Annotated in this window: 112 protein-coding genes, 2 tRNA genes and 1 riboswitch (2 of these 115 only partly in view); of the genes, 61 read left to right on the forward strand and 53 right to left on the reverse strand. The window is 39.8% G+C overall.

The features are described from left to right. The 3 genes from pta to K6I41_RS16660 all read left to right on the forward strand — a co-directional run. Nucleotides 1–1,416, forward strand: partial view of a phosphate acetyltransferase gene (gene pta / locus K6I41_RS16650; protein ID WP_005302202.1) — the 3' portion only. 729 nt of this gene lie to the left of the window's left edge; the window shows 1,416 of its 2,145 coding nt (coding positions 730–2,145); its start codon lies off the left edge, out of view; its stop codon occupies nt 1,414–1,416. A 228-nt stretch (nt 1,417–1,644) separates the two neighbouring features. Further along, nucleotides 1,645–3,171 carry a fumarate hydratase gene (locus K6I41_RS16655; RefSeq protein WP_005302199.1) on the forward strand — a complete coding sequence of 509 codons (1,527 nt, stop codon included), beginning with the start codon at nt 1,645–1,647 and terminating at the stop codon, nt 3,169–3,171. Between the two features lie 142 nt (nt 3,172–3,313). Continuing rightward, on the forward strand, nt 3,314–3,868 hold the full coding sequence (locus K6I41_RS16660; RefSeq protein ID WP_004794750.1) for a DUF2059 domain-containing protein: 555 nt from the start codon (nt 3,314–3,316) through the stop codon (nt 3,866–3,868). A 24-nt stretch (nt 3,869–3,892) separates the two neighbouring features. Here the strand turns inward: K6I41_RS16660 and K6I41_RS16665 are convergent, their stop codons facing one another. The 4 genes from K6I41_RS16665 to tig all read right to left on the reverse strand — a co-directional run bounded on the left by K6I41_RS16665 (nt 3,893) and on the right by tig (nt 8,315). Then, the gene (locus tag K6I41_RS16665; RefSeq protein ID WP_005302195.1) at nt 3,893–4,609 is read right to left on the reverse strand and encodes a DUF2846 domain-containing protein; all 717 of its coding nucleotides are present in this window, start codon (nt 4,607–4,609) and stop codon (nt 3,893–3,895) included. A 153-nt stretch (nt 4,610–4,762) separates the two neighbouring features. Beyond that, nucleotides 4,763–6,076, reverse strand: coding sequence for an ATP-dependent Clp protease ATP-binding subunit ClpX (gene clpX, locus K6I41_RS16670; RefSeq protein ID WP_005302193.1), 1,314 nt, complete (start codon nt 6,074–6,076; stop codon nt 4,763–4,765). A gap of 105 nt (nt 6,077–6,181) precedes the next feature. Continuing rightward, complete coding sequence (gene clpP, locus K6I41_RS16675) at nt 6,182–6,787, reverse strand: ATP-dependent Clp endopeptidase proteolytic subunit ClpP (protein ID WP_003654845.1); 606 nt, start codon at nt 6,785–6,787, stop codon at nt 6,182–6,184. Nucleotides 6,788–6,980: 193 nt separating this feature from the next. After that, complete coding sequence (gene tig, locus K6I41_RS16680; protein ID WP_004794757.1) at nt 6,981–8,315, reverse strand: trigger factor; 1,335 nt, start codon at nt 8,313–8,315, stop codon at nt 6,981–6,983. A gap of 414 nt (nt 8,316–8,729) precedes the next feature. Between tig and K6I41_RS16685 the strand changes: the two genes are divergently transcribed. The 7 genes from K6I41_RS16685 to rdgB all read left to right on the forward strand — a co-directional run bounded on the left by K6I41_RS16685 (nt 8,730) and on the right by rdgB (nt 17,184). Next, nucleotides 8,730–11,021 (forward strand): TonB-dependent receptor, encoded by a 2,292-nt coding sequence (locus K6I41_RS16685; RefSeq protein ID WP_250374807.1) that lies wholly within the window; start codon nt 8,730–8,732, stop codon nt 11,019–11,021. 104 nt (nt 11,022–11,125) lie between these two features. Next, the gene (locus K6I41_RS16690; protein ID WP_250374808.1) at nt 11,126–11,809 is read left to right on the forward strand and encodes a Fe2+-dependent dioxygenase; all 684 of its coding nucleotides are present in this window, start codon (nt 11,126–11,128) and stop codon (nt 11,807–11,809) included. 458 nt (nt 11,810–12,267) lie between these two features. Continuing rightward, nucleotides 12,268–13,965: a 2-isopropylmalate synthase gene (gene leuA, locus K6I41_RS16695; RefSeq protein ID WP_107880700.1), complete on the forward strand. Its 1,698-nt coding sequence runs from the start codon at nt 12,268–12,270 to the stop codon at nt 13,963–13,965. 83 nt (nt 13,966–14,048) lie between these two features. Continuing rightward, the gene (gene metX / locus K6I41_RS16700) at nt 14,049–15,209 is read left to right on the forward strand and encodes a homoserine O-succinyltransferase MetX (RefSeq protein ID WP_049837917.1); all 1,161 of its coding nucleotides are present in this window, start codon (nt 14,049–14,051) and stop codon (nt 15,207–15,209) included. Next, nucleotides 15,209–15,802 (forward strand): methionine biosynthesis protein MetW, encoded by a 594-nt coding sequence (metW, locus tag K6I41_RS16705; RefSeq protein ID WP_001217230.1) that lies wholly within the window; start codon nt 15,209–15,211, stop codon nt 15,800–15,802. Before metX ends, metW begins: the two co-directional genes overlap by 1 nt. Continuing rightward, the gene (locus K6I41_RS16710; protein WP_013198993.1) at nt 15,799–16,386 is read left to right on the forward strand and encodes a tetratricopeptide repeat protein; all 588 of its coding nucleotides are present in this window, start codon (nt 15,799–15,801) and stop codon (nt 16,384–16,386) included. Before metW ends, K6I41_RS16710 begins: the two co-directional genes overlap by 4 nt. Before the next feature lie 174 nt (nt 16,387–16,560). Beyond that, nucleotides 16,561–17,184: an RdgB/HAM1 family non-canonical purine NTP pyrophosphatase gene (gene rdgB / locus K6I41_RS16715; RefSeq protein WP_174743414.1), complete on the forward strand. Its 624-nt coding sequence runs from the start codon at nt 16,561–16,563 to the stop codon at nt 17,182–17,184. A 189-nt stretch (nt 17,185–17,373) separates the two neighbouring features. Here the strand turns inward: rdgB and K6I41_RS16720 are convergent, their stop codons facing one another. Continuing rightward, on the reverse strand, nt 17,374–18,249 hold the full coding sequence (locus K6I41_RS16720) for an AEC family transporter (RefSeq protein WP_250374809.1): 876 nt from the start codon (nt 18,247–18,249) through the stop codon (nt 17,374–17,376). A gap of 251 nt (nt 18,250–18,500) precedes the next feature. Here K6I41_RS16720 and K6I41_RS16725 point away from each other — a divergent pair, with 251 nt between their 5' ends. The 5 genes from K6I41_RS16725 (at nt 18,501) to K6I41_RS16745 (ending at nt 24,658) form a co-directional block, all read left to right on the forward strand. Next, the gene (locus tag K6I41_RS16725; RefSeq protein ID WP_004794775.1) at nt 18,501–18,719 is read left to right on the forward strand and encodes a Sec-independent protein translocase subunit TatA; all 219 of its coding nucleotides are present in this window, start codon (nt 18,501–18,503) and stop codon (nt 18,717–18,719) included. A gap of 12 nt (nt 18,720–18,731) precedes the next feature. Then, complete coding sequence (gene tatB, locus K6I41_RS16730; protein WP_013198995.1) at nt 18,732–19,166, forward strand: Sec-independent protein translocase protein TatB; 435 nt, start codon at nt 18,732–18,734, stop codon at nt 19,164–19,166. Then, the gene (tatC, locus tag K6I41_RS16735) at nt 19,163–19,933 is read left to right on the forward strand and encodes a twin-arginine translocase subunit TatC (protein ID WP_004794778.1); all 771 of its coding nucleotides are present in this window, start codon (nt 19,163–19,165) and stop codon (nt 19,931–19,933) included. Before tatB ends, tatC begins: the two co-directional genes overlap by 4 nt. Before the next feature lie 175 nt (nt 19,934–20,108). After that, a complete protein-coding gene (locus K6I41_RS16740; protein WP_144734062.1) occupies nt 20,109–22,289 on the forward strand; it encodes a PhoX family protein in 2,181 nt (726 codons plus the stop codon). Nucleotides 22,290–22,465: 176 nt separating this feature from the next. Then, nucleotides 22,466–24,658 (forward strand): PhoX family protein, encoded by a 2,193-nt coding sequence (locus tag K6I41_RS16745; protein ID WP_250374810.1) that lies wholly within the window; start codon nt 22,466–22,468, stop codon nt 24,656–24,658. 50 nt (nt 24,659–24,708) lie between these two features. On the opposite strand, the gene K6I41_RS16750 is transcribed toward K6I41_RS16745, so the two are convergent. Then, nucleotides 24,709–25,488 carry an NRDE family protein gene (locus tag K6I41_RS16750; protein ID WP_199945031.1) on the reverse strand — a complete coding sequence of 260 codons (780 nt, stop codon included), beginning with the start codon at nt 25,486–25,488 and terminating at the stop codon, nt 24,709–24,711. Between the two features lie 93 nt (nt 25,489–25,581). Between K6I41_RS16750 and lgt the strand changes: the two genes are divergently transcribed. From lgt to msrA, 7 genes are all read left to right on the forward strand, one after another. Further along, nucleotides 25,582–26,400, forward strand: coding sequence for a prolipoprotein diacylglyceryl transferase (gene lgt / locus K6I41_RS16755; RefSeq protein WP_005302151.1), 819 nt, complete (start codon nt 25,582–25,584; stop codon nt 26,398–26,400). 78 nt (nt 26,401–26,478) lie between these two features. Next, nucleotides 26,479–26,838: a hypothetical protein gene (locus tag K6I41_RS16760; protein WP_151821253.1), complete on the forward strand. Its 360-nt coding sequence runs from the start codon at nt 26,479–26,481 to the stop codon at nt 26,836–26,838. 11 nt (nt 26,839–26,849) lie between these two features. Beyond that, entirely contained in the window at nt 26,850–27,212 is a 363-nt protein-coding gene (locus K6I41_RS16765; protein ID WP_250374811.1) for a ferredoxin reductase domain-containing protein, read from the forward strand. A 117-nt stretch (nt 27,213–27,329) separates the two neighbouring features. Continuing rightward, on the forward strand, nt 27,330–28,172 hold the full coding sequence (thyA, locus tag K6I41_RS16770) for a thymidylate synthase (protein ID WP_005302144.1): 843 nt from the start codon (nt 27,330–27,332) through the stop codon (nt 28,170–28,172). 44 nt (nt 28,173–28,216) lie between these two features. Next, nucleotides 28,217–28,726: a dihydrofolate reductase gene (locus K6I41_RS16775; RefSeq protein ID WP_013199003.1), complete on the forward strand. Its 510-nt coding sequence runs from the start codon at nt 28,217–28,219 to the stop codon at nt 28,724–28,726. A gap of 14 nt (nt 28,727–28,740) precedes the next feature. Beyond that, a complete protein-coding gene (locus K6I41_RS16780; RefSeq protein WP_049837924.1) occupies nt 28,741–29,796 on the forward strand; it encodes an Lnb N-terminal periplasmic domain-containing protein in 1,056 nt (351 codons plus the stop codon). Nucleotides 29,797–29,896: 100 nt separating this feature from the next. After that, nucleotides 29,897–30,421: a peptide-methionine (S)-S-oxide reductase MsrA gene (msrA, locus tag K6I41_RS16785; RefSeq protein WP_013199005.1), complete on the forward strand. Its 525-nt coding sequence runs from the start codon at nt 29,897–29,899 to the stop codon at nt 30,419–30,421. Between the two features lie 57 nt (nt 30,422–30,478). Here msrA and K6I41_RS16790 read toward each other — a convergent pair whose 3' ends face one another. The 5 genes from K6I41_RS16790 to K6I41_RS16810 form a co-directional block, all read right to left on the reverse strand. Continuing rightward, nucleotides 30,479–30,883 (reverse strand): ExbD/TolR family protein, encoded by a 405-nt coding sequence (locus K6I41_RS16790; RefSeq protein ID WP_003654800.1) that lies wholly within the window; start codon nt 30,881–30,883, stop codon nt 30,479–30,481. Then, nucleotides 30,883–31,503 (reverse strand): MotA/TolQ/ExbB proton channel family protein, encoded by a 621-nt coding sequence (locus K6I41_RS16795; RefSeq protein ID WP_004641039.1) that lies wholly within the window; start codon nt 31,501–31,503, stop codon nt 30,883–30,885. Before K6I41_RS16795 ends, K6I41_RS16790 begins: the two co-directional genes overlap by 1 nt. A 42-nt stretch (nt 31,504–31,545) precedes the next feature. Then, nucleotides 31,546–32,295, reverse strand: coding sequence for an energy transducer TonB (locus K6I41_RS16800; RefSeq protein WP_013199006.1), 750 nt, complete (start codon nt 32,293–32,295; stop codon nt 31,546–31,548). Between the two features lie 378 nt (nt 32,296–32,673). Then, nucleotides 32,674–33,537 carry a formyltetrahydrofolate deformylase gene (purU, locus tag K6I41_RS16805; RefSeq protein WP_005302135.1) on the reverse strand — a complete coding sequence of 288 codons (864 nt, stop codon included), beginning with the start codon at nt 33,535–33,537 and terminating at the stop codon, nt 32,674–32,676. Nucleotides 33,538–33,612: 75 nt separating this feature from the next. Beyond that, nucleotides 33,613–34,305 (reverse strand): TetR/AcrR family transcriptional regulator, encoded by a 693-nt coding sequence (locus K6I41_RS16810; RefSeq protein WP_005302132.1) that lies wholly within the window; start codon nt 34,303–34,305, stop codon nt 33,613–33,615. A 112-nt stretch (nt 34,306–34,417) separates the two neighbouring features. Between K6I41_RS16810 and K6I41_RS16815 the strand changes: the two genes are divergently transcribed. From K6I41_RS16815 to K6I41_RS16830, 4 genes are all read left to right on the forward strand, one after another. Continuing rightward, nucleotides 34,418–35,866 carry a coniferyl aldehyde dehydrogenase gene (locus K6I41_RS16815; RefSeq protein WP_005302127.1) on the forward strand — a complete coding sequence of 483 codons (1,449 nt, stop codon included), beginning with the start codon at nt 34,418–34,420 and terminating at the stop codon, nt 35,864–35,866. A 167-nt stretch (nt 35,867–36,033) separates the two neighbouring features. Continuing rightward, nucleotides 36,034–36,270 carry a 50S ribosomal protein L28 gene (rpmB, locus tag K6I41_RS16820; RefSeq protein WP_000048256.1) on the forward strand — a complete coding sequence of 79 codons (237 nt, stop codon included), beginning with the start codon at nt 36,034–36,036 and terminating at the stop codon, nt 36,268–36,270. Between the two features lie 12 nt (nt 36,271–36,282). Next, nucleotides 36,283–36,438 (forward strand): 50S ribosomal protein L33, encoded by a 156-nt coding sequence (gene rpmG / locus K6I41_RS16825; RefSeq protein WP_003654787.1) that lies wholly within the window; start codon nt 36,283–36,285, stop codon nt 36,436–36,438. Nucleotides 36,439–36,589: 151 nt separating this feature from the next. Next, on the forward strand, nt 36,590–38,299 hold the full coding sequence (locus K6I41_RS16830) for a cation:proton antiporter (RefSeq protein WP_049837926.1): 1,710 nt from the start codon (nt 36,590–36,592) through the stop codon (nt 38,297–38,299). A gap of 35 nt (nt 38,300–38,334) precedes the next feature. Here K6I41_RS16830 and K6I41_RS16835 read toward each other — a convergent pair whose 3' ends face one another. From K6I41_RS16835 to K6I41_RS16880, 10 genes are all read right to left on the reverse strand, one after another. Next, on the reverse strand, nt 38,335–38,613 hold the full coding sequence (locus tag K6I41_RS16835) for a hypothetical protein (protein ID WP_002114792.1): 279 nt from the start codon (nt 38,611–38,613) through the stop codon (nt 38,335–38,337). A 112-nt stretch (nt 38,614–38,725) separates the two neighbouring features. Continuing rightward, a complete protein-coding gene (locus tag K6I41_RS16840; RefSeq protein ID WP_004794811.1) occupies nt 38,726–39,229 on the reverse strand; it encodes a DUF6586 family protein in 504 nt (167 codons plus the stop codon). Nucleotides 39,230–39,310: 81 nt separating this feature from the next. Beyond that, nucleotides 39,311–39,673, reverse strand: coding sequence for an ASCH domain-containing protein (locus K6I41_RS16845; RefSeq protein WP_250374812.1), 363 nt, complete (start codon nt 39,671–39,673; stop codon nt 39,311–39,313). Between the two features lie 9 nt (nt 39,674–39,682). Further along, nucleotides 39,683–39,922: an RNA recognition motif domain-containing protein gene (locus K6I41_RS16850; protein WP_003654760.1), complete on the reverse strand. Its 240-nt coding sequence runs from the start codon at nt 39,920–39,922 to the stop codon at nt 39,683–39,685. Between the two features lie 72 nt (nt 39,923–39,994). Next, nucleotides 39,995–41,974, reverse strand: a complete 1,980-nt coding sequence (locus K6I41_RS16855) for an ATP-dependent helicase (protein WP_250374813.1) — start codon at nt 41,972–41,974, stop codon at nt 39,995–39,997. 115 nt (nt 41,975–42,089) lie between these two features. Next, the gene (locus K6I41_RS16860; protein ID WP_151766734.1) at nt 42,090–42,671 is read right to left on the reverse strand and encodes an HdeD family acid-resistance protein; all 582 of its coding nucleotides are present in this window, start codon (nt 42,669–42,671) and stop codon (nt 42,090–42,092) included. Between the two features lie 132 nt (nt 42,672–42,803). After that, a complete protein-coding gene (locus K6I41_RS16865) occupies nt 42,804–43,562 on the reverse strand; it encodes a hypothetical protein (RefSeq protein WP_250374814.1) in 759 nt (252 codons plus the stop codon). Nucleotides 43,563–43,650: 88 nt separating this feature from the next. Further along, complete coding sequence (gene topA, locus K6I41_RS16870) at nt 43,651–46,287, reverse strand: type I DNA topoisomerase (RefSeq protein WP_250374815.1); 2,637 nt, start codon at nt 46,285–46,287, stop codon at nt 43,651–43,653. Nucleotides 46,288–46,322: 35 nt separating this feature from the next. Next, complete coding sequence (locus tag K6I41_RS16875) at nt 46,323–46,772, reverse strand: ammonium transporter (RefSeq protein ID WP_151988864.1); 450 nt, start codon at nt 46,770–46,772, stop codon at nt 46,323–46,325. A 148-nt stretch (nt 46,773–46,920) separates the two neighbouring features. Beyond that, the gene (locus K6I41_RS16880) at nt 46,921–47,298 is read right to left on the reverse strand and encodes a winged helix-turn-helix transcriptional regulator (protein ID WP_107880690.1); all 378 of its coding nucleotides are present in this window, start codon (nt 47,296–47,298) and stop codon (nt 46,921–46,923) included. Nucleotides 47,299–47,397: 99 nt separating this feature from the next. Here K6I41_RS16880 and K6I41_RS16885 point away from each other — a divergent pair, with 99 nt between their 5' ends. Further along, nucleotides 47,398–48,408, forward strand: coding sequence for a zinc-binding alcohol dehydrogenase family protein (locus tag K6I41_RS16885; protein WP_151988865.1), 1,011 nt, complete (start codon nt 47,398–47,400; stop codon nt 48,406–48,408). A gap of 54 nt (nt 48,409–48,462) precedes the next feature. Here K6I41_RS16885 and K6I41_RS16890 read toward each other — a convergent pair whose 3' ends face one another. Further along, entirely contained in the window at nt 48,463–48,708 is a 246-nt protein-coding gene (locus K6I41_RS16890; protein ID WP_005302092.1) for a SlyX family protein, read from the reverse strand. Between the two features lie 32 nt (nt 48,709–48,740). On the opposite strand from K6I41_RS16890, the gene K6I41_RS16895 reads away from it, so the two are divergent. The 4 genes from K6I41_RS16895 to K6I41_RS16910 all read left to right on the forward strand — a co-directional run bounded on the left by K6I41_RS16895 (nt 48,741) and on the right by K6I41_RS16910 (nt 53,937). Next, complete coding sequence (locus tag K6I41_RS16895) at nt 48,741–50,651, forward strand: ATP-binding cassette domain-containing protein (protein ID WP_111855546.1); 1,911 nt, start codon at nt 48,741–48,743, stop codon at nt 50,649–50,651. A 235-nt stretch (nt 50,652–50,886) separates the two neighbouring features. Then, the gene (locus K6I41_RS16900) at nt 50,887–51,519 is read left to right on the forward strand and encodes a LysE family translocator (RefSeq protein ID WP_004794830.1); all 633 of its coding nucleotides are present in this window, start codon (nt 50,887–50,889) and stop codon (nt 51,517–51,519) included. A 116-nt stretch (nt 51,520–51,635) separates the two neighbouring features. Next, the gene (locus K6I41_RS16905) at nt 51,636–52,571 is read left to right on the forward strand and encodes an LpxL/LpxP family acyltransferase (protein WP_250374816.1); all 936 of its coding nucleotides are present in this window, start codon (nt 51,636–51,638) and stop codon (nt 52,569–52,571) included. 265 nt (nt 52,572–52,836) lie between these two features. Beyond that, nucleotides 52,837–53,937 (forward strand): glycosyltransferase family 4 protein, encoded by a 1,101-nt coding sequence (locus K6I41_RS16910; RefSeq protein ID WP_250374817.1) that lies wholly within the window; start codon nt 52,837–52,839, stop codon nt 53,935–53,937. Nucleotides 53,938–53,995: 58 nt separating this feature from the next. Here the strand turns inward: K6I41_RS16910 and gltP are convergent, their stop codons facing one another. Together gltP and K6I41_RS16920 are read right to left on the reverse strand one after the other, a co-directional pair. Then, nucleotides 53,996–55,282: a glutamate/aspartate:proton symporter GltP gene (gene gltP, locus K6I41_RS16915; RefSeq protein ID WP_004794835.1), complete on the reverse strand. Its 1,287-nt coding sequence runs from the start codon at nt 55,280–55,282 to the stop codon at nt 53,996–53,998. A 688-nt stretch (nt 55,283–55,970) separates the two neighbouring features. After that, a complete protein-coding gene (locus K6I41_RS16920; protein WP_151827887.1) occupies nt 55,971–57,080 on the reverse strand; it encodes an endonuclease/exonuclease/phosphatase family protein in 1,110 nt (369 codons plus the stop codon). A 187-nt stretch (nt 57,081–57,267) separates the two neighbouring features. On the opposite strand from K6I41_RS16920, the gene asd reads away from it, so the two are divergent. The 5 genes from asd (at nt 57,268) to truA (ending at nt 63,075) form a co-directional block, all read left to right on the forward strand. After that, entirely contained in the window at nt 57,268–58,386 is a 1,119-nt protein-coding gene (gene asd / locus K6I41_RS16925) for an aspartate-semialdehyde dehydrogenase (RefSeq protein WP_004794839.1), read from the forward strand. Between the two features lie 148 nt (nt 58,387–58,534). Beyond that, nucleotides 58,535–59,884 carry a type IV pilus assembly protein FimV gene (locus K6I41_RS16930; protein ID WP_250374818.1) on the forward strand — a complete coding sequence of 450 codons (1,350 nt, stop codon included), beginning with the start codon at nt 58,535–58,537 and terminating at the stop codon, nt 59,882–59,884. Nucleotides 59,885–59,943: 59 nt separating this feature from the next. After that, nucleotides 59,944–61,236, forward strand: coding sequence for a T4P machinery localization factor FimV (gene fimV / locus K6I41_RS16935; protein ID WP_250374819.1), 1,293 nt, complete (start codon nt 59,944–59,946; stop codon nt 61,234–61,236). A gap of 55 nt (nt 61,237–61,291) precedes the next feature. Continuing rightward, nucleotides 61,292–62,263 carry an asparaginase gene (locus tag K6I41_RS16940; RefSeq protein ID WP_250374820.1) on the forward strand — a complete coding sequence of 324 codons (972 nt, stop codon included), beginning with the start codon at nt 61,292–61,294 and terminating at the stop codon, nt 62,261–62,263. Nucleotides 62,264–62,277: 14 nt separating this feature from the next. Continuing rightward, complete coding sequence (gene truA / locus K6I41_RS16945) at nt 62,278–63,075, forward strand: tRNA pseudouridine(38-40) synthase TruA (protein ID WP_013199023.1); 798 nt, start codon at nt 62,278–62,280, stop codon at nt 63,073–63,075. 23 nt (nt 63,076–63,098) lie between these two features. Here the strand turns inward: truA and K6I41_RS16950 are convergent, their stop codons facing one another. Continuing rightward, nucleotides 63,099–64,109 (reverse strand): AraC family transcriptional regulator, encoded by a 1,011-nt coding sequence (locus K6I41_RS16950; RefSeq protein ID WP_005302061.1) that lies wholly within the window; start codon nt 64,107–64,109, stop codon nt 63,099–63,101. 263 nt (nt 64,110–64,372) lie between these two features. Between K6I41_RS16950 and infA the strand changes: the two genes are divergently transcribed. Then, a complete protein-coding gene (infA, locus tag K6I41_RS16955; RefSeq protein WP_001284370.1) occupies nt 64,373–64,594 on the forward strand; it encodes a translation initiation factor IF-1 in 222 nt (73 codons plus the stop codon). A 51-nt stretch (nt 64,595–64,645) separates the two neighbouring features. Here the strand turns inward: infA and K6I41_RS16960 are convergent, their stop codons facing one another. Continuing rightward, entirely contained in the window at nt 64,646–65,017 is a 372-nt protein-coding gene (locus K6I41_RS16960; protein ID WP_151988871.1) for a lysozyme inhibitor LprI family protein, read from the reverse strand. A 174-nt stretch (nt 65,018–65,191) separates the two neighbouring features. Between K6I41_RS16960 and K6I41_RS16965 the strand changes: the two genes are divergently transcribed. Further along, on the forward strand, nt 65,192–65,599 hold the full coding sequence (locus K6I41_RS16965; RefSeq protein WP_250374821.1) for a hypothetical protein: 408 nt from the start codon (nt 65,192–65,194) through the stop codon (nt 65,597–65,599). A gap of 55 nt (nt 65,600–65,654) precedes the next feature. Here K6I41_RS16965 and leuB read toward each other — a convergent pair whose 3' ends face one another. The 4 genes from leuB to leuC all read right to left on the reverse strand — a co-directional run bounded on the left by leuB (nt 65,655) and on the right by leuC (nt 69,554). Continuing rightward, nucleotides 65,655–66,734, reverse strand: a complete 1,080-nt coding sequence (gene leuB / locus K6I41_RS16970) for a 3-isopropylmalate dehydrogenase (protein ID WP_004640985.1) — start codon at nt 66,732–66,734, stop codon at nt 65,655–65,657. Between the two features lie 38 nt (nt 66,735–66,772). Next, on the reverse strand, nt 66,773–67,357 hold the full coding sequence (locus K6I41_RS16975; RefSeq protein WP_005302052.1) for a hypothetical protein: 585 nt from the start codon (nt 67,355–67,357) through the stop codon (nt 66,773–66,775). A gap of 112 nt (nt 67,358–67,469) precedes the next feature. Continuing rightward, nucleotides 67,470–68,117, reverse strand: a complete 648-nt coding sequence (gene leuD, locus K6I41_RS16980) for a 3-isopropylmalate dehydratase small subunit (protein WP_003654711.1) — start codon at nt 68,115–68,117, stop codon at nt 67,470–67,472. Nucleotides 68,118–68,135: 18 nt separating this feature from the next. Beyond that, the gene (gene leuC, locus K6I41_RS16985) at nt 68,136–69,554 is read right to left on the reverse strand and encodes a 3-isopropylmalate dehydratase large subunit (protein ID WP_004794861.1); all 1,419 of its coding nucleotides are present in this window, start codon (nt 69,552–69,554) and stop codon (nt 68,136–68,138) included. Nucleotides 69,555–69,791: 237 nt separating this feature from the next. Here leuC and K6I41_RS16990 point away from each other — a divergent pair, with 237 nt between their 5' ends. After that, entirely contained in the window at nt 69,792–70,046 is a 255-nt protein-coding gene (locus tag K6I41_RS16990) for a DUF2061 domain-containing protein (protein WP_171056858.1), read from the forward strand. Between the two features lie 115 nt (nt 70,047–70,161). Beyond that, a complete protein-coding gene (locus K6I41_RS16995) occupies nt 70,162–71,022 on the forward strand; it encodes a LysR family transcriptional regulator (protein ID WP_005302044.1) in 861 nt (286 codons plus the stop codon). 5 nt (nt 71,023–71,027) lie between these two features. Here the strand turns inward: K6I41_RS16995 and K6I41_RS17000 are convergent, their stop codons facing one another. Next, a complete protein-coding gene (locus K6I41_RS17000) occupies nt 71,028–71,207 on the reverse strand; it encodes a hypothetical protein (RefSeq protein ID WP_250375805.1) in 180 nt (59 codons plus the stop codon). Between the two features lie 152 nt (nt 71,208–71,359). On the opposite strand from K6I41_RS17000, the gene K6I41_RS17005 reads away from it, so the two are divergent. After that, complete coding sequence (locus K6I41_RS17005) at nt 71,360–71,956, forward strand: hypothetical protein (protein ID WP_250374822.1); 597 nt, start codon at nt 71,360–71,362, stop codon at nt 71,954–71,956. Nucleotides 71,957–72,010: 54 nt separating this feature from the next. Here K6I41_RS17005 and K6I41_RS17010 read toward each other — a convergent pair whose 3' ends face one another. Further along, on the reverse strand, nt 72,011–72,661 hold the full coding sequence (locus K6I41_RS17010) for an HAD family hydrolase (RefSeq protein ID WP_250374823.1): 651 nt from the start codon (nt 72,659–72,661) through the stop codon (nt 72,011–72,013). A 182-nt stretch (nt 72,662–72,843) separates the two neighbouring features. Here K6I41_RS17010 and K6I41_RS17015 point away from each other — a divergent pair, with 182 nt between their 5' ends. From K6I41_RS17015 to katG, 3 genes are all read left to right on the forward strand, one after another. Then, on the forward strand, nt 72,844–73,329 hold the full coding sequence (locus K6I41_RS17015) for an RNA pyrophosphohydrolase (protein ID WP_004794866.1): 486 nt from the start codon (nt 72,844–72,846) through the stop codon (nt 73,327–73,329). Nucleotides 73,330–73,414: 85 nt separating this feature from the next. Next, the gene (gene ptsP, locus K6I41_RS17020; RefSeq protein WP_107880677.1) at nt 73,415–75,709 is read left to right on the forward strand and encodes a phosphoenolpyruvate--protein phosphotransferase; all 2,295 of its coding nucleotides are present in this window, start codon (nt 73,415–73,417) and stop codon (nt 75,707–75,709) included. Nucleotides 75,710–76,225: 516 nt separating this feature from the next. Continuing rightward, a complete protein-coding gene (gene katG, locus K6I41_RS17025; RefSeq protein WP_250374824.1) occupies nt 76,226–78,382 on the forward strand; it encodes a catalase/peroxidase HPI in 2,157 nt (718 codons plus the stop codon). Nucleotides 78,383–78,454: 72 nt separating this feature from the next. On the opposite strand, the gene K6I41_RS17030 is transcribed toward katG, so the two are convergent. Next, the gene (locus K6I41_RS17030; RefSeq protein WP_016139375.1) at nt 78,455–79,507 is read right to left on the reverse strand and encodes an MBL fold metallo-hydrolase; all 1,053 of its coding nucleotides are present in this window, start codon (nt 79,505–79,507) and stop codon (nt 78,455–78,457) included. A gap of 657 nt (nt 79,508–80,164) precedes the next feature. Here K6I41_RS17030 and hcaR point away from each other — a divergent pair. Both hcaR and K6I41_RS17040 read left to right on the forward strand, forming a co-directional pair. After that, the gene (hcaR, locus tag K6I41_RS17035) at nt 80,165–81,070 is read left to right on the forward strand and encodes a DNA-binding transcriptional regulator HcaR (RefSeq protein WP_004794873.1); all 906 of its coding nucleotides are present in this window, start codon (nt 80,165–80,167) and stop codon (nt 81,068–81,070) included. 266 nt (nt 81,071–81,336) lie between these two features. Continuing rightward, a complete protein-coding gene (locus tag K6I41_RS17040) occupies nt 81,337–82,014 on the forward strand; it encodes a DUF1345 domain-containing protein (protein WP_005302023.1) in 678 nt (225 codons plus the stop codon). Nucleotides 82,015–82,072: 58 nt separating this feature from the next. On the opposite strand, the gene K6I41_RS17045 is transcribed toward K6I41_RS17040, so the two are convergent. From K6I41_RS17045 to K6I41_RS17060, 4 genes are all read right to left on the reverse strand, one after another. Next, entirely contained in the window at nt 82,073–82,678 is a 606-nt protein-coding gene (locus tag K6I41_RS17045; RefSeq protein ID WP_250374825.1) for a glutathione S-transferase family protein, read from the reverse strand. A gap of 49 nt (nt 82,679–82,727) precedes the next feature. Continuing rightward, on the reverse strand, nt 82,728–83,420 hold the full coding sequence (locus tag K6I41_RS17050) for a helix-turn-helix transcriptional regulator (protein ID WP_151826417.1): 693 nt from the start codon (nt 83,418–83,420) through the stop codon (nt 82,728–82,730). 70 nt (nt 83,421–83,490) lie between these two features. Next, complete coding sequence (locus K6I41_RS17055) at nt 83,491–84,165, reverse strand: HAD-IA family hydrolase (RefSeq protein WP_250374826.1); 675 nt, start codon at nt 84,163–84,165, stop codon at nt 83,491–83,493. Continuing rightward, the gene (locus K6I41_RS17060) at nt 84,162–85,094 is read right to left on the reverse strand and encodes an RluA family pseudouridine synthase (protein WP_004794885.1); all 933 of its coding nucleotides are present in this window, start codon (nt 85,092–85,094) and stop codon (nt 84,162–84,164) included. The genes K6I41_RS17055 and K6I41_RS17060 overlap by 4 nt, the downstream gene beginning before the upstream one ends. 721 nt (nt 85,095–85,815) lie before the next feature. On the opposite strand from K6I41_RS17060, the gene K6I41_RS17065 reads away from it, so the two are divergent. The 4 genes from K6I41_RS17065 (at nt 85,816) to K6I41_RS17080 (ending at nt 91,496) form a co-directional block, all read left to right on the forward strand. Then, nucleotides 85,816–89,169, forward strand: a complete 3,354-nt coding sequence (locus tag K6I41_RS17065) for an Rne/Rng family ribonuclease (RefSeq protein WP_250374827.1) — start codon at nt 85,816–85,818, stop codon at nt 89,167–89,169. 191 nt (nt 89,170–89,360) lie between these two features. Beyond that, entirely contained in the window at nt 89,361–91,202 is a 1,842-nt protein-coding gene (locus K6I41_RS17070) for a long-chain-acyl-CoA synthetase (RefSeq protein ID WP_250374828.1), read from the forward strand. Nucleotides 91,203–91,322: 120 nt separating this feature from the next. Next, a tRNA-Lys gene (locus tag K6I41_RS17075) sits at nt 91,323–91,398 on the forward strand. 22 nt (nt 91,399–91,420) lie between these two features. Next, a tRNA-Lys gene (locus K6I41_RS17080) sits at nt 91,421–91,496 on the forward strand. A 63-nt stretch (nt 91,497–91,559) separates the two neighbouring features. Here the strand turns inward: K6I41_RS17080 and K6I41_RS17085 are convergent. Continuing rightward, complete coding sequence (locus K6I41_RS17085; protein ID WP_250374829.1) at nt 91,560–92,456, reverse strand: LysR family transcriptional regulator; 897 nt, start codon at nt 92,454–92,456, stop codon at nt 91,560–91,562. Nucleotides 92,457–92,568: 112 nt separating this feature from the next. Between K6I41_RS17085 and K6I41_RS17090 the strand changes: the two genes are divergently transcribed. Next, nucleotides 92,569–93,324, forward strand: a complete 756-nt coding sequence (locus K6I41_RS17090; RefSeq protein ID WP_199943517.1) for an SDR family oxidoreductase — start codon at nt 92,569–92,571, stop codon at nt 93,322–93,324. A 45-nt stretch (nt 93,325–93,369) separates the two neighbouring features. Here the strand turns inward: K6I41_RS17090 and hemW are convergent, their stop codons facing one another. After that, entirely contained in the window at nt 93,370–94,524 is a 1,155-nt protein-coding gene (gene hemW, locus K6I41_RS17095) for a radical SAM family heme chaperone HemW (protein ID WP_250374830.1), read from the reverse strand. Nucleotides 94,525–94,640: 116 nt separating this feature from the next. Between hemW and K6I41_RS17100 the strand changes: the two genes are divergently transcribed. Together K6I41_RS17100 and abeM are read left to right on the forward strand one after the other, a co-directional pair. Then, nucleotides 94,641–95,102, forward strand: a complete 462-nt coding sequence (locus K6I41_RS17100) for a DMT family transporter (protein WP_198307977.1) — start codon at nt 94,641–94,643, stop codon at nt 95,100–95,102. Nucleotides 95,103–95,135: 33 nt separating this feature from the next. Next, a complete protein-coding gene (gene abeM, locus K6I41_RS17105) occupies nt 95,136–96,482 on the forward strand; it encodes a multidrug efflux MATE transporter AbeM (RefSeq protein WP_192455173.1) in 1,347 nt (448 codons plus the stop codon). 33 nt (nt 96,483–96,515) lie between these two features. Here abeM and K6I41_RS17110 read toward each other — a convergent pair whose 3' ends face one another. Both K6I41_RS17110 and K6I41_RS17115 read right to left on the reverse strand, forming a co-directional pair. Continuing rightward, a complete protein-coding gene (locus K6I41_RS17110; protein ID WP_250374831.1) occupies nt 96,516–97,766 on the reverse strand; it encodes an acyl-CoA dehydrogenase family protein in 1,251 nt (416 codons plus the stop codon). Nucleotides 97,767–97,798: 32 nt separating this feature from the next. Continuing rightward, nucleotides 97,799–99,046 carry an SfnB family sulfur acquisition oxidoreductase gene (locus K6I41_RS17115; RefSeq protein ID WP_250374832.1) on the reverse strand — a complete coding sequence of 416 codons (1,248 nt, stop codon included), beginning with the start codon at nt 99,044–99,046 and terminating at the stop codon, nt 97,799–97,801. 256 nt (nt 99,047–99,302) lie between these two features. Here K6I41_RS17115 and K6I41_RS17120 point away from each other — a divergent pair, with 256 nt between their 5' ends. The 3 genes from K6I41_RS17120 (at nt 99,303) to K6I41_RS17130 (ending at nt 101,546) form a co-directional block, all read left to right on the forward strand. Further along, nucleotides 99,303–100,601, forward strand: coding sequence for an ABC1 kinase family protein (locus K6I41_RS17120; protein WP_250374833.1), 1,299 nt, complete (start codon nt 99,303–99,305; stop codon nt 100,599–100,601). Nucleotides 100,602–100,702: 101 nt separating this feature from the next. Further along, nucleotides 100,703–100,957, forward strand: a complete 255-nt coding sequence (locus tag K6I41_RS17125; RefSeq protein WP_005301976.1) for a type B 50S ribosomal protein L31 — start codon at nt 100,703–100,705, stop codon at nt 100,955–100,957. 253 nt (nt 100,958–101,210) lie between these two features. Next, nucleotides 101,211–101,546: a HopJ type III effector protein gene (locus tag K6I41_RS17130; protein ID WP_004794912.1), complete on the forward strand. Its 336-nt coding sequence runs from the start codon at nt 101,211–101,213 to the stop codon at nt 101,544–101,546. Between the two features lie 197 nt (nt 101,547–101,743). Here the strand turns inward: K6I41_RS17130 and crcB are convergent, their stop codons facing one another. From crcB to K6I41_RS17150, 4 genes are all read right to left on the reverse strand, one after another. Beyond that, entirely contained in the window at nt 101,744–102,124 is a 381-nt protein-coding gene (gene crcB, locus K6I41_RS17135) for a fluoride efflux transporter CrcB (RefSeq protein WP_057105397.1), read from the reverse strand. Between the two features lie 126 nt (nt 102,125–102,250). After that, nucleotides 102,251–102,317, reverse strand: a riboswitch (Fluoride riboswitch). A gap of 45 nt (nt 102,318–102,362) precedes the next feature. Beyond that, nucleotides 102,363–102,773 (reverse strand): GFA family protein, encoded by a 411-nt coding sequence (locus K6I41_RS17140; protein WP_250374834.1) that lies wholly within the window; start codon nt 102,771–102,773, stop codon nt 102,363–102,365. A gap of 77 nt (nt 102,774–102,850) precedes the next feature. Continuing rightward, nucleotides 102,851–104,056, reverse strand: coding sequence for a TIGR03862 family flavoprotein (locus K6I41_RS17145; protein ID WP_250374835.1), 1,206 nt, complete (start codon nt 104,054–104,056; stop codon nt 102,851–102,853). Beyond that, a complete protein-coding gene (locus K6I41_RS17150) occupies nt 104,046–104,684 on the reverse strand; it encodes a class I SAM-dependent methyltransferase (RefSeq protein ID WP_199987267.1) in 639 nt (212 codons plus the stop codon). The genes K6I41_RS17145 and K6I41_RS17150 overlap by 11 nt, the downstream gene beginning before the upstream one ends. Nucleotides 104,685–104,771: 87 nt before the next feature. Between K6I41_RS17150 and K6I41_RS17155 the strand changes: the two genes are divergently transcribed. Beyond that, nucleotides 104,772–104,966 (forward strand): DNA gyrase inhibitor YacG, encoded by a 195-nt coding sequence (locus K6I41_RS17155; RefSeq protein WP_004794921.1) that lies wholly within the window; start codon nt 104,772–104,774, stop codon nt 104,964–104,966. On the opposite strand, the gene K6I41_RS17160 is transcribed toward K6I41_RS17155, so the two are convergent. The 5 genes from K6I41_RS17160 to K6I41_RS17180 form a co-directional block, all read right to left on the reverse strand. After that, nucleotides 104,963–105,607 carry an MBL fold metallo-hydrolase gene (locus K6I41_RS17160; RefSeq protein ID WP_004794923.1) on the reverse strand — a complete coding sequence of 215 codons (645 nt, stop codon included), beginning with the start codon at nt 105,605–105,607 and terminating at the stop codon, nt 104,963–104,965. The two genes, K6I41_RS17155 and K6I41_RS17160, sit on opposite strands and share 4 nt — an antisense overlap. Before the next feature lie 23 nt (nt 105,608–105,630). Continuing rightward, nucleotides 105,631–106,647: a ferrochelatase gene (hemH, locus tag K6I41_RS17165; protein WP_250374836.1), complete on the reverse strand. Its 1,017-nt coding sequence runs from the start codon at nt 106,645–106,647 to the stop codon at nt 105,631–105,633. 73 nt (nt 106,648–106,720) lie between these two features. Then, nucleotides 106,721–107,725, reverse strand: a complete 1,005-nt coding sequence (locus K6I41_RS17170; protein WP_250374837.1) for a DUF4062 domain-containing protein — start codon at nt 107,723–107,725, stop codon at nt 106,721–106,723. A 117-nt stretch (nt 107,726–107,842) separates the two neighbouring features. Beyond that, nucleotides 107,843–108,709, reverse strand: coding sequence for a glutamate racemase (murI, locus tag K6I41_RS17175; RefSeq protein WP_005301952.1), 867 nt, complete (start codon nt 108,707–108,709; stop codon nt 107,843–107,845). Between the two features lie 46 nt (nt 108,710–108,755). After that, nucleotides 108,756–109,367 (reverse strand): DUF1285 domain-containing protein, encoded by a 612-nt coding sequence (locus tag K6I41_RS17180; protein WP_250374838.1) that lies wholly within the window; start codon nt 109,365–109,367, stop codon nt 108,756–108,758. Nucleotides 109,368–109,553: 186 nt separating this feature from the next. Here K6I41_RS17180 and K6I41_RS17185 point away from each other — a divergent pair, with 186 nt between their 5' ends. Further along, the gene (locus K6I41_RS17185) at nt 109,554–111,266 is read left to right on the forward strand and encodes an electron transfer flavoprotein-ubiquinone oxidoreductase (RefSeq protein ID WP_004794933.1); all 1,713 of its coding nucleotides are present in this window, start codon (nt 109,554–109,556) and stop codon (nt 111,264–111,266) included. 45 nt (nt 111,267–111,311) lie between these two features. On the opposite strand, the gene K6I41_RS17190 is transcribed toward K6I41_RS17185, so the two are convergent. Then, a complete protein-coding gene (locus K6I41_RS17190) occupies nt 111,312–111,692 on the reverse strand; it encodes a hypothetical protein (protein WP_199944947.1) in 381 nt (126 codons plus the stop codon). A gap of 132 nt (nt 111,693–111,824) precedes the next feature. Then, nucleotides 111,825–112,082 (reverse strand): sulfurtransferase TusA, encoded by a 258-nt coding sequence (tusA, locus tag K6I41_RS17195; RefSeq protein WP_002053527.1) that lies wholly within the window; start codon nt 112,080–112,082, stop codon nt 111,825–111,827. A gap of 185 nt (nt 112,083–112,267) precedes the next feature. Here tusA and K6I41_RS17200 point away from each other — a divergent pair, with 185 nt between their 5' ends. Both K6I41_RS17200 and lnt read left to right on the forward strand, forming a co-directional pair. Then, a complete protein-coding gene (locus K6I41_RS17200) occupies nt 112,268–113,107 on the forward strand; it encodes a CorC family transporter (RefSeq protein ID WP_004794939.1) in 840 nt (279 codons plus the stop codon). Continuing rightward, nucleotides 113,104–114,663: an apolipoprotein N-acyltransferase gene (lnt, locus tag K6I41_RS17205; RefSeq protein ID WP_250374839.1), complete on the forward strand. Its 1,560-nt coding sequence runs from the start codon at nt 113,104–113,106 to the stop codon at nt 114,661–114,663. The genes K6I41_RS17200 and lnt overlap by 4 nt, the downstream gene beginning before the upstream one ends. 1 nt (nt 114,664) lies before the next feature. Here lnt and K6I41_RS17210 read toward each other — a convergent pair whose 3' ends face one another. Then, entirely contained in the window at nt 114,665–115,003 is a 339-nt protein-coding gene (locus K6I41_RS17210; RefSeq protein ID WP_192835780.1) for a tRNA-binding protein, read from the reverse strand. A gap of 243 nt (nt 115,004–115,246) precedes the next feature. Between K6I41_RS17210 and K6I41_RS17215 the strand changes: the two genes are divergently transcribed. Continuing rightward, nucleotides 115,247–115,343: the beginning of a DUF2798 domain-containing protein gene (locus K6I41_RS17215; protein WP_250374840.1), read on the forward strand. Its footprint extends 164 nt past the window's final position; the window shows 97 of its 261 coding nt (coding positions 1–97); the start codon lies at nt 115,247–115,249; the stop codon falls past the right edge of the window.

The following is a 115,343-nucleotide window of genomic DNA, read 5'->3' on the forward strand; positions in this document are numbered from 1 at the left end:
CATCAAGGTGAAGCGAAAACACGTCGTATTTTGCATTCGAGTTTAATTGCTTCAAGCATTGAATATGAACTGAATAAATTTATTGCAGGCGAATTGATTATTAGTGCATCTGAGCGTACCGATGTTTTACTCGCAAGTAGTTTAGCAACTAGTAATGGTATTCCTTTGGCTGGTTTGGTACTTACAGAACGAGAAGCACCAGCACCTGAGCTTTTAGAGTTTTGTCAAAGTGCGATTAAACAAGGATTGCCGATTTTACATACCCGTTTAAACACACTTGAAACCGCTCAGCGTTTATCTAATTTTGGTAATGAAATTCCAACAGATGATACTGAACGTGCTGAGCAAGTGACCCGATTTGTTTCAAGTCATATTGATGTTGAATGGCTTAAACAGCACAGCAACAATGCTGCCACCCCTCGCCTGTCGCCATCAGCTTTCCGTCACGAACTGGTGCAAAAATCGATTGCCGCGAAAAAACGAATTGTACTACCTGAAGGTGATGAACCGCGCACCATACAAGCTGCAGCAATTTGTCAGGCACGTGGTATTGCTGACTGTATTTTGCTAGCTAAACCAGATGTCGTACAGGATGTTGCAAAAGCACGTGGTATTGAATTACCTGCTGAATTGGCAATTGTTGACCCTGATAGTATTCGTGACCAATACGTTGCACCAATGGTTGAGCTACGTAAAGGTAAACTCAACGAACTTCAAGCGAAAGAACAGCTTCAAGATACTGTTGTGCTTGGCACCATGATGTTAGCCTTAGATCAAGTCGACGGTTTAGTTTCAGGTGCGGTACACACCACAGCAAATACGGTTCGCCCAGCATTTCAGCTCATCAAAACAGCCCCTGATTATTCACTAGTTTCATCAATCTTCTTTATGCTTTTACCAGATGAAGTTTATGTGTATGGCGACTGTGCAATTAACCCAGACCCGACAGCAGAGCAACTTGCTGAAATTGCAATTCAGTCAGCTGACTCAGCGAAAGCATTTGGAATTGACCCACGTATTGCCATGATCAGCTACTCAACTGGTACTTCTGGAACAGGTGCAGATGTTGAAAAAGTGCAGCAAGCAACTCAAATTGCTCAACAACGTCGTCCTGATTTACTGATTGATGGTCCACTTCAATACGATGCAGCTTCAGTTGAAAGTGTGGGACGTCAAAAGGCACCAGACTCACGCGTTGCTGGCCGTGCAAATGTATTTATTTTCCCTGATTTAAATACGGGTAATACCACTTACAAAGCAGTACAGCGTGCTGCAAATGTTGTGAGCGTTGGACCAATGCTACAAGGCCTAAACAAGCCTGTTAATGACTTGTCTCGTGGAGCATTAGTAGATGACATCGTCTTTACCATTGCATTAACCGCAATTCAGGCAGAACAGCAAGCCGCTGCCAAATAATTAATATAACTAACCTTTACTACCTCTCGCCATTTGATGTCCGCTCAAATGGCTTTTTTTATTCTAGTCATTCAAAAATAAATAATTTTCCGATTTCTGGCATTTAAATCACTTCAATATCTTCTTATGCGACTTTCGGTCAAAAGATCAACCAATCTCCCACAACACTGTCTTTTTATCATATAATTTAGCCCGCTAGCTAACAGCCCGCTCAAGAGATTTTCTGGTATGACAACGATTATCAAACAAGATGACTTGATTACATCGATCAAGGACGCCCTACAGTTTATTTCGTACTATCACCCGCAAGACTTTATCCAAGCGATGAGCCGTGCTTATGATCGCGAAGAAAACAAAGCCGCAAAGGATGCAATTGCACAGATTCTAATTAACTCTCGCATGTGTGCGGAAGGTCATCGTCCAATTTGCCAAGATACTGGTATTGTTAACGTTTTCCTTGAAGTGGGCTTAGATGTTAAATTTGATTTAACAATGAGCTTAGACGATGCGGTAAACGAAGGTGTTCGCCAAGGTTACCTTGAAAACAGCAACGTTCTTCGTGCATCTGTACTTGCTGACCCAGCATTTGGTCGCAAAAATACAAAAGATAATACCCCTGCTGTAATTCACTACAAACTCGTTCCGGGTAACAAAGTAGATATTACTGTTGCTGCTAAAGGTGGCGGTTCAGAAAACAAATCTAAACTTGCAATGCTTAACCCATCTGACTCGATTGTTGACTGGGTACTTAAAACTGTTCCAACAATGGGTGCAGGCTGGTGTCCTCCAGGTATGCTCGGTATTGGTATTGGTGGTACTGCTGAAAAAGCCATGATGCTTGCTAAAGAAGCACTCATGGAAGAAATCAACATGGACGAATTACTTCGCCGTGGACCAGAGAACAAAATCGAAGAACTTCGTATCGAAATCTTTGAAAAAGTAAACGCACTTGGTATTGGTGCTCAAGGTCTTGGTGGTTTAACGACTGTTCTTGATATTAAAATCAAAGATTACCCATGTCATGCTGCTGGTAAACCAGTTGGTATGATTCCTAACTGTGCTGCTACTCGTCATGCTCACTTCCAGCTTGATGGTACAGGTGTAGCTCATATTCAAGCACCAAAACTTGAAGACTACCCTTCAGTAACTTGGGACTCTTCACAATCTAAGCGTGTAAACCTTGATACCATTACTCAAGCAGAAATGGATTCTTGGAAACCGGGTGATACATTACTTCTTAGCGGAACAATGTACACAGGTCGTGATGCTGCACACAAACGTATGGTTGAAATGATCGACAACGGTGAAGAATTACCAGTTGATCTTAAAGGTAAATTTATTTACTACGTTGGTCCAGTTGATCCTGTGGGTGATGAAGTCGTTGGTCCTGCTGGTCCTACAACTGCAACACGTATGGACAAATTCACACGTAAAGTACTCGAACATACTGGTCTATTCGGTATGATCGGTAAAGCTGATCGTGGCCCTACAGCAATTGAAGCAATCAAAGACAACAAAGCAACTTACTTAATGGCAGTTGGTGGTGCAGCTTACCTCGTATCTAAAGCTGTTCGCGAAGCTGAAGTTGTTGCGTTTGCAGACTTAGGTATGGAAGCAATCTACAAATTCGTAGTTGAAGATATGCCTGTTTCTGTTGCAGTTGATGTAAACGGTACTTCAATTCACGCAGTAGCTCCAAAAATCTGGCAAGCGAAAATTGGAAAAATTCCAGTAGTCGATGCAGCAGCTGGCTAATCAAGAAAAGCACCGAATTCGGTGCTTTTTTTTTGCATTCTTTTTTTATTTTAAAATCTGAAAAGAATTGTAACAATTGCTTCTTCAATCTGTGCTATTAATAAATGCACTCTCTCGCCATATATTGAATATAGGTCATTTCATGACTATTCGCCCTATTCTTAAAAATCTTTCAATCAGTCTCTGCTTAAGCTGTATTACAACAAGCTTATTTGCTTCTCCTGCCAAATTAAGTTCAGTCAAAGAACTCATGCAAATGAGCCAAATTGATTACCTGCTTAAAGAATCAATTAATGAATTAACGCCTTACTATGATCAACAGGCAGAACAGATCGTTAGTAATATCACGGGTATCAAAACTTTAGGTCCAAAAGAAAAAGAGGCCGCGAAGAAGTTAGGTTTACTTTTGAAAGATTCGAGCAATCAGCTCATTAGTAACCCCAAAACCGCTCAAGCCTTACAGGATATTTATCTTAAGACTTATACTGAAGAAGAAATTCAGGCAAATTTAAAGTTTTTGAAAACTCCAGAAGGCCAATCAATTACACGTAAGAACGTGCAGATTATGGGGCAAATTTCAGAATATATGATGGAGTTAGGACAACAGACCTTTAATGACCCTAAAGCAAGGGATCATATGCAAGAAGAGATGCTTAAAATTCTTGCCCCACTCATGAAAGATAAAGAAAAGTCTTAACTTTTCTTTATCTTTTGCGGTCCATTACCAAGTTAAAGGATTCCATAATTTAAATGGCTTAATCAAATGTACATCTGATTTTTCATCATATTTGGCTGGCTTTAATTCCTGTGGTTTATGTCGAATCTTTCCTGAAGCATCTTCAGCCACAAAGTTGTAGCTAGAAGATTTAAGCTCAGTAAATGCTATCTCTCTACGTCCAATATTGTCTTGCATTAACATAAATGGGCCAGTGTGTTCGCCACGGTCCATTTTGTTCTCTTCATCATATTTCAAATAATAAGACGTTCCCGCTTCAACAGTGATATCAATATATTTTGGCTCTTGAAAATGAATACCAAGTAGAGGGCGGCTCGCAGAAAGACGATAAGTGCCTGCTGGCAATTCAATCCAGTAATAATGATTATGTAATAGACTCGGAATGCGCTTGCCATTCACAAAGAGATTTATCGCTGCAATTTCCTGACGATTCCATTTCGTGTCTGGTCGGTAAAGATAAACAACAGCAGCTTGTTGATTTTGTGGTTTGACTGGAACAAAAGTCTGACCCAATTTTTGATTCACCCAACCACCTACAGCAAAACCACCCACATGATATTGATCAAATAAACCAGGTTCTTTTTCAACATCAACTTTAGGTAAGGTTGCAGTCAATTCACCCGTATTTTTTTCTAAATGAGATGAACTTTGACAGCCCACAAACAGTCCGGCACAGCATAAAGATACGATTAAATAACGCATGGCATCCCTCAAAGCGTTTTGTTTTTGATTTATTTTTTACAACGCAAAACTATGCGTATTTTGTATTTTTAAGATTAACACCGCGCACATAAATTGAAAACAAAAAAAAGCATGAATCACTCGCGTGATTCATGCTTTTTAGATGAATGAAATCTATGCAGACTTCGAATCAATAACCTTTAAATCTGCCTTAGCAACACTTTCATGTGTTGCAGCTTCTTTAGGTTGACGCTCTGCTTTATAAACAGGTTCTGCTTCACCATTAATGACTGCTTCATTAATAATGACTGTCCCAACGTCAGTACGACTTGGTAAATCGTACATGGTTTCAAGCAGCACGTTCTCCATAATAGAACGTAAACCACGCGCACCCGTATTGCGTTCAAGTGCTTTCTTCGCGATAGCACGCAATGCAGAATCTTCAAAGATCAGATCAACATTTTCCATAGTAAAAAGATATTGATACTGGCGAGTTAATGCATTTTTTGGCTCAGTCAAAATTTGCATTAATGCTTCTTCATCCAACTCTTCAAGTGTCGCAATCACTGGTAAACGACCAATGAATTCTGGAATTAAACCAAATTTCACTAAGTCGGTTGGCTCAACCTGACGGAACAATTCAGCAAGTTTTTTGGTTTCATCTTTGTTTTTAACATCAGCTGTAAAACCAATACCGCCTTTCTCTTGACGCTGCTGTACAATTTTTTCCAAACCAGAAAAGGCACCACCACAAATAAACAAGATATTCGAAGTGTCAATTTGGATAAACTCTTGTTGCGGATGCTTACGTCCACCTTGCGGAGGAATAGAAGCCACTGTACCTTCAATCATTTTTAACAATGCTTGCTGTACGCCTTCACCAGAAACATCACGCGTAATTGACGGGTTTTCAGATTTACGAGTAATCTTGTCAATCTCGTCAATATAGATAATGCCCTTCTGAGCTTTCTCTACATCGTAGTCTGCTTTTTGCAAAAGTTTTTGTACAATATTTTCAACATCTTCGCCGACATAACCAGCTTCGGTTAATGTCGTTGCATCTGCCATTGCAAATGGAACGTCTAAAAGGCGAGCCAATGTTTGCGCAAGTAAAGTTTTACCCGAACCTGTAGGTCCAATTAATAGAATATTACTTTTAGCAATTTCTACTTCTTTAGACACATGGCCATTATGACCAACTTTTAGGCGTTTATAATGGTTATAAACCGCAACAGATAATGTCTTTTTGGCAAGATCTTGACCAATTACATATTGATCAAGCGCAGCACGTATTTCATGTGGTTTTGGCAATGCCTTACTCGCCCAGTCCCCTGCTTCAACCTGTTGGCTGGTTTGTACAAGGTCTAAGCAGACATCCACACACTCATTACAAATATATGCGTCCTCACCTGCAATCAGTTTCCCGACTTCAGACTGCGTTTTACCGCAAAATGAACAATGTTTTTGTCCTTGAGGATGTTCGGACATATTCACTCCACAAATAGAATCTTAAATATTAGGGCAAGATGCACTGCATAAATAACTAAATGGAGATCTTTTTCAACATCTCAAGTTATTTATATAAGAAGGTCCTTATGGACGCTTACTTAACACCTGATCAACCAAACCATATTCTTTAGCAGACTGTGCTGTCATAAAGTTATCACGGTCAGTATCACGAGCAACAGTTTCGTAGTCTTGACCACTATGCTCTGCCATTAAGCGGTTTAAACGTTCTTTAATAAATAGAATTTCACGCGCATGAATTTCAATATCCGATGCTTGACCGCGGAAACCACCTAATGGTTGGTGAATCATGACACGGGCATTTTCTAGACAATAGCGTTTGCCTTTAGCACCAGCATTTAATAAGAATGCACCCATTGAAGCAGCTTGGCCCATACAATATGTTACGACATCAGGTTTAATAAACTGCATCGTGTCATAAATAGCCATGCCCGCTGTCACAGATCCACCTGGAGAGTTGATATAAAGGTGGATATCTTTATCAGGATTTTCAGCTTCTAAAAACAACATTTGGGCAACAATTAGATTTGCCATGTTATCTTCAACTTCACCTGTTAAAAAAATGACGCGCTCACGTAAAAGTCGTGAATAAATATCAAAAGAACGTTCGCCGCGAGAAGATTGTTCAACCACAACAGGAACTAAAGCATTTTCAATTGTTGGAACATACATACGTTATTTATTCCTAAATTTTTTGTGACTTAACCTATGGCAACAATATGCGGGATAATTTCTCAAATTGCAAAAGGTTCGCACTGAAATATTATATTATTTATACCTAAGTACTTAATGTCGCACTCAAATTGACCACATAAAGAAAAACAAAAAAGGCGCCTAAGGCGCCTTTTTCTGACTTCTTAAAAGATTAGCCCATACGGCGAGCTTGTTGTTCTTTCAATAAGTCATCATAAGATACAGCTTTGTCAGTCACTTTAGCACCAGCTAAGATGTGATCAACAACTTGATCTTCTAATACAACTGCTTCGATTTGAGCACGTTGTTGAGCATCATTTTTGAAGTATTCAATCACTTCAGTTGGATCTTCGTAAGAAGAAGCCATGTCATCGATGTAAGCATCAACGCGAGCTTGGTCAACTTCAAGTTTAGCGTCAGCTAAAACTTTGCTTACCAATACGCCAAGCTTAACAGAACGCTCTGCTTGTTCTTTGAACAATTCGTCAGGAAGCATGCTCTTGTCAAAAGATTGCGCGCCTGCACCACCGAACTGTTGAGTGAATTGTTGAACCATTTGTTGACGTTGGCGGTCAATTTCTTGAGCAACCATTGCAGTTGGAACTTCAACTTCGTTCGCAGCAACAAGTGCATCAAAAGCAGCTTGTTTAACTTGGTTACGTAAACCATTGCGAACCTCACGTTCCATATTCTTACGAACGTCAGCTTTTAATTTCTCAACACCTTCTTCTTCAGTTACACCGAAGATTTTCAAGAATTCAGCATCAATTTCTGGAAGTTTTGATTTTTCAACTTGCTTCACAGTGATTTTGAACTGAGCTGCTTTACCAGCCAAGTTTTCAGCTTGGTAGTCTTCTGGGAAAGTAACATCAATTACTTTCTCTTCACCAGCTTTCATGCCAACGATGCCGTCTTCAAAGCCAGGAATCATACGACCTGAACCTAATACGAGTTTAAAGTCTTCAGCAGAACCGCCTTCAAACTTTTCACCGTCGATAGTGCCTTCAAAGTCAAAAGTCACTTGCATGTCTTTTTTCGCCATGCCCTTGGTAACAGCCCAAGTTTGACGTTGTTTTTGCAAGTTTTCGATCATAGCATCAACGTCAGCATCTTTAATTTCAGCTGTTTTACGTTCAACTTCTAAACCGTCGAATGCTTGTACTGCAACTTCTGGATAAACTTCTACAGTCGCTTCAAAAACTAAAGCATCTTCTTTATGTTCAACTTTATCAATGTTCGGCATACCTACCGCATTGATTTTTTCTTGTTGAATTGCTTCAAAAACGCTATCACGAATGATGTCATTTACAACTTCTTGATAAATGCCTGCACCATATTCGCGGCGAACAACGTTTTCAGGTACTTTACCTGGACGGAAGCCGTTGATCTTCACAGTTTTGGCAGTGCGTTTCAAACGAGCTTCAAATTGCTCGTTAATACGGCTCGTCGGTACAGACACATTTAAACGACGGGCAACGCCCGAAACCGCTTCAGTCGTTACTTGCATGGCTTCCTCGATAAAAATTAGTGAGTAGGAACAGTTTTTTTAAAAGTGCTGTATTATATGACAACTTTCAAGATATACAAAATTAACCGATCACTTCATTTAAGTTAGCCTCGTTATTCTCGTAAATTTCACAGTAATTTTATGATTCTTTAAATATTTTTCATAAAGCATTAAGTAAAACTAATTTTTTAGTTATTCTTCATAAATCTAAAATTACAATCAAAATCTAAATTTAATCGCTTTTACAAACAATTACTAAGAATCAGTAGATTAGCTAAATAAAAGTACAATTCATCATTCAATCATTCACTTTTTCTTCATAATTCAATTGGCAAATCCAATTAACACAAACTGTACATATAAATAAGAATTATTATTATTCGCATAACCTTTTAGTTTTAGAGTCCTGAAGTCATGTCTTTGATTAGAACACGTAAAAAAATTGTTTCTTCTGCGATAGCTTCTTCGTTATCAATGATTGCAACAACAGCCATGGCACAAGAAGCAATTTCACAATTACCAACGATTCATACTCAGGCGACTCAAGAAGAATCTTTAAAAGTAGATCAGTCAGCCAACTCTAAATTCGTGGCTCCCCTTTTAGATACTCCAAAATCAGTTTCAGTTATTTCAAAACAACTTATTGAAGATACTAAAGTAACAACTTTAGCAGATGCATTGCGTACAGTTCCGGGCATTACTTTAGGTGCAGGTGAAGGTGGCAATCCAAATGGTGACCGTCCTTTCATTCGCGGCTACAATTCAGAAAGTTCGATGTATGTAGATGGCGTTCGTAATGCAACTTCTCAAAACCGTGAAATGTTTGCTGTCGACCAAGTTGAAGTCATTAAAGGTTCTGCATCTGCTTTGGGTGGTGCAGGTACTTCAGGCGGTAGCATTAACCTGATTACTAAAGTCGCTAAAAAAGGTGATTCACTTGAGGGTTCTGTTGCTGGAGGCACAGATAACTACGCTCGCGTCACTTTAGATGGCAATAAAGATTTTGGTAATGGAGTTGCTGCCCGTGTTGTAGTAATGGGACACCAAAATGACAAAGCTGGACAAAGTAATGGTACTGAATATAAACGTGCTGGTATCGCACCAAGTATTAGTTTCGGTTTAGATAGCGCTACCCGCGGAACACTGAGCTACTACTATTTAAAAACTGATGATACACCTGATTCAGGTGTGCCTTATCAATATGACGCAGTGAAAAAAGCGACTGCTGGCAAACCAGTTGATGTTAAACAAGGCACTTATTACGGTTGGAAAAATCGTGATTTTCAAAAACAAGAAAACCAGATTGGCACACTTAAGCTTGAGCATGATCTAAATGACGATTTAACTCTGAGCAATACGGCCGTTTATGGTAAGTCTAAAAATAACTATTTATGGACTCAACCAGATGACAGTCAAGGTAACATCGTTAATGGTAAGGTTTGGCGTCGTGTAAACACAAATATTACTGATACGAGCAGTTTTACTGACCAGTTATCATTAAAAGGCAAGTTCAATACAGGCTCGCTTAAGCATAAATTTAATATTGGTGCTGAATATAACAAGCAAGATTCAGATCGCGGCACAAACATCGTAACTGATCCAAATACTTCAAAAATTGGTGGTAGTGGTACAAACAATGCTTGTTCACTTGCTAATTCAAATGGCTGGTGTACTGACCTAAACAACCCTAATCCAAATGATCCATGGTTGGGACACGTACAAGCAAATCCAAATGTTACCAATATTACGTCTAAGACACAGTCAATTTACGCATTAAACAATATTGAAATTACGCCTCAATGGTTAATTGATCTGGGTGTACGTTGGGACAAATTTGATACCGATGTCAAATATAATAAGGACTCAGGTTCAGGTGCATCACTCATCAAAGCTGGTACAAAATATAGTTCAAGCAATGACTTCTTTAACTATCAAGCAGGTGTAACATTTAAACCAGTTGAAAATGGCTCTATCTATTTGAGCTATGCAACTTCAGCTAACCCAGTAGGCGTAGATGCTGGTGATGGTTCAGAAGGAATTAGTGTTCCAGGTCGTAACACAACCGATGAGCAAGCACGCGCAATTAACAATCTTAAGCCAGAAGAAGTTAAAACTTATGAGTTAGGCACTAAATGGGATGTATTAAATGACCGTTTAAACTTAACTGCTGCGATATTCCGTACTGAAAAAACTAATACTCGTGCTTTAGGCACAGACGGTTTCACAAGAAATATTGGTGAAACACGTGTTGACGGGATTGAGTTAGGTGCGAATGGTAATATTACTGAAAAGTGGGCAGTCTCTGCTGGTTACACGTATCTAGATAGTGAAATCGTTGACGGCGGATATGCTAAAGATAGTAACGGCAACTATGTTCCAAGCCCAACAAACGGCAATCAAGTACAAAATGTAGCTAAAAATTCAGCAACTCTTTGGACAACTTATAAAGTCTTACCACAATTTACCTTAGGTGGTGGTGCAGTTGCTATGGATAAAGTATATGGTGATGCTGCAAATACCAAATATGTTCCAGGCTATGTTCGTTACGATGCCATGGCTCGTTATGACGTAAATAAAAATGTTAATTTACAGCTTAACCTAAACAACTTATCTGACAAGCGTTACTTTCCAAAAGCTTATGCTTCACATTATGTAACCGAAGCAGAAGGTCGTAGTGCAGTGCTAGCGATTAACTTTAAATACTAAGTTAACTTAGAATCCCATAATATTTTTATGGGTTCTGATATAAAATAGCCTCTATTGTTAGAGGCTATTTTAATTTTCTACTATTATTACTCGCAGGTATCATCGTGATCCACCATATTCCTAACGTATTGAGTAAAGAACAGGTCCAATATTTCCGTGATGAAATGGAGAAGATTGAATGGGTCAATGGCAAAGTAACCGCTGGTACACTCTCTGCAACTGTAAAACGCAATCAGCAATTACCTGAAGATCATCCGCTTACTCATCATCTGAGCAATATTATTCTTGAGGCACTAGGCACTCACCCATTATTTTTATCTGCTGCAATACCACTTGATATTATCCCTCCCCTGTTTAATCGTTATGAAAATCAGGAGTCTTTTGGTTTTCATGTAGATAATTCTATCCGACGCATACGTGGTACCAATGAACGGCTTAGAACCGATTTGTCATGCACTTTATTTTTAAGCGAACCTGAAGAATATGAAGGTGGTGATCTGGTCGTAGAAGACACTTATGGCTATCACGAAGTGAAACTCCCAGCAGGAGATATGATTTTATATCCATCTACCAGTTTACATGAAGTGACTGCGATTACTGCTGGCTGTCGTATTGCTTCTTTTTTCTGGGTACAAAGCATGGTACGTGATGATGCTGAACGCCACATGCTATTTAATTTAGATCAAACTGTTCAAAATCTTAGAATGCAGTTGGGTGATAACCATAACGAAGTGATTAAACTAACTAACATTTACCATAATCTAATGCGAAAGTGGGCTGAGGTATAATTACATTTATTTTTGCTATATTGAGATCATGTAATTTCTTTTACCTCAATATAGCAAAAATATGAAAATTATTTTCTCATAAACATAAAACTGCGCAAAATTAGAAAATTATTTTCTAATTTCTGAGATTAAAATTACGATAAGAATTTTGCACAAGGTGTAATCATTGTTTAGATGTGATATATCTAAATATCAAGATTACCAGCAAACCATCAAACTTATTATTTCACGGTCTAGAGATGAAAACGAATTACTTGTTTGCCCAGCCTACTCAAGCAAGACATCATCCGCAACTCCTGATGCTGCGCCAAGCGCGCGTATAAAAATTTTGTCTGCTTTCTAAAGCAGCACTTTGAAGTTCCCTTTAATTTTTCTGAATTAGATACCATATATTAAGTAGAGACGTTGCCTTTTAAATATATCCAGAGCAACTGCGCTACGAGACAAGGAGTTTTCTCATGATGTTGGCTGACCCAAGCAAAAAATACCGCCGTATGTACCAACGAGTGGATTTACCAGATCGCCAATGGCCAAATAAAGAAATTACAAAAGCGCCAATCTGGATGAGTACTGATTTACGTGACGGTAACCAAGCAATTTTTGAACCGATGAACATGGAACAAAAATTCAAAATGTTCAAAATGCTTGTAAAAATCGGTTTTAAACATATTGAAATCGGTTTCCCTTCTGCGTCTCAGATTGACTTCGATTTTACTCGCATGTTGATTGAAGAAAATCATATTCCTGATGACGTATACATTGAGGTTTTGGTTCAAGCACGTGATCATTTAATTGAACGTACTTTTGAATCTTTGGCAGGTGCTAAACGCGCAATTGTGCATATTTATAACTCTAACTCTCCAACCTTCCGTCAAAAGGTGTTGAATGTAGATGTTGATGGCGCAAAACAATTAGCAATTAATGCTGCTCAAAAAGTTAAAGAGTATGCGGCGCAATATCCTCAAACTGACTGGATTTTCCAGTACAGCCCAGAGTGTTTCTCTGCAACTGAATTAGAAGTCGCAAAAGATGTCTGTGATGCCGTCACAGAAATTTGGGATGCACGTCCTGACCATAAAGTGATTTTAAATTTACCCGCGACTGTAGAAGTTTCTACACCAAATGTTTATGCAGACCAAATTGAATGGATGCATCGTAATTTGGCACGTCGTGATGGCGTGATCATTTCTGTTCATTGTCACAATGACCGCGGCTGTGGTATTGCTGCATCAGAACTTGCGATTATGGCGGGTGCTGACCGTGTTGAAGGTTGTGTGTTCGGTAATGGTGAACGTACAGGTAACGTTGACGTTGCAGCAATTGCATTGAACATGTACACCCAAGGCGTAGCGCCAGAGTTAGATTTCTCTAACATTAATGAAGTGATTGCAACGGTTGAAGAATGTACTGGTTTACCGGTACACCCTCGTCATCCATATGCAGGCGACTTGGTATTTACTGCATTCTCTGGTTCACATCAGGATGCAATCAAAAAAGGCTTTGAGTACCAGAAAAACGAAGAAATCTGGGATATGCCTTACTTGCCAATCGACCCGAAAGATTTGGGCCGCGACTATGACGCAGTTATTCGTGTAAATAGTCAGTCTGGTAAAGGCGGTATCGCTTACTTATTAGAAGCGAACTACAACGTTGTATTGCCTCGCCGTTTACAAATCGAATTCAGCCAAGTTGTTCAACAATATGCTGATGATAATGGTACAGAAATTAATGCAAAAGAAATCTGGACCTTGTTTAAAGACACTTATGTTGATGTGAAAAACCACCATTACACAGTCAAAAACTACAGATTATCTGATATTAATGGCACTCAAATTATCGAACTTGATGTTGATGTTGAAGGTGAAACACAACAACTTCGCGGTGAAGGTAATGGACCAATCTCTGCATTCTTAAATGCGCTTCAATTACCAATTGACGTATTGAACTATGAAGAACGTAGTATTAGTTCAGGTGCAAATGCGAAAGCATTAACCTTGATTGAACTTCAAGTCAAAGGTACAGGTAAAGGTTCATTTGGTGCGGGTGTTCATGACAATACAGTCACCTCATCGATTGAAGCAATTATTGCATGTACTAACCGTTTGATTGATCAAGGCGTTTTAAGTACAGATCAGGTTGTTGCCGCCGCTGTTTAATTTAAAAAAACTCTTTTGAAAGGATACCTAGCTTGGTATCCTTTCTTTTTATTCCTGAAAGATTTAAAAGGCGAAATGTTCCCGTGTCTTTTCCAGCTGATTCAGTGGGGTTAGTCACTCCGCAAAAGTTCCAATTTGAAGAACCATTACATCTTGAATGTGGGCGTGTTTTGCCACGTTTTGAATTAATGGTTGAAACTTACGGCACTTTAAATGCAGATAAATCAAATGCCATTTTAATCTGTCATGCTCTTTCCGGACATCATCATGCAGCGGGTTATCACCATGAAGATGATAAAAAAGCTGGATGGTGGGATAGCTGTATTGGCCCCGGTAAAGCAATCGACACGAATAAGTTTTTTGTAGTTTCGCTCAATAATATTGGTGGATGTAGCGGCTCAACTGGTCCAACGTCACCAAATCCTGAAAATGATAATCGCCCTTATGGACCGGATTTCCCGTTAGTAACGGTACGCGACTGGGTCAAAACTCAGGCCATGCTTTCTGACCTTTTAGGTGTAGATGCTTGGTATGCAGTTGTGGGTGGATCATTAGGGGGCATGCAAGCACTACAATGGTCAGTAGACTATCCTGACCGCTTACAAAAGTGTGTGATTATTGCCAGTGCACCAAAGCTTTCAGCACAAAATATTGCATTTAACGAGGTTGCACGTCAGTCGATCTTATCTGATCCAGACTTCCATCATGGTCGTTATTTAGAAAATGATAGCTACCCGAAACGTGGTCTGATTTTGGCTCGCATGGTCGGTCATATCACCTATCTTTCAGAAGAAGCCATGAAACAAAAATTTGGCCGTGATTTAAAATCTGGCAAATTTATGTATGGTTTTGATGTTGAGTTTCAAGTCGAAAGCTATCTTCGTTATCAAGGCGAACAGTTTAGCCGTAACTTTGATGCCAATACTTATCTCATCATGACCAAAGCTTTAGATTATTTTGACCCATCACGTGAATACAATCACTCGTTAACAGAAGCGATGGGTAAAACCAAATGTCAGTTCCTGATTGTCTCATTTACAACAGACTGGCGTTTTGCCCCTAGTCGCTCTCAAGAAATTGTAGATGCACTTATTACCAATCATAAGCCTGTAAGTTATCTCGATATTGATGCTGAGCAAGGCCATGACTCGTTCTTATTCCCGATTCCACTGTATGTCAAAACCATGCGCGCTTTCTTAGGCGGTGAAGAACACTTAAAATCGACATCACTGGAGGCAAGTTAATGCGTATTGATCAACAACTGGCAGAAAAGTGGATTAAACCCGGCTCAAGCGTACTCGATTTAGGGTGTGGTGATGGTGAATTACTCGCTCATATGAGCCAAAAGCATCAAATTCGTGCTTATGGTTTAGAAATTGATCAAGAAAAGATTGCAATTGCCGTCAGTCGCGGGTTAAATATTATTCAACAAGATTTGAATCTCGGTTTGAGCCGTTTTGCCGACCAGTCTTTTGACTATGTGGTTATGGCACAGGCTTTGCAAGCCGTAGATGCACCGGATGTTTTATTAAGAGACATGGTGCGTGTGGGTAAACAGGCAATTATTACTTTTCCAAACTTTGCGCATTGGAAGACTCGTTCTTTTCTTGCATTAAAAGGAATGATGCCTGTATCGGATGCTTTACCATATATGTGGTATAACACCCCCAATATTCATCTATGTACATTTAAAGATTTCGAAGCACTCTGTGCTGAAAATCAGATACAAATTATTAATCGACTCGCCGTCAATGGAAATCAGCAGGGAAGCCTGTTAAGCAAACATGTTCCTAATTTGTTTGGTGAAGTCGCTATTTATCGAGTGAGTGCACTATGAAAAAGACATTATTTAGCACACTATTTGCAGGACTGCTAAGTATGCAGGCTCATGCAGATTATATCGCCCAGCCACAATCGGTTGCGAGTCAGGCTGCACGCTTTTCAACAATGGGGGTTAATGACCTTCAGAAAGCTGCAAAAGCTGGTCAAGCAGGCGCGCAATTTTACCTTGGTACACACTACCAATATGGTAAAGATGTAGAAAAAGATGAGAAACAAGCTTTCGCATGGTTTAAAGCGGCAGCTGATCAAGGTTTATCACCAGCACAACTCAACGTAGGTCGTATGTACGCCGACGGTATTGGTGTTAGAAAAGATGAGTCTATGGCTCGTAAATACTTTGAAAAAGCAGCAAGCAATGGTGATAACCGTGCAAGCTACAACCTCGCGATGATGGAAGAGCAAAAGAAAAACTACGTAGGTGCTTACCAGTGGTATGAGCTTTCAACTCGTGATGGCATGCTCGATAATAAAGTGATTAGCCTATCTGAAGGTAAGAAAACTGCTCTAGCGGCGAACTTAACTCAAGAACAAATCCGTACAGCGCGTGACCGTGCAGACAAATGGATTCAAGCACAATAATAACGGTTCATCCGTAAAAAACCTTACTCGACTAAAGCCACCTTGTATGCTCTACAAGGTGGCTTTAGTTTAGATTGTCCCATTTCATATTCTATTTATTTCCCTCTATATCCCCTCTTAAAAAACACGTAACATAACTCACGTTCGATATTAGCTATAAAGTTTGGTTTTATTATGTCTACCCCACATTGGTTTGATCAGGGCAGTTTAGTTCTTGCCAGCAATAACAAAGGTAAAGTCGCTGAGTTTGAAAAACTTTTTGAACAGCTTAAGTTACCTGTAGAAATTATTCCCCAAGGTCGCCTTAATATTCCTGATGCCATTGAAGATGGTTTAAGCTTTATTGAAAATGCCATTATTAAAGCGCGTCATGCCTCTAAAATTTCAGGTAAACCTGCTATGGCTGATGACTCAGGCATTTGTGTTCCTGTGTTAGGCGGCGCACCTGGTATTTACTCTGCACGCTATGCTGGAGAACACGGTGACGATGCAGCGAACAATGCCAAATTATTAAATGATCTTTTGCCATTTCGTAAAAATGGTGAAGTGATTGAAGGCATGTTTGTGTGTGTACTTGCTTTAGTAACCCATGCTGAAGACCCTTTACCACAGATTTTCCAAGGCATCTGGCACGGCGAAATTTTAGAAGCTGCACGTGGTGAAAACGGCTTTGGTTATGACCCTCTGTTCTGGTTACCTGAGCTACAAGTTTCTAGCGCTGAACTTTCTAAAGAAGACAAAAATAAGATTAGTCATCGTGGACAAGCGATGCAGTTATTTAGAGAAAGTTTAGTATAAATTTTCTCTAAATAGCCTTTGAATACCACGTTAGAGAGTATTCGACTTTGTATAGGCAAACCTTACTTTTGTTTTGGCAAAAGTAACAAAACCATTTATGTCACTGACGGTACATCCTTGCTACCGCAGTGACATGGCGGCATCCATGCCGCCTTCGCACAAGCAAATGTGGTGAAAGAAGTTTAAAAATTATAGTGGGAAATGTAGAAACACTGCATAAATCGCAATACAAACACAACTCACAATCGTCCCAGAAGCGATATAAGCCGCAGATCTTCCTGTTCCTTGATAATGTGTTTCTAGGGCTACAATATTGGCTGCTGGTGGCAGACAGAACATTAAAAACATCACTCCAATTTGCTGACTTATATTTGGAATCGGTAGAAATCTATAAGTTAGTCCACAAAGAATAAACCCACACACCACCTTAAACGCCTGAGCTTTGGTACTGTAGATTAAGTCTTTTAAATGCACTCGGGTACGACGCAACCACATTCCCAATACACACATTCCAGCAAAAGTCATTGCGAACTTGGCCACCTCATACACCCAATGTATGGCAGGATGTTCAATATGTTGAGCACCTAAAAGTCTGAGCACAAGCGCGCAAAAGATTGAAATACACGGTGGAGATGACAGAACCTTTTTTAATATGCTGAGCTTACTTTGTGGTGCAGTAGTGACTGCCGTAACAGCCCATGCATTTCCAAAAAGAGACATTCCAATATATAACGCAACAATTGGGGCCGTAGCATCAGGGCCAAATAAAGCCATGGCAAAAGGAAAACCGAGCCAGCCCATGTTGGTATAACTCACGCAAAGCGCTAATAATCTGTCTTTAAATAAAGCTAAATATGCAAAGAAAATAAGAAATGCTGAACCGAAGCTAAAGAGCATCAAACTCAAACTACCCGGCTGATAAAATACCATGTTGTAAATAATCACAACTGGAATTAGTAAGCGGGCAAGCCAAGCTGAAAGAACAGGTTTTATCGTTTCTGAAAGAGAAGTCTGAGCAAGTAAAAGTCCAGTGATAAACGCCAATATTGGCAATAATAACGCCACGTTTTCTCCTCTCACCCATCAAAATCAGTTTGTTATGCTACACCTTTTCAAAGTGAAATGTACTCTCCATTTCAAGTAATTTAAGCTTCACTTTCTCAGCTCTCTCTAAAATAACAATCCAATACAGCCTTTATAAAACTACCCTTTTAGATTTTGACTAACGGCTATTGTCTTAAAAATGACATATAAATGTCACATTGTTGTCATAGCAACCTGTTGATATAAAGCAAACTGAAAAGAGGTATAAGATCATGGCCGGTTTATCTATTTGGCACGTCGTTATTTTTGCAATTGTCGTTATTTTATTATTCGGTACATCTAAATTAAAAAATATCGGTAAAGACGTAGGCGGTGCAGTAAAAGACTTTAAAAAATCAGTTCGTGAAGAAGACGAAACTGCTGCTCTTAATACTCCACGTACAATTGATGCCCAAGTCAAAACCCCTGACAGCACATCAGTGAAAAGCTAAAGGTTTTCCACCATGCTTGATGTAGGAATGACAGAGCTACTCTGTTTTGCAATTATTGCAATTTTAGTTTTAGGCCCAGATAAACTTCCAGAAGCCGCACGCTTTGCTGGTCGCTGGTATGTTCGCCTAAAACGTTATATTACCAATTTGCAAAATGAGATTGATCAAGAGTTGCGTCTTTCTGAATTTCGAAAAGAAATGCAAGAAGAACTCAACCGCATTGAAGCACTAGAACGCAAAGTACAACAACAACTTGAAGAAATACAAAAACAGACTACTTCAGACAATTCAGAAAAAACTGAGGTAGCTGAAACTATATCTCAGTCTACGATGTACTCCCCTGTATCGGGTCATTATGAAGTGCCCTTTCTTGCCAAATTTACACCTTTGGCATCTCAAAGCGACACTTTAGAAACACCTCCCGTTAAATTGAAGATTGCCGTATGAACCAACTGCCTTCAACGACTGTAAATACGCAAGAAAATTTAGACCAAATGCCAATCATGAATCATTTGGTCGTTTTAAGACGTCATTTATTTAGGATTGTCGGGGTAACATTATTTTTATTCTTTTGCTTATTACCGTTTCGAAATAATACTTACCAATTATTATCTGAACCTTTAAGGCTGCAACTTCCTGCATCATCGTCAATGATTGCAACAGATGTAACAGCTACCTTTATGGCACCTTTTAAACTCAATTTATTTGTCGCGCTTGTGCTGGCAATGCCATTTATTCTTTATGAAATCTGGACTTTTGTCCGCCCAGCATTATATCAAAAAGAACGTCATTTAGCACTGCCATTACTCATCGGTAGTATCGTTTTGTTTTATGCCGGAGTTGCCTTTGCATACTACATTACACTTCCTGCGATTTTACATTTCTTTATTAGTGTATCGCCTGAAACTGTTGCACCTATGACGGATATTAATAGCTACCTAAGCTTTTGCTTAAAGCTGTTTTTAGTTTTTGGTGTCACTTTTGAAATTCCAATCGCGACGCTTCTACTGATTTTAATTGGTGTGGTAAATACAAAAAGTCTTGCTGAAAAAAGACGTTTTATCATTGTGGGCTGTTTTTTTGTAGCGATGTTCATTACCCCACCAGATGCAATTTCTATGGTGATGTTGGCAATCCCGATGTGGTTGCTTTTCGAACTTGGATTATTGTTCGGTAAAATTCTTGAGAAAAGAAAAGCTCAATCTGCTGAATAAAATAATATTTAAGAAAAAGCCTGAACCTGTAAGTTCAGGCTTTTTTATATAGACCACTTTTTAATCTACAAAGCAATAAACTGTCTTCAAAGTGACTTAAAAATGTAAGAAAAGTGTCATTTCCAGTCCATAGAATCAACTCAACAAATATACTCACAAAAGTTACGGATTTATTATGACAACTGCTTCTAACCACCCAACACGTCGCGACATTTTAAAATGGTTTACGGGGATCCCTTTTCTTCCATTAGGTGCGATGGCTACGGCAGCAACGTTAGCAGGATGTAACGATAGTAATGATGATTCAGACGTTACCACTCCATCAAAACCAATTAACTTTAAAAATGCAACGTTCACGTCAATGCCTGCACCGTCTACTGTAGCAGAGATCGCAACAACAGCATGTGCATCAAAGCTTGCTATTTCATGGGAAGATGGCAGTAAAACCGAATATCAACTTGCTTACAAACCATTCTTCTTAACAGGTACAGAAGTTCCTGATGGTAAAGGCGGAAAGATTATCGCGGGTGGTTATGTTGACATCAATAATAAGCCAATTATCGATAAATCAGTTGCAGGTAAAGAACGTCAATTCTTCTCTGACTGTCCAGATGGTAGTTCTCTGATTAGCTTCAAACAAGCGACTGGCAAAGATTTCACAGATGCAGACAAGAAAGCATTAGGTGTAACTGGTAACCCAGTGTTCCATGTCGTTCAGTTTGAATATTTATCAAAAGACCAAAATGGTGGTGATACGTACGGTAAATTATCATCTCCGATTGCAGTACTTACTTTAGATCAAGACCCGAAAACTGGTCATTTGACTTTAATTAAATATCACAATGTAGACACTTCAAGTGCACATGGTTTATGGATTACTTGTGGTGCAAGCTTGTCACCATGGGGAACTCATTTATCGAGTGAAGAATATGAACCAGATGCTTTCAACCAAAAGTTAGGTCAATCACTTTCAACACTTAAAGCATTCAGTAAAAATGTGTATGGTGATGAAAATGCGGCTAACCCATATAACTACGGTCATTTACCAGAAATTACCGTAAATGCAGATGGAACGGGTCGTGTGACAAAGCACTACTGTTTAGGCCGTATTTCACATGAGCTTGTACAAGTTTTCCCAGATAACCGTACAGTTTTGATGGGTGACGACTATACCAATGGTGGTCTCTTCATGTTCGTTGCAGATAAAGAGAAAGACCTATCTGCCGGCACACTTTACGTTGCAAAATATACAACAGTACTTACAGATACAACGACGGGTCAGATCTCATGGATCAAGCTTGGTCATGCGACAAGTGTAGAGATTGAAAACCTAATCAAGAGCGGTATCAAAGGAACTGATATTTTCGAATCGGTTCTACAAATTGCCAAATATCCAAGCGATGCAACGACAGCAGAAGTTGAAGCTATTGATGCTGGAGATAAAGGTACACCTGAACAACAAGCTTTAGCAAAAGCTGCGAAAGATCGCTTAAAACTACAACAAGCTGCTCAAAAAGCAGAATTAGAAGCTCAAGGTTTTAAATTTACTTATTTGAGCAAAACTGGTGTTTATCTCAAGCTTAAAGATAACAGCGACAAAACTAAACTTGCAGCGGCTTTCCTTGAGACACACCGTTATGCAGCTTACGTTGGTGCTTCAATGGCATTGACCAAGAACGAAGGTACGACTGTAAATATTGCAGATAAACGCGCATATTCAGCTTTAGCTAACATTGTTGATTCAATGGTTGAAGGCGGTAGCGGTTACCTTGCTGAGCACAACGTTAAATTCCCGAAAATCACGGCTGGTGGTATTTTGGAGCATAAACTGACAGGCGGCCAAAAAGACAGCTCAAATGTAGCAATTAACAGTGAATGGGTACCTAGCCAATCTAGTCTTCTCATTAAAGGTAAAGACATTAGCTTTGACAGCTTAGGTAACACTGCTGATCCAGAACAGATTGCTAGCCCTGACAACTTGAAGTTCTCTGAAAAGCTACGTACATTATTTATCGGTGAAGACTCTGGTAACCACTTAAATAACTTCTTATGGGCTTACAATGTCGACACTAAACAGCTCATCCGTATCTTGTCTACACCAGCAGGTGCAGAATCAACTGGTCTACACGCAGTCGATGAAGTAAACGGTTGGACTTACATCATGAGTAACTTCCAACATCCAGGTGATGAATGGAATCGTTTCTATAAAGAAACTAACGGTGTTCGTACTGGTATCAGTGCAGATTTACTTTCGCAAATTGATACGGCGATTAATACAAACTACAGCAATAAATTTGCAGCAGCGGTTGGCTATATCACTGCCGACCCAATTGCTCCATCTGTTGTGAAAAAATAATCTCTTTCACCAAAATAGAAGAAACCTGCCTTGTGCAGGTTTCTTTTTTTGACTAAACGATCAATTATTTCACAAACCTATCATCAAAACGTCAAAGCCTCGTCACACTACCTAACTAAGCTAATGAAGATTTTTAGAACAATCTCTTTATTTCTTTACTTACTTAGGAATTTCCCATGACAGAGCTGACGCCATATCATGAAGATCAAGAACTGGACAATAATACTTCTGACAATATCCACTTCCGTGACATTTTAGAACAACATGTAAGTCGCCGTAGTTTAATTACTAAAGCAGCAAGCGGTGCTGTAGCTTTAACTTTAGCCTCAACTTTAACAGGCTGTAATGATAGTAATGATGATTCAGGTTCTAACAACGGTGGAATCCCACCTGTAGATCCAAATAAAAAACCAGAGAAATTAACTTTTACCGCAGTGGCGAAAAACCACAACGATATTGTGACTGTACCTGAAGGCTATGAAGCAAATGTCATTTACGCTTTAGGTGATTCAATCAACCCTGCTTTTGGTGACTGGGACGACAATAATATCCCATCTGGTCCAAGCTTCCAGTTCCGTTCTGGTGATTGCCATGACGGTATGCATTTCTTTGGCTTAAATACTTCAAAAAACAACTTTGATGAAAGTGTTTCGGCTGAAGGTTTGTTGGTCATGAATCACGAATATATCAACCAGACCTTCCTTCACCCAAAAGGCCCCACAAAAGTTAATGGACACCGCCCTGAAGATGAAGTGATTCGTGAGACCAATGCGCATGGCGTATCTATTGTTCACATCAAAAAAGATGCAGCAACTCAAAAAGTAGTCATTGATAAAAAATCAATTTTTAACCGACGCATTACGGCATCAACAGAGATGAATTTTGCAGGTGTTGCTGCTGGGTCTAGTTTGCTTGCAACTCGTTTCTCACCTGCTGGTCGTCAAACTCGTGGCACCCATAATAACTGCGGTAACGGTTATACACCTTGGGGCACATACTTAACTACCGAAGAAAACTTTATGGGTTACTTTGCTCGTAGTACGACTGATGACGCGTTACGTACTCCAGAAGAAATTATTGCATTGAAACGCTATGGCTTAAAGGCGGGATCTGGTTCACGCTACGGCTGGGAAACAGCAATTGGCCAAGTAGAGTCACAAGACTTATATGACCGCTGGAATGCCGATGTAAAAGCTGTACAGCCGACACAGGACTACCGTAATGGGCCAAATACATTCGGCTGGATGGTTGAGATTGATCCTTTTGATAACCGTCTAAACCCAGTTAAAAGAACATCGCTAGGTCGTTTTGCACATGAAGACAGTGCTTGCCGTGCCGTAGCAGGTCAGCCATTAGCGTTTTATATGGGTGATGACTCTCGCGGTGAATACATCTATAAATTCGTCTCGACTGCTGTATGGGATGTCAAAGACGTAAACGGCGGTTATACAGCTGGCGACAAATATATGAACGCGGGTAAATTGTATGTTGCCAAATTTAATAATGATGGTTCAGGCCAATGGATTGAACTTGCTTATGGCAAAAATGGCTTAAATGAAAGCAACACTACTTACCCTTTCAAATCTCAGGCAGACGTTGTTACATTTGCACGTTTGGCGGGAGATGCAGTCGGCGCTACCAAAATGGACCGTCCAGAATGGTGTACGGTTAATCCAGTAAACGGCGAAGTCTATGTCACCCTAACCAACAACTCAAATCGTGGTAAAGATTACGCGACCGATGCTGCAAACCCACGTAACTACACAGACCTCTACAACGGCACTAAAGAGCAAAAGGGTAACGTTAACGGTCATATTATCCGTTTTAAAGAAACTGATGACAAAACCATTGCTGAAACCTTCAAATGGGATATCTACCTATTTGGCGCAGAAGCATCGATGGCTTCAAATATCAACTTATCGGGTCTGACAGACAATAATGATTTGTCATCTCCTGACGGGATGTGGTTTGACCCACGTGGCGTACTTTGGATTCAAACAGATGATGGTGCTTATACCGATGTCACTAACTGTATGATGCTTGCAGCGCTACCAGGTCAAATTGGTGATGGCGCTGCTGCCACTACGTCAAATGGCCAGCAAACGCTAGTCGGTGCTAAAGTTACAGACTCAACATTGCGACGTTTCTTGGTTGGACCAAAGCAATGTGAAATTACAGGTATTGCCATGACACCTGATCACAAAGCTATTTTTATCAATGTTCAACACCCTGGTGAAGACTCGAAAAGTTACGCAACACCAGACAGTAACTGGCCAGCAACCCAGAAAGATCCAAACAATAAAACAGCACGTCCACGTTCAGCAACTGTTGTGATTACCCGTAAAGATGGCGGTGTGATCGCAGGCTAATTCGTTTATGCCAATAAAAATGCCGGTCAATTGATCGGCATTTTTAATTGCTATCGATTTAAAAGAATGTGCTGCTGAACAATTTGACCGCTGTGCTCACCTTGTTGGGTCTTTTCAAACCAAAGCCATTCATTATTAGTCATTCTTAGAAAATTCGAACAGCGTGTACCATACACAGGACTTTGAATAAAGGTAGATGACAACAACTCTTCCATCTCTGCTTGAATGCCCGTGTTGGGTAATAAAGCAGTTGTGACTTTGCGCTCATCTTCCAAAATATCCCACGCCGCATGTTGCAAAGTTAACTCTTCTGTCTGATGCTGAAGCATAGGCAAAAACTCTTGCGTAAAACGTGTTCGTAAATGTTTAGTTTTTTCCCAATGTTCAGACATCAAGCCATTTGAAACCACATACACACCGTTAGCCAATACTTGCGGTGCTTCACCACGGTTACTCATATAAACCGCTTGATCAGCATTTCCCATAAACAAGTTAAAGCCAGCAAAATTCTGTTGCTGCTGTTCTAATTGTTGGGCAAATCGAATCGGCATTAAATCAGATTCTAAAAAAGCCTGAACCAAATGCCCCCGAGAAGTCTCATAAGACTTTTGATCTCGACCATCACGGAAGTTGGTTAAAACAGCCCATCGGCCTTGAGGCGTAACGCCCATCCACGTGCCACCCGACTGCAAATCTTGTCCCGCAACAATGGGGGTATGTTCCCACTGATGCAACAAAGCCGTTGGACGATGATAAAATTCATCCCGATTTGACATAAGACACAAGGGCATATCATCCAAAACATGCCATGCTAAAGCCACAATACACATTGATTCTTGTTCCCTATCTTTACACATTGAATGTACAACATTTTTCACATCATTCCGCTACAATCTGTCAAAACGTAAGATCAAGGAGCAGCAATGCTGACCTATCCTAATATCGATCCGGTCGCAATACATCTAGGACCTCTTCAAGTCCATTGGTATGGACTCATGTATTTATTGGCATTTTTATGTGCTTGGGGGCTTGCTTCCTACCGTGCCAAACAACGTGATGGCTGGACATCAGAAATGGTTTCCGACCTAGTGTTCTATGGTGCCCTAGGTGTTGTTCTGGGCGGTCGTGTCGGCTATGTCCTTTTCTATGAGTTTGATAAATTCCTCGAAAATCCGATTTGGTTATTCCAAGTCTGGACAGGTGGCATGAGTTTCCACGGCGGCTTTCTCGGTGTTATGGTTGCTATGCTATTTTGGTGTAAAAAATACCAAAAAACATGGTTCCAAACGCTCGACTTTATTGCCCCTTGTGTACCGACTGGCTTAATGTTCGGACGCATTGGTAACTTTATTGGTGGAGAGTTATATGGTCGTGCGGTAACTGACCCAAATTATCCATTCGGTATGATCTTCCCAACAGATCCGTTACACCTAGTTCGCCATCCATCACAAATCTATCAAGCGCTTTGTGAAGGTTTGATTCTATTCATTGTTCTGTGGTGGTTTAGTTCAAAACCGCGTCCTCGTATGGCCGTTTCAGCCCTATTCTTAATGGGATATGGCGTTGCCCGCTTTGTTATGGAATTCTTCCGCCAACCAGATGCCGACCAAGGTTTCATTCTTTTTGGTTGGATGACAAAAGGACAGATTCTAACAATTCCAATGTTGCTGATTGGCCTTTGGATGATGTGGTATGCCTATCAAAAGAAAATTTATGACTGGGGTCCACAAAAGAATAGTTAATATCTAAATTAGAGGAGTTTCGGCTCCTCTTTTCTTTTTTATGCTACAGTTTTTACTCTCCCAAGATGAAGATATACCATGCTGGAATTCTGGTTTAACACGCAAGTCCCAACATTTAAAAAACTAGTGATTTTGATTATTACGCTGCTTATTTGTATTGCGTTATATCAATACCAACCACTACCTTTAGATACGATTCTGATGTTTACTGGAACTGGGGTAGTTTTTTTAATCTGTCGTTACTTTAAATTGCATTTCGCTCAAAGCAATCCGACGGGTTTGCTCTACCGTCTATTTACTTGGATCCCTATTGCCCTTTTGTTTGCCCTTATTTTTGTTAAAGCGATGCCGAACTTGCTGATTTGGGGTGTACAAGGAATTGCTTTTATGGCACTTGCTGCTTTTATTTTTTCACCTCAATCGCTTTTTAAGAAATAGGTTTGGTTTTCATGTTGGCTTATTGGTACAAGGCTCCGCGCCATATCAAACTCATCTTCATAATTGCGGTTTGTACTGCAATTTATGTAGCCAATCAAGTCCAGCCTTTATCGCCGACTTATATTGTTCTTAGCCTTGCGTTAGGTTTCGGACTTCATTTCGGGCAATATTTACAAACAAAAATTCCAGATCGTAGTTCATATAAATCTAACCTCCAGTTTCTGATTAGAATTTACCCTCTTATTATTGTTGCTATTGTGGTGTGGATGCTACCACCTCAGCACAATTGGATCGTAACGATACAAGCTTTAGGCTTTGTACTGGTTGGATTTTTTCTGGTTTCAATTTATCAAAATCGTGCCAAGCGTTTTTAAGCATAAAGTTTAGCTCGTTTTTACTATTCCCAAAGCATGCTATTATCTTCCACGGTTTATTGATCCATGAACCGTCTCCCTTTTATTTTATGGAATTAATCCGAACTCGAGAGTGTTATGCGTGCATATTTAGACCTACTACAACATATCCTTGATAATGGCGGTGACAAAGGCGACCGTACAGGCACAGGAACCCGTTCTGTATTTGGTCATCAAATGCGTTTTGATCTCTCTAAAGGTTTTCCTTTACTCACCACAAAAAAAGTTCACTTCCGTTCTATTGTGATTGAGTTACTTTGGTTTTTAAAAGGCGACACCAATGTCCAATATCTAAAAGATAATAAAGTTTCAATTTGGGACGAATGGGCAACAGCAGAACAAACTGCTCGTTTTGGCCGCCCAGAGCATGAGCTTGGTCCAGTCTATGGTCATCAATGGCGTAATTTTGGCGCAACCAAAAATGCGGATGGTACTTATAACCAAGATGGTTTTGACCAGATTAAATGGTTAATTAATGAAATTAAAACCAACCCAAACTCGCGTCGTTTAATTATCTCTGGTTGGAACCCGAACGAAGCTGGACAAGTAGCCTTACCACCTTGCCACACGCTTTTTCAATTTTTCGTACAAGATAACAAATTGTCATGCCAACTTTATCAACGTAGCGCAGACGTGTTTTTAGGTGTGCCTTTTAACATTGCGAGCTATGCTCTACTCACCCATATGATTGCTCAAGTGTGCGGTTTAGGAGTCGGTGATTTTGTATGGACTGGTGGTGATACACATCTTTATGCCAACCATTTTGAGCAAGCACAACTTCAATTGACACGTGAGCCTTTACCACTCTGCCAATTGAAACTAAATCCAGAAATAAAAGACTTATTTGATTTCAAATTTGAAGATGTTGAAATTGTAGGTTATGAGTCGCATCCTGCAATTAAAGCACCAGTTGCAGTATAACAACGACTCAAATTTCATTAGGTTACGGTTTAGAGAATAAGATTATGGCATGGCAAAATGTAGAAGTTGTTCACGTTGTGGCAATGGATAAAAACCACTGTATTGGTAAAGGCAATGCGTTGCCATGGCATATTTCTGCCGACTTAAAACACTTTAAAGAAATCACCCAAGGTGGCGTGGTCATCATGGGTCGTAAAACCCTTGAGTCTATGGGTCGTGCGCTACCAAACCGTGTGAACTGGATCATTACCCGTGACATTAACTGGCAATTTGACGGTGTTAAAATTGCCTATTCAATTGAAGATGCTTTAAATGCAGCTTTAGAAGATGTAAAAAATACTGAAAAGCAGGCATTGTTCATCATTGGTGGCGGCGAGATATTCAAGCAAACTTTGTCAATTGCAGACCGTCTTGAACTTACTCATGTTGACTTAGATGTGCAAGGTGATGCACATTATCCAACAATACCGAGTGAATTTCATAAAACTGCAAGTGAACAGCAAGTTGATGAAAAATCAGGAACTTCATTCGAGTTTGCTACTTATAAAAAATAATTCTATGGATGCCTATGCACAATATCGGAACACGTGAATTTATTATTGCTCTACTTTTTGGGCTGTTACATAGTCTATTCACGCTGTTTATTGTGTTCTCTAGTATCTGGGTATGTGTAGCGCTCTGGGTTCAACAGCCTTTTGGCTGGTTAGGCAGCCGCATACTCATTGGCATCTGGATTGCTTTTGCGCTGAGTATGGCGGGCCTATATGTCGAAGGCCATCTTGTTAGCAGACGTACAGACATCCTAATTTACCTTTTAGCATTTGCCTGCTCTCTCGTTTGGTATTTTTCGATTACTGCACGTCAAGACCGTGACTGGAACCCTGAAGTTGCCAATATGCTGAGCTATGAAAAGCACGGCGATGTTGTCACTTTGCATAATGTCCGTAACTTTAACTGGCATCCCGATGGAACCTATGATGTTCGCTGGGAAACTCGAACTTTTGACCTTAACCAGTTAAATGGAATAAACATCATTGCTTCTTACTGGATGGGGCCACAAATTGCCCATACACTGGTCAGCTTCGAATTTGCACATCAACAACCTTTGGTCTTCTCAATCGAGATTCGCAAAGAAAAAACTGAAGAGTTTTCGGCAATCGGTGGTTTTTTTAGAAAATATGAACTGAGCTTAATTGCTTCTGATGAAAAAGATATTGTCTATACGCGTAGCAACATCCGCAAAGAACAAGTTTATAATTTTCCTATCAATATGCCACGATCTGAGCAAAAAGCTTTATTTTTAGAATATCTTAAAAAATCAGATGAGTTACGTACAAAACCAGAGTGGTACAATACGCTCACCAGTAACTGTACAACTCTAATTTTTGATATGGTTCAAGCGATTAACCCATATCAACTTCCTAAAGATTATCGTCTAATTGCTTCAGGTTACTTACCTAATTATTTATATGATCTTAAAGCACTTAATCAAAACGTCAGTTTAAAACAGTGGTATCAAATTGCACATATCAATCCACGTACTGAAAATTTTGAACAGCTCTCAGATCAGAGTAGTGAACACTTCTCTCAAATCGTTCGACAAGGTTTACCTAAAGCTAAATGAAATAAGTAATGCACTTTTCTTTACTTTTTTATACATGCTTTACTTTGTATTTTAAATACATAAACCCTATTGTAATAGGCAGGAAATAGAGGGAAAAACAATGCAACAGGCATTATTTGGCGGCGGCTGTTTTTGGTGCGTCGAAGCTGTATTTTTACAAATACGCGGTGTAGAAAAAGTAACTAGTGGTTACGCAGGTGGGCACACGACTAACCCTACCTACGAGCAAGTATGTCAAGGAGATACCCAGCACGCTGAGGTGATCTTGGTTGATTTTGATGAAGAGCAAGTAACATACTCCCAGTTACTCGATGTATTCTTCGCGACTCACGATCCAACGACTTTAAATCGCCAAGGTAATGATATCGGCACGCAATACCGCTCTGTTATTTATTACTATAATGAAGAGCAAAAGCAAGCAGCGGAACATACGATTCAAACGTTAAAAGATGATGATCTTGATATTGTGACTGAATTGTCTCCTGTTCCAACGTTCTATTCAGCCGAAGAATATCATCAGAATTACTATGCAAAGAATCCTTCACAAGGTTATTGCAACTTTGCGATTCCACCTAAGTTGCTCAAGCTCTATAGTAAATTCCAGCATCTTATGAAAGATCAATAAATTAGAGCAATAAAAAAGCAACCAATTTGGTTGCTTTTTTATTAGATAAACTAAATTTTAGTTTTCACTGACAAAGGCAATATCGCTCAGTCCGGCTTCACTGGCGCGAGACATTACCTGTGCAACAGTATCGTACTTCGACTCTTTATCTGCACGAAGCTGAACTGTTGGTTTAACATCACCTTGACCTGCTTCTTGGAAACGTTTTTGAAGCTCATCAAGGCTAATTACTTGAGTATCCCAAGCCACTTCACCATTTGCATTAATACTAATCGTAATTGCTTTTGGTGGTGGATCAATAATTTCAGCAGTTGTTTTAGGAAGCGTTAATGGAATCGATGGGTTGGCAACTGTTGCTGTGACCAAAAAGATGATCATTAACACCAACATAATGTCGATTAGCGGAATGAGGTTCATCTCATTTATGCCACTATCGTGGTCTTCACCCAATTGAAAAGCCATTAAGCTTGACCTCCAACATAACTTTGCTGTGCAGTTTTAACATCAGACTTTACAGTTGAGTCTTGCTGCAACATCGTATCAATTAATAAGCTGTGCGCTTGATCTTGTAAATCATGAGCAAGGCCACGGTTAGCACGTACACAAATGTTATATGCCAATACCGCAGGAATCGCAACTGCAAGACCAAGGCCCGTCATAATAAGCGCTTCACCTACTGGTGTAGCCACTTGAGCCAAGCCTGCTTGTCCACTTTTACCGACTGCAACAAGTGCATGGAAAATACCCCATACAGTACCAAACAAACCAACGAATGGTGCAATTGAAGCAATTGTTCCTAAAACAGAAATACCTTTTTCAGCATTGACTTTTTCAGCAGAAATTTGACGAAGTAGAGCCTGCTCCGCAACCGCTTTACGCTGCTCAAAACTTAAAGGTTGTAACTTTGCTTTTAGCGAAGTGATAGCCTGAGAAAGTTGAGCATAAGCTTGTTGCTTTAATTGGCGAGTCCCCATCAAACGTAAGATGAAAACTGTCCAGGTAGCAATCGACATTGCCAATAAGATGAAATACAGGGTTTTACTCACTGCATCTGCATGTTGCCAATAGATTGAAAAGTTCATATGAACTCCTGATTAAGGTTAGCCGTTGGGACTCAAATTCATTTAAGGGGTTAAATCAAAGGGTTGCTCTGCTTTAATTGGATAAGCAACACCATTTTCCATATAAGGTTTAAATTTCGCACCGCGAACAGCACGGACAACTTTGTCATCTAGACTTGGAATACCGCTACTTCTCGTCACTCGTACATTAATAATCTTGCCTTTTTCATCGGCTTCAATCAGTACCATGACAGAGCGTGCTTCGCCTTGTAAATCTTTTGAAGAAACTGTTAAACGTGGTGAACGACTCCACTGTACACCCGAACCACCAATTGAAACTCGTTTTGGTGATGGATCTGGAGCGGGTTGAGCTTTAGGTGCCTCTTGTACTACTGGCTTTGGTTTTTCAACGACTTTTTCAGAAACAGTCGTTGTCACCACTTTGGTTTCAACTTTAGGTTCTGTCTTTACTGTTTCTTTTGGTGTTTCAGCCTTTTTCACCTGTTGAATTTTTTCCACTTTTTTCGGTGGTGTCACAGGCTTTTCAACAACTTTAACTTCTTTTACCTCTTTTTTAGGTTCCGGCTTTTTAGGCGGTTCCTTTGGTTTAGGAGGTAGTGGTTTAGGTTGTTCTTGAATTTTTACGAAACGTACCTGTAAAGGTTTCTTATCGATTGGCTTTAATTCAGCAGGCTTAATATGGCTAACTGCCCATAAGACCCCGATATGACCAATTGCAACTGCAATTAGTGCTGTGATGACTTTCTTTTTCATCGGATTGGGAGCGTTTAAGGCTGCGGAAGATTGACTCATAAGAATCTAATTACCTAATGGATGATGATTTCAGATTTCTATTTATAGAAACGATTTCAAACATCGGATAGAACAATAAAGTGCCACAATAATAAATGAGAAGTGTTTTCATTTGCAACTATTTTTTGAGAAAAACATTTACTCTGTGCCAGAGCTTTGTGCCTGCTGAGCGTCTTTGCTTTAGTTTTCTCATAGTTACATCAATAGACACCCATGTTCACAATTTGTTTAGCCAAACTTAAATAGCTGGGCTATTTACACCATGAACAGATCTATTTTTATGATAACCCCACTTATTATTGATATGTTATATTATTTCATTTTTATTTTAAATATAAAAAAACACGCAAGAAGCGTGCTTTTTAAAATAACCGTTATTTAAAAAACAACGGTCTTATTACCATCAACAATAATACGATCTTCTAAATGCCACTTCACTGCACGAGCTAATACATTACGCTCTACATCTTCACCTAGCTCACGTAATTGCTCAACATTATAGTCGTGGCTCACACGCTCAACGTCTTGCTCAATAATTGGACCTTGGTCAAGGTCAGCTGTCACATAGTGAGCTGTCGCACCAATCAACTTCACACCTTTTTCATAAGCTTGCTTATATGGATTAGCACCCACGAAAGCTGGCAAGAAAGAATGGTGAATATTGATGATTTTCATTTCCCATTTCGCAACAAAATCTTCGCTTAAAATCTGCATATAACGTGCAAGAACTAATAAATCATTGCCTTGCATCATTTCATCAATTTGCGCATAAGCTTCAGCTTTATTGTCTTTAGTGACTTTAATTACAGTAAATGGAATACCGAAGTTTTCAACAGATTCACGTAAATCTTCATGATTAGAAATGACATGAGTAATTTCGCAAGGTAACGAACCACGTGCATGACGCCATAACAACTCAAGCAATGCGTGGTCAACTTTAGAAACTAAAATACCAACTTTTTTAACATCGTTAACGAAAGCAAGACGCCATTGCATCTCATAACGCTCAGCAACATTCGCAGCAAAAGTTTGAATTAATGCATCTTTACGCGACTGTAAATGATCAAGTTCAAATTCAACACGCATGAAATAACGTCCGCCCTGAGCTTCCGTCGCATACTGATCAAGCGCAGTAATGTTTGCACCTTGGTGATACAAAAAGCTCGATACCGCTTGTACGATCCCTGGCTTGTCTTCACAAGTAATCAGTAAACGGGCTGTATTGGCAGTGGTCATATTCATTTGGTTAATATCACTTAATTGAGATAAATCTTTTAATAGGCCGAGTATTCTAGCGCCCTAAATAAACAAGCACAACTATTCGTCTTTTAAGGACGATAAGCTAGCAAATAGATCTGAAGGGCCAAGAGATTCAAGCAACTGCTCATAAGTTGCTCGGCTCTCCCCCATAAGATAAGGACCTTCAAGGAAAACCATTTGGCGTAATGCTTGCCAAACCCATTTTTCTTCTAAATGGTTATTGTCACTAATATGACCAGACATATACAAAAAGTTTGTCCAGTTTGTTAATACAATCCAGAGGTTAATAATGAGGGCTTCAATTTCCGATGCCGTCATTTTCATAAGACCTGCATCTACAAAAGCTTGATAAATCTTTTGCCCCTGCTGCATCACCTGCCCAGCAAAACGCGGATAAATCTTTTTAAAGTCTTCGTTACTTTCAACTAAATGATAAACATCACGATGAATAAAACGGTAGCTCCATAATTGGCCGCTGAGCACCTGAAAATAGTTAATTTTATCATTGGTCGTTAATGGTCTATCGTCAGGTAAAGAAAGCACTTCCAATGTCTCGGCCTGATATTGATACATTAATTCCTTAATGATTTCATGCTTATTCCGAAAATGATAATACAAGTTTCCGGGACTGATACCCAACTCCGCAGCAATATGATTGGTTGTAACTGACCGTTCACCTCGCTCGTTAAAAAGCTGCAAACTGATTTGTAAAATCCGGTCTTTTGTCTTCAGAGCTTTAGGTTGAGACATTTTAATAACCTTTAATAATTCACATGGTTAAGACTTGAACACATAAACTGACTTGACTATTTAGAGTATTTACTCTAAAAAATAAATATATCAATGTATTTGGTAAGTACCGATGAACAGTCAAACAAAAACAAATCCAGAGACTCAGCTTCCTTATGATGTTAAGCATTTACATGATTTGCTTGAACAACAAAAGCTCGCTTATTTACGTCATCCGGTACCCACTGCTAAAGAGCGTATTGATCGTTTAGCTCGTCTTAAAAGAGTCTTGGTAAAATATCAAGATCAGATTGCAGACGCAATTAACCTTGATTATGGCAATCGTGCAGTTATGGAAACAAAAATTGGTGAGCTACTCACCAGTTTGGAACAAATCAAATATTACAGTAAACATCTGACAGCGTGGATGAAACCTTCAAAACGCCATATCAGTGTATTACATCAGCCAGCAAAAGGTTGGGTACAATATCAACCTATGGGTGTAATTGGTATTATTACACCATGGAATTACCCGTTACTTCTTTCAGTTGGGCCATTAATTTGTGCGCTGGCAGCGGGCAACCATGCCATGATCAAAATTTCGAGTGCCTCTCCTAACTTTGGTCGAGTTCTTGAAAGTGCATTAGCAGAAGCGTTCCCACAAGAATTAGTTGCTGTAGTAAATGGTGGCGGCGTTATTTCAGACGCTTTTAGTCATTTGCCTTTTGACAAAATGATTTTCACAGGCTCAACTTCTGTTGGTAAAACAGTGATGGCAGCCGCAGCTCAAAATCTGGTTCCTGTTATTCTTGAGTTAGGCGGAAAATCTCCTGCCCTTGTGCATGCATCTATGGATATGAAAGATGTGGCTCAACGTATTGCTGTAGGGAAATTATGGAACGCGGGTCAAACCTGTGTTGCACCTGACCATATTTTCTTGCCACGCGGGAAAACTGCCGAGTTCATCGAAAACTTTAAATTGATTGTGGCTGGCATGTATCCGCATTTCCGCAATAATCAAGATTACACGTCTATTATTAATGACAAGCAATACAACCGCATTCAGGGCTATCTTGAAAATGCCCGCGATCAAGGTGCTCGTATTATTGAAATTAATCCTCAAAATGAAATTTTAGATGATGTCCGTAAAATTGCGCCGACTTTAGTTACAGGCGTAACGACTGCAATGGATATTATGCAAAATGAAATTTTTGGTCCGATCCTGCCAATTTTGGAATATGACCAAATAGAAGAAGTTGTTGAATTCATTAATAGTCGCCCGCGTCCTTTAGCAATGTATTATTTTGACTATGATCAGGCACGTGCTGACTATATTGCACAACATACCCATTCAGGACACTTCGGAATCAACATGGTGATTACCCATGTGGCTCAAGATGATTTACCGTTTGGGGGAATTGGTGCATCAGGTATGGGTAAATATCACGGACCAGAGGGCTTTTTTAGCCTTTCTCATGAACGTTCGGTGATGTCTAATCCAAAACTTTATAGCCTTAAATACATTCTTCCACCGTTCAATAAGCCCATTCATCGTTTCATTTCGAAAACCTTGTTGCGCTAACTGATCAAGGCATGATCTGTTATACTAAATCATGCCTCGTTTTTACCAATTCCGCTTGTCTTTTAATCGTATTTTTGGTATAAAACGCCCCTTGAATGAATTCATCCGTTTACATTTAGTATGACTGGCCACAGATTTGCTGTTGGCTGAATCAATGGAGTTACACCATGTCTAAGGTTTGCCAAGTTACCGGCAAGCGTCCAGTCGTTGGTAACAACGTCTCACACGCCAACAACAAAACCAAGCGCCGGTTCGAGCCGAACCTGCACCACCACCGTTTCTGGTTAGAAAGCGAAAAACGTTTTGTACGTCTTCGTTTAACCACTAAAGGTATGCGTATTATTGACAAATTGGGTATCGAAAAGGTTGTTGCAGACCTTCGTGCTCAAGGTCAAAAGATCTAAGGAGTCTGAACAATGCGTGATAAGATTCGTCTCGTTTCTACAGCTGGTACAGGTTATTTCTATACCACGACTAAAAACAAACGTACTATGCCGGAAAAAATGGAAATCAAAAAATTTGATCCAAAAATCCGTCAACACGTGATTTTCAAAGAAGCTAAAATCAAATAATTTTAGCCTCGAAAAAAAACGACTTCACAATGAAGTCGTTTTTTTTTGCATTTTTTTTATAGCTCACTTTTTTTTGTTAAACTTTCCACATATTTCGCCTTGGCATTTTTTATGCTTGTCTTTAGCCTAACTCACGTAAAAGGAGTTTTTAGTGCCGCATGACGTAGATTTAATTGTTTTACTTGCTGTTGGTTTCGGTGTTGCCCTCTTTTTTGGTTATCTTGCAGCCCGATTACGACTTCCTCCTCTTATCGGCTATTTAATTGCCGGAATTATTATTAGCCCAAATACACCCGGCATAGAAGCAGATATTCATCTTGCTAATCAGCTCGCAGAACTCGGGGTCATGTTCCTGATGTTTGGTGTAGGCATGCACTTTTCATTAAATGACTTACTGCTGGTTCGACGTATTGCTGTACCAGGTGCGATTTTACAAATTGCGGTCGCTACCCTATTAGGGGTCGGTGTATCCATGCTCTGGGGATGGAGCTTTGGTTCGGCACTCGTTTTTGGCTTAAGCCTGTCGTGTGCGAGTACTGTTGTATTATTAAAAGCTTTAGGAGACCGAGGTCTTTTAGACTCAGTCAACGGCAAAATTGCTGTGGGTTGGCTGTTAGTCGAAGATTTAGTGATGGTACTTGTTTTAGTACTTCTTCCAGCTACAGCAGTTTTACTCGGTGGGAAAGCGCCAGAAGGTGCAGATGGTAATATCTGGTTAACCCTTGGACTCACTTTATTAAAAGTAATTGGCTTTATTGCCTTTATGCTGATTGTAGGTAAACGTGTTGTTCCTATTATTATGCAGTTTGTTGCTCGTTTAGGTTCAAGAGAGTTATTCACCCTTACGGTTGTTGCAGCTGCTGTTTCAATTGCCTACGGGTCTTATGCCATTTTTGGGGTCTCAATGGCATTAGGAGCTTTCTTTGCAGGGATGGTTGTTAAAGAATCAGACTTTAGCCACCGCGCAGAAGAAGAAACGCTTCCACTACGTGAAATTTTCTCAATTCTGTTTTTTGTTTCTGTGGGTATGCTGTTTGACCCACATATTCTTGTTGAGCGTCCACTCCATATTTTGGCCGTTATCGCAATTATTATGGTAGGTAAAACACTTGCTGCAATGGCTTTGGTTTTATTCTTTCGCTATCCAATTAATACAGCGCTTACAGTTGGTGCGAGTTTGGCCCAAATTGGTGAATTCTCATTTATTTTAGCGACTCTCGGCGTCTCATTAGGCTTATTAAGCTTAGAAGCACAAAATCTGATTTTAGCTGGGGCTTTATTTTCGATAACGCTGAACTCTTTTATATTCTCTGCCATTGAACCTGTACAACGCTGGATTCGCGAGCGCTCTCACTTAGCCCGACTTCTTGAACGTAGTGGTGACCCATTAGCCATGTTACCCGATGAAGTTGATCAGGCTTACTTACGCGATCAGGTTGTGATTGTTGGATATGGCGGTGTGGGACGACGTATTACTGAAAATTTAATTAATGAAAATATTAAAGTCGTTATTGCTGAAGAGAATCGTGAAATCGTAGAAAAGCTACGTCAGTCGAATATTGCTGCTGTGAGTGGTGTTGCAACCGAACCAGGTGTTTTAATTCAAGCACACATCATGCATGCAAGACTCTTGGTGATCTCACCTATGGATATTTTAGATATTCACCGAATTGTAGCGATTGCTAAGCAATTAAACCCTCAAATTCAGGTGTTAATTTGCGCAGAAAGTAAAGAAGAAGCGGCAGTAATCAGAGATGAGAATATTGGTGAAGTGTTCTATGCCAAAGAGGAAATGGCAAAGAATATGAGCCATCATATATTAAATCAGATCGAGCTTGCCCATCAGTCAACTATTCATTAACCCATATAAAAAGCGTACTCAAGAGTACGCTTTTTTTAACTCAAGAATTTAGGCTGTTCGTCTAGTACTTCAGCCTGCCATTCATTTACCTGCTTTTCGAGCAGTCCAAATAGTGCAGCCTGAATCATATGCTGAGCAACAACTGGAGTTTGCTCACCCAAGATTGCTTTTACTTCATCGCTAAATTGAATTTTAACCAAGGGTTCATTCTCAGAACCTGCATTACGCAAGGCGAGTTCGCCACCTTCGAGTTGGACTAATTCCAAAACGGCTTCTTGATTTCCAAATAACTCTTTCAATTGCTGTATAGACATATATTTCCTCCATGTTTCAACATGGTGGCAAAGCACCCTTGCACTTTGCATCTCTTGTCTTATTTATATAGGCACACCCGGATTAAATTTCAAGCGTTCGGGCAGTTTAATTTTAGAACTCGACCATTTCATTACGAAAACCATCAATTAAATGGCTTAATTCACGATGCCATTCACGCAAAATCTTAACATCTGGTAACCAAGATTGAGGACCTTGAGTTACTTTGATAATGAGATTAGAAGAAGTTTCTTCTTCTGGGGTCGGCTCTTTAGGTTCTGGTGCATATTGACACATACGGTAAGCTCGTTTGAGCTCTGCAACAAAACCATCTTTCGCCAATTGTTGCAAAACGGACACTTCTGGAGAAACTTGTCCTTTTGCAGCCATATGTTCTTCAATAGATTTTAAAGTGGGTTGCAATTCATTTAAACGGTAATAACGTACAAGTTCTTGTAAGAAAGCTAACATTGCGCCATGTAAATGAAATACAGCTGCTTCACGGTAAGCTTGTATCTGCTGCACATGATCAGTCTGTTCTGCCTGTTGACACGCTAAGCGCGCAAAATAGAGCTTCTGATTGGTACGATCGGCATGATAACGAGCAACACGTGACATAACTAAACTTTCCTGTTCTAAAATCGCTATTGCAACAGCTATTCTTTAGCTTAACGACTCCATTAATAAAATCAACGTTATTTATGGTAAATCCAGCTCAACTTGATAAATTTTACGTTTCGCTAAAACTTTTAGTGGCTGCTTTATAGGACGAACATTACTTAAAACCCAAGCAAAATACCCTTCGTCCCAAGCAGTTGCACATGCTGGCTCAATTTCATCATTTCGCCAAGCATGAATAGAGTCGACATCAACCAAAGCGACAGCAACTCCCTCCTCTTCATCTGTACCTTTAACCAAAAATTTTTGGTTCTCGACAATTAGTAGATCTTTGATTGGCAGTTTTGTAGGTACCCATGAACGTACTTCAAGTGTTTTTATACCTTCAGCGATACGAGTACCATTTGGCGTTACAATCGAAAGAGCTAAAAACTGTCTTTTCACACTAAAGGCTTACTCTTCAGCTGCTTTAACGCGAATTCCATTGCCTTTAACTTTAAGCAGGTTTAAGCCTTTAATTGCCTTAATTGCTTCACGTGGGTTAGGCATTTCAACAAAACCAAAACCTTTTGATTTGCCTGTGTCTTTATCAGTAACAAGAACACACGTTTCAACTTTACCAAATGCTTTGAATAACTCTAAAATTTCAGTTTCACTCACAGCACGATCTAAATTACGAACTAATATCTTCATTTTCTAACCTTAATTGGCAATTAAAGGGAGCAGCCAATATATTTAAGTAATCACAGTGTCTTATACAGTAGTTTAATCCAGATCGATACCAAAACCTAAATTTACTGTAGATGAACGGTTCCATTGCTTTTTAGCAAATGGTTGAGGTACTTGCCTATGAATCTTTGCCTGAACCAAATGTGCGGGAAGGTCATTTAGGAAATAACTTTCGATTTTACGACCTTGTTCGTCATAATTGTCTTCTGACCATGTATTGAGATTTTGCTTAGTCAAAATTAATTCATTTTCTGCACGTGTTAATGCAACATACAATACGCGGCGCTCTTCTTCGACATCATCAAAATCGCCCTGTGCCCTTGCATAAGGATATTGATTTGGCGATACATGAGGTACATAGCAAACTTTCTGTTCAGCACCTTTAGCGGAATGAATCGTAATTAAAGTCACTAAATCCTGATCAGCAGCTTTCTCAATTTCAGAAACTGAAATAGGTTCAAGAACATATTCTTCGAGGAACTCACCTAAAGACGCATGTTTACGCGCAAGTTGCTTGACCAAATCAAAGTCTTTTAATCGGCGAGACCAATCTTTAGTTTTATAATTTTGCTCTAGCTGTTCACCCAAAGCATCGAGTGCCAAGCCAATGCTTGCTTCAACATGCTGCTGTAATACATCTAGCTGTTTTAAAATTAAAATCGCTTGTAAAGGGACTTTCCCATGACGTTCTAGACGATTGCAGCGCTCTTCAACGTCAACAATTCCCATCAACTCTTGCGCCAGCTTACTTGCACCAACATCACCAATACCATCCCACAAAGTTAAAAAACGCATCCACGCCAAATCATCGTGAGGATTGCTCACAATACGTAGCAAGCTAAGTACGTCTTTCACGTGTGCAGACTCAAGAAGTTTTACCCCACCAATAAAACGATAAGGTACTTCAGCAGCAATAAAGGCTCCTTCCAGATATCGTGCACTATAGCCAGAACGGACCAAAACCATATGGTCGTACCAGCTTGCACCTTGCTGATGTCGCGTTATTACGTCCTGTGCAATCCAGTTTGCTTCTTCATACTCATTACCAAATAGGTGCAGCTGAGGCTTTTGCCCTTGCCCACGATGAGCTTGCAGCTGTTTGTGATAATCAATTGGGCTATGCGCCAATAACCAATTTGATAAATCTAAGATTTCTTGAGTCGAACGATAATTTAAATCCAGTGTATGAATAACTGCGTCAGGTATCCGCTCTTTAAAAGAATGGATATTTTCAAAATCTGCACCACGAAAACCATAAATCGACTGGGCATCATCGCCAACACAAAACAGCTTCACTTTGCCAATCAATGGTTGCAATAAAGCCCATTGCAAAGGATTGGTATCTTGCATTTCATCAACTAGCAATGCCTGACAAAAACCTGCTACCCAATTCGTTAAGGCTTCTGAATTTTGTAAATGGACAGCCACAATTGACAAGATATCGTCGTAATCTAAAAAATTACGCTCTCGTTTACGCTGCTCATAGGTTTTCATTAAATCTGCAATTTGAGTCTTATGCTCATATGCATCTGGAAGCTGTTTGATTAATGCTTCAGAAAGCTTTGTTTGAGTATTTCTCGCATAAGAATATAAATCACACAGCTCTGCGGCTTTAGGCAAGACGTTATCTTTATCTTTACCTCTTAATAAGCGAAACATGAGCAACTGATCATCACGATCAATAATACTAAATTGATTTAACCCAAAAGCTTGTGGGTTACGGCGTAGTAAATACATACAAAAAGTATGAAAAGTTGAAGCTCGCAGACCCTTTGCCTGTGCTCCCACATGTTGTTCTACTCTCGCAACAATTTCACTCGCAGCACGGCGCGTGAACGTTAAAATCTGGATTTGGTTCGCTGGCAAGCCTTGTTCAATTAAATAAGCTGCACGAGCAACAATAGTTTTAGTCTTGCCACAACCAGCGCCCGCCAAAACTAAACAGTTTTGCGCAGACGTAGTGGCTGCTTTTTTTTGCTGAGCATTTAGTTCATTAATTAATTTTGCAAGACTCATAACACATATCGCTAAAACACCAAGACATAGTTTAACAGACCGAGGCAACAGATGGGTCTGCCTATCCTAAAAACAAAAAGAGCACTTAAAGTGCTCTTTGGTCGAATATTATTTTTTAAGATACTGTTTTTGAACTAGAAGGAAGATGTTTAATGGCTGAAGCCAAACCTAGAAAGTTAATTCCCTGAAATAAAATATCAATAGCAAGGAACATTCCTAATACCCAAAAAGGTGAATCTTTAGAAACTAAAATTAAAATACCTGTAGCGAGCGTCAATAAACCTGAAAACAGGGTCCAGCCCCATCCAGTAATTGGTTTAAGTAAAATTGCATTTATAGTACGTATAGCACCAGCAATGATCAGCGCTATAGATAATAGGCTTGTCAGCACTACTGCTGTAGTGACTGGAGTAGAAAACGCATAATAACCAGCCATTAAATAAAGTACACCAAACAGTGCCCATAACCATCGGCTTGCGCCTTTAAAAACACTCATAGCCGCGACGAGATGCAAAACACCGCCGACCATCATGAGTATTCCAAATAAAAAAACGACAGAAAAGGTCGCAAATGGTAATGAACTAAATAAAATCAGGCCAAAACCAATAAGCACAAAGCCCAATATCAAATACCATTTACGGTCAGCATGTAACTGATTACGTACTAAATCATTACCTACAGTTTTCATCATGATCATGGCTACTCTTATTATCAGGTATTAGAATTTCATCTACCTAATAATAGTGATGCACTTCACATTTTTTGTCTGTATAAAATCTGCATCGTTTCTTAACAATTGATGTGGATAAAGCAGTATTTATCCACAGTTTTATTTCACCCAGCCAATTTCTTGAGCTGTAGGTAAACCTATTATTGTTTCATGTAAGCCATTCGGCATTTTATTGCTCTGCTCAGACAAAGGCGTTCGACCACCCATGATTTCGGCATCAGTCTGTGGATATAGAGGTACTTTTTCAGGTTGGGCATAACCTAAAGGGTAAATAGGTTGTCCTGTTTTTAAATCATATTTGTCTTGTGCCCCAAAGCCATGTAATAGCTCATGAACAATCACAACCTGATTTTGTGAAGCTTGTGTCTTGGTCGCAAATAAATTCACACTACCAATACGACCTTTTTCTAAAGCAGTTGAATGGATTAAGACTTTTTGGTAGTTAGGATCATAATAATTTAAATAAAGTTTAAGTGATGCTCCACTGTCTTCAGGTTGTTTTTGTCGCCATGCATAGAAACGAAATTTTAAGCTCCACCATATAACCTGCAAAATATTGGCATTTTGAGGAACCTCGGGTGGTCGTTGCTGCAACTGTTGTCCTAAGCGAATTATAAAGTTTACTGATTGCCCGCGATAATGCTGTGACCACTCACTTAAATAGTTATTAATTGCCCAAAAATCTTCATTTTTCAACTGATGAATATAGGCCTGTGTTGTCTCTAAACCATCTGTATTAACTGGATGTAAAATGACTACAACTGGTCGATTCCAATCTTGATTTTGATCTCGCCATGCTTGAACAGCAACAATCAATAAAATAATTAATAAACATAAGACCCGAATGTTTTTCCACATTCTTATTCCCCATAAAATTAAAATTTTCTTTTATTGTTTTAGACATAAAAAATGCTAGCTGAGCTAGCATTTTTTATGGTGGACTTGATTAGCCCTCAACCCATTTACCATCTTGGTAAACTAGGCTCCATTTAGTTTGTTTACCTTCTGGGGTTTCTGAACCGACATACTGCGATTGATTCTTACGACTGAATTTCACAATTGTTGGATTACCTTCAGGGTCTACATCTGGCGCTTGTAAAATAAATTGATATTTTGGATCAAGCTGAGCTGCCACACTACGTAACTCTGCAACTTTTGGTGCACGTGTTTCACGAATTTTCGGGAATTTACTCGCTGCCAAGAATAAGCCAGCTGCACCGTCACGCAACACAAAGAAGTCATCATGTTTCGCCGAACGTAAATGTTCCATCTTGATCGGTTCTACACGTGGAGGTGCAGGTTGACCACTTTTCAAGACTTTACGGGTATTGTCACAGCTTGTACAAGCGAAATACGGGCCAAAACGACCAGTCTTAAGCTGCATTTCACCATCACATTTATCACATGGGATCGTTGGCCCATCATACCCCTTAATCTTGAACTCACCTTCTTCAAGCTCAAAACCATCGCAGTCAGGGTTATTACCACATACGTGCAGTTTACGACCACCATCAATCACATAGCTGTCCATGGCAGTGCCACATTTTGCACAGCGATGCTTTGACATCAAGTCAGCAGTTTCAGCACCATCATCATCAGATAACGCAGCTAAGGACTCAACAGGTGTTAAGTTCAATGTACCCTTACAACGCTCTTTAGGCGGCAAATTATAGCCGGAACATCCTAAGAATACACCAGTTGTACCCGTACGAATTTGCATTGGACGTGAACATTCAGGGCAATGTACAGCTGGTACTTCAACTGGTTGGTTACGGCGCATGCCATGCTCGCCTTGAGCATTGGTCAGACGTTTCTTAAAGTCGCCATAGAAAGTATCGAGTAACTCTTTCCAATTACGCTCGCCTGTTGCAACTTTATCGAGCTGTCCTTCAAGGTCTGCCGTAAACGCATAGTTCATCAAGTTATTAAAACTTTCATCAAGACGATCCGTCACAATCTCACCCATTTTTTCGGCGAAAAGACGACGGTTTTCTAACTTAACGTAACCACGTTCCTGAATAGTAGAAATAATAGCTGCATAAGTCGAAGGACGACCAATACTACGTTTTTCAAGCTCTTTAACTAAAGATGCTTCAGTAAAACGTGCAGGCGGTTTAGTAAAGTGCTGACTTGGATCTAATTTTTCTAACTTTAAAATTTCGCCTACTTTAATAGCAGGTAAAATAATATCGTCATCTGACTTATTCGCGCCACGTACTTTAGTGAAGCCTTCAAATACAAGCGTACGGCCTTTCGCCTTTAGCTCAACATTAGCCGCTTCAACAATCAAAGTAGAAGACAAATATTCTGCTGGTGTCATTTGACACGCAACAAACTGACGCCAGATCAAATCATATAGTCGTTGAGCATCACGCTCTACACCCGAAAGCTGATCACCTGTAAGTGCAACATTTGACGGACGAATCGCCTCATGGGCTTCTTGAGCACCCGCTTTGTTCCCATAGCGGTTTGGCTTTGCTGGTAAATATTTTTCACCATATTGGCTTTCAATATGCGCACGTACCATACTTACTGCATCATCACTCAAGAAAGTTGAGTCAGTACGCATATAGGTAATAAAACCAGCTTCATATAAACGCTGAGCCAACATCATGGTTTTCTTCACAGAAAAGCCTAAACGTGTACTCGCAGCTTGTTGCAGAGTTGAAGTAATGTAAGGTGCACTTGGATTGACCTTAGTTGGTTTATCTTCACGCTGTGCAACTTTATATTCAGCACCTTTTAAAACATCTAATAAAGCATCAGTTTCAGCTTTATTTTTCAGTTTAAGGGTCTTACCAGCCTGTCTAAATGCTTCAAGACGAATATCGTCTTTTTTCGCTTGGGTATCTGCAAAAACTTGCCAATATTCTTCTGGAATAAAAGCACGAATTTCTCGCTCACGTTCTACAACCAGTTTCACTGCTACTGACTGCACACGTCCAGCTGATAAACCACGGGCAATTTTTTCCCAAAGTAATGGCGAAACCATAAAGCCCACAACACGGTCTAAGAAACGGCGTGCTTGCTGAGCATTTACACGATTTAAATCTAGACGTGTTGGCTGTTTAAATGCTTCTTGAATGGCATTTTTAGTAATTTCGTTAAATACCACGCGGTGATAACGGCTGTCATCACCACCAATCACTTCTCTTAGGTGCCAAGCAATGGCTTCCCCTTCTCTATCCAAGTCCGTTGCGAGATAGATTGCATCGGCATCTTTGGCGAGTTTTTTGAGTTCAGCTACAACATTTTCTTTACCAGGCAGAACTTCGTAATGAGCTTGCCAACCATGCTCAGGATCAACGCCCATACGATTAACTAAAGCCTGACTAGCTTTTTGTTCTTTTTCAGCTTCGGTGAGTTTAGTCCGGGCAGCCGGCTTTTTCTCTGTTGATTTACTGCCACCTGTTGGCAAGTCACGTACGTGACCTACAGAAGACTTTACAATGAATTGCGAACCCAAATATTTATTGATGGTTTTCGCTTTGGCAGGCGACTCCACAATCACTAAGGCACGTTTATGTGCAGCAGGTGCAGTAGATGCTGTGCTTTGAGATGCAGAGCGCGAGGTATTCGCCATATAAAATGTTATTCCTATACCAATAAATTTAAAAATCAGGCTTTAGCCAAGGTCAACAGATAAGCCTTCATCTCATCTAATTGTGTTGCTCTCAGGTCTGATTCCTCATCCCAATAAAGCCCTACACAGTTTGCCTGCATATCAATAGCATAAATCCCTTTTAATGCAATGGGAGAATCATTAAATTTCTCATCACCCTGAACCACTTTTAATTTGCCGTCTACAACACGAGCACGCATTAAAGATAAACGGGCATCGGGAATCAGTACACTATAATAAGCAACCATGCTGGCACGTTTTTCAGTAGCCATTGGAACATGTGTCCATTCAGGTGCAACAATTACACGTGGATGTAACCCTATTTTTCGGGCTTTATCACGCATAATACCAAGTGCCTTTTCACGTGGGCTCACTCTTAAACCAAAAATGGAGCCTAGTACGAAAAGAACAATGATAACGGTAACCCAAATTCCCATATTGTCCATAGCAAAACCTATTAATCTCTTTTATTAGAGTTGCATAAGCTGACCAGAAAACGCAAGTTACATCAGAAAAATAATGCCCGATAAGATCGCAAGACCCCAAATATCGGTATTTCACTGTGCAAATTGCAATATTGTCACTCAAATATAGTTAAGAGTTCTGACCATCATTAACAAGTGTCAACTTTCCAAATCGGTCGATATGGGCATCACCCCACAGTTTTAAAGCAAATAAAATTTGCTCAAGACTTTGCCCTAATTCGGTCAGGCAATATTCCACTTTAGGTGGGACCTGAGGGTAAACTTCCCGATGAATAATTCCGTCTTGCTCTAACTCACGTAACTGATTTGTCAGCATTCTTTGGGTAATGCTCGGAACACGCTTTCGAATTTCATTAAACCGTAAGGTGCCTTCATTAAATAAATGCCAAAGAATGACGCATTTCCACTTTCCGTCAATCAAACTAATGGCCGCCTCCACTGAACAACCTGGAGAGCAATCAAAACTTGAATGTCGTAGTTTTGCCATTTTACAGTATCCTTTTTGACACTATGAGCGTTATTTGTCTGTAGTCACTATTTTTAAGCTTACGTTATGATCAAACTCTCAACAAGAGGAATTATTATTATGAAAGCTGTGGCATATCAAAAAGCAGGTCCCATTACGTCACCAGAAGCACTCGTTAATATTGAACTCGACACTCCCGTTGCAGAAGGTCGTGATTTACTTGTTCGCGTTCAGGCGATTTCAGTTAATCCGGTTGATACAAAAATTCGCAACAATGTAAATCCAGAAAATAATCAGTGGAAAACTCTTGGTTGGGATGCGGTAGGCATCGTTGAAGCGATTGGAGAACAAGTCTCGCAATTTAAAGTCGGAGATGCAGTCTGGTATGCAGGTGCACTCAATCGCCAAGGCAGTAATAGTGAATTGCAATTGGTTGATGAACGTATTGTGGGGCATAAACCAAAAACTTTAGAAGCAACTGAAGCAGCTGCTCTTCCTTTAACTGCTATCACGGCATGGGAAATGCTATTTGATCGGTTACAAGTACCCAAAGCTGCTCCAGAAAATACATCTATATTAGTGATTGGCGGAGCTGGTGGAGTAGGTTCAATCACCATTCAACTTCTTAAGCAGCTGACTAACCTAACAATTATTGCAACAGCTTCACGAGCCGAAACTAAAGAATGGGTTAAGCAACTCGGTGCTGACCATGTGTTAGATCATCGAGAGCCTTTAGCAGCCCAAATCAAGCAATTAGGCTTAACTGCACCTTTATATGTATTCTCAACGACTCAAACAGATCAGCATTTATCAAATATCGTAGAGTTGATTGCGCCACAAGGTCATTTTGGCTTAATTGATGATCCAGCTCAGTTAGATATTAAGCCTTTCAAATCGAAGTCAGTATCGGTGCATTGGGAGTTTATGTTTACACGTTCAATGTTCCAGACTGAAGATATGCAAAAACAAAGTGAACTATTAAATGAGGTCAGCAAGCTGGTTGACGAAGGAAAAATCAAAACGACCGTAACCGAGGTTATAAGTCCAATTAATGCTGAAAATTTAAAACGAGTTCATCAGCAAATTGAAAGCGGCACAACAAAAGGGAAAATCGTATTACATGGTTTTTAAGTAAAATTGAAAATATTCCCTAATAAAATGGCAAGTGTTGAACTTGCCATTTTATTAGTAGTGAGGAGGTTTATTGGTTAATGGGTCAAAAGGTGCAATACCTTCTGATAAATCCGATGATTCCACACGTTGATAAAGAAATTGCATTTGTTTTTTTAAATCAGCTATTTCTTGGGTCTGAATAGCGAGTTGTTGATTTAATTCTTCAACTAAATCATCCAAAAATGTAATTCGCACTTGCAAATCTTCAATGGGTGCGGACAATGACGCTTGATCATCATGATATGGTGGTTTAGTCATTTAAATCCTCATTTGAGATTCTGGAAAACATTATGGCCTATATTACCCTAAGGGATGTCCAACTTGCTTTTGGCGGACCTGCCCTACTCGATGGCGCGAACTTTAATCTAGAACGTGGCGAACGAGTCTGTTTAATTGGGCGTAATGGTGAAGGTAAGTCTACTTTACTTAAACTGATCGAGGGAAGCCTATTACCAGATTCTGGTGAAGTTTCCATTCAAAATGGTCTAACTGTTTCAATGTTAGCCCAAGACGTTCCAATGGATTCTGGCAAAGTAGCTGACATTGTGGCAGATGGTGCAGGAGAAGCTTCTGAAGTACTCAGAGCTTATCATGAAGCGACCGACGCTTGTATGTTAGGAGATATGGAAGCCTGTGATCGCATGGGTAACCTTCAGCATAAGCTAGACCAACTAGATGGTTGGGCATTAGAAAATAAGGTAAATGCTCTTTTAAGTAAAATGGGGCTTGATCCAAATGCAGACTTAGCGGACCTGTCAGGTGGACGTAAACGCCGTGTATTACTTGCACGTGCTCTTTTAACACAACCAGACGTATTACTGCTAGACGAACCAACGAACCATTTAGATGTTGAAAGTATTGAATGGTTAGAAAAATTCTTACTCGATCAAAATAATTTAACGCTTCTATTTATTTCGCATGACCGTTCTTTTGTAGATAGTATTGCAACTCGAATTGTGGAACTCGACCGCGGTATTTTACGAGGTTATGAAGGTAACTATTCTCGCTATTTAGAGCTCAAAGCTCAGCAAATGGAAGCAGAAGAAAAACAGAATGCTTTATTTGATAAAAAGTTAGCTGAAGAAGAGGCTTGGATTCGCCAAGGGATTAAAGCACGTCGTACCCGTAATGAAGGCCGTGTTCGTGCTTTAAAAGCTTTACGTGAAGAATCAAAAGCACGCCGCTCACAACAAGGCAAAGTGAGTATGGCAACTCAAGACGCAAATCGTTCAGGTAAATTAGTATTTGATATCGAACATTTAAGTGTCGCTTACGACGATAATTTACTGATCAAAGATTTCTCTACCCTTGTCATGCGTGGTGATCGTATTGGCTTGGTAGGTGATAATGGCGTTGGTAAAACCACGTTAATTAAAGCCATTTTAGGTGAAATCGAACATGGCGGTTCAGTTAAAACAGGTACACAGTTAGAAGTTGCCTATTTTGACCAATTACGTAATGCCTTAGACCTTGAAAAAACGGTAATGGCAAACGTTTCAGAAGGCTCTGACTTCGTTGATGTAAATGGCAACCGTCGTCATATCTACAGCTACCTTCAAGACTTCCTATTTTCACCTGAACGTGCTCGTACTCCAGTAAAAGCACTTTCTGGTGGTGAACGAAATCGAATCTTACTGGCTAAACTGCTACTCAAACCATCAAATCTAATTGTAATGGATGAGCCAACCAATGACTTGGATATGGTGACTCTAGAGCTTCTAGAAGAAATGTTGTCTGATTACAAAGGCACATTGCTACTCATTAGCCATGACCGTGCATTTATGGATAACGTAGTAACATCTACGTGGGTATTTGATGGTAAAGGCAATATTGCAGAATACATCGGTGGCTACCAAGACTATTTGCAGCAACGTCCAGATGACAAAGTAGTCGATCAAAAATCTGATGTTAAAAAAGCTCAGGCGAAAGCTGAAGCGGAAAAAGCTGCTGCTCAAAGTACCGTTAAAAAGGTCAAACTGAGTTATAAAGATCAGCGTGAACTTGAACAATTACCCGCTGAAATTGAAAACTTAGAAAAGGAACAAGCAGAACTTTCTGAGAAACTTGCAGATGGTTCATGGTTTGTTAAAGATGCAGATGCTGCGACCCAAGCAAGCCAACGCCTAGCAGAAATTGAAGAATTACTGCTTGAAAAATTGGAACGTTGGGACGTGCTTGAACAAATGAGTAAAGGAAACTAATTCGTTTTACTTTCCTAAAAAGCCTCTAAAAAAAGAGCCTTCTTAAATTAAGCAGGCTCTTTTTTTATATTGTAAATATAATGGTTTAAAAACTTAAAGCTTATAAATCACATTCCTATCATGGATTATATCTTGGCTATTTTTAGTATTTTAAAATAGCCTTGTGCTTGAATATAGGACTTATAAAAATAATTATGCTATATCTAACAACATAATAATATTGGAGTGTTTTGGCATGCTGGAGCTTTCTCAAATTTTGGCATTTGGACTAATTTGTTTGGCGATGGTACTCACTCCTGGTCCCAATATGATTTACCTTATTTCCCGTTCAATTTGCCAAGGGAAAACTGCTGGATTTATCTCTTTAGGTGGAGTAGCTGTAGGCTTTATCTTTTATATGCTTTGCGCATCTTTTGGTATTACGGCGTTAATTGTTGCTGTTCCTTATGCTTACGACACGATTCGTATTGCTGGTGCAATTTATTTACTCTGGCTTGCATGGAAAGCACTACGTCCAAATGCCGCTCCGATTTTCAATGTAAAAGATTTATCAGTAGATTCCCCAGCTAAACTCTTTTTAATGGGTTTTGCGACCAACCTGCTTAATCCGAAAATTGCCATTATGTATTTATCTTTACTGCCACAGTTTATTCATCCACAACAAGGCAGTATTTTGTGGCAATCAATTCAACTCGGTACGATTCAAATTTTTGTCAGCGTTTCAGTAAATGCGCTTATTGTACTTTCTGCGGGTAGCATTGCCCTTTTTCTACAACAAAAACCTCTTTGGGCAAATATACAACGTTGGCTCATGGGAACAGTATTAGCAGGACTCGCTGTTAAAATTCTTTTAGAAAATCGCCGATAACACAACCGTCTTATTTCATCCTCTCTTAACACTCAATTGAACAGTGTATTACGACGATAAATTCAGTTCGTGATACACTTTTGCCTGTTTTAACTTTTTGAACTCTTTATATCGTTATGAGCCAAAAGCAGCCCTATACGCCCGGTGAATTTCAATGGTCCTTTTTATTGCCTAAATATTGGGGTGTTTGGATTGCTATTGTCTTTTTAATGCTTTTGGCTATTTTACCTTGGGCCATACAATGGCGTCTGGCGCATGGCGTAGCTCATCTAGCTTGGAAATATCTAAAATCACGCCGTAAAACCACTATTCGTAATTTAGAAGTCTGCTTTCCTGAATGGTCTGCCGATAAGGTTCAACAACAAGCTCAACAAGTTTTCGTCGATATGATGCTTGGGGTGTTTGAAACCTTAAATGCATGGTACAACCCACGCTGGTTTAAAAATCGAGTCACGATTGAAGGTTTAGAGCACATTACCAATGCCCAAGCTCATGGCAAAGGTGTTTTATTACTGGGGACTCACAGCACGCTTCTTGATGCAGGCGGCTATGTTTGTGCTCAGTATTTTGAACCAGATGTTGTCTATCGACCTCAAAATAACCCATTGCTCGATATGCTCATTTATCGTTGCCGTGGCACGATTTATAAAGCACAAATAGACCATGATGATATGCGTGGTTTAATTCGTCACCTTAAAGATGGCGATGCAATTTGGTATAGCCCCGACCAAGACTTTGGACTTAAACAAGGTGTTATGGCGCCATTCTTTGGCGTACCTGCTGCCACAGTAACTGCACATCGCCGCTTATTAAAAATCTCAAAAGCAGTCGCCGTGCCTTTATATTTCTATCGCCATGGAGATATTAAGAACCCAAAATATCACGTTCTGATTGAACCTGCAGTCGACAATATGCCAAGTGAAGATGAAGTCGATGATGCAACACGCGTCAATAAAATTATTGAAAATCAACTTCGCATCGCACCGACTCAATATATGTGGTTCCACCGTCGATTTAAGACACGTCCTGAGGGATATGAAGAAATCTATTAAGATAAAGCTATGATAATTTTAAATTGATAGTAAGCACAGCCTCAATTTAAAGTGAAATTCAAATACTTTCGAATAGGCAGACCTTACTTTTTAGGGATAAAAAGTAAGCAAAAATCCTTTGTTCCGCTGATGTTACTTCCTTGTAACACAGCGAAACAGCGACATCCATGTCGCTATCACGATAGTAAATTCCGGATAATGATTTAGTTTGAAATGATGTATCTGTGGATGGTCCATCTTTTATGAATGTATAAGGCAAAAAACAATGAAAGTGATGCAACTTCTCCCAGAACTCAATAGCGGTGGCGTAGAACGCGGCACACTAGAAATTGCACGTGCGCTCGTTGCACAAGGCCACAAATCATTGGTTGTTTCAAACGGTGGCCGCTTGGTCTCACAGCTCGAAGCTGAAGGTTCTACTCATTTAACGCTACCCATTCATAAAAAGTCGCTTTCAAGCTTGTGGCAAATCCGTCCATTACATCAGCTGATTGAACAGCATCAACCAGATATTGTTCATGTACGCTCACGTGTACCTGCTTGGCTAACTCACTTTGCTTTAAGGAAAATACCTGCGAACAAACGTCCTCACCTCATTAGCACGGTGCATGGCTTTTATTCAGTCAATCGTTATAGTGCAATTATGACGCAGGCCGAAAAAGTGATTGCTGTTTCAGATAGTGTAGTTAAATACATCACTGACCATTATAAAAACTGCCCTCCCCAAGATATTGTTCGAATTTATCGAGGAATTGACCCAACCGCGTTTCCACATAGTTATCAGCCATCAGCACAATGGTTTAATCAAGTTTTTAATGACTTTCCTGAACTCGAAAATAAATTCTTACTATGCTTACCTGGCCGTATTACGCGTTTAAAAGGACATGAAAGCTTAATTGAATTGATGCAAAAACTAGGTGAACAATATCCTCAGCTACATGCGGTAGTTGTTGGTGGTGCCGATGCAAAAAAACAGGCCTATTTAAGCGAGTTGCAGAGTACCATTCAAAGTAAAGGACTCGCAGATAGAATTACCTTTGTAGGTCATCGCTCAGATATTCGCGAATGGCTCGCTTTTAGTGACATTGTGCTCTCTCTATCCAATCAAGCAGAAACATTCGGTAGAACAGCATTAGAAGCGCTCTCAGTCGGTACTCCAGTCATTGGCTGGAATCGTGGAGGCGTGGCCGAGATTTTATCGAATATCTATTCACAAGGTCTTGTTGAAGTAGGAAATGAAAAGGCTTTACTGGAAACAGTTAGACAGCATGTTGAACAGCCTCAAATCGTTGCCCCTGTTACCATGTTTAGCTTGAAAGACATGTGTGATCAGACACTGGCGTTATATGAATCTGTACTGAAATAACCTCATAAAAAAACCCGCGATCAACGCGGGTTTTTATTACAACAATAAAAAGTCAGCTTTATTTAAGCGATGCTTCATAAGCTGCTGCTTTTTCATAGTCGTATTGTTTTTCCCATTTACTAATCACAAGTACTGCAAGTGCATTACCTACAACGTTCAACGCGGTACGTGCCATATCCATGATACGGTCAACACCAGCAATAAATGCCAAGCCTTCTACAGGAATACCAACACTACCTAATGTTGCTAATAACACAACAAACGATACGCCAGGAACACCCGCAATACCTTTAGAAGTAATCATTAAAGTTACAACTAAAATGACCTGTTGGCTAATTGACATTTCAATACCGTAAAGCTGTGCAATAAAGATTGCCGCGATACTTTGGTAAAGCGTAGAACCGTCAAGGTTAAATGAATAACCTGTTGGGATTACAAAACTAGAAATTGCTTTAGGCGCGCCATAAGCTTCCATCTTTTGCATAATACGCGGTAAAACTGTTTCAGAGCTTGCAGTTGAATATGCCAAAATTAATTCATCTTTCAAAATCTTAAACAAAGTAAAGATATTGATGCTGAACATTTTTGCAGTTAAACCAAGTACCACCAAAGCAAAGAACAAGATCGCGCCATATACCAACACGACTAACTTGCCTAAAGGGATAAGCGAAGCGAAACCGAAGTTTGCAACCGTTACTGCAATCAAACCAAACACACCCACTGGCGCATATTTCATGATGATGTGCGTTACACGGAACATTGTTTCCGATACAGCATGAAATACGTTTAATAATGGATCTTTAGTTGTTGCTGGTAATGAAGACAAACCAATACCAAATAACACAGCAAAGAAAATCACAGGTAACATTTCGCCATGCGCCATTGAACTAATAATGTTCGTTGGGATAAGCGATAATATTGTCTGCATAATGCCATGAGACTGTGACTGAACTTCTTCAGTTGTATGCTTATATTGAGAAATATCAGTTTGAACCAGTTGAGACATATCAATGCCTGAACCTGGATGGAAGATATTCGCTGCAACTAAGCCCACCAAAATAGCAATAGTGGTAATAATTTCAAAATAGAGAATGGTTTTAAAACCAAGTCGCCCTAAACTTTTCGTACTGCCAACACCTGCAATACCTAAAATCAAGGTAGAGAAAACGATTGGAATAACAATCATTTTAATCAGGCTAATGAAAATCTTACCAAGTGGCGTAAGAACATTAGTTACAATACTGTCTTTGATTTCAGGCTGATTATGTAAAACAGCCCCGACAACTATCCCTAGGATTAAAGCAATTAAAATTTGCCAAGCAAGGCTAAATTTAAAATTCTTCATAAGACAATCCTTATGCACCGCAAAGTATCAAATATGAGAGGGAGAAGACCACTAACTAAGAGTGAAACCTCAATATGTACAGTAATTTCCAAACAGAAATTTAAATGCACAAACAAATCACAACTCGCCGATCTGACGAGATAAACAACAATGCCTGTTGACGATCCAACATGTCAACGATCGGCACATTCTATTGAGATTTGCTAATTAAACAACCCCAATTTATCTCTAAACAGATGAAAACCCATATTTATTCATCAATAATCTATAAAAACAGAAACTTATCTGAAAAAAAAATTGTATCTATTTTCATTGAAAATGACTTAGATATACATGAGTGCTTACCTATCATTAGATAGATTTTAAAATTAAGATTAACTTAAAAATATTTCTTTTTTTACGATAAATTAAATATGGTATATATAAAATATTAACCCGAGTTCTGCGTCCTGCAAAACTCGGGTAAATGAGGTTGTGCTTTCAGGTTAATCGTTATTTTTATCGTTTCCGTTCCAACATCTAATCCGTGATGCTATTCCATATCAGCTTTGTGTATCCTTACGTGGGATTGTCCATTCCCGTTTCCGTGTGCCGATGAATGTAGAATAAGGTTTTTATCCCCCCCTGCCTATTCGCCCTAGACTCAAATCTTTGTACGATATTGCTTACATCAATTTTTATATTCTTTTTATTTATAAGGCTGTGCAATTTTATCAGTCACAATTTTTTCTTCTTTTTCAGCCTTTGCAATCCCTTCTTGTATGGCACTTTGAGCCTCTTCTTCATCGGTTTGAGTTTGTTCTAATTCCTCTTGAATATGTTCAAATATTCGGCCAGTCTGCAAAACAACATATACAGGAAAATGATCAGATCCAATATGTGGTAAACGCTGCATTTTAACTAAACCAAAATCCGTACTATGAAAAATATGATCTAAAGACCAACGCAGCAATGGATAATCTGCATGAAAAGTATTAATAAAATGTCGCCCAACTCGTGGGTCAAGTAGCCCACTAATCCGCTGGAACAACCGCGTAGTCCGAGACCACGCTACATCGTTTAAATCTCCCATCACAATACAGCTTTCATCTAAGTCTTTAATCTGGTCGCCAACAATTAAAAGCTCTGCATCACGTAAAGTCGAATCTTTCGCCTCAGTTGGACTCGGTGGCTTCGGATGTAAACAATAGAGTTGAACTGGCATACCAGATCGTAAGGTCACAGTAGTATGAATAGAAGGAATTTCATCACTTAAAATAAATTTAACTTCAGTATTAGATAGAGGTAATCGACTATATAAATGCATGCCGTATAAATTATCTAAAGGCACGGGAACGCGATAAGGATAATCTTCTTCAATTTCTTTTAAAGCATTTTCCCAAGTCTTATCACTTTCCAATGTAAGTAGTAAATCTGGTTTTAATGTCCTGATCTGCTCAAGCAGTAAATGATATTTATCATTTGGGGTTAGAACATTCGATACAATTAAGGAAATTTGCTTTTGCTGGTCTAACTGAGATGATTTGACCTGTTTAACCTGTTTTTTCCAGAGCAAGGTATAAGGCAAAACCATTTTAAGCTGATAGGCGATGGCCGCCATGAGTACAGCAAGTACTATTTCACGCCATAGATTCCATTCGCCAGGCCAAAACAGCATACCAACAAAGGCTAATAGACCAACAAATAGAATCTGCAAACGAGGAAAATCGGCGCCACGAAACCACCACTCATCACGAGGAATAAGTGACCAGAAACTTAACCAAATCACCAGACCAGCTAGAACTTCGACATAAATCATTGAATTTTCTCTTTTAAGATGATTTGGTTTTTAAAATTTTTGTCATCTTTATCAATTTTGTATGTAACATAAACAAGATATTCTACTCAATAAACATGGTGTTTTGTTTCTGTAACGCTTGCAGTTGTGGACACTTTTGATACACTCAACTCCCCCTAACAATTTTAACGCACCGAGGCAAAATGACATGAAAGTAGGTCTGGTCGGTTGGCGCGGGATGGTCGGTTCCGTCCTTATGCAACGTATGGTTGAAGAGAATGATTTTGCTCATATTGAGCCATTTTATTTCTCTACCAGTAATGCAGGTGGTGAAGCTCCTTCATTTGGTGGTAAGACTGCCCCAGCACTTATGGAAGCTACAGACATTAATAGTCTGAAGCAAATGGATGTCATTATTACCTGTCAAGGTGGTGACTATACGTCTGAAGTTTTCCCACAGTTAAAAGCAACTGGTTGGGATGGCTACTGGATTGATGCAGCCTCTACTTTACGTATGTCAGATGATGCGATCATCGTTCTTGACCCAGTAAACCTTAACGTTATTAAAGACGGCTTGGTTAACGGCACCAAAACTTTCGTAGGCGGTAACTGTACAGTATCGCTTATGTTGATGGGTGTAGGTTCACTTTTCCAAAACAATTTGGTGGAGTGGATGACTGCTATGACTTATCAAGCAGCATCAGGCGCTGGCGCACAAAACATGCGTGAGCTAATTACTGGTATGGGCTACTTATATAACAATACCAAAACATTGTTAGATGACCCTAAATCTGCAATTTTGGATATTGATCGTCAAGTTGCTGAGTTACAACGTGGCGAAGGTTTCCCATCTGCTAACTTTGGCGTGCCATTAGCAGGATCGTTGATTCCTTATATTGATAAACAGCTCGAAAGCGGTCAGTCAAAAGAAGAGTGGAAAGGTCAGGTTGAAACCAACAAGATCTTGGGTAATTCACAAATTGTTCCGATCGATGGCCACTGTGTCCGTATTGGCGCGATGCGTTGCCACTCTCAAGCACTAACAATCAAGTTGAAAAAAGATGTTCCACTTGATGAAATCGAAGATATGATTCGCACTTCAAACCAATGGGCAAAAGTTGTACCAAACACTCGTGAAGCGTCTATGACTGACCTTACACCTGTTGCTGTAACTGGTACCTTAACTGTACCTGTTGGCCGTTTGCGCAAACTTAATATGGGTAAAGAATATTTAGGCGCATTCACAGTAGGTGATCAGTTACTTTGGGGTGCTGCTGAACCTTTACGTCGCATGTTACGTATCTTAGTAGAATACAAGAGCTCATAATTTGGTCTGAATTATTCAGTCAAAACGAAAAGCCGATCACATTAGATCGGCTTTTTCGTAACTGGTTTGTAAAAATTTTACAATTTATTTACATTTCATTATTGTATAATTTTGAACGACTTTACGACTTATTAGGTCATGGATTGAGATGACTGTTTATAACAAATTAAAAATTGCCATTTTCACCATTATGTCTTCGCCTTCTCTTTATGCGATTACATTAGACCCTATACAAATTCAGTCTGCGCCCGGGGATTTGTTATATGCAGAAATGAATTTCCAACAAGCTGACCCCAACGCTACATTACAAGTGAGTTTAGCGACTCCTGAAGATTTAAGCGCTTTGGGTGTAACTCATCAGCCTCCAGGAAATCTTAATTTTTATACACGCCAAAATGGTCAAGGTTCTGGGGTTATTGTGATTACCTCATCCCGACCTGTTAATGATCCTGAGCTCAATATTGTTGTGAAAATCAGTGAAGGTTCTGCAACGCGTTTACAGCATATTAAAACTGTAATTAAACCTTCTCCGATAAAAAAGACCGAAAATAACGAAAGTACTTTATCTCCTCAGTTTGTTGTTAACGAGAAGGATATTGCATTAAATCTGCCAGAAAGCACCCAATATGCTTCATCAACTTCGACCCCAACTACAACAAACTCTAATAGTGAACAAAATCTTAATATCAGCTCTGGCACTGCCTCTGCATTAAATACGAATTCAACTCCCTCACTTAGTGAAAACACTTCAGCTCTAGCAACTCAACAAGTTGTAGCAGGTACGGCGCCCGATCAGGCACAAACCAAACCTACTATCACTCAGTCAAATGCCCATACTTCGCCAAAGACAACAGTTAAAAATTTAGCAGGACAAAAGAAGACTGCTCCATCCAAAAATCTCAATCAAAATACTGCAAAGAAACAAACCCTAAGTCCATCTAAAGGACCAGTAACTTCAGGTAAATATGTAGTACAACATAATGAGTCTTTATGGAGTATTGCTAATCGTATTGCAGCGAAAACCAAACAGCCAGTTGCAAAGGTCATGCATGATATCCAAAAACAAAACCAGCATGCTTTTATTCAAGGTGATGTAAACCGTTTACGTCAGGGAATTTCTCTAAAACTCACACACCCTCCTGTCGCTAAAACTCAGCAAAATAAATCAAAAACTGAAATAACACATACTGCAAAATCATCTTCTGGCCAAGCTAAATACCGATTGCAACAAGCAGAAATGAGTATCGTGGCTGAAAACAGCCAAAATTCTACACATGGAAGTGCTAAAAAGAGCACACAACAAAGTCAAAACAATACTGAGTTAGCAGTAAAAGTTATGACAAAAAGAGAAAAAAACGTTACATTACAAAGGAATGTAACCAAACTAAATCAAACTTTACGTTTAAAAGACCAACGTATTCAGCTTTTGAATGCTCGTTTGGCAGAGTTACAACAGCAGTTACAAGCACAGCAACAAACTCACAAACAAAAACATTAAGTTAAAACCAGAGTTAGCTCGCTTTATATTGCAAATATTTATTTTTTAAGGGGAAAGTAATGTTATATGTGATTCCGTTCATCATATTACTCGTGGTCGCTGTTATTTTTAAAAAACGCGAGAATAGCCAGAAACAAGAGGCCACTTCTCCTAAAACGGTAAACAAAAAAAACAATAAAAAAGCGAACTCTAAATCGAGTAAAAGCTCGCGTGAAAAAAGCAAAGTAAATGTAGTAGAAGATACTCTTCCACCTGTTCCACAAAGCACTCCTGTTCCAGAGGCTGTACGTCAAAAAATTCAACAGCTCATTCAAGAAAAGCAATATTCAGCTGCTGAAGCTCAAGTCAATCAGGCGTTAAAAAAAGACAATACTCAGCATGCGCTTTATTTACTGTTACTTGAAGTTCATATTGCACAGAAAGATGAGTTTGCTATAACACAACTGATTAGCCATATTCGTAGCTTGGCACTCAATGAAATAGCGACTCAAGCAGAAACTAGACAAAAAGAATATGAGTCATCAAGACAACCTGATGCCATCGATTTTCCTCAAGCTCAAACATATGAAGAACCAAAAAATACACCAGACACTACAGCTCAGTTTGATCAGTTAACAACAAGTTCTTCTGAAGCTTCTTTTGATGACTTGCAGAAAGACTATACACCGGTAAAACAAGAACCTGCTGTTGAAGTTAAACCTTTAGAATTTAACTTTTCACTCGAAAAAACTGCTGCTACCGAAACTACCAGCCAACCTGTACATGAACCAGAAGTATCAACATCTCAGCAAGTACCAGAAGTATCGTCATCTCAGGAAACAAATGAGCTAGCTGATTTAGAGTTTTCTTTTGACTTGGCACCTCTGCATGAAACTGAGGAAAAAACTCAAGCAGTAGAGGTAAAAGCAGATCAAGAGAACAGCGTCAATGCTTTAGATTTCAACCTTGACTTAAAGCCTTCAAGTTCAGAGACGAAATCTGTTGAACAAGCTCCATCATTAGATGAACTTACACTCGTAGAACAAGCGCCATTAGAAGCAACTTCAATCGCGTCTCTTGAGTTTTCGTTAGATGAGCCAGCGTTAGTTACAACACCAGAGATTGAAACTCAAAACCATATAGAGGCAGTCAATGGAGAGGCGACTCAAACTCAAGTAGAGGATCCACTTCTAGACGCATTTCCAGAATTAAAACAGTTAGATGAAAATGAACTCGACTTACAACTTGCAGAGCAGTACATCAAGTTAGGCGCTTACCCAGCAGCACACGCCTTGTTGGCAAGTAATGAGCAAAAATTCAACACAGAGCAACAACAACGCGCGAAAAATCTACTAAATCGCATAGCTTCTTAAGGCTGATCGTTTTACCATAAGCAGTCAAAGATGACTGCTTTTGTGCCTGAAAAAGATGAAAAAAATTGCCTTATTTTATATGGGTGGTACTTTTGGCTGTGTAGGTGAACCTTTAGCGCCTATGCCATATGACCAATTCTTGCCTCAACTTGAAAAAGTTATACCACCCCACTTAACAGTTGACTGTTTTGCTGCCCCAAATATTGTAGATAGCAGCGCTTGTACAGCGCCTGATTGGCTACGTCTTATTCAACGTATACAACAGCTCCAACTCGAAGGTTATCAACACTTCGTCGTTATTCATGGTACAGATACTCTTAGTTATGCTGCTGCAACCCTAGCTCGCTTTTTAGGCCAAAGCTGTCATATTGTGATTACTGGTAGCCAATACCCGTTACTCAATGTTCAAGGTGATAATACTCGTGAATTTACTGATGCAATTGAGAACTTATATCTTGCATTAGAACAAGTGATTGCCCTACCTGTAGGTGCGTATCTTGCATTCCATCATCAAGTATTCCATGCACAAACTGCATTAAAAACGCATACGACTGAACTCGAAGCATTTTCAGGTTTAAGTAGTGAAGTTGAGTTTACGCCTCAGCAAAATGAATTGATCGTACAAGATGCTCAAATTGAAAAAGCGGCTTCATTCCAAATTTTAAACTGGATGATGCAACCGATTGCAACACAGCACTTGGTACAGCAATTACGTCACTTACTTCCTGCCCCACCACACTTCTTGGTGTTACAAGGCTTTGGTACAGGCAATATCGCAGTAAACCCTGAATTATTGGCAACCTTAGATGAACTGTATGCTCATGGTTGTGTTCCGATTCTCACGACACAGGTGACCTTTGGCGGCATTGACCAACGTTATGCAATTAGTGCTTGGGCCAAAACTGCAAAAATTGTCATTAATGATGCGCATAGTCATGCAGATCTTTATGCAAAAGCACTTCAAATCTATTTAAAATACCCAACCCCAGAACAATGGTTCAGCCATTGGAACGAAAATTTGCATTAAATAGAGGTAAAGCCATGCAACGTTATGCAGTCGGTATTGAATTTAGCGGAGTTCAATATCGAGGTTGGCAAACACAACAGCCAGGCGTTGCCAGCGTACAAGAAACGATTGAACGTGTGCTTAGCAAAGTCGCAAATGAACCTATAGCACTCCATGGTGCTGGTCGTACCGATGCAGGAGTACATGCGACAAATATGGTGGCACACTTCGATACTCATGCCATTCGTCCAGAGACAGGGTGGTTAAGAGGGGCAAATAGTCAGCTGCCTAAAGATATTTCCATTCAGTGGATTAAGCTGATGGATGAAAGTTTTCATGCCCGCTTTAAAGCAACTGCTCGACGTTACCGCTACATTATATATAACACGCCACATCGCCCTGCACTCCTGCATAAACAGGTTACTCACATTTACCAAAAGTTAGATGTGAAAAAGATGATTGAAGCGGCAAGTAAATTTGAAGGCACTCATAACTTTGAAAGCTTCCGTGCAGCAGCGTGCCAATCAAATCAACCTGTTCGACATGTAAAACATTGCCGTTTATTTGAACACGGGCGCTATTTGGTTTTAGATATTGAAGCAGATGGTTTTTTACACCATATGGTTCGCAACATTGTTGGATGCTTACTTGAAATTGGTCAAGGTATGTATGAAATTGATCATATCGATACAATGTTTGCTGCACAGGATCGTAAAGCGGCAGGAGTAACAGCCCCACCCGACGGTCTTTATTTTATTCAGTGTAATTATCCTGAGCAGTTTGATTTGCCACAGCCACCACTTGGGCCACATTGGCTAAACTTACCTGAGTAAGCTTAGCCCAATGCTGTATGTTTCTACCGGTGTTGTTTACGCTTACGGTACTCAACCGGTGTCTCATTCGTCCAACGCTTAAATGCGCGGTAAAACGTACTCGGTTCAGAGAAGCCAGTTAAATACACAATACGCTCAACACTCTCGTTGGTATTTGCCAAAAGTTTTTTAGCTAATCGACAACGATAATCTGACAGAATTTGCTGAAAACTAGTATTGGCTTCGCTTAGCTGAGTACGTAAGCGACGTGGAGTAATATTCAACTGAGCTGCAACCGTTTCTAAGGTTGTTTCTCCACTTTCCAACGTTGAACCAATTGCGCGACGAACTTCACCCACTAAATCATAACGAGCCAATTCCTGTAGTTTTTCAATCGCGAGCTGTTCATGCAACTGCAATAACTCAGGCTCTGCTTGCCAAAGCTGAAAATCTAGAATAGCTGGATCAAAATATAAACGTGTCTCTTTCTGACCTAAACTGACTGGGCAGCCATACACTCGGAAATATTCATCCTCAGAAGCACCTTCGCTAAAATTAAAATCGATGAAGATGGGATGAAATTGCCCTTCGGTAATAAATTTAAAAAATCTAAGGATGCCCGAAATTGCACATTCAGAGAAATGTCGATTAACAAGATTATCAGCACCGATCTGTTGGCCATTGGTTAAATAACAACGCCCTTCCTCAATGACTAGTTTTGCATCAAAAGCATCACTAATGAGTCGCTGATAAGCCAAGGCCCGTTTTAGACCTTCACCAAAAGTTTCACTACTAATAAATAGATGTTCAATGACCTGACCACGGTATAAAGGCAAATGCTCGCCTAAATGCAGACCGATATCTGGATCTTTACTGACTTCCTGAGCGGCAGTCCAAAAGGCGTACTGTGCACTTAACGGTGTACGTGCATTTGTATCAACCTGATTTAAAGCAACTCCCGCTTTGGTTAATATTTCTTCTGTTGGCAAACCCGCACGACGAATCGCTTGATAGCCAAAGCGTAATACAACTGATGCATCTGTTAGCTGACCCACGCAGTGCCCTTCCATGTAGATACTTCATTGATATTTAGGGCTGTTGACCTTTACGCAATTAACAGTCCCTAATAACTATGATTTTAGATTAGCGTTGATTGACCAAACTGACAACAGAATTACTCTTCTTTTATGAAAAAAATTACATCTTTTTTTATTAGTCATACTTTAACCAGATGCTTTAGCAAAAGGATGTCTATCTTGTTTTTTTTAAATAAATTGACTATAATTTGCGCCTTTCCAATTTGATCATCAGGTAGGCTATGGCCAATAAAGAGGAACTCATTGAGTTCGAAGGCGTTGTCACCGAAACGCTTCCTAATACGATGTTCCGTGTACGTCTTGAAAACGGTCACGAAGTTATTGCACACATTTCTGGTAAAATGCGTAAACACTATATTCGTATTCTTACTGGCGACAGTGTAAAAGTCGAAATGACTCCATATGACCTCACTAAAGGTCGTATTACGTACCGTGCTCGCTAATTAGTGAATGCAAAAAAGCCACTTTATGATGTGGCTTTTTTATTGCGTTGTTTATTCACTTAAGCGACTGGTTTTACATCCTACCGTTTGGCATTCACGCAGTCTTTCTTGCAGCCAATGGTTTCTTTCTTGCGTTGTCTGTAAACGACATTGCACGTCTACGCTATTCCTATTTGAATCTGTACAATCTGCATCACGTTGACGTATCCACGCGAGTTGAGATTTTTTAAGAATATTTTTTTGCGCCGTATTTAATTTTACTCTCAATGCTTGATAGTTCTTATTCAGATCTGCATCCGCACTCGCATAAATTTTATTTGTACAGTAAATATCATCGTAAGTATTTCGGGCACTATCGCAGTTATCTGCATAGACCGCAGTCATTCCAAAGCTGCATAAAAAAGCAAAAACTATTTTTTTCATACTTTTCTTCCTTAAGTTTTCTATGAAATTATTATTAAAACGATTTCTATGTAATGATAAATCGCAAGACAAATTTACCTTCTATTTATCATAATCTTCCTTTTTTACTTTACAAGCATTCAAATCCAACCTATTGTTCTTTAATAATAAATATAATTTTTTATTGAGATAAAAATGAATACAGCTACCCGATGTAAAATTGGTCTACTTTGTTTAATCGTCATGAATATGAGCGCTTGTACTAGCCATCCACGCCAATCTATAGATTTACAAGAATACTTAAAGGGCTTTCTAGGCAAATCATCGAACACCATTCGGCAAGATATCAATCTACGAAGTCTTGGTTTTCAAGTCGCAAATACTCCACAGAAAACATCCAATCAACTCATCTATACGATTTTACGGCCATTAAACATTCCAATCCCGATGGTGACTAATGTCGACATGAGAGGTAATTCTGTCGCTATACAATCAGGTAATCTGGGTGGTAATTCTTACGATTTAAATTTCAACTGCAAAGTTATTTTCCAGCTGAAGAATGATATTGCCGAGTCTATTCAATATGAAGGTAAAGCCTGCTAAAACATAGGCACAAAAAAACGCAGCGATTAGGCTGCGTTTTTTAGTAAAGTAGCGATTAAGCAAGAGCAGCGACAACTGCCTCACCCATCTCAGCTGTACCAACTTTTGTCATACCTTCAGACATAATATCTGCTGTACGCAAGCCTTGATCAAGTACTTGACCTACAGCGTCTTCAATTGCTTTTGCAGCAGCTTCTTCACGGAATGTATAGCGAAGCATCATTGCAACAGAAAGAATCGTTGCTAATGGGTTAGCCACATTTTGACCCGCGATGTCAGGTGCAGAACCATGACAAGGCTCATACATACCTTTGCCATTTTCATCTAACGATGCAGATGGCAACATACCGATTGAACCTGTAAGCATTGCTGCTTCATCAGATAAAATATCGCCAAATAAGTTACCCGTTACGATCACGTCAAACTGTTTAGGCGCACGTACAAGTTGCATTGCAGCATTGTCGACATACATATGTGAAAGCTGAATGTTTGAATAACTTGCTTGCTGTAAATCAGTAACTGTTTGCTTCCAAAGTTCTGTAACTTCCAAAACGTTGGCTTTATCAACCGAACAAACTTTACCACCACGTAAACCTGCAAGTTCAAAAGCCACTTTTGCAATGCGCTTAATTTCGCTTTCAGAATAAACGTCTGTGTTATAGCCTTGTTTTTCGCCGTTTTCGAGTTCACGAATACCACGTGGCTGACCGAAATAGATACCACCAGTCAATTCACGAACAATTAAAATATCTAAGCCAGCAACGATTTCAGGTTTTAAGCTAGAAGCATCTGCTAATTGCGGATATAAAATCGCTGGGCGCAAGTTAGCAAACAAGTTAAGTTCACTACGAATTTTTAAAAGACCACGTTCAGGACGAATAGAACGCTCAATCGCATCCCATTTTGGTCCGCCTACCGCCCCTAATAAAATTGCATCAGCTTTTTTTGCTTGTTCACTCGTTACAGCTGGATACGGTTCACCATGCGCATCAATTGCTGCGCCGCCCAATAGGCCATGTTCCCAAGTTAACGATAAATTAAATTTTTCATTTACTGTATTTAATACTTTTTCTGCTGCCCCAACAATTTCAGGACCAATACCATCACCAGCTAAAATTAAAATCTGTTTAGACATGAACTTTTTCCATTTTCCAAAAACAAGCAGCGTTATATTTACCGCGGTGTTAGTTTTTTCTGTTCAAGGAACTCGCCTAGCCCTGTTGTTACATCAAATGGTCGACAAAAACGGCGAATTACACGCCCATCCTGATCTAAATCGACACATAATGGATCTGGTACAGAAACATTGAGCAAACTACCCGAACGGTTAGATTTGTCTCGGTACATTTTAAATGTATAGCGATGGTTGGCATTAAACTGGTGAATCACATGAAATGTTTCTGCCCGATCTGGAGAAATCGGATAGAAACGGATCACCACTTCATATTGTTTAGCGGGCACAGATAAATATAAACTGTTTGTTTGACCAAGCACTGAACCATGCAATCTTACAATTCCTTGATGAATTGCCTGATTACTAATTCGTCGTGTTTGCGCATCCACTACAGTAATATCATTTAGTCGTTCAAATTCACAACTCTTCGCGCCCGAACAATATATTGCTGCATTCTGCCCCAAATTTTCTTGTTCAGCCTGCTTAATACGGACAGTATCCACTACATTGTACGTGCTCTGACAAGCACTGAGTGTTATTGCGCACAGGCTCAACAAAAAGCTATGAGTAACGTTCCTCTTCATTGTTCAAGCCCAATCCTCATCTAGTGCATAATTTTAAGGTGTTTTTATGCTTTAGCATGTTAGCAAGAGTTTGAACACTACGCCATGGCTATGTTTAAAATGTACCAAAAGGTTAATTTAACTCTTGGAATACCCAAGGACGAACTTGTTTAGTTTTTTCTTCATAAGCACGAATTGCATCGGCATTTTGAAGGGTTAAACCAATATCATCCAAACCATTTAACAAGCAATGCTTGCGAAATGGGTCAACTTCAAATTTAAAAGCTTCACCTGTTGGTGTACGTACTTCCTGAGCTGCTAAATCAATTGTTAATTGATATCCTTCATTTGCCGCACACTCTTTAAATAACTGATCAACAATTTCTTCTGACAAAATGACAGGTAACATGCCATTTTTAAAACAGTTATTAAAGAAAATATCAGCAAAGCTTGGTGCAATAACAGTACGAAAACCGTATTCATTTAATGCCCAAGGTGCATGCTCACGGCTTGAACCACAACCAAAGTTAGTACGAGCAATTAAAACATTTGCGCCTTGATAACGTGGTTGGTTCAAAACGAAATCCGGATTTTTTGGACGAACTGAATTATCTTGTCCCGGATAACCTTCATCTAAATAACGAAGTTCATCAAATAAGTTATCACCAAAACCAGTACGTTTGATTGATTTCAAAAACTGTTTTGGAATAATTAAATCTGTATCAACATTGGCACGATCTAATGGTGCAACGATACCTTGTTCAACTGTATAAGCTTTCATGGTTTGCTCCAGACCGAATTAAAATGAACGAACGTCAACAAAATGACCTGCGATTGCAGCCGCTGCCGCCATTGCCGGGCTCACCAAGTGAGTGCGACCACCATTGCCTTGACGACCTTCAAAGTTACGGTTAGACGTCGATGCACAGTGTTCACCCGGTTGTAACTTATCTGCATTCATTGCTAAACACATTGAACAACCCGGCTCACGCCATTCAAAACCAGCTTCCAAGAAGATTTTATCCAAGCCTTCTTTTTCTGCCTGTTGTTTAACTAAACCAGACCCAGGAACAATCATGGCTTGCTTAATGCTAGAGGCTACTTTACGGCCTTTAACCACTTCAGCAGCAGCACGAATATCTTCAATACGAGAATTAGTACAAGAACCAATAAACACACGATCAAGTTGAATATCCGCTAATGCTTGACCTGCATTTAAGCCCATATATTGATAAGCACGCGTCCAGTCATTACGTTGAACGTCATCTTTCGCTTGTTCTAAAGTTGGTACAGCTTCTGTCACAGGAATAACCATCTCAGGTGAAGTTCCCCAAGACACTTGTGGCTCGATCTCTGCGCCATTTAATTCAACGACTGCATCAAACACTGCATCTTCATCTGAATGCAAAGTGTCCCAGTAAGCAACTGCTTGTTCCCATTGCTCGCCTTTTGGTGCGTAGCTACGGCCTTTCACGTATTCAACAGTTTTGTCATCAACTGCAACCATACCAACACGAGCACCAGCTTCAATCGCCATGTTACATACCGTCATACGTCCTTCAATCGACATATCACGGAAAACTTGACCACCGAACTCAATTGCATAGCCTGTACCACCAGCAGTACCAATTTTAGCAATGATTGCCAACACAACATCTTTTGGTGTGACGCCTTTGCCTAATACGCCATCCACACGTACTAACATGTTTTTAGATTTTTTCTGGATCAAACATTGTGTTGCTAACACATGTTCAACTTCAGATGTTCCAATACCATGCGCCAAACAACCGAAAGCACCGTGAGTGGCTGTATGTGAATCACCACATACGACTGTCATGCCTGGCAAAGTTAAGCCCTGTTCAGGTCCAACCACATGCACAATCCCCTGACGGATATCATTAATGCTGAATTCAACAATATTAAAAGCTTTACAGTTGTCATCTAAGGTTTGAACTTGAATACGAGACGTATCGTCTTCAATACCTGCGATACCTTGGTCACGCTCTTTTTTAGAGGTTGGAACGTTATGGTCCGGTGTAGCAACGTTTGCACTTAAACGCCATGGTTGACGACCTGCAAGTTGCAAACCTTCAAATGCTTGTGGACTAGTCACTTCATGCAATAAATGACGGTCAATATAAAGTAAACATGAGCCATCATCACGCTGTGAAACAACGTGGTCATCCCACAATTTGTCATATAAAGTTTTGCCTGCCATGTCGTCTTGCTCCATTGGACTGGGTAATTCTAATCTTTCTTCGATTATAGCCAGAGTTTCACATAAATCTAATTTATCATTTTTATAAATTAGAAAACTTTTTGGAATAAATTATAATTCGTTTGAGGTATCGCAAATTTAATAAATCGTTTTTTGTTAATGATTATCATTTGCATAATCAATTTTTAATCTTATACTCTCATCTCTATACTAAAAATATCAAAGTGGCTAAAGAGAATGATCATGGCTAATATCCAAAAATTCGTTATAAATAATCAACGTACCTTAAAGAAAACCTTCAGCTATTACATTATGCATATTAGCGTAGCAATGATAGTTGCATACTTTGTAACAGGTAATATCTGGATGGCTTTAACCTTAAGTATGCTCGAACCAACCGTACAAGCCTTTGCTTTTTTCTTCCATGAAAAAGTTTGGGCAGCTAAAGATCGCCGTGTATCAGCCTTAGCCGAAAAAGAAACAACGGCTTAGGCTAAGATTAGTACGGTAATTCACAACTTTCTCACTCGTTTTGCTGCAAGCATGATACGATTTTGGCTCGGCAACTTTAGCCCCTCGATTTTTCTATTCCAAGTTGAGTTGTATTATGAATCTTGCAGCCTTTGAAGCTTTTGTAAAAGTTATGGAAACAGGGTCTATCTCTGTGGCAGCAGATCAATTATTTATTACTCAACCTGCTGTTACCAAACGAATTCACAGCTTAGAAGAATATTTTGGTGTAAAACTATTTGAGTCCGCAGGCCGAGGTGTACAGGCAACTCATGCTGCACATTCATTATTACCAAAAGTTAAAAACTGGCTAAATGAGCTGGGTGATATTCACCATACGCTTAGCCATGAACAAACTCAGGTACAAGGCCGCTTAAAAGTCGGTACGAGTCACCATATTGGCTTGCATCATTTACCGTCCCCACTTAAACACTTTGTTCAACAATTTCCGCAGGTTACTTTAGATGTGCATTTTGTTGATTCAGAACAAGCTCATGAACAAGTACTGGCTGGTGATTTGGAGTTAGCATTCTTAACACTTCCTCCTTCAGGTGATGAGCGCCTTAACTACATTACGATCTGGAATGATCCTTTAGTTTTTGTTGCTGCGCCATTTCACCCATTAGCACAAAAGAAGAATCTCACCTTACAAGATTTAATTGAATATCCAAGCCTATTGCCCGCTGCACAAACTTACACCGCCCAAATCACATTAGCCGAGTTTGAAAAACAAGGGCTTAAACCAAAAATCACTATGAGTAATAACCCTCTTGAGTCTATTCGCATGTTGGTGTCGATTGGTTTAGGTTGGTCAGTACTACCAAAAACTCTACTGAATCAAGATATGCAGCAACTTGATTTAGATGTAGAAATGAATCGCCAATTAGGCATGGTGTGGCATCCTGCACGTACTCAATCTAGAGCTATGCAAGAACTCATTAAAATGATGCAGGAATAATTGAATTAACGACTATATTTTTTAAAAAGAATATAAATTAAAACAGCAAAAGGTAGTAGTAAAAACAGAACGCCCCAACTGAAACATATAGCAGCGAAAATAATTCCGCCAAATGCACTCATAAACAGTAAAGCAATAATATAAATAAGTAATTCACCAAAAATAGCGGTAATGAGCTGATCTATAAACTATTGAAAGAAACCAGGACTACTTTCATTTTTAGTGCGCTTGTTTTTAGCCATGCTATTTTAATTAATAAAGTTGTATATTGATTAGAAATGATACTGTAAATATATATCCTTTACTCTACTATCATTATACTTTTCACTTAAGATTCATGATCGTGAAGAATCAATATTCAAAGATAATTAAAATCGTTTTATACGGCTTCATAACTTTAGCTGTCTTAGTTATAGTTACATTTATTTGGTTTAAACCAATACGTTTTGTTTTCGCCCATCACCTGTCATTGTTACAGTGTGATGGTCAGATATGTGTAGATGATCCAAAGACAGAGCCTCTTGCAAAAACACTTTATAATCGGGCATTAAAAGAAACCCAAGACAAAGTAGGTACGTTTCATCAACAGCCCACTATGGTTTTTTGCTCAACTTCACAATGTGCAAATACCTTTGGTATGGAAAAAGCAGCTGCTAAAGCAGTGGGTAATTTGGGATTATTGGTTGCACCGCGTGGCTGGAAAGATTTCTACATCACCCATGAGCTTATTCATCACCGTCAAGCCGAAGAATGGGGAAATATAGCAATGCTGACTAAACCCAAATGGCTAGTAGAAGGCATGGCTTATAGTTTAAGTGATGACCCACGCCCTACGTTAACGGCACCCTTTCAACAATGGCGGACTCAATTTAAGCTTTGGCATCAACAAAACCCTGACCCAAATATTTGGCATACTACAGAGAAAGTTAAGTAATTTATTAAAGAGCTTCTAAAAACTTATTTTTTCCAAGAAGCTCACGCCTTTCAATTAAATTGACCAGTCCTGAATATCCCAATTATTTTCTTGGGCCAATTTTTCAAGGCGATCATCAGGATTTACTGCAATTGCATGCGTTGCATATTCAAGTAAAAAACGATCATTGATTGAATCAGAATACGCCCAAGACTCAGATACGCTACGACCTTCCAACCAACCATCTAGACGGGCAAGTTTGCCTTTTTGATAACACGCTAAACCAGCAACTTTACCTGTATATTTTCCGTCAGCCACTTCAGCATTGGTTGCCAAAATTTCTGTAATTCCAAATTCACGAAAAATTGGCGCAGTAATAAAATCACTTGTTGCAGTAATACCAACAATTGTATGACCTAAATCTTGATGTTTTTTGATTGCATCAAAACCTTTAGGACGCATTTGCGGGCGAATCACTTTCTGCATGAACAACTGGTGAAGTTCAGTTAAATAATTATTGTCGTGCTTTGTTAAAAATCCAAAGACAAATTCGTTATAAGCATATGGGTCAAGTTGTCCTGCTTTGTAATCTTCATAAAATTTATCATTCATCTGACGATGATGAACCGGATCAACCAAACCTTCATTGACTAAAAATTCACCCCACGAGTGGTCTGAATCGGTATTTAACAAGGTATGGTCTAAATCAAACAACGCCAGTTTCATGAAAATTCTCGTTTAAACTGAAATTTAAGAAAAAAAATGTAAATCTATCTCCGCTAGTCGATAGAAATTCGTTAAGATCGTAGCAATTTAAACATTTTACTTTGATCTTTTCGAGCTGGACATAAAAAAGTGTTTGTCCCCGCGATTAAAGTCAACGATATAGACAATATTTAGGTAGCCAAATGATCGATTCAGAAGGTTTCCGACCGAATGTCGGGATCATTTTGGCAAACGATGATGGACAGGTTTTATGGGCAAAGCGCATTGGTCACAATGCTTGGCAATTTCCACAAGGAGGCATTCAGTTTGGAGAAACTCCTGAACAGGCACTTTTTCGAGAACTGAGAGAAGAAATCGGCTTATTGCCCGAACATGTCCAGATTATTGCGCAAACCAAAGGATGGCTGCGTTATCGTTTGCCACATCGGTACATTCGGTCAGACTCTGACCCCGTATGTATCGGACAGAAACAAAAATGGTTTTTACTGAAATTAACTGCGCATGCAAAAAATATTCAGTTAAACCTCTCCGACCCACCCGAATTCGATGAATGGCAGTGGGTTAGCTATTGGTATCCCCTTGGTCAAGTGGTGAACTTCAAGCGTGATGTTTATCGTAAAGCCATGGTGGAGTTGTGTACACAGTTGCCGATGCAACAATTACCCTAAAAATCATTTATCTAGCAAATGATTTTTATTAAAAGTGCTGTTATAAATACATTCATAGTCTAAAAAAATACTGGAGTATACATCCATGTCAAACATGCAACTCGACACTTTACGGCGCATTGTCCAAGAGGTTAATGCGTCCGTCAGTTTGCATGAATCGTTAGACATCATGGTCAATCAGGTTGCTGAAGCCATGAAAGTGGATGTTTGCTCTATTTATTTACTCGATGAACGCAACCAGCGCTATGTTTTGATGGCCTCTAAAGGCTTAAACCCAGAATCTGTGGGCCATGTTTCACTGCAGCTCGGTGAAGGCTTGGTCGGTCTGGTTGGGCAACGTGAAGAAATTGTTAACCTTGACAACGCACCAAAACATGAGCGTTTCTTGTATTTACCTGAAACGGGCGAAGAAATTTATAACTCATTCCTTGGCGTACCTGTCATGTATCGCCGTAAGGTTATGGGCGTTTTGGTTGTACAAAACAAACTTCCTCAAGATTTTAGCGAAGCAGCCGAGTCATTTTTAGTCACTCTGTGTGCTCAGCTTTCTGGGGTTATTGCACACGCTCACGCAGTTGGAAATATTGACGTATTTCGTAAACCAAGTAATGGCCCTGCCTATAAAACCTTTCAAGGTGCTTCAGGTGCAGGCGGTGTTGCTTTAGGTCGCGCTATTATTTTATATCCACCTGCCGATTTAGCCTCAGTACCTGACCGTGAAGCAGAAGATATTAGTCATGAACTTCGACTTCTAGATCAAGCCATTTCATCAGTTCGTTCAGAGATTCGTTCTTTAGATGAAAAAATGCATGATTCATTAATGGCAGAAGAACGCGCTTTATTTAGTGTTTTCTTACGAATGCTTGATGAAAATGCATTGCCAGCCGAAATTAAAGAACTTATTCGTGACGGGCATTGGGCACAAGGTGCAGTACGCCGTGTGATTGAAAAACATACTGCCCTATTTGCACAAATGGAAGACGACTATCTTCGTGAGCGAGTTTCTGATCTTAAAGATTTAGGCCGACGTATTTTAGCCTCGTTGCAAGAAGAAGATTCTAGTCACCGTGAACTCAGTCCAGACAGTATTTTAATTGGTGAAGAAATTAGTACTGCGGCACTCGTAGAGCTACCAGTAGACAATATTGCAGCAATTGTAACCTCAGAAGGTGCAGCCAACTCACACATGGTGATTGTGGCTCGTGCATTAGGTATTCCAACCGTAGTTGGCGTAACTGAACTGCCTGTTAACACACTTGATGATGCAGAAATGATTGTGGATGCCTATCAGGGCCGTGTTTTTGTTAATCCGCCACGTCGTTTACGCCAACGTTATAAAGAAATTCAAAAAGAAGATGAACAGATCGCAAAAGATCTCAAACAATACGAGACCAAAGAAGCGATTACGCCAGATGGTGTATCTGTTCAGCTTTATGTGAATACGGGTCTCATGATTGACGTAGTACGCGGAGTACAACGTGGCGCGCAAGGTGTGGGTCTATACCGAAGCGAAATTCCATTCATGTTGCGGGAACGTTTCCCAGGTGAAGAGGAACAACGTGCAATCTATCGTCAACAATTAAGCCACTTCGCCAACAAACCTGTGGTGATGCGAACTCTGGATATTGGTGCCGATAAAGACTTGCCTTACTTCAGTATCGAAGAAGAAAACTCGGCATTAGGCTGGCGCGGTATTCGTTTCACGCTTGATCATCCTGAGATTTTCTCGTCTCAAATTCGCGCCATGCTCAAAGCCAGTATTGGTCTAAATAATTTGCATATTTTATTGCCAATGGTCACTACAGTAAGTGAGGTAGAAGAAGTACTTTATTTACTTGAGCGTGACTGGATTGCGGTGCAAGAAGAAGAGCAAGTTAAAATTACCAAGCCTAAAATTGGAATTATGGTTGAGGTGCCAAGCGTATTACTACAAATTGATGAGTTTGCTGAACTCGTCGATTTCTTCTCAGTCGGTTCAAACGACTTAACACAATATTTACTTGCGGTTGACCGTAATAATCCACATGTGGCAAACGTTTACTCACATTTCCACCCATCTATTTTACGTGCTTTAACTCGCTTGGTTAAAGAATGCCATGACCACAAAAAACCAATCAGTATTTGTGGTGAAATGGCAGGTGATCCATTATCGGCAATTTTACTCATGGCGATGGGCTTTAATACCCTTTCGATGAGTTCGAGTAACATTTTGCGAGTACGAAAAGCAATTTGTCATGTACCTATGACAGACGCACAAAAATTACTTGATGATGTTATGAAAATGAATAATCCACTCATTGTGAAAAGCTGGCTTGAGTACTATTTTAAAACTCACGGCCTAGCCGACATGGTCAAATCAAATCGAATCGTAAATGTGTAATATTTAAAAAAAGGAGAGCCATGCTCTCCTTTTTTCTTTCAAATAACTTAATAAAACCAAATATAAAAATTTCTTTTCTCTCTCTTATATCCAACTTTTTAAACGAAACTTCAATCGGTTTTTTAAATTAATATTTGCAATTTAATCCATTTGAAAAATAAATCCTCTACTTCTACTATATTTAAAGAGCGTTATTCAAAGATCTTAAGTTGTTCCAGCAATTGAAGAGGTAATTCTATGCATCATTATTTTCAAACTTCATCTTATTTTTCCTCTTGTTTTTTAACCTTCATACAGTAAATTGGAGGAATAACAACTAAAGGAATCTGATGCATTATTAAATTAAAAATAATGAGCCGAAATCTTGGTGAAAAGACTTTTTAAACGATTTCTCTCATCATTTGCTCACTCATTTCTTTATTTGATAAACATGAGTTTTTAAACCAGAAGTCCAGGAAAATGAGCCCTACTACTTTATCAAGAGCTCAATAATTATTACCCAGAGAGAATATAATCATGTCAGACGAATCAAAATGCCCTTTTTCAGGACATAACTCAAAACCCCAAGTAACGATCGGTGGTGGCACGCCTAGTTTACACTGGTGGCCAAAACAACTACGCGTCGACCTACTCAATCAACATTCAGAACGTTCTAATCCACTCAGTAAAGATTTTAATTATCGTCAAGAATTTAAAAAACTCGACTATTACACCCTTAAAGCTGATATCAAAAATGTATTAACCGATTCTCAAGATTGGTGGCCAGCCGATTGGGGAAATTACACAGGTTTATTTATTCGTTTAGCATGGCATGCTGCCGGCACATATCGTATGGGCGATGGCCGTGGTGGTGCTGGTCGCGGACAGCAACGTTTTGCGCCATTAAATAGTTGGCCTGACAATGCGAGCTTAGATAAAGCACGCCGTTTGCTATGGCCAGTTAAACAAAAATACGGTCAAAAAATATCATGGGCAGATTTATTTATTCTTGCCGGTAACATTGCTCTTGAGTCTTCTGGCTTCCGTACCTTTGGTTTTGGTGCAGGTCGTGAAGACGTTTGGGAACCAGACAACGATGTAAACTGGGGCGATGAAAAAGAATGGTTAGCTCATCGAAACTCTGAAGCATTGGAAGGCAGTAATCTCGCTGCAACCGAAATGGGTCTAATTTATGTAAACCCTGAAGGTCCACAAGCCAGTGGTGATCCAAAATCGGCTGCACCATTTATTCGTGCGACTTTCGGCAACATGGCAATGGATGACGAAGAAATTGTTGCATTAATTGCAGGTGGCCATACTTTAGGTAAAACCCACGGTGCTGGCTCTGCTGACCATGTTCAGGCTGATCCTGAAGGTGCTCCAATTGAACAGATGGGCTTTGGCTGGTCAAATAGCTTTGGTACAGGCGTTGGTAAAGACGCGATCACTTCTGGCTTAGAAGTCATTTGGTCACAAACGCCAACACAATGGAGCAATTACTTCTTTGAAAACCTATTCAAATACGAGTGGGTACAAGAACGCTCACCTGCTGGCGCAATTCAATGGGTAGCAGCAGATGCTGAAGCGATCATTCCTGATCCATTCGATCCATCAATTAAACGTAAGCCAACAATGCTGACTACAGATTTGACCTTACGTTTTGATCCTGAGTTTGAAAAAATCTCTCGTCGCTTCCATAACGACCCACAAGCTTTCGCTAATGCTTTTGCACGTGCGTGGTTCAAATTAACTCACCGCGATATGGGACCAAAAGCACGTTATCTAGGTCCTGAAGTTCCAGCTGAAGATTTAATTTGGCAAGATCCATTACCTGTTGCTAGCGCTACACCATCGGCTGCCAGCATTGCTGATGCAAAAGCAAAAATTGTTGCACTAGGGCTATCTGCTGGTGAGTTGGTTTCTCTTGGTTGGGCTTCAGCGTCAACTTTCCGTGGTGGAGACAAGCGTGGTGGAGCAAACGGCGCACGTATTGCCTTATCACCGCAACGCGATTGGGAAGTAAACCAAAAAGCTGTTGAAACTTTAACTAAAATTGAAGAAATCAAAGCCTCAACTCAACTGTCATTAGCTGACCTCATTGTGTTAGCAGGTAACGTTGGTGTAGAGCAAGCTGCTCAAGCGGCAGGTTTCAATATTAGCGTTCCATTTGCCTCTGGTCGTGTTGATGCATTACAAAGTCAAACTGATGTCGAATCTTTCCAATTGCTCCGCGGCCTTGCCGATGGTTTTAGAAACTGGAAAAAAGAGGGCGTCAATGCAGCAACTGAAGCATTATTAATTGATAAAGCACAGCAACTGACTTTGACTGCACCTGAGTTAACCGCATTGATTGGTGGTTTACGTGTTCTAGGAACTAACTGGGATGGTTCGCAACACGGCGTATTCACTCAGCAAGTTGGTGTACTCAGCACAGACTTCTTCACGAACTTACTCGACATGTCTACTGTATGGGCACCTGTTGATTCAACAAGCGAAGTATTTGAAGGCAAAGACCGCAAAACAGGCACTGTAAAATTTACTGCAACACGTAATGATTTAGTGTTTGGTTCAAACTCAATCTTGCGTGCACTGGTAGAAGTTTATGCTCAGGCGGATGGTAAAGAAAAATTTGTTCAAGACTTTGTAGCAGCATGGACTAAAGTCACGAATCTTGATCGTTTTGACTTAGCTTAATTTAAGTCTAAACCAAACAAAGCCAGTTCAAATTGAACTGGCTTTTTTAATTAAATATAAAATGATGTAATTTTATACAGTCAATTTATGCCCTTCTCGAATGCAATAAAAAGGATTCGCAAGTTTCGATGAAGCTTTAATTGCTTGAGCTAGCGCATGTTCAGGATCTTCTCGGTCTTCGTCGGTCAACTGAAAAGTTCGATAATGAATCGCAACAGAACGATGAGCTTGCAAATCTAAATGTGCATGCACAGCATCTTGAGGGTTCATATGAACATAACTCATTAACTTGCGAGGTTCATAAGCTCCGATCGGAAGTAAAGCAACACGTGGTGCGCCATAACGAGCATGAATTTGCTTAAAATGCCCCGCATAACCCGTATCACCAGCAAAGAAACAATGCCCTGTTTTAGCTACAACCGAAAAGCCGCCCCAGAGTGCTTTATTCTGGTCACGTAGGCCACGACCAGAGCCATGCTGTGCAGGTGTATAGATTATTCTTAGTTCGTGATAGGGAATTTCTTGCCACCAATCCATCTCAATCACATGAAACTCTTTGGGTAGGTAAAAGCCATTCCCGAGTCCAGTATAAATCGGCATTGCAAATTTTTTATGTAGCCATTCAAGCGTAGCCAAATCCATATGATCATAATGATTATGGCTGAGTAGAACACCATGAATCGTCGGCAATTGCTCTAATGCAAAACCTGCTGGACACACACGGCGAGGTCCACGACCCTGTGAAGGGCTTGCATAATCACACCATACGGGATCGGTAATAAAGTTATAAGGCCCAATCTGAATCAATACCGTTGCATGTCCAACAAACCAAACTTGCCAATCATCTAAATCCGCCTGAGGACGATTTTGAGGCAAGGCCACAGCCGTATTTACACGAGTATCGTATTCATTTTGAATATCAACGTTCCATGTAAAAGACTCACGTGTAACTAACCAACGTAATAGCTCTTTTGAGCCTCTAGCCGGTGATTTAGGCTGTTGGTTATAAAAACGTGTATCAGATTCACGCCCTGACTCGGGATGATAAAAAGGAGGTTTTATCCATGTATGCGTCCAACAGGACTGAGTCGGCAATTGATATGTTAATGTCGGCTTGTCTTTCATGGGCTTTTCTATGTTTTAGCATCGGCAGAATGGATGTGTTCAGGTTTCTATCTTAACAATTAAAACAAATTAAGCTATGGCACTTACACTTATTTATCATATAAATATCCCTTTTATTGTGGTCACAGCCAACATAAGTTGAATTAGATTGCCATAAAAAATACATAGATGTGTTGGGTTTATGCGTCGATAATTACCATTCTTATTAAGACTGCTTGTATAACATAACAATCATTAGTCACGTGAAATTGGGGGGGAGTTACTTGGTTTTGCCTTAGTAAACTCTACTTTTCCAACTTCAAATGTTTTGCCAGATTACAGAACAAAATATTTAGTAACACTTAAAGCCAATTCATTCTTAAAGAATTTATATTTTATAATATTATTTTATATTTCTTCATTTTTGCATATTATGAGAATCACCTATACTAATATTTAAAACATTTAAATATTTCTTTGATTAAGTAAAAATAATGTATTTAAACTCCCCTAATTAATATATTTTATGAATTACTTGAACTTAGATTTATATATTAAATGTTTAATGAAAATGAAAATTCCATTTATTTTATAAATACCTAAATCACCTTCACGCTATATCCCTTTATGCTTTATACTTCACATAAATCATAGTAAGACATTTTTTGGATTAGTCTTATGGAACTACGCCATCTCCGATATTTCATTACCGTTGCTGAAGAATTAAATTTTAGTAAAGCCGCCCTTAAACTTTTTACCGCACAACCCTCCCTTAGCCAACAGATTAAAGATTTAGAAGAAGATGTTGGTGTCCGACTTTTAAATCGCACTAAACGTAAAGTTGAATTAACCGAAGAAGGTGAAGTCTTTTTAGAACATGCTCGCCTGACCCTTGCTCAAGCTGAAAAAGCAGTTGCTCTGGCACGACAGGTTTCTAAGGCTAAACAGCAACTGCTCCGTATCGGTTTTGTTCCCATTGCAGAAATGAAAATTTTTCCTTACGTTCTTCCTAATCTGCGATTACAACACCCCGATCTCATCATTGAACTATCTAATCTAAACAATACTGAACAACTTAAATCCTTAAAAAAAGGTGAGTTAGACATTACCTTTACTCGAGAAAATACAGATAGTGATGAGATCCAAAGCCAATTTGTTTTGACTGAACCCTTGATTTTTTTACTTCCTAAAAATCACCCACTTACTCAATATGAACGAATTCCCGTCCATGCTTTACAGGGCGTTGACTTTATTATTCCTGCTGCCGAGCAGTCACAAACATTACATAACACGATTTTAGACTTTGCCAAAACTCACAATATTGACCTCAATATTGTTCAAAAAGCAGACAGCATGTTGTTTAATATTAACTCTCTTGGCTCTGGATTAGGTTGTACAATTTTACCTGCTTACGTTGCACCTTTAGGCATCAAAAATACAGTAGTCCGCCCTCTTGATGTCGAGTTACCGACATTAGATTTATTCGTAAATTATCGTAGAAATTCACAGTCTTTAGGGGTTCAAAAATTTATTGATCAACTCACTAAAGTATTTCATCTGGATAAGAACTTAACTCACACCTAATCAGAAAAGCTATATTTTATTTTAAGCCTATGATTAATAAGGACACCTTTATAAAAGGTATAAGTAAATAATATTTTTTATTTATTTTATACTTTTTATAAACAGTTTAGCCCGCGCTTTTGTTCTATTTTACCTACTCGGTAAAAGTAAATATCTCTTAAATACAATTTAAAAACTTGGAATAAAATCTATATAAAACTAGATATTATTTTCACCATTTAATAAAAAATAATATATTTACCATTTGGTAAAAGGAGATTAGAAAAATGGTTGCAGTATTTCAACATCTTGGACGTAGTGTACTAAACCGCCCTCATTTCTTTATTGCTTTATTTATAGGATTTATCACAGCGAGTATTCTCACATGGTTCACCTCATGGAAATGGTCAACTATTTTATTAGTCAGCTGGAATACTTCAATTAGTATATATTTACTACATGTTTGGCAGCTCATGAAAAGTGCTGATCATTCTCAAATGCAGCAGCAAGCTAAAAAACAAGATGAAAGCAAATGGGTCATTATGCTGATTGTTCTATTGGCTTTAACCATGTGCCTAGTTGCTATTTTAATACAGCTCTCACAGCTTCCTTCTGATCATGCTGCAAAGTTAGGCCATGTGGCTTTAGCTTTACTCACCATTGTTTCTGCATGGCTTTTTATGCATACCGTTTTTGCTCTACATTATGCCCATGATTTTTATATGGCTTTATCTAGAAATGAAGAAAATGGAGGTCTAGATTTTCCGGGAACAAAACAGCCCACTTATCCTGATTTTCTATATTTTAGTTATATTATTGGGACTTCTGCCCAAACGGCCGATGTTTCGATTACCACCAAACACATGCGTCTTTTAAACTTATTTCACGCGGTGTTGTCTTTTGGGTTTAATACGACCATTTTAGCGATCTGTATTAACGTTGCTGCTGGTTTTCTTACCAACTAAAACTTGCATTTAGGAAATAAAAAAGTCACCCAAATGGGTGACTCTGAACAGCAGAGGTTTACAACAATGAGCCCATCGAGCTTTGTTTTAAGCCTTCACGTTGTTTGATAGTTTCAACATAACGCGTAATAGCAGGATGAGATTCAATCGCTCCCATTTTCAATTGCCATAACAGCATTGCTCCAACGCTTACATCTGCGGCGGTAAATTGTTCGCCACACACATACGGATTGGCTTCACTAAGCCCTTGTACTAAAGCTTGGTAGGCATCGTTGTAATCACCATAACCCACAAACATTTTTTGCTCAGGAGATACATCTATTCCTAGAGCTTTATCAACACCCGCAGCTTCCCATGGGCCTGCCATCAAAAATAACCAGCGATAGTACAAACCGCGTTTAGGATCATCTAGTGCAGGAGCTAAACCTTTATCGAAAAATTTATCAGCAAGATAAGCACAGATTGCACCTAGCTCATAAATCACGACATCACCATCTACCAATACTGGCACTTTTCCAAAAGGATTAATTTTTAGATATTCCGGTGTTTTCATTTCAGTCTTGTATTCGACTTCAATACGTTCACACTCAACACCTAATTCGACTAAAAGCCAGTCGACCACAACACCACGTGATTCTTTGTTAGTATAAAGTTTAAGGCTCATTTTTATGGCTCCTTGTTTATCGTGGAACCTAGTCTACAAAACCTCTTTGTCAGTTTTTGTCAGTAGTCTTCGACTCTTGTGCCCACCACTGCTCAAATAGTTTTTGCTTAAATGATGGATATAATTCTTGGCTTAAACTCAACTGTTGAATACGATCAAGTCTAAAATGTCTAAAATCCTGCCTGAGTTCACACCATGCAGCCAATAAAATTTTGTCATTAAAATATCCCAAGGCAAACGGCCACAAGGTTCGGACACTACTTCGTTGCTGCTCATCATGATAATGCAGCGAAATTTTAACTTGCTGCCGAATGGCTAAACGCACCTGTTCGACTCGACTTTCATCTACAGGCAGCCACGTATTAAACGCTCTTAAAGTCGTTTGCTGTAATAAATATTGCCGATGCTCAGGCAAAACAGAATTCAATTTAGCTAATACAGATGTAGATGCCGATTGTAACGATTGATCTGGCACACTCTTTAACCAATACAATGCCAGAAAAATAGCTTCGACTTCATTTTCATTGAGTGTCATTGGTGGGAGTACAATATCTTCTTTAAGTTGAAAACCTATACCTGCCGATGCCTCAATTGCTACACCCTGCTCACGTAAGCTATCGATATCGCGATAGACACTTCGGACACTAATTCCCATACGTTCAGCGAGAACTTGTGCAGTGATTGGATAACGGGCTTCTCGTAGTTGTTGTAAAAGATTTAATAGACGAATAGAACGACTCATTTTTCTCTTCTTATTGTTATTAGACATACAATAAGAGGGAATAAATTCCCCCTTCTTATATTATTCTAAATTATGCAACATCTACCGTAGATAGCTTTGCATACTCTCTTAAAAAGTTGTGCAGCTCAGGTACATCTTTAGCAATCGTTAAAGGCTGGAACTGTTGTAGAACTTCGATCGAATGCACACCATAGCCCACACCAATTCGTGGCATGTTTAACCGCTGAGCCATCTCAAGATCATAGCTACTATCACCAATCATTACTGCACGCTCAACACTCACTCCAGTGACTGTTAAGATTTCTTGCAACATGAGTGGATCTGGTTTCGATCGAGTTTCATTGGCTGCTCGAGTCACATCAAAAAGATGAGTACTCTGTGTTTTTGCAATTACACGATCTAGCCCACGACGGTTTTTACCCGTTGCGACTGCAAGTTTTAAACCTTGCGCTTTTAAATCATGTAGTAGTTCAGCAATACCATCGAACCATGCATCATTTGTAGAGTTTACAATATAGTGATCGCCATATGCTTTTAAAATTGAGTCATGTAACTCAGGTGCTTCTGGAAATAGGGTTTGCATAACTTCGGGCAAGCCTAAACCAATAATACTTTTTGCTGCTTCATCTGTTAAAGGCAATTCATGCTGCTCTGCGGCATGTTGCAAGCTAGCAACAATCTGTCCAACAGAGTTATATAAAGTCCCATCCCAGTCAAAAATAACTAATTCGGTTTTTAGACTCATTTTGCCACTCTCAAAGCCTTTAATAACTGGGTCATGTCTTCTGGTAAAGGCGCTTCAATCGGCGGATAACCTGGAATATCTAAACGCATCGCATGTAAACATAGACGACGTGCTTCAGGGCCAGTGTACTCAGTCGTGTGTCCATATTTATCGTCACCAATCAATGGGTGTCCAATGCTTAAACCGTGTACACGAATCTGATGAGTACGGCCAGATAAAGGTGATGCATGAACCAGAGTCGCATTTTTAAAACGCTCTGCTACAACCCATTCGGTTTTACTGGGTTTACCATCTTTAGTCACACGTACACGACGCTCGCCATTTGCCAACTCATATCTCAATAAAGGTGCATCAATCAGCTGTTTATCTAAGCTCACTTGCCCTTTAACAATCGCTGCATAGGTTTTACGAATTTTGTGCTCACGCAACATATCTTGTAGTTGTTTTAATGTGCTACGTTTTTTACTAATCATGACCAGACCAGAAGTATCACGGTCAATACGATGAATAAGTTCTAAATATTTTTTGCCTGTCGCTGCACGTAGTGCCTCAATCAAACCATACGCCATACCACTACCACCATGGACAGCAATACCTGAAGGTTTATTTACAACTAACAAACCTTCATCTTCATAGACCACACGGCTTAATAGACCTTGTGCCACACTGTCACTGACAGGAGCAGCTGTTTCGTCTTTTTGTTCGTAACGAATTGGAGCAACACGAATCTGATCACCAATCTCAAGTTTAGTCTCAGCTTTAACACGTTTTTTATTTACTCGAACCTGACTTTCACGAATCAAACGATAAATACGACTTTTAGGTACACCTTTTAAACGCGAGAACAGGAAATTATCAATTCGCTGTCCTGCTTGATGTTCATCCACCTCAAACCAAGTGACACTTTGCCATTGCTGTGTAGAATTCATACTAATATTTAAACCTGAAATTTTGCTAAATTTGATTAATAAATGACCGTTTAGCTTAGTTTTTTCACAAGAAATCTAAGCTTAGCCCATAGGCAGATGCTGCAAGGTTTGATATAGTCAGCGCACGGATACCGCCGTAAGTGAACATCTAATAGGGAATTTCCCTGATTGAAACCTCAATCAAAATGATGCTTTCACCATCAGCTCGGATAGGTCCTAAAGAATTATGCCGACGCCGAAGGCTTATTATATCGGCAAAATGACAAACTGTTGCGTTTAATTCAGTTTGTTCAAAAAAATATGTTACCAACTCTAGTTGGTTATGGAACGTAAACTGATACACATCAGACAAATCGCTCCTTAATGTTGCCTTCAGGCTAAAGCGTTGATGCATTGGAACTGCCGAAAGCACCGATACGATGAACATTCCGTATCAAACTTCCAAAAAGAAGTCACTTCGCGCTCAATGACAGTGAAAGTCATTAACCAATGTACCGCTCACCCGCCAGTGAAGCACTAAGGAAGTCCGATTTAAAGGTTGAAGCAGTATTGCCTACATCACAGACGAGAATCAAAGTTAAGGCTAAATGTAGCCGGTAACAGATGACTCAGACCACAAATATTTTGAGATCTGGGAAATGATCCGTCATGTTCGATGTTCGTTCAGAACCTTTAAGTTTGTGCGATATGTTTGTGTGGGTCACTATTAGGTGTCACACCCATGAAACGTATGTTGATTAATGCAACTCACGCAGAAGAAGTCCGCGTTGCACTTATCACTGGTAATCGTCTTTACGATTTTGATTTAGAAAATCGTACCCGAGAACAGAAAAAATCCAATATCTATAAAGGCCATGTAACCCGCGTAGAACCTTCTTTAGAAGCTGTGTTTGTTGAATATGGCGCAGGCCGTCAAGGCTTCTTGTCTATGCGCGAAATTGCGAATAGTTATTTCCAAGCAGACCCGCGACAAACTTCAAACATTCGTGAACTCATCACTGAAGGTACTGAATTACTTGTTCAGGTTGAAAAAGAAGAACGTGGTAACAAAGGCGCTGCCCTTTCTACATTCATCTCACTTGCAGGACGTTATTTGGTTCTTATGCCAAACAACCCGAAAGGCGGTGGTATTAGCCGTCAAATTTCAGGTTCTGTACGTGAAGAATTAAAAGAAATTTTAGCTTCTTTAAATTTACCTCGCGGCATGAGTGTTATTGTGCGTACCGCAGGTATTGGCCGTACTCAAGAAGAATTACAGTTAGATTTACAGCATTTGCTTGACCTTTGGGCACAAATCCAAGGCACTGCAAGTTCTGGTCCGTCTCCAATGCTTGTTCATCAAGAAGCTGGCGTAGTTACTCGTGCCATCCGCGACTACTTACGTGATGACGTTGCAGAAATTTTAATTGATAGCGAACAAGCTTATAACGAAGCGTATAACTTTGTTAAAGCAGTTATGCCACGTCAATTAGACAAACTTAAAACTTATACTTTAAACGAGCCATTGTTTGCTCATTTTGGTATTGAAAGCCAAATTCAAACTGCTTACGAGCGTGAAGTAAAACTTCCTTCTGGTGGTTCAATCGTAATTGACCAGACTGAAGCTTTAGTTTCAATCGACATTAACTCTGCGAAATCGACTCGTGGACATGACGTTGAAGAAACTGCGCTTAATACAAACCTAGAAGCAGCAGAAGAAATTGCTCGCCAACTTCGTCTTCGTGACATTGGCGGTTTAGTTGTTATCGACTTCATCGATATGACTAAAGAACGCAACCAACGCATGGTTGAAGCAAAACTTCGTGAAGCAACACAAAGCGACCGTGCGCGTATCCAGTTTGGCCAACTCTCTCGTTTTGGCTTAATGGAAATGAGCCGTCAACGCTTACGCCCATCACTTGAAGAAGCAACTGGATATGTTTGCCCACGCTGTCATGGCACGGGTATGGTGCGTGACTTACGTTCACTTTCGCTTTCAATTATGCGTAAAGTAGAAGAAATTGCACTTCGTGAACGTCATGGTGAAGTACAAGTAGAAGTTCCTGTTGAAATTGCAGCATTCTTACTCAACGAAAAACGCCATAGCCTTGTTTATTTAGAACAAACTTCTGGTGTTCGTGTGACTGTTTTACCTCACCCGCACTTAGAAACACCTCACTATGAAATTCAGTACAATCCAGATGGATTTGCACCATCTAGCTATGAGCGTACAGAAGCAACTCGTTCAAGTGAGAAAGAGTTAGGTTATGAATCTTCTGAATGGCATTTAGAAGAAGCTGATCATGGCCATGCTCATGCAGCTCCTGCTGCAAATAACGCAGCTGGTCAAAAGAAAGCAAATCAAGCAGCTCAACCTTCTGCTGCTCAGCCAAGCACTCAAAAAGCAGCAAGCCCTCTCGCATGGTTAGAGAACCTTTTTGTTCAAAAACAAGCTAAAACTATTGATCAATCTCGTTCAGCACAAAATGCTGCTGCGACAATTGAACAAATGGTCAATACTGGCGCTGTAAGCCGTGGCCAGTTTGGACAAGTTGCAGTACCGCCAGTTGCTGAAACTGTTGCGGCTCCATCTAATAATGCTTACATTTCACAGTCTCCTGCTAAACAGGAAGTTCGTGAAAATGTTGAAAAAGACGATAAAGTACAACAACGTCCAAACAACAAAAAACGTAAGCACAAAGAGCAACGTGAACAACATCACCATGCTCAAGAGCCACAACAACAGCAACAACCACAACAGGTTCATGAAGAAGTTGTACAGTTATCACGTCAAGAACAACGTGAGTTAAAACGTCAACAAAAACGTCAGCACCCAGATCAGTCACATCAACAACATCAAAATGATGGACAACAAACTGAAAATGCCGTGCCGCGTCGTGACCGTAATAATCAACAACGTCCGAACCGTCCAAATCGCCACCGCGATCCAAGTGTATTGAATGAAAATCAAAATGCACCGGCGGCACCAGTAGTTGTTGATGAGAAACAAATTAAGGTTGATTTGATTGATGCTCCAAAGCATGAAGTCATGAATACAGCCTTAGTAATCAATGTTGATCAAGCACAAAGCGAAATTATTGCTTTGACTCCAGAGCAACCAGTTGAACGCACTGAAACAGCACCTGTTGTTGAAGTCGCTCAAGAGCCAGCTCCAGCACCTGTTGCAGTTGTAGAACAAGCAGTCCCTGCCAAAGCAGAAGAAACGACGACTCCTCCTGCAGACAGCAAAGCTCAACCGCAAATTCAACGTGCGAGCAATGACCCTCGTATGCGTCGTCGTGAACAACGCAACGCGAAACGTGCTAAAGCTGCGGTACCATCAATTGCCCCATCGCAAATTCCAACGTTGGCGCAATATACGATTGGTAGCTTGATTCGTCATGTTTATGGTGAAGACTGCACAGTATTGATTGAACAGTTTGGTTTAGTTCCAACATTCAATCGTGCATTGCAGAAGTTTGCTGAACAGTACGCTAGTACACTAGCAACAGAAGTCGTGTCTGATGCTGAAGACAAAAAGCCTGTTACTCGTGATGCAGAGCTTCCAAGCAACAAGCCATCACAAGAAGCAGAGCCTGCGCCTGTACTTGCATTGACGCCACAAAAAGAGCAAACACCACGTGTTGCTAATGATCCACGTGAGCGTCGTCGTTTAGCAAAACTTGCTGCTGAACAAGCTTTTGAGCAAGTTAAACAACAACACGCTGCACCAGAAGAAGCTGCACCTGTAGCTCCAGCTGTTGAAGAAACGGTTGTTGCTCCTGCTGCTGAAACACAAGCACCTGTTGAGTCAAAACAACAACCTCTTGAGCTTGATCAAGTGGCTGAAGAAGTAGCTCAAAGTGAAACAAGCGTAGAAGAAACGCCAGCGACAACTGTAGTTGAAGCTCCGGTTGTTAAACAGCCTAAAACATCTGCAAGAGCAAAAGCTGCCGCAGAACAGGCTGTAGCACCAACTGAAGCTACTACAGAAGTTGAATCAGATGATTCTAAGGCAGATCAGGACAAACCAAGTCGTCCTCCTCGTCGCCCTCGTGGTCGTCCACCAAAGAAAGCAAATCCTGTAGCTGAGTAAATCATTTGCTCAATTGCAGCTAATTTAAACAAACCTAGTCATTTCGATGACTAGGTTTTTTTTGTTATTTTTAACCAATTAGGTTGATTGCACTAGAAGAAAAGTTTTAAAAGCATGGTGAACCATGAAAAACACTGTACTTTTGCCAACGCAACCTTTTTTGGATTGATCGAAAAATAAATAGGATTGATATGAGCCAGACAACACAGACCGATATCATTACGCTTGGTGATGTTGCAACAAGACTTCCTAGCTTCATCCCCAAAGTACCCCATATCCTGAATGGTCTTAAACAGGCTTACTTAAGAACAGCAAATACACCAACGGGATTAGGTGTAGCTTTTGAAAAAGCTGTTAAGCGAAATCCGCAAGGCATTGCTTTATTATTTGAAGATCAAAGTTATTCATATGAAACTTTAAACGAATGGGCTAACCAGATTTCTCACTATTATCTATCTCTTGGCGCACAAAAAGGCGACGTGATTGCCGTAATGGTTGAGAACCGTTCTGAACTTATTGCTACGATTGTAGGTTTAGCTAAAATTGGGGTAACAATTGCGCTTGTTAATACCTCTCAAGTAGGTAAGGTCCTCGCTCATAGTATCAATCTTGTAAAACCAATTGCCGTCATTGCAGGTGAAGAAGTTCGAGCTGTAATTGATGAAATCCGTCAGGACCTCAATGTTCCTAAAGACCGTTTTCATTGGTTTGCAGATCAGGCTACACGTCAAGATGCAGGAACTGCACCTCAAGGTTATGCCAATCTTGCAATAGAAATTGATCAATTTCCAAAATTTAACCCATCGACTACGCAATCTGTTCATGGAAATGATGGCCTGTTTTATATTTATACCTCAGGCACAACAGGTTTACCGAAGGCTGTTATTTTCAAACACAGTCGCTGGACACTCGCCTACGGCACCTATGGGCACATTTTAAACCTTGGCCCAGATGATGTGATGTATGTAACTTTACCGCTTTACCATGCAACAGGTGTCGTAGTTTGCTGGTGTGGTGTGATTGCGGGAAGTTCTACCCTTGCAATTCGACGTAAATATTCAACCAGTGCGTTCTGGAAAGATGTTCAGAAATTTAATGCCTCTGCAATTGGCTATGTAGGAGAGCTTTGCCGTTACTTAATGGATGCCCCTCCTACAGAAATTGACCGTGCCCACCGCGTAACCAAAATGATCGGTAATGGCATGCGTCCAAACATCTGGGATAAGTTCAAACAACGTTTTGGTGTGCAAGAAGTTCTTGAGCTTTATGCTTCGAGTGAAGGCAATGTCGGGTTTAGTAATATTTTTAACTTTGACAACACAGTAGGCTTCTCTCCTACGCCATATGCCATTATTGAGTTTGATAAAGAGAAAAATGAACCTGTACGCGACAAAAAGGGCTGGTGTAAAAAAGTTAAAGCCGGTGAAATTGGTTTGCTAGTGGGTAAAATTACCAGTCGCTCGCCTTTTGACGGCTATACAGATCCAGAAAAGAATAAATCTGTGATTATGAAAGATGTCTTTAAAAAAGGTGACTCATATTTCAACACAGGTGACCTTGTTCGTAATATTGGTTTCCGTCATGCTCAGTTTGTTGACCGCTTAGGCGATACCTTCCGCTGGAAAGGCGAAAATGTATCTACTACTGAAGTTGAGAACATGGTTTGTGAATATGACAAGATCGCTGAAGCGGTGGTTTATGGGGTAGAAATCCCCAATACCAATGGTCGTGCTGGTATGGCAGCAATCACACTTGCTGATGGCGCTGAGTTAAATGAGTTTGATTTAACCGAAATGGTCACTATATTTAAAAAATGCCTGCCTGCTTATGCAGTACCCGTGTTTTTACGAGTGCAAGCTAAAGTTGAAACAACAGGTACTTTTAAATATCAAAAGAATAAATTGAAGGAAGATTCGTTTAATCCAAGCAAAACTTCTGAACGTTTACTCGCTTTATTACCTGGTACAAACAGTTATTGTGATGTCACAACTGAAATTTTTGACAACATTCAGGCATATAAATACCGTTTTTAGTTCATTTTTTAGCTAAACAAGAGGAAATCGTGCTTTTTATAGGCAATCATGCAAATGTTTTTGATTTACCTCTTGTGTTAGTTGAATAACTTGCTAAAATACGCGACATCAAAACGATACGGGTCGTTAGCTCAGTTGGTAGAGCAGCGGACTTTTAATCCGTTGGTCCCGCGTTCGAGTCGCGGACGACCCACCACTTATCTGTTTTGAACCTATTTGGGTCGTTAGCTCAGTTGGTAGAGCAGCGGACTTTTAATCCGTTGGTCCCGCGTTCGAGTCGCGGACGACCCACCAAATTCTAAAAAGCCTCTCACTGCGAGAGGCTTTTTTTATTGTTATCTTATTTTAGTTTCATGACTAAAAGATGACGATGCATTTCTTATATAAAATGTCTTTAACCCAATTCATAAAGATTTCTAAACGTTTAGGAATATAACTTCGGTTCGGATACAAAATATTGAGTGGCAAAGATTGAGCAGTATGTGCACTTAAAACTTCAATCAAGGTTCCTTTCTCTATTTTATCCTGAACATCGTAGTATGGAAGTTGAATAATCCCTAAGCCAGCACAAGCAGCAGCGACATAGGCTTCTGTATTATTTACACTTAAAGCACTATCGATCATCACTGTTCCATCTTGATATAAAAATATACCCTGTTTTTCTCCTACGGCTCCTGCGTAGTTAACGAGTTTGTGCTGAGATAGATCTTCTAATTGTTCAGGAATACCGTATTGTTCTAAATAGTGGGGACTTGCACAGTTCACCATAATCAAGTTACCAACGAACTTCGCGATCAAACTACTATTCTCTAGCTGCCCCACCCGAACCACACAATCGATCCCTTTCTCGATCAAGTCAGTAATGTCATCTGAGCTATTTAGTTGTAAATGAATGTCTGGATAGCGGCTATAAAAATCAGGAAGTTCAGGAATAATCACTTGATGCACGATTCGGCTGGGCATTGAAATTTTTAGCGTGCCACGGTAATGCTGCTTTTGCGTTTGTATGAGTTGTTCAAGCTGTTCATAGTCAAACAAAAGGTTTTGACATTCAGGCAAGATTCTTTGTCCATCTTGAGTGAGACTTACTTTGCGTGTAGTTCGATGGAATAACCGAACACCATAGTGAGTTTCTAATTGTTGAATTGCACTCGTCACTGTAGAGCGAGGTAAATCAAGTTGATTTGCTACCTCACTAAAGCTTTGTCGTTTAGCTACTTCTGAAAAAATAAAAAATTGCTGCAACCGATCCATTTAATTGTTCGTATTTTCTGAATAGTTAAACCAAACTAGCATAATTGATCAAAAATTACCGCCAATCTAGACTAAAAACACATTAAAACAAGTCATCATAGGAACAATCATCATGACAACTCATACTCTGAAAGATAAAGTTGTACTGATTACGGGCGGTGCAAAAAACTTAGGTGGACTTATTAGCCGTAAATTTGCAGAACAAGGTGCAAAAATTGCAATTCACTACAATAGCGCTGAAACTCAAGCAGATGCAGAACAGACGCTCGCAGATGTAACTGCATTCGGTGTAGACGCTGTTTTAATTCAAGCAGACCTAACGGATATTGATAATATTGAAAAACTCTTCTTAGACACTAAGCAGCATTTTGGCGGAATTGATATTGCCATTAATACAGTTGGAAAGGTTTTAAAGAAATCGTTTTTAGACACCACAGAACAAGAGTTTGATAGCATGAGCGATATCAACTCAAAAATTGCCTATTTCTTTATTCAATCTGCGGGTCGTCATTTAAATGACGGCGGCAAGATCTGCTCAATCGTTACTTCTCTTCTTGCAGCCTACACTGGTTTGTATTCAACCTACGAAGGCTTAAAAGCTCCTGTTGAACACTACACCCGTGCTGCATCAAAAGAATTTGGTAATCGTCAAATTTCTGTTACTGCTGTTGCACCAGGGCCTATGGATACACCATTCTTTTATGGGCAGGAATCTGCCGAGGCAGTGGCTTACCATAAATCAGCTTCAGCTTTAGGTGGGCTCACCAAAATTGAAGATATCGAGCCTCTAGTTCGTTTTTTGGTAACCGATGGTTGGTGGATTACTGGTCAGACGATTTTTGCAAATGGTGGCTACACCACTCGCTAAAATCAAAAAAGCCGCATCTCATAGTGCGGCTTTTACATTGTTTTATTATAAAAACTCTTCTAGTACCGAATTCAAGAAAATATGTCCCTGCTCTGTACAAGCCAAACGAGAACTATCCTCTACCAGTAGCTTTCTAGCTCGCAGCGAAGTGAGGACCTCATTTAAATGATCTAAGCTTAAGCCTGTACGCTGTTCATATAACTCAGCTTTTACCCCATCATTTAGACGCAAAGCATTCATCATAAATTCAAAAGGTAGCTCTTCTGCCTCAATCTTTTTCATTTGCAAATGTTCAGCAGGAACCTTAGCTAAATAGTCTTTTGGCAAACGAGTTTTTTGGAAACGATACACACCATCTGGTCGTGTCACTTTGCCATGTGCACCTGCCCCAATCGCAAGATAATCACCAAATTCCCAATAATTCAAATTATGTGCTGAAGGCAGCTCTTTACGCCATGCCGAAACTTCATAATTTATAAAGCCATTTGCCTTAAGATATGACTCACCCTGCTCTTGAATGTCTTCAAGCATTTCATCTTGCGGTAAAACGGGTTGAGTACGGAAGAAAACGGTATTCGGTTCAATAGTGAGTTGATACCAACTAATATGAGTTGCTCCACTTTCTACAGCAAGCTTGAGATCATAGAGAGCCTGCGCTAGCGTTTGCTCAGGCAAACCATGCATTAAGTCTACATTCACTCGCTTAAAGCCAGCCTGCTTTGCTTGTTGAATCGCTTCAATTGCATTGTTTGCAGAATGAATACGTCCAAGCTTTTGCAAATGATCAGTATCAAAGCTCTGAACACCTATCGATAAGCGATTAATGCCAGCCTCTAAATATCCTGCAAATGGGTCATGCTCTACCGTTCCCGGATTTGCCTCTAAGGTAATTTCACAGCCATCTTCAAACTTAAGCAATGACTTAAGCTCTGCAAATAACCATACATAACCCTGTGCCGAAATCAGTGAAGGGGTTCCACCACCAATAAACACACTATGAATTGGACGTCCCTGTGCCATCTCTAGTTGAGTTTCAAAGTCGGCCACCAATGCTTTTAAATAGGTTTGCTCAAGTTCTGACGAAAGTGCTCCGTCTGGTACGGCATGCGAGTTAAAGTCACAATATGGGCATTTACGCACGCACCACGGCATATGGATATATAAAGATAGAGGAATAGAAGCAGGGTTTAATACAGCCAAGGAGCAGGTCCAATTTACACAATATTTCTATTTTAACATGACTGCATCAATGGGCTTATGAAAACATACCTTAATTGCTTTAGACTAAATTTAAACATTCTTAAATACTGATAAAAATGATGAAATTCTCTAGTCAACTTTTCCTGATCTTACCCTTAGCTATGGGAATCGGTGTTGCCATGGCTTTTCAGACCGCAATTAATGCTCAACTGCGCGAGCAACTACATTCACCCTTACAAGCAGCTTTATTATCATTTTTCATAGGTACTATTGTTTTAGCGATTATGGTTTTCTTTCAAAGTGCCGAGAAACCCACTTTAAGTGAAATATCAAATATTCCATGGCTTCTTTGGACTGGAGGATTTCTTGGGGTTTATGCAATCAGCATGAGCATTTATACTGCACCTAAGCTTGGTTTTTTAACCTTTACAGGGCTAGTCGTTTTTGGGCAAATCGTTATTTCTATGTTACTTGATCATTTTGGTTGGTTGGGCACAGAAAAGACACCTGTTACATGGCAACGGTTTCTTGGTGGAGTCATCATCTTTGTCGGTGTGGTACTCACTTTGCAGCGTTAGCTTCATTTTTTATATTTAAAAAGAGTACCTTTTGTGTCGAATGTCACATCTTTTCGGGCTGAATTAAAACAACTCTTCCACTTAATGCTACCTATTTTAATTACCCAGTTTGCTCAAGCAGGATTTGGATTAATTGACACTATTATGGCTGGGCATTTATCTGCAACCGATTTAGCAGCAATTGCTGTAGGGGTCGGTTTATGGGTCCCAATCATGCTCCTGTTCAGTGGCATTATGATTGCAACAACACCTTTGGTCGCTGAAGCAAAAGGCGCAAGAAATACAGAGCAGATCCCTGTCGTTGTTCGTCAGTCATTGTGGGTTGCTGTCATTTTAGGTGTACTGGCAATGCTCATTTTGCAGCTTATGCCGTTTTTCTTGCATGTGTTCGGCGTACCAGAGAGCTTACGACCTAAAGCAAGCTTGTTCTTACATGCAATTGGTTTAGGGATGCCAGCTGTCACCATGTACGCAGCTCTACGTGGCTATTCAGAAGCATTAGGCCATCCACGCCCTGTCACAGCTATTAGCCTATTAGCTTTAGTTGTATTGGTCCCTCTTAACATGATTTTTATGCATGGATTAGGACCAATACCTGCATTAGGTAGCGCGGGCTGTGGTTTTGCAACATCCATTTTACAGTGGCTCATGCTAATTACTTTAGCTGGCTATATTTATAAAGCTTCGGCTTATCAAAACACGCCTATTTTTGGCCGATTTGATAAAATTAATATGGCTTTAGTTAAAAGAATTTTACAGCTTGGTCTACCAATCGGTTTAGCTGTGTTCTTTGAGATTAGTATTTTTAGTACAGGTGCATTGGTCCTTAGCCCTCTTGGTGAAGTGTTTATTGCCGCACACCAAGTCGCAATTTCCGTTACCTCTGTGCTGTTTATGATTCCGCTTTCACTAGCCATTGCCTTAACCATCCGTGTCGGTACTTATTATGGTGAAAAGAACTGGGCTTCAATGTACCAAGTACAAAAAATTGGTCTCAGCACAGCAATATTTTTTGCCATATTAACCATGACTTTTATTGCTCTAGGCCGTGAACAAATTATCTCGATTTATACTCAAGACTTAAACGTAGCTCCTGTTGCGATGTATTTACTCTGGTTTGCAATGGCATATCAGTTGATGGATGCATTACAAGTGAGTGCCGCAGGCTGTTTAAGAGGTATGCAAGATACTCAAGCACCAATGTGGATTACGCTCATGGCATATTGGGTGATTGCTTTCCCTATTGGGCTTTATTTAGCGCGTTATACCCATTGGGGCGTGGCAGGTGTGTGGCTAGGTTTGATTATTGGTTTGAGCATTGCTTGTGTTTTATTACTTTCAAGGCTTTATTTAAATACCAAACGTTTAAGCCAAACCTAATAAAAAAGCCGATGAAACATCGGCTTTTTTATTTTATGCAGACTTTGCCCGCGGACTTGCTCCAATTTGCCAGACAAAGGGTAAATCGGTACGGTTCACTTCCCAATCGCCAATGACCTTTTCTTTATAGATGAGTGGATTATGAGAAGAGACTGTTCGTGCATTACGCCAGAAACGGTCGAGTTGTTTAACCTGACTACTTGCCGATGCACCTAAAGCGTTAAATAACTGGCTAGTTAAATCCAATACCAAATTAGAAATCACCACCTGCCCTTGCGCTGACTCAAGCTCGGCATCTACATTAAACTGATGTTCTTTCACCTCTAACTCACTAAAGTGACTTTCATAAGCCTTCTGTAAGGCTTCTGCTGTTTTAATCGTAATTGCTAGACTTCCATAGGCTTGAGCAGAGGCTTTACCCACCACCTGTAAAACTTGTGGGTCGTGACGAACAAGGTCACCATTGCCATGACTAAAAATACGCTTTCGCTCACGTATTTCTTGGCTAAAAGTTTCGACCGCGGCATGTGCAATCCCTGTTAGGGTTGCAAGGTGGACAACCTGATAAAAAGCGGTCTGATATTTAAAACGCTGGTCAAATGGAATAAGGTGCGAGGCCGGCAAATGCACCTGATGCACTTTTAAAGTACCACTGCCCGTTGTCTTTTGACCAAAGCCATCCCAATCATCAATCACACTTACCCCAGTTTCATGGCGATAAATAGCAGCAATCACATGGCGGTCATTCACTTCATCGTAAGCAAATAAATCGATCCAATCAGCAAAGATACTTCCTGTTGAATAGTACTTTTCACCATTCACCAGCAAGTTACCCGAAGCATCTTTGGTTACTCGTGTAACAACATCACCAATCTGTACATTTCCAACTTCGGTCCATGCGTTTCCAACTAAATCACCTTGCACAAAACGCTGAAACCAGACTTCCTGCGAATGCTCTTTATGCGCAACCAAACGGTCTTCGACAAAAGCAAAGTGTCCACGCAATGCTTGCACAATATTCGAATCTGCTTGCGCCAATTCTACTAGAAGCTGGAAAAGTTGTGGTAACGACACCCCATCTCCACCATATTTAACGGGTACCCGTACTGCACCTAATTTGAGTTCTTTTAACCACTGAATCGGTTCAAAAGGCAAGATTCGTTCTTTTTCTCGTTGAATTGCACCTTGGGCAATTTTTTCAAAAACTGGACGAAATCTACTTGCTACCTTTTCATAATCGGCGCCTACCGATAGCTCTTCTAATTCAATTTGCGTAATTGTCATCTTTATTCTCCTAATCTTATTTTTTATTCACTTTAGCTCCATGCATGACGAGGTGGATGGATACCATTGAGGTAATAATTACCAACAATGTGATATTTCCAACGCACTGGATCATGCAAGGTGTGAGTGCGAGCATTACGCCAATGGCGGTCCAGATTAAGCTCTGACAAAGTAGAACGTGTTCCAGACAACTCAAAAAGCTTATTCGCTGCTAAAATCGCAACTTCTGTAGTGAGTACTTTTGCTTCAGCAACCAGTAATGTCGCTTGATTTACATATTCTTCTGTCGTGTCAGCAATCGCTTGATCGATCGCATCTCCTGCTAAATCTAATACCGCCTCTGCTGCACGCAGTTTTATTTTTAAATCACCAATATTTGCAATCGTATAGGGATCATCACTCGCTTTTTCTAAACCTGAATCGACCCATGCACGACTATGATTTTTGACATAGTGAATTGTTTCTTCAATTGCGCCACGTGCAATACCAGCGTCGACAGCAGCTTGAATAAATTGTGAAATTGCACCTGCTGGTGTAGGACGTTCGAAAGCCTGATAAATCGGAATTAGATATTCTTCACGTACTGGAACTTGATTAAGTTCAACGGTCCCACTGGCCGTGGTTCGTTGCCCAAAACCAGACCAGTCATTAATAATATTCACCCCAGAAGTTTCCCGAGGAACTAGCGCCGCATAAGGCTGCCCTTGTTCATTTACAGCAACAATTGGAACCCAATGTGCAAGCAATGCGCCTGTTGCAAAAAATTTCTTCCCATTAATTTCATAACCGTGCTCAGTCTTTTTTAATGTGGTAGTGAGATCGGCAACCGTTTTGCTATGTTTTTCCGAAAATGCATTGCCAAAACGAATCCCTCTCAACACTAAGTTAAAGAAGAACTGTTTTTGTTCTGGGCCTGCATCAAGACGTAAATGTTCAATAAAAGCCAAGTGATTTTGGGGAAGCTGTGCAAGAGATGGATCAACACTCGCAATTGTTTTGATGACCTCAGCCAAAGTTCGATATTTGACTTGTGCACCACCAAATTGTTTGGGAACCGTAATGGCCCATAAGCCGCTTTGTGAGAACTGTTGAATTTCATTTAAGGGTAAACGGCGCTCCTTGTCTCGATCGGATGCTTCATGTGCGAACTCTTGCGCAAGTTGTTTGGCAACCTCAATTGCTTCTTCATCAGAACGAATAATATGCGCATCTTTTGACTGCTCAAACACAGATAAAGGAACCGCCTGAGACCGCCCATGGGCTGAACTTAAACTTGTCATAACTTTTGTTATCTCTATTTTTATTTAACCTGCCATTCACATTAGCACCAAAAAAACAGACACTTTATAGATATTAAAGCTTTGTTTATGAAATGGATTTTCACAAGCTTTTCATATTTTTTACTATAAAAATAACATTTTGTTTTTCGAAAAATTTCTTACATGAGATAAACAATTTCATATAGGCTTTTTAAGCTTTGTCACCTATGATCAAAACTAGGCAATATTATGTTGTAGTCAATGAGGTATCGAAGATATGGCAAAGAATGCAAGTTCACCCGGCAAACGATTTATGAAACTTGCAGGAATGACCGCGAGCATTGCAACGAAAACCGTTTCTAACTCGATTCGAAACTTGACCGCAGACGAAGAGCAAAAGCTGGCTTCAAAAACCAAGTTATTTCAGGATATTGGTTTGCAAATTGCCGACACCTTAGGTGAAATGAAAGGTGCTGTCATGAAGGTCGGCCAAATTGCATCTCAATATAAAGATATTTTCCCACCCGAAGTCGCTAAAGCAATTTCAAAGTTACAACGCCAAGCTCCAGCCATGCCTTTTGCTGCCATTCAGCAACAAGTTGAACGTGAGCTTGGAAAACCGCTCAATGTTGCCTTTAAATCTTTTGATCAAGAACCTTTTGCAGCTGCTTCAATTGGCCAAGTTCACAAAGCTACTCTACCTAGTGGCGAACAAGTTGTAGTGAAAGTTCAATATCCTGGTGTTGATGAGGCCTGTGAAAGTGACTTAAAACAAGTGCGTTTAGCCCTTCGTTTAATGGGCGTACTTAAAATTGATAAAAAGCTACAAGATCAGCTTTTTACAGAAATTCAGGATAGTCTTTCAGCAGAACTTAACTATGAAATCGAGGCTCAAAACCTTGAAGTTTTTAAAACCTTTCATAGCCAGTTAGATGACAAAATTATCATCCCGACTGTTTATAAAGATTACTCTTCAAGACGTATTTTAACCTTAAGCCTCGAACAAGGTGATAGCATTGAAACTGCCAGCGCTTGGCCTATTGAAACTCGAAATACGGTTGGACGTCGTTTGATTCGTGCTTTAGGCCAGGAAATGTTCTTTTTAAAACGTTTTCACTGTGACCCTCACCCGGGTAACTTTGCCTTCCGCCAAGACGGCAGTGTCATTATTTATGACTATGGCAGTGTTAAAACACTTTCCAATGAAATTGTGTATAGCTTTAAGCGTTTAGTAAATGCAGCTCGTCATGAAGATATTGACCTTATTGAAACTGAGTTACTTGAACTACATTCACTAGCCGAAAAAGGCAAATTCCCGAGCGACCTTTATAAACTCTGGATTGAAGTGTTATTACGTCCGCTTACCACCACTTATGATTTTGCCGAGAACTCATCACATCATGATGGCATGTTGCTTGTGAAAAAATCTTTGAAGTACTGGGATGTCTTTAAGCCTTCACCAGATACCCTAATGGTCAATAGAACCATTTCAGGACACTACTGGAACCTAATTCACTTAAAAGTACATGACAATCTGAAAGGTTTATTTGAAGAGCTTGTCCCACCTTCTAACTAACTTAATTTACTGATTAATGTAGCCTTCTAGGGGTTACATTGACTTTTTAATTGTTATGTTATAACATTTCTTTAATCAAAAATAATTTAGGACAATCTCTCATGCGTAAAGATATTCATCCTGCTTATCAACAAGTGTTATTTCATGACACCAATGCAGACGTGTACTTTTTAATTGGTAGTACTCTTCAGTCTAAACAAACCAAAGAATATCAAGGAAAAGTCTATCCTTATGTAACCCTTGATATTTCAAGTGCATCTCACCCTTTCTACACAGGTGAAGTACGTCAAGCAAGTAACGAAGGCCGCGTTGCAACCTTTAATAAACGCTTCGCTCGCTTTAATCGTAAGAGTTAATCTTACGTTAAGATTTGACCAATACACTTAAATCATTGGAAGCCTAAGACTATCTCCTCCACTTAGGCTTCTTTTTTTATGTGTATTTTTTCAATCTTTTTATGTTGTGTATAAAAGAGAACTTATCCACAACTTGTATAAAAACTCTTCTTATTTTTCCCACAACTCATCATTTTTTTTTGCATTCGCCGAGCTTTCAAAGTTGCTATTCGATGCTATGCTTGAACCCTCATTTAATAGGAAGTTTAAGATAATGGCACAAGAGTTACTTGCACAATTACAAGCAGGCACAGCAAAATTTTCAGACGTTTTAGCTCATATTGAAGCACGTTACCAACATACTCCAACAGCTTTTCAAAATGGCGCACAGCATAATGCTGCGACTGAAAATCAAGGCAGTGCAAAAGTTTTCTCTTTTGCCAAGTTACAAGGTTTAGACCAAGCTCAAACTTTAAGTTTATTTGCAGAGCACTACGCATCTGTATTGGCTACACCTGAGGGAACTGATCATCAGAATATTCGTCAGTTTATGCAAAATGGTTGGGATGGTGTGAAGTTTGAAGGTCAGGCTTTGGCTGAAAAAGCTTAATCATTTTTTAGCACAACCTCAAATTATGAGATTTTCTAAAGCCTGTTAATAGGCAATGCCTCACTTTTGAGGGCAAAAGTGACAAAACCCTTTGTTCCGCTGATGCTACATCCATGTAGCACAGCGAAACGACGGCATCCATGCATAAAACTTTATTTAAAAGACTCAGCAGTAAACATTTCAACCAAAACAAACACTCAATGTCCTGCTACCCAATAATAAGTCGCCAACCCCAAACACGTAAAAATTAACGATCCAATTAAATGAATGGAAATTCCCAACATCGCCATTCCCAACTTACCACTTTGTAATAAAGTGACGATCTCAATCGAGAACGTTGAAAACGTAGTTAAAGCACCACAAAAACCCGTAATCACAAAGAGCTTATAATTCGGGCTTAAATCACTTTGAGAAAAGTAGGCAATCGCAAAACCAATAATAAAACCACCGACCAAATTAACAGTGACAGTACCGAGTGGAATTTGCGGGTAAATCGGGTTAAGTTTTAAACCTAAAAACCAACGTAACCACGCCCCTAGAACTGAGCCTAGAGCAATTGAAAGTAGAGAGTAATACATAGGACCACCCCTTTAGATAGACGCTAAAAGAGCAAAAAATAATGAAGGAAAATATGACATGGCGTACTCCAAAAATAAGCAGAGTACGCAATAACCTACGTACCCAGCGATATATAAATACATGAGGGTAACGTAGGCATCATTAGCCAATACGGCGGTTTTTCAAGGGAGGAATGCCATCTCCCCGTTTTAAGTATATTAGATCATCTTGAATTTGATTTAAATATACTTTGTAAAATCATGGACGTTCATCGTATTGCGGTAAATCGTCACGAATGCATTCCCACTCTGCCTTAGAGGCAGCAAAAATATGCATTATCGGTTTTTGCTCTAATGGTGTATCCAGTGTCCCAATTCTTACACGATACAGTTCAGGCTGAGCATCACGCGAACTAATCAAAGGTGAACCACATTCGCTACAGAACCAGCGGTACACACCTTCCACAGCGAATTTTTTAACTAAGTTTTCACCTTGGGTGATTTTAAAATCTGTACTTTTAACAGGAGCATTCGTGGCAAATGCTGTTCCATTGGATTTTCGGCAACGTTGACAATGGCATTGAATGATATCCCCGATATCGCCTTTAATTTCATAGCGAATACCTTGGCACAAACAACTTCCTTGATAAACTGGTGATGCTTGAGACATGTTCTCGTAAATCCTATTATTATTGATCGCTCAAAAATAACACTTTTCACATATCAAAAATAGCACCAAATTCGCTGTTATTTTTCTAAGAATAAATGCACGCCTTCACCAGCCGCTCGCCCTGTAGCAAAGCATGCTGTAAGTAAATATCCACCTGTAGGAGCATCCCAATCCAGCATTTCGCCACAGCAAAACACACCTGAGATTTGTTTAAGGCTCAAATTCTCAGTTAATGCTTTTTGCTTAATACCACCAGCACAACTAATCGCCTCTTCAATAGGCCTAAAGCCATCTAACTTGATTTGAAGTGCTTTAATTTGCTGAGCCATAGTCTCTGGTTGGCTCCATAACGCTTTATCAACGACTTCTCTAATTAAGTTAATTTTAGCTGTGTCTAAGCCTGCTTTACGCCAGATATTAGTGAGCGATTGTTTTTTACCAACCTGCAATTTTTTAATTAACTGTGACAACTCTACATCAGGCAATAAATCTAAAAATAGATTTAAGCTTTTCCCTTGTTTTTGCTGTTCTCGTAAAGCTCGTCCAAGTTTATAAATGACACCACTTTCTAAACCATAGTGAGTAATCACAATATCGCCATGAGTAACTTGGCTAGGTTCAACCCACGCATTGATACGCTTTAAAGGTTCACCAAAACAGCTTTCCATAAAAGTAGACCAAGCATGCAACACCCCGGCATTACTTGGCTGGAAAGGCTCAATATCAGATTGATTAACCCATTGCTGCCATGCACCATCACTACCTAATTGTGACCAAGACACCGCACCGCAGGCCAACACGACTGCATCATATTGCTGAGTAAAATTTTCAGTGCTTTGATTATTTTGGTTTTCTAAAGTCACCGTTGTACCTTGTAAATCAATACAACGATGACGATAAAAGAATTTAACTTGTTGTTCTGCCAAGCGCTTGAGCCAAGCACGCAGTAAAGGAGCAGCTTTCATTTCGACAGGAAAAATGCGACCTGAAGTACCAACGTAGGATTCAATTCCCAGACTTTTCATCCAGCTTTGAATCCAGACTGCATCCCATTTTTCAACCCACGGTTTGAGCCATTCTACATGGTCATAACGTTCAATGAACTGTGCTAAAGGTTCGGCGTGCGAGATGTTTAACCCAGTTTTACCTGCCATCAAAAACTTGCGTGCCGCTGAAGGTTTTTGTTCATAGACATCAATATCATAAGCGTATTGGCTCAGCACCTCAGCAGCCATAAGACCTGCTGGGCCTGCTCCAATAATGGCAACCCGCTTATTCGCCATGTGTTTGCCCTTGCAATGGCGCGAACTCATCAAATCGAGTTTGATAACCTTCAGGCTTAGTCATTATGAGTTGCTGGCAAAGCTCACCACGTTCTAAATACTTAATTTCAAAATGAGTACGTGCAGAGGTTTGAGCAATTTTTTCTTTTTGGTAAGGCAGCTTCCATACATTTAATAACTGCTGCTCTGCTTCTTCAATATATTCAGGAATATTACTTGCCAGAGTAATGGTTCCACCTGTTTGCAGACGCGAGATTAAGAACTCAAAAAATGGCATGTTTAACCAGCGTTGTGCCGGATTATGCGGTTCTGGATTTGGGTAGAGAATAAAGAAATGTTCAATTTGAGCAGGGTGCAAAGCATGCACTACCCAAGGCAAGGCGTCTGCATGTACAGGCACCAAATTATCTCTTGGTTCCAAACCATGCTGTTTTTGCATTGCCAAGAATTTTTCTCGGGTTCGTTCAATTGCATACAACGTGTGCTGTGGCTGTTGCCCACTAAAAAGCAAAGCATGTTTGCCCTTGCCCGCTCCAATTTCTACACAAATCGGGGTATTTTCAATTGGGGTAAAATCACGAGGCGCTTGCATACGTTGTGCTTGAAATTGACGAATCGGCATAATCACATCAAACTAAATAAAAATCGGCATAAGTCTAACAAGTCACCTGACTTTTGCCTAATCTATTTCTCTTCACTTTGAGGATATCGCTTTATGCCACGTACATTTCCCTGCCCACGTTGTGGTGAACCAAGTGTTTGGGAAGGCAATGAATTTCGTCCGTTTTGTTCTGAACGTTGTAAATTAATTGATTTAGGCGCTTGGGCAAATGATGAATATAGACTGCCTACCCAAGATGCTCCTCAGCAAAACAAGGGTAGTCAAAATGAAGATGATTATGAAGATTAACCTGCTTTACCCGCGACAAACGGGTTAAATTGCTTTTCATAGCCAATGGTACTCATTGGACCATGTCCAGAAATAAACTGAGTATCATCTGGCAAACTAAAACATTCACGTTTAATCGATTCAATCAACTGCTCATGGTTACCACGTGGGAAGTCTGTTCGCCCAATCGAACCTTTAAACAGAACATCGCCTGTCCAAAGTAAACCATGGTTTTTATTATAGAAAACCACATGACCTGGCGTATGACCTGGAGCAAAGCGTACTTCAAATTCATCTTCACCCAGTTTTAGTACTTCACCACCTTCAAGCCATTGATCAACTTTGACAGGTTGTGGAATTGGAAAGCCATAACGTGCTGATACTTCCTGAATCATGTCTAGCCAGAACTGATCTTCTTTGTGTGGACCAATAACTGGAACGCTCCATTCTTTGGCAAGCTCGCCTACCGCTCCAGCATGATCTAAATGCCCATGAGTTAGCCACAGAGCCTTCACTTTTAAACCTAAGGCTTCTACTTCTTTTTTCAAAACCGCAGCATCGCCACCTGCATCAATCAAAACTGCTTCTTTCGTTTCACTGTCCCAAACAAGGGAACAATTTTGAGCAAATGCAGTAACGGGAACAATTTTGACTTGCAGCATAAGAACCTCTGGCTAAAACGCAATTAACGGTGGGCTAAGGTATGGGTAAGGGCATCAAGATTAGCCTGAACTAAACCTGCAAGCAAATCAATATGAGCCTGATCGCTATTTAAAGCTGGAATATAAGCATAGCTACCACCACCTGCTTCTTGAAACAACTCTGCATTTTGAATGGCTAACTCTTCAAGTGTTTCTAAACAATCGGCAGAAAAAGCTGGGCTTAATACCTGAACAGACTTAACGCCTTGCTTCGCCCAATCTTGTAAAAGCTGGTCTGTATAAGGTTTAACCCATTCTTGTTTTCCAAAACGTGATTGGAAACTAATTGCCCATTCATCATCTTTTAAATATAAGGCTTCAGCGACTAACTTTGCTGTGATGCGACAACGATCTGCATAAGGGTCGCCTTTGTCTGCATACGGCTGTGGAATACCGTGAAATGACATCAACAGTTTTTCAGGTTTACCATGCTGCTCTTGGTAGGCTAAAACGCTTTCTGCCAATGCTTGAATAAACATAGGATGCTGATAATAGTCTTTAATGATGGTTAGACCCGGCAAGTTCCGCTGAGCTGGAATCCACTTGGCAAATGCATCATATAACGGCGCTGTAGACGTTGCAGAATATTGAGGAAATAATGGCAATAAAATGACATGCTCTTGCGGGTTAGCCGCCAATTTTTCTAAAACTTTATCAATACCCGGATTACCGTAAGTCATTGCGGGTAAAACCGTTAAATCAAACTGTTTATTTTCTTGTTCTAAATAAGCCTGCACACGTTTGGTTTGTTCAAACACAATTTCGCGCATTGGCGAATCTGTTGACCATACTGAAGCATACGCATGCGCTACTCTTTTCGGACGAAAAGGTAAAACGAACAGATTTAAAATAATCCACCAGATGAATTTTGGTATTTCAATCACGCGTGAATCAGATAAAAACTGTTTTAAAAAACGGCGCACCGCAGGCACAGTCGCCTCATCTGGTGTGCCTAAATTCGCTAAAATGACAGTAACTTTCGGTTTTTGTTCAAACGACATGTGTAAATGCCTTTCAGTTCATCTTATGACACTAATGTAACAGTTTTCAGTGTCATATATAAATTGAATCGCTCTAAGCTTTTAATCGAACGCCTCGATGGTTCCATTTATAACTAAGCAGTATCTTTTGGGCTTTAGTGGTTAGTTTCCAGAGGTCATATGATTGCTCAGTTTGCGTTGGGACAATCCAACCTTGTGATTGCATTTGATTTTTAATTCGAAACAATGCCTTATGATTAATCTGTGCGCAAGCCACCGCATGTGCACGAGGTAATTCCTGACGAGCATCTTCTAAGCCTGCCTGATTTAAATATTCATTCAGACAAATTCCAAAATTTTCTTCTGGCACAGCTGTCTCAAAGCGCTTTGCCAGCACGCTCAACAACTGAGACCACGTCATTTGTCGTTGTCGTTTAAGCTCTTTAAAGTTGCCATCCTGAAATGCTTGAATCTGATATTCAAATGCAAAAATATCTTGCGGTGCAACTTCTTTTAACTGCACTGATGGCTCGGTTACTCGCTGTTCTAACTGCAAAATTTTACTTCTTAATAGTCTAATTTCGTCTTCTAACTGCTGAGCTTGATGAGCAGGAACCCAACCTTGTCCCATAAGTTGCTCAACCATTAAAGGTATATTTAAACGGACAGCCAACTCCAATTCACGTGGAGTTTTAAAGTAAAAAATATGCTTTGCTTCGTGTAATAACTTTTTTCTAAATGCGAGAAATTTATCTTTAAGTTGTGGCTGTGTTTCTTGTAAAACTATTTCACGACTTTCAGGCTGTTCATGCATAAACACAATAATAGGTTTAGCCTGACTTAACGCATATTCATATTCTAAAGACAGATAACTCACACCAGAAATCGATTGTTCTCCATACTGACTACCCAGAAGTAAGATTACATAATCACATTCATCAATCTGTCGACGTGCAAGTGTAGTTGTTAAAGGTGTTCGATGTTCTAGACCCCAAGCAAAGAAACCCATCCCCACCAAGGTTTGAGACAAAACCATTCGCTCTGGCTGCATATCGCGGCCAGACGTTGAAATAAAAATCTGATAGCGTATATCGAGCATAACAATACCCTTTCGCCCCACGATCTGTATGTGACTTAAAATCAGCCAAGATCATGAACCGCCCCAAATAAAATAATAAATATAAAAAACACTATTTTCTAAATGATATCAAAAAGATCAATTCAGATTATGAAGTGTCCAAGTTAACTCTTGTGGAATCATATGTTGTAAAACTGGTTGCAATGCCTCGGCATTATTACCGCTGACATAACATTCAATACGTGCAACATTCTGACCTATTTGGTCACATAATAACGCATTTTTTATTAAAATACGGGCTGTTTGTCGGGCAACTGCGAATCCCGAATCAACCAGTGTGAATTGGTTATCAAAAAGATGATGAATTGCTTCATTTAAGAAAGGATAATGCGTACAACCGAGCACTAAATAGTCTGCACCTTGCTCAGCGGCAGGCTGTAAAACCGCTTTTAATGCCGCTAAACACGCCTCTCCCATTTGCTGTCCCGCTTCTACACAAGGAACGAGTTCAAGGCTGGTTAAGGTCATCACTTTAACACCCGCCGGAACAGCAAACTTCTCGACAACATCTTTAATGAGTTGCCCACGAAAAGTAGCAGGTGTGGCCAACACAGCAACCACTTTAGAACGTGTTTGTAATACGGCAGGTTTTAATGCTGGAACTAACCCTACGATTGGAAAGTGTTCACCATAATGTTCACGTAAATGGTCAAGACTAAATGCTGAAGCTGTATTACATGCAACTACCGCAATTTTACAACCTTGGCGGTATAACCAATCAACGGCTCGGGCTGTGAGTTCTCTAATTTCTTCATCAGAACGTGGGCCATAAGGAACGTAGGCTGTGTCGGCATAATACACAATGCGTTCATTCGGCAAATATCTAGCTATTTCTGCTGCAACTGACATTCCTCCAATTCCCGAATCAAAAATACCAATTGGGGCATCTGCTGATGCTTTAGGCATAGGTTCTAGATCGGTAAATAGAGGTTGTATGGCGGTCATAGCTGTACTGAAGTGTTAGAAAATTTCACTTCCTAAAGCTTAAACCTCAAGTGCCTAATTGCAAGAGCAAATTACTACTTTTTAACTCTAAAACGGTTTCACCATTCTGTTTTTCGACGAGTGTTCCATAGTTCACTAAGTGATAAAAAGACTGACGTTGAATAAGCGCATTAATTCCAAAACGCACATGTACGTAAGGGCGTAACTCCCCTGCATATTCACGCATAAAAATTGGATGTTCAGCATCAACCAAAATCACATCTTGATTGGTCGTGGTCAGTTGTAAAAATTGATCACCTGAAATTTCAACTTGATCGACCTGATTGACTAATAAAGGTTCATCTTCAACCTCAATTTCAATTTGTTCTACGGGGGTTTTCAGGTAGAATTTCCCTTCTTCTTTCCATAGGACTTTGGTAAATAGATCTAATAGGGCTTGGCGCTTAATTAATTGACCTTCATGCCACCATTCTCCATTGGCTTTAACCGTCAAATCCATTTTGCCGCAATGCTTTGGATGCCACTGCTCTAAAGGTGGAATTGACCTTTTGTGACTTTGCTGTACACCTTTTAAGTATTGTGCAATGTTCATTAAGTTTTTATCATCAGATAACGGTATTTTTCCCATATCCGATGGGGAATTATTTTGATTTACCATAGTTTATGCCTTGCTGACGAAAAAATATGACGACTCAGCCAATTGGCTAGATCATGGTTTAAAACTATACTAGCCAAAACGATAAAAGGCACAATAGCATATTTGCGCCTATGGATTAAAACACTCACGGCAGCACCGAATTTCTGAATATGACGGTTGCCACCTTTAAGTATTGAGGAGTCCTACATGGAACACATCGAACGTGAATCGATGGAGTTTGACGTTGTCATCGTAGGTGCAGGACCTGCCGGTCTGTCTGCTGCGATTAAGATCCGTCAATTAGCGATTGAAAAAAACTTACCCGATCTTTCTGTTTGTGTAGTTGAAAAAGGCTCTGAAGTAGGTGCGCATATCTTGTCTGGTGCTGTGCTTGAGCCACGTGCCATCAATGAACTTTTCCCGAACTGGAAAGAAGAAGGCGCGCCTCTTAATGTCCCTGTAACTGAAGACAAGACATTCTTCTTACTTTCAGAAACCACTTCTAAAGAAGCACCTCACTGGATGGTTCCTAAAACCATGCACAATGATGGTAACTATGTTATCTCGTTAGGTAACGTTGTTCGCTGGTTAGGTCAAAAAGCTGAAGAATTAGAAGTTTCTATCTTCCCTGGCTTTGCTGCATCTGAAGTGCTTTACCATGAAGACGGTACTGTAAAAGGTATTCAAACTGGTGACATGGGTATTGGTAAAGATGGCGAACCAACGCATAACTTTACTCCAGGCTATGAACTTCACGCTAAATACACCCTCTTTGCTGAAGGTTGCCGTGGTCACTTAGGCAAACGCCTCATTGCGAAATACAACCTTGATAAAGATGCTGATCCTCAGCACTACGGTATCGGGATTAAAGAGCTTTGGGAAATTGACCCAGCAAAACATAAACCAGGCTTAGTGATGCACGGTGCTGGTTGGCCATTGGCTGAAACTGGTTCTTCTGGTGGTTGGTGGTTATACCACGCTGAAAACAACCAAGTGACGTTGGGTATGATTGTGGACTTGTCTTATGAAAATCCACACATGTATCCATTCATGGAAATGCAGCGCTGGAAAACTCACCCACTGATTAAACAGTATTTAGAAGGTGGTAAACGTATTTCTTACGGCGCACGTGCTGTAGTGAAAGGCGGTTTCAACTCATTGCCTAAATTGACTTTCCCGGGCGGTTGCTTGATTGGTGATGACGCAGGTTTCTTGAACTTTGCAAAAATCAAAGGCTCACACACTGCCATGAAATCAGGCATGTTATGTGGTGAAGCTGTATTTGAAGCGATTGCTGCTGGTGTAGAAAAAGGTGGTGACCTTGCGATTGCACGTGTTACCGAAGGCGAAGATTTATTCACTAAAGAATTAACTTCATACACTGACAAATTTAACAACAGCTGGTTAAAAGAAGAGCTTTATAACTCTCGTAACTTTGGCCCAGCAATGCATAAATTTGGTCAATGGATTGGTGGTGCATTTAACTTTATCGACCAAAACGTCTTTAAAGTGCCATTCACTTTGCATGACTTGAAGCAAGACTTTGCTGTATTGAAAACTGTCGATGCAACTAGCTTCAAGCCAAACTATCCAAAACCGGATGGCAAGCTTACATTTGACCGTTTATCTTCTGTGTTTATCTCAAACACTGTACATGAAGAAAACCAGCCAGCTCACTTGAAGCTTACTGATCCTTCAATTCCAGTGAACGTAAACTTACCGAAATGGGATGAGCCTGCACAGCGCTACTGCCCTGCTGGTGTTTATGAAATTATGGAAGATAATGATGGCTCTAAACGCTTCCAGATTAACGCAGCAAACTGTGTTCACTGTAAGACCTGTGACATTAAAGACCCATCTCAAAACATCACATGGGTAACGCCAGAAGGCGGCGGTGGTCCGAATTATCCTAATATGTAATAAAAAAAGCCCCGATTATTCGGGGCTTTTTTTATTGGAGTTCGCTTATTGAAAAGGCGGTATTTTTGCTACATTTAAATTAAGGTTCTTTTTATAGAAAATAAATGAGCCTAATAAAAACAGACCAAGAAAACCAAAGTTTCGTGCTAAATCGAAATACCAAACTGATTTCCCAAACAATAAATCAAGAATTAACATGAAGCCCATGAATCTTGTATGTAAAATCAGACTCATCTTTATTTTTGGTTCGGGAGCAAAATATGTATTTCTATAACCCAACAGAATTGAGCCAACAATAATAAGAGTAACTAAAATAATGACAGCAACAGTTTCAGATAACCAAGAAGTTTCTAGATTTAATAAAATGGCAATACAGAAAAACCAAAGAAAAATAAATAAGCTTCGTTTTACAAAATATTCATTCATTTTTATACGTCATTTATATACTTAATTTTATAAATTATATAACGATTCTTATTTGTAAAAAATTATCATTTCAAATTAAATTTGAATTATTAATGGCTTCTAATCATCGTTATTAGAAGCCTTATTATTGTATTACCCTTTCTTCACCAAATAATGAAATTCTTTATGCCCATTTTCATCTAAGCGTTCTTCTTGCAAAAGCAACTCATGGCCTAAATGCATACAAAATTTAGGAATATCCCACGAGGTCGAATTATCTGTTGCGAAGACTTCAACCACATCGCCAGATTTAGATTTACGGATGGCTTGATGCAACATCATGACAGGTTCCGGACAACGTAAACCACGCGTATTGAGTTGTACAGTAGGTGAAATGGGTTGCTCTGACATAACAAACTCGAACAAATAGAATTTTCACATTTTAGCATAAACAAATTACTGCGCTGTTAACTGTAACTGGCTTTTACATAACAATATACGTTTTGTCTTTTAGCTTGTTTTATAGATGCATAAGCATGTTTTCTTCGGTATGATTCAAAGTATTCATTTGATAGATTGAGTCTTTAGGAAAGATCATGCAAGAGGAACCAAGTCCGTCGTGGGGAATGCGCGGCTTACGAAAATGGTTAGGCACAGCACCAGAAACCCGTGATGAATTATTAAAATTAGTCCAAAATTCACGTCGCTTTTTAGAACCAGATACTGTTGCCATGCTTGAAGGGGTTCTTGACCTTCCAGCTACAAAAATTCGTGAAGTCATGACACCACGAACAGCAATGATCAGTTTGCAAGAAGATGATCAGTTACTTGATATTCTTGATGTATTGGTCGAGTCTGCTCACTCCCGCTTTCCAGTCTTCTCTTCTGATCAGCCTGATAATGTTGTCGGGATTTTGCTCGCAAAAGATTTACTGCCGTTTCTAACCGAACCGAATACCAAAGTCGATATTCGAGTTCTTATGCGTCAGCCTTTATTTGTTCCAGAAAGTGCGCGTTCCGATCAAGTTCTACGCATGTTGAAACATACTCAGACTCACATTGCCATTGTGATTGATGAATATGGTTCAACGGCTGGTCTTGTTACGCTCGAAGATATTCTTGAAGAAATCGTTGGCGAAATTGAAGACGAACATGACACTGCTGATGAAGATGCTCAGTACATTGTTCCTGACAATGACCATACGGTAGCAAATGCATGGATGGTGCAAGCACTTACACCAATCGAACATTTCAATACTGTTTTAGATGCTGATTTTTCTGACGATGAAGTAGAAACTGTCGGCGGTTTATTGCTTCAAGAGATTGGTCTAGTAAGTGATTTACAAGGACAAACTGTTGAGCTTGGAAATTGGTTATTTACAATCGTTGAAGCAGATGCCCGCACTATTCATCTGATTCGAGCTGTACGTCAATGAGAGCATACTTTGAAAAGCTGTTAGATTCTTCGCAACAACAAAAACAGCTTCCTTTAATTTTTCCTTTACTCATTGCTTTATTTTCAGGTGCCGTGTTCAGTTTTTCACTGGCACCTTATTATTGGTGGTGGCTGGCAATTTTATCTCCAGCCCTACTCTATGCATCACTACATAAACGCTCAGCTAAACAAGCATTTGCGATTGGTTGGAGCTATGGCTTCGGCTTATGGTTTGTAGGCGCTTTTTGGCTCTACACTTCTATCCATGTATATGGCGACACCAATGCTTTTCTAAGCGTATGTATGATTGCTGTTATGGCCCTTGTGATGGGCTTATTTACCGCACTTCAGACTTGGGTTTACCGACGTTTCTTCCCTGAAACACCTCTGACTTTTGCGCCGCTCTGGATTGTTTTCGAGTGGGCAAAAACTTGGGTATTTACAGGTTTCCCATGGCTATTTGTGGGTTACGCTTTTACTGAACGTTTACTTGATGGTTACGCACCTCTATTCGGTATTTATGCAATTTCCTTCGTTGTCATTGTATTAGCATGTGCTTTAGTTGAAGTTCTGCGCAAGCGTATTTTCTGGGTTATCCCGTCTGCCCTATTGGTTTTGGGTGCATGGGGAGCATCATATATACAGTTTGTAAAACCTAAAGCTGCTAAACCACTTAGCGTTTCGCTCATTCAAGGCAACATTCCACAAGATTTAAAATGGCTGACTGAATATCAAGTTAGAACATTAGAAATTTATGCTGGTCTGACTCAATCTGAATGGGGCCGTGACTTAATTGTATGGCCTGAATCTTCAATTCCACTCTTCCAAACTGACATTGAACCGTTTTTGGATGCAATGGATGCACAAGCTAAAAAGAACCACACTGCATGGGTAACCGGAATTCCTTACTGGGATGTTACTAAATCTCATGAAGTTGGTAGCCCACTGTATTACAACAGTATTATGGCTTCTGGCAGTGATTCAAGCGGTCTTTATAAAAAGCAGCGCCTTGTTCCATTTGGTGAATATATTCCACTATCAGGTTTACTCTCATGGGTATTACCAGCCATGCAAAATGATATTAGCATGAGCGGTTTTTCACGTGGCGAGAGTAACCAGAAACCACTTATGATCAAAGGGCATGCGCTTGCTGCTGCGATTTGTTATGAAGTGGCTTATCCGAACCTTACCCGACGCAATGCAGAAGACAGCGACTTTTTAGTGACTGTATCTAATGACGCTTGGTTTACGGGTACTGCTGGGCCGTGGCAACATTTACAGATGGTGCAGATGCGAGCTAAAGAAAATGGTCGCTGGTTTATTCGTGCAACCAACACTGGTGTAACAGCATTTATCGATCAAAATGGTCATATCACTGAACAAGCACCGCTCGATAAAGAGTTTGTCTTGAGAGGTGATTTACCTGCCATGCAAGGTCAAACTCTTTATAACCGTTTAGGTGATTATCCAGTGTTAGGATTTGCAGTATTACTGCTGATTTTAGGTTGGGTGTATCGTCCACGTAAAGTTGACGTTTCTTTTAAATCACGTCGCTAAATTATAATAGCTTTGTACCCAGAGGAACTTCAAACTCTGGGATACAAAGTGCTACTTCACCCTCTGCATTATGAAATCCTGTCACCAAGCATTCTGACTGAATAGGCCCTATTTGTTTTTTCGGGAAATTCACTACAGCAACAACTAACTTGCCAATCAAATCTTGTGGTTGATAAAGTTTAGTAATCTGAGCACTCGATTTACGTATACCCAATTCTTCACCAAAATCTACATGTAAAATATAGGCAGGTTTACGTGCCTTTTCGAAAACTTCAGCTTGAATAATTTTGCCAACGCGAAGTTCTACTTTTAAAAAATCATTCCACTCAATTTGTTCCATTTACTTTTTCTCATGTTCTTAAATATCTGATTTGAAGCATATAATATGTACAAATAAAGAAACACCCTCTTTTTATTTCCAGTTTTCAAAATTCATGCTAAATTAAATCTGCTCATCAAAAAGCCGTAAACGTTTACGTCAATCAACGTGCCAACATACCTCCAACAATGCTTGGAGCTATTTGTTCAAAATATTTTTATATTTTTGAATGGCACTGGCGTTTGTTGGTTTACGGAGTCAAAAATGCAAAACTCAAAATCTTTGTCTAGTTTAAAAAAACTTCCAAATCGCTATACATCTATCGTTTTACCTTTTCTTCTATCCATCATTATGACTTTTG

The sequence above is a fragment of the Acinetobacter sp. AS23 genome (assembly GCF_023612055.1).
GTDB classification, from domain to species: Bacteria; Pseudomonadota; Gammaproteobacteria; order Pseudomonadales; family Moraxellaceae; genus Acinetobacter; species Acinetobacter oleivorans.

Excerpts from the sequence above, each read along its gene's own strand:
- K6I41_RS16655 (WP_005302199.1), top strand. The coding sequence starts at position 1,645 with ATGACAACGATTATCAAACAAGATGACTTGATTACATCGATCAAGGAC.
- K6I41_RS16660 (WP_004794750.1), top strand. The coding sequence starts at position 3,314 with ATGACTATTCGCCCTATTCTTAAAAATCTTTCAATCAGTCTCTGCTTA.
- K6I41_RS16665 (WP_005302195.1), bottom strand. The coding sequence starts at position 4,609 with ATGCGTTATTTAATCGTATCTTTATGCTGTGCCGGACTGTTTGTGGGC.
- clpX (WP_005302193.1), bottom strand. The coding sequence starts at position 6,076 with ATGTCCGAACATCCTCAAGGACAAAAACATTGTTCATTTTGCGGTAAA.
- clpP (WP_003654845.1), bottom strand. The coding sequence starts at position 6,787 with ATGTATGTTCCAACAATTGAAAATGCTTTAGTTCCTGTTGTGGTTGAA.
- tig (WP_004794757.1), bottom strand. The coding sequence starts at position 8,315 with ATGCAAGTAACGACTGAAGCGGTTTCGGGCGTTGCCCGTCGTTTAAAT.
- K6I41_RS16685 (WP_250374807.1), top strand. The coding sequence starts at position 8,730 with ATGTCTTTGATTAGAACACGTAAAAAAATTGTTTCTTCTGCGATAGCT.
- leuA (WP_107880700.1), top strand. The coding sequence starts at position 12,268 with ATGATGTTGGCTGACCCAAGCAAAAAATACCGCCGTATGTACCAACGA.
- metW (WP_001217230.1), top strand. The coding sequence starts at position 15,209 with ATGCGTATTGATCAACAACTGGCAGAAAAGTGGATTAAACCCGGCTCA.
- K6I41_RS16710 (WP_013198993.1), top strand. The coding sequence starts at position 15,799 with ATGAAAAAGACATTATTTAGCACACTATTTGCAGGACTGCTAAGTATG.
- rdgB (WP_174743414.1), top strand. The coding sequence starts at position 16,561 with ATGTCTACCCCACATTGGTTTGATCAGGGCAGTTTAGTTCTTGCCAGC.
- K6I41_RS16725 (WP_004794775.1), top strand. The coding sequence starts at position 18,501 with ATGGCCGGTTTATCTATTTGGCACGTCGTTATTTTTGCAATTGTCGTT.
- tatB (WP_013198995.1), top strand. The coding sequence starts at position 18,732 with ATGCTTGATGTAGGAATGACAGAGCTACTCTGTTTTGCAATTATTGCA.
- tatC (WP_004794778.1), top strand. The coding sequence starts at position 19,163 with ATGAACCAACTGCCTTCAACGACTGTAAATACGCAAGAAAATTTAGAC.
- K6I41_RS16740 (WP_144734062.1), top strand. The coding sequence starts at position 20,109 with ATGACAACTGCTTCTAACCACCCAACACGTCGCGACATTTTAAAATGG.
- K6I41_RS16745 (WP_250374810.1), top strand. The coding sequence starts at position 22,466 with ATGACAGAGCTGACGCCATATCATGAAGATCAAGAACTGGACAATAAT.
- K6I41_RS16750 (WP_199945031.1), bottom strand. The coding sequence starts at position 25,488 with ATGTGTATTGTGGCTTTAGCATGGCATGTTTTGGATGATATGCCCTTG.
- lgt (WP_005302151.1), top strand. The coding sequence starts at position 25,582 with ATGCTGACCTATCCTAATATCGATCCGGTCGCAATACATCTAGGACCT.
- K6I41_RS16760 (WP_151821253.1), top strand. The coding sequence starts at position 26,479 with ATGCTGGAATTCTGGTTTAACACGCAAGTCCCAACATTTAAAAAACTA.
- K6I41_RS16765 (WP_250374811.1), top strand. The coding sequence starts at position 26,850 with ATGTTGGCTTATTGGTACAAGGCTCCGCGCCATATCAAACTCATCTTC.
- thyA (WP_005302144.1), top strand. The coding sequence starts at position 27,330 with ATGCGTGCATATTTAGACCTACTACAACATATCCTTGATAATGGCGGT.
- K6I41_RS16775 (WP_013199003.1), top strand. The coding sequence starts at position 28,217 with ATGGCATGGCAAAATGTAGAAGTTGTTCACGTTGTGGCAATGGATAAA.
- K6I41_RS16780 (WP_049837924.1), top strand. The coding sequence starts at position 28,741 with ATGCACAATATCGGAACACGTGAATTTATTATTGCTCTACTTTTTGGG.
- msrA (WP_013199005.1), top strand. The coding sequence starts at position 29,897 with ATGCAACAGGCATTATTTGGCGGCGGCTGTTTTTGGTGCGTCGAAGCT.
- K6I41_RS16790 (WP_003654800.1), bottom strand. The coding sequence starts at position 30,883 with ATGGCTTTTCAATTGGGTGAAGACCACGATAGTGGCATAAATGAGATG.
- K6I41_RS16795 (WP_004641039.1), bottom strand. The coding sequence starts at position 31,503 with ATGAACTTTTCAATCTATTGGCAACATGCAGATGCAGTGAGTAAAACC.
- K6I41_RS16800 (WP_013199006.1), bottom strand. The coding sequence starts at position 32,295 with ATGAGTCAATCTTCCGCAGCCTTAAACGCTCCCAATCCGATGAAAAAG.
- purU (WP_005302135.1), bottom strand. The coding sequence starts at position 33,537 with ATGAATATGACCACTGCCAATACAGCCCGTTTACTGATTACTTGTGAA.
- K6I41_RS16810 (WP_005302132.1), bottom strand. The coding sequence starts at position 34,305 with ATGTCTCAACCTAAAGCTCTGAAGACAAAAGACCGGATTTTACAAATC.
- K6I41_RS16815 (WP_005302127.1), top strand. The coding sequence starts at position 34,418 with ATGAACAGTCAAACAAAAACAAATCCAGAGACTCAGCTTCCTTATGAT.
- rpmB (WP_000048256.1), top strand. The coding sequence starts at position 36,034 with ATGTCTAAGGTTTGCCAAGTTACCGGCAAGCGTCCAGTCGTTGGTAAC.
- rpmG (WP_003654787.1), top strand. The coding sequence starts at position 36,283 with ATGCGTGATAAGATTCGTCTCGTTTCTACAGCTGGTACAGGTTATTTC.
- K6I41_RS16835 (WP_002114792.1), bottom strand. The coding sequence starts at position 38,613 with ATGTCTATACAGCAATTGAAAGAGTTATTTGGAAATCAAGAAGCCGTT.
- K6I41_RS16840 (WP_004794811.1), bottom strand. The coding sequence starts at position 39,229 with ATGTCACGTGTTGCTCGTTATCATGCCGATCGTACCAATCAGAAGCTC.
- K6I41_RS16850 (WP_003654760.1), bottom strand. The coding sequence starts at position 39,922 with ATGAAGATATTAGTTCGTAATTTAGATCGTGCTGTGAGTGAAACTGAA.
- K6I41_RS16855 (WP_250374813.1), bottom strand. The coding sequence starts at position 41,974 with ATGAGTCTTGCAAAATTAATTAATGAACTAAATGCTCAGCAAAAAAAA.
- K6I41_RS16860 (WP_151766734.1), bottom strand. The coding sequence starts at position 42,671 with ATGATCATGATGAAAACTGTAGGTAATGATTTAGTACGTAATCAGTTA.
- K6I41_RS16865 (WP_250374814.1), bottom strand. The coding sequence starts at position 43,562 with ATGTGGAAAAACATTCGGGTCTTATGTTTATTAATTATTTTATTGATT.
- topA (WP_250374815.1), bottom strand. The coding sequence starts at position 46,287 with ATGGCGAATACCTCGCGCTCTGCATCTCAAAGCACAGCATCTACTGCA.
- K6I41_RS16875 (WP_151988864.1), bottom strand. The coding sequence starts at position 46,772 with ATGGACAATATGGGAATTTGGGTTACCGTTATCATTGTTCTTTTCGTA.
- K6I41_RS16880 (WP_107880690.1), bottom strand. The coding sequence starts at position 47,298 with ATGGCAAAACTACGACATTCAAGTTTTGATTGCTCTCCAGGTTGTTCA.
- K6I41_RS16885 (WP_151988865.1), top strand. The coding sequence starts at position 47,398 with ATGAAAGCTGTGGCATATCAAAAAGCAGGTCCCATTACGTCACCAGAA.
- K6I41_RS16890 (WP_005302092.1), bottom strand. The coding sequence starts at position 48,708 with ATGACTAAACCACCATATCATGATGATCAAGCGTCATTGTCCGCACCC.
- K6I41_RS16895 (WP_111855546.1), top strand. The coding sequence starts at position 48,741 with ATGGCCTATATTACCCTAAGGGATGTCCAACTTGCTTTTGGCGGACCT.
- K6I41_RS16900 (WP_004794830.1), top strand. The coding sequence starts at position 50,887 with ATGCTGGAGCTTTCTCAAATTTTGGCATTTGGACTAATTTGTTTGGCG.
- K6I41_RS16905 (WP_250374816.1), top strand. The coding sequence starts at position 51,636 with ATGAGCCAAAAGCAGCCCTATACGCCCGGTGAATTTCAATGGTCCTTT.
- K6I41_RS16910 (WP_250374817.1), top strand. The coding sequence starts at position 52,837 with ATGAAAGTGATGCAACTTCTCCCAGAACTCAATAGCGGTGGCGTAGAA.
- gltP (WP_004794835.1), bottom strand. The coding sequence starts at position 55,282 with ATGAAGAATTTTAAATTTAGCCTTGCTTGGCAAATTTTAATTGCTTTA.
- K6I41_RS16920 (WP_151827887.1), bottom strand. The coding sequence starts at position 57,080 with ATGATTTATGTCGAAGTTCTAGCTGGTCTGGTGATTTGGTTAAGTTTC.
- asd (WP_004794839.1), top strand. The coding sequence starts at position 57,268 with ATGAAAGTAGGTCTGGTCGGTTGGCGCGGGATGGTCGGTTCCGTCCTT.
- K6I41_RS16930 (WP_250374818.1), top strand. The coding sequence starts at position 58,535 with ATGACTGTTTATAACAAATTAAAAATTGCCATTTTCACCATTATGTCT.
- fimV (WP_250374819.1), top strand. The coding sequence starts at position 59,944 with ATGTTATATGTGATTCCGTTCATCATATTACTCGTGGTCGCTGTTATT.
- K6I41_RS16940 (WP_250374820.1), top strand. The coding sequence starts at position 61,292 with ATGAAAAAAATTGCCTTATTTTATATGGGTGGTACTTTTGGCTGTGTA.
- truA (WP_013199023.1), top strand. The coding sequence starts at position 62,278 with ATGCAACGTTATGCAGTCGGTATTGAATTTAGCGGAGTTCAATATCGA.
- infA (WP_001284370.1), top strand. The coding sequence starts at position 64,373 with ATGGCCAATAAAGAGGAACTCATTGAGTTCGAAGGCGTTGTCACCGAA.
- K6I41_RS16960 (WP_151988871.1), bottom strand. The coding sequence starts at position 65,017 with ATGAAAAAAATAGTTTTTGCTTTTTTATGCAGCTTTGGAATGACTGCG.
- K6I41_RS16965 (WP_250374821.1), top strand. The coding sequence starts at position 65,192 with ATGAATACAGCTACCCGATGTAAAATTGGTCTACTTTGTTTAATCGTC.
- leuB (WP_004640985.1), bottom strand. The coding sequence starts at position 66,734 with ATGTCTAAACAGATTTTAATTTTAGCTGGTGATGGTATTGGTCCTGAA.
- K6I41_RS16975 (WP_005302052.1), bottom strand. The coding sequence starts at position 67,357 with ATGAAGAGGAACGTTACTCATAGCTTTTTGTTGAGCCTGTGCGCAATA.
- leuD (WP_003654711.1), bottom strand. The coding sequence starts at position 68,117 with ATGAAAGCTTATACAGTTGAACAAGGTATCGTTGCACCATTAGATCGT.
- leuC (WP_004794861.1), bottom strand. The coding sequence starts at position 69,554 with ATGGCAGGCAAAACTTTATATGACAAATTGTGGGATGACCACGTTGTT.
- K6I41_RS16990 (WP_171056858.1), top strand. The coding sequence starts at position 69,792 with ATGATCATGGCTAATATCCAAAAATTCGTTATAAATAATCAACGTACC.
- K6I41_RS16995 (WP_005302044.1), top strand. The coding sequence starts at position 70,162 with ATGAATCTTGCAGCCTTTGAAGCTTTTGTAAAAGTTATGGAAACAGGG.
- K6I41_RS17005 (WP_250374822.1), top strand. The coding sequence starts at position 71,360 with ATGATCGTGAAGAATCAATATTCAAAGATAATTAAAATCGTTTTATAC.
- K6I41_RS17010 (WP_250374823.1), bottom strand. The coding sequence starts at position 72,661 with ATGAAACTGGCGTTGTTTGATTTAGACCATACCTTGTTAAATACCGAT.
- K6I41_RS17015 (WP_004794866.1), top strand. The coding sequence starts at position 72,844 with ATGATCGATTCAGAAGGTTTCCGACCGAATGTCGGGATCATTTTGGCA.
- ptsP (WP_107880677.1), top strand. The coding sequence starts at position 73,415 with ATGTCAAACATGCAACTCGACACTTTACGGCGCATTGTCCAAGAGGTT.
- katG (WP_250374824.1), top strand. The coding sequence starts at position 76,226 with ATGTCAGACGAATCAAAATGCCCTTTTTCAGGACATAACTCAAAACCC.
- K6I41_RS17030 (WP_016139375.1), bottom strand. The coding sequence starts at position 79,507 with ATGAAAGACAAGCCGACATTAACATATCAATTGCCGACTCAGTCCTGT.
- hcaR (WP_004794873.1), top strand. The coding sequence starts at position 80,165 with ATGGAACTACGCCATCTCCGATATTTCATTACCGTTGCTGAAGAATTA.
- K6I41_RS17040 (WP_005302023.1), top strand. The coding sequence starts at position 81,337 with ATGGTTGCAGTATTTCAACATCTTGGACGTAGTGTACTAAACCGCCCT.
- K6I41_RS17045 (WP_250374825.1), bottom strand. The coding sequence starts at position 82,678 with ATGAGCCTTAAACTTTATACTAACAAAGAATCACGTGGTGTTGTGGTC.
- K6I41_RS17050 (WP_151826417.1), bottom strand. The coding sequence starts at position 83,420 with ATGAGTCGTTCTATTCGTCTATTAAATCTTTTACAACAACTACGAGAA.
- K6I41_RS17055 (WP_250374826.1), bottom strand. The coding sequence starts at position 84,165 with ATGAGTCTAAAAACCGAATTAGTTATTTTTGACTGGGATGGGACTTTA.
- K6I41_RS17060 (WP_004794885.1), bottom strand. The coding sequence starts at position 85,094 with ATGAATTCTACACAGCAATGGCAAAGTGTCACTTGGTTTGAGGTGGAT.
- K6I41_RS17065 (WP_250374827.1), top strand. The coding sequence starts at position 85,816 with ATGAAACGTATGTTGATTAATGCAACTCACGCAGAAGAAGTCCGCGTT.
- K6I41_RS17070 (WP_250374828.1), top strand. The coding sequence starts at position 89,361 with ATGAGCCAGACAACACAGACCGATATCATTACGCTTGGTGATGTTGCA.
- K6I41_RS17085 (WP_250374829.1), bottom strand. The coding sequence starts at position 92,456 with ATGGATCGGTTGCAGCAATTTTTTATTTTTTCAGAAGTAGCTAAACGA.
- K6I41_RS17090 (WP_199943517.1), top strand. The coding sequence starts at position 92,569 with ATGACAACTCATACTCTGAAAGATAAAGTTGTACTGATTACGGGCGGT.
- K6I41_RS17100 (WP_198307977.1), top strand. The coding sequence starts at position 94,641 with ATGATGAAATTCTCTAGTCAACTTTTCCTGATCTTACCCTTAGCTATG.
- K6I41_RS17110 (WP_250374831.1), bottom strand. The coding sequence starts at position 97,766 with ATGACAATTACGCAAATTGAATTAGAAGAGCTATCGGTAGGCGCCGAT.
- K6I41_RS17115 (WP_250374832.1), bottom strand. The coding sequence starts at position 99,046 with ATGACAAGTTTAAGTTCAGCCCATGGGCGGTCTCAGGCGGTTCCTTTA.
- K6I41_RS17120 (WP_250374833.1), top strand. The coding sequence starts at position 99,303 with ATGGCAAAGAATGCAAGTTCACCCGGCAAACGATTTATGAAACTTGCA.
- K6I41_RS17125 (WP_005301976.1), top strand. The coding sequence starts at position 100,703 with ATGCGTAAAGATATTCATCCTGCTTATCAACAAGTGTTATTTCATGAC.
- K6I41_RS17130 (WP_004794912.1), top strand. The coding sequence starts at position 101,211 with ATGGCACAAGAGTTACTTGCACAATTACAAGCAGGCACAGCAAAATTT.
- crcB (WP_057105397.1), bottom strand. The coding sequence starts at position 102,124 with ATGTATTACTCTCTACTTTCAATTGCTCTAGGCTCAGTTCTAGGGGCG.
- K6I41_RS17140 (WP_250374834.1), bottom strand. The coding sequence starts at position 102,773 with ATGTCTCAAGCATCACCAGTTTATCAAGGAAGTTGTTTGTGCCAAGGT.
- K6I41_RS17145 (WP_250374835.1), bottom strand. The coding sequence starts at position 104,056 with ATGGCGAATAAGCGGGTTGCCATTATTGGAGCAGGCCCAGCAGGTCTT.
- K6I41_RS17155 (WP_004794921.1), top strand. The coding sequence starts at position 104,772 with ATGCCACGTACATTTCCCTGCCCACGTTGTGGTGAACCAAGTGTTTGG.
- K6I41_RS17160 (WP_004794923.1), bottom strand. The coding sequence starts at position 105,607 with ATGCTGCAAGTCAAAATTGTTCCCGTTACTGCATTTGCTCAAAATTGT.
- hemH (WP_250374836.1), bottom strand. The coding sequence starts at position 106,647 with ATGTCGTTTGAACAAAAACCGAAAGTTACTGTCATTTTAGCGAATTTA.
- K6I41_RS17170 (WP_250374837.1), bottom strand. The coding sequence starts at position 107,725 with ATGCTCGATATACGCTATCAGATTTTTATTTCAACGTCTGGCCGCGAT.
- murI (WP_005301952.1), bottom strand. The coding sequence starts at position 108,709 with ATGACCGCCATACAACCTCTATTTACCGATCTAGAACCTATGCCTAAA.
- K6I41_RS17180 (WP_250374838.1), bottom strand. The coding sequence starts at position 109,367 with ATGGTAAATCAAAATAATTCCCCATCGGATATGGGAAAAATACCGTTA.
- K6I41_RS17185 (WP_004794933.1), top strand. The coding sequence starts at position 109,554 with ATGGAACACATCGAACGTGAATCGATGGAGTTTGACGTTGTCATCGTA.
- K6I41_RS17190 (WP_199944947.1), bottom strand. The coding sequence starts at position 111,692 with ATGAATGAATATTTTGTAAAACGAAGCTTATTTATTTTTCTTTGGTTT.
- tusA (WP_002053527.1), bottom strand. The coding sequence starts at position 112,082 with ATGTCAGAGCAACCCATTTCACCTACTGTACAACTCAATACGCGTGGT.
- K6I41_RS17200 (WP_004794939.1), top strand. The coding sequence starts at position 112,268 with ATGCAAGAGGAACCAAGTCCGTCGTGGGGAATGCGCGGCTTACGAAAA.
- lnt (WP_250374839.1), top strand. The coding sequence starts at position 113,104 with ATGAGAGCATACTTTGAAAAGCTGTTAGATTCTTCGCAACAACAAAAA.
- K6I41_RS17210 (WP_192835780.1), bottom strand. The coding sequence starts at position 115,003 with ATGGAACAAATTGAGTGGAATGATTTTTTAAAAGTAGAACTTCGCGTT.